General features: G+C 58.0%; 101 protein-coding genes and 3 tRNA genes (2 of these 104 running past the window's edge). 48 read left to right on the forward strand and 56 right to left on the reverse strand.

Translation table 11 applies throughout. From position 1 onward, the window contains the following. A protein-coding gene (locus AACY07_RS04835; RefSeq protein ID WP_133075855.1) for a short chain dehydrogenase crosses the window boundary here: on the reverse strand, positions 1–516 show its 5' portion. The gene continues 84 nt to the left of window position 1, outside the view; 516 of the gene's 600 nt are visible here — the first part of the coding sequence; its start codon is at positions 514–516; its stop codon lies beyond the left edge, outside the window. A 104-nt stretch (positions 517–620) separates the two neighbouring features. Here AACY07_RS04835 and AACY07_RS04840 point away from each other — a divergent pair, with 104 nt between their 5' ends. Continuing rightward, positions 621–1529, forward strand: coding sequence for a LysR family transcriptional regulator (locus AACY07_RS04840; protein WP_339473690.1), 909 nt, complete (start codon positions 621–623; stop codon positions 1527–1529). Here AACY07_RS04840 and AACY07_RS04845 read toward each other — a convergent pair. The 10 genes from AACY07_RS04845 to AACY07_RS04890 all read right to left on the reverse strand — a co-directional run bounded on the left by AACY07_RS04845 (position 1478) and on the right by AACY07_RS04890 (position 9573). Then, the gene (locus AACY07_RS04845; protein ID WP_339473692.1) at positions 1478–2017 is read right to left on the reverse strand and encodes a DoxX family protein; all 540 of its coding nucleotides are present in this window, start codon (positions 2015–2017) and stop codon (positions 1478–1480) included. The two genes, AACY07_RS04840 and AACY07_RS04845, sit on opposite strands and share 52 nt — an antisense overlap. Then, positions 2014–2787 (reverse strand): HvfC/BufC N-terminal domain-containing protein, encoded by a 774-nt coding sequence (locus tag AACY07_RS04850; protein ID WP_339473694.1) that lies wholly within the window; start codon positions 2785–2787, stop codon positions 2014–2016. Before AACY07_RS04850 ends, AACY07_RS04845 begins: the two co-directional genes overlap by 4 nt. Then, complete coding sequence (gene bufB, locus AACY07_RS04855; RefSeq protein ID WP_445261352.1) at positions 2784–3665, reverse strand: MNIO family bufferin maturase; 882 nt, start codon at positions 3663–3665, stop codon at positions 2784–2786. The genes AACY07_RS04850 and bufB overlap by 4 nt, the downstream gene beginning before the upstream one ends. Before the next feature lie 18 nt (positions 3666–3683). Beyond that, the gene (locus AACY07_RS04860) at positions 3684–3986 is read right to left on the reverse strand and encodes a BufA1 family periplasmic bufferin-type metallophore (protein ID WP_339473696.1); all 303 of its coding nucleotides are present in this window, start codon (positions 3984–3986) and stop codon (positions 3684–3686) included. Between the two features lie 203 nt (positions 3987–4189). Continuing rightward, positions 4190–4891, reverse strand: coding sequence for an ABC transporter ATP-binding protein (locus tag AACY07_RS04865; protein ID WP_339473698.1), 702 nt, complete (start codon positions 4889–4891; stop codon positions 4190–4192). A gap of 1 nt (position 4892) precedes the next feature. Then, complete coding sequence (gene livG, locus AACY07_RS04870; RefSeq protein ID WP_133075848.1) at positions 4893–5660, reverse strand: high-affinity branched-chain amino acid ABC transporter ATP-binding protein LivG; 768 nt, start codon at positions 5658–5660, stop codon at positions 4893–4895. Beyond that, positions 5657–6913 (reverse strand): high-affinity branched-chain amino acid ABC transporter permease LivM, encoded by a 1257-nt coding sequence (locus AACY07_RS04875; protein ID WP_339473700.1) that lies wholly within the window; start codon positions 6911–6913, stop codon positions 5657–5659. The genes livG and AACY07_RS04875 overlap by 4 nt, the downstream gene beginning before the upstream one ends. Next, the gene (gene livH / locus AACY07_RS04880) at positions 6910–7833 is read right to left on the reverse strand and encodes a high-affinity branched-chain amino acid ABC transporter permease LivH (RefSeq protein ID WP_339473702.1); all 924 of its coding nucleotides are present in this window, start codon (positions 7831–7833) and stop codon (positions 6910–6912) included. Before livH ends, AACY07_RS04875 begins: the two co-directional genes overlap by 4 nt. A 249-nt stretch (positions 7834–8082) precedes the next feature. Then, positions 8083–9210: a branched-chain amino acid ABC transporter substrate-binding protein gene (locus AACY07_RS04885; RefSeq protein ID WP_339473927.1), complete on the reverse strand. Its 1128-nt coding sequence runs from the start codon at positions 9208–9210 to the stop codon at positions 8083–8085. Between the two features lie 228 nt (positions 9211–9438). Further along, complete coding sequence (locus AACY07_RS04890) at positions 9439–9573, reverse strand: hypothetical protein (RefSeq protein WP_257622696.1); 135 nt, start codon at positions 9571–9573, stop codon at positions 9439–9441. On the opposite strand from AACY07_RS04890, the gene AACY07_RS04895 reads away from it, so the two are divergent. Next, positions 9572–9877, forward strand: a complete 306-nt coding sequence (locus tag AACY07_RS04895; protein ID WP_133075845.1) for a DUF2288 domain-containing protein — start codon at positions 9572–9574, stop codon at positions 9875–9877. The genes AACY07_RS04890 and AACY07_RS04895 overlap by 2 nt on opposite strands. A gap of 156 nt (positions 9878–10033) precedes the next feature. On the opposite strand, the gene AACY07_RS04900 is transcribed toward AACY07_RS04895, so the two are convergent. Further along, positions 10034–12046 carry a putative bifunctional diguanylate cyclase/phosphodiesterase gene (locus tag AACY07_RS04900; protein WP_339473705.1) on the reverse strand — a complete coding sequence of 671 codons (2013 nt, stop codon included), beginning with the start codon at positions 12044–12046 and terminating at the stop codon, positions 10034–10036. Positions 12047–12309: 263 nt separating this feature from the next. Next, entirely contained in the window at positions 12310–15156 is a 2847-nt protein-coding gene (rapA, locus tag AACY07_RS04905; protein ID WP_133075843.1) for an RNA polymerase-associated protein RapA, read from the reverse strand. Positions 15157–15327: 171 nt separating this feature from the next. On the opposite strand from rapA, the gene AACY07_RS04910 reads away from it, so the two are divergent. The 3 genes from AACY07_RS04910 (at position 15328) to ccoM (ending at position 16145) form a co-directional block, all read left to right on the forward strand. Beyond that, a complete protein-coding gene (locus tag AACY07_RS04910) occupies positions 15328–15645 on the forward strand; it encodes an aspartate-semialdehyde dehydrogenase (RefSeq protein ID WP_339473707.1) in 318 nt (105 codons plus the stop codon). A gap of 78 nt (positions 15646–15723) precedes the next feature. Next, the gene (locus tag AACY07_RS04915) at positions 15724–15885 is read left to right on the forward strand and encodes a hypothetical protein (protein WP_219260784.1); all 162 of its coding nucleotides are present in this window, start codon (positions 15724–15726) and stop codon (positions 15883–15885) included. 149 nt (positions 15886–16034) lie between these two features. Beyond that, positions 16035–16145, forward strand: a complete 111-nt coding sequence (ccoM, locus tag AACY07_RS04920) for a cytochrome c oxidase subunit CcoM (RefSeq protein ID WP_016779744.1) — start codon at positions 16035–16037, stop codon at positions 16143–16145. 162 nt (positions 16146–16307) lie between these two features. Here ccoM and AACY07_RS04925 read toward each other — a convergent pair whose 3' ends face one another. Both AACY07_RS04925 and AACY07_RS04930 read right to left on the reverse strand, forming a co-directional pair. Further along, entirely contained in the window at positions 16308–17780 is a 1473-nt protein-coding gene (locus AACY07_RS04925) for an inorganic phosphate transporter (protein WP_133075841.1), read from the reverse strand. A 353-nt stretch (positions 17781–18133) separates the two neighbouring features. Then, a complete protein-coding gene (locus AACY07_RS04930; protein WP_133075840.1) occupies positions 18134–18334 on the reverse strand; it encodes a hypothetical protein in 201 nt (66 codons plus the stop codon). A gap of 685 nt (positions 18335–19019) precedes the next feature. Here AACY07_RS04930 and pcaR point away from each other — a divergent pair. The 9 genes from pcaR (at position 19020) to pcaC (ending at position 28518) form a co-directional block, all read left to right on the forward strand. Continuing rightward, complete coding sequence (gene pcaR, locus AACY07_RS04935; protein WP_019827874.1) at positions 19020–19862, forward strand: pca regulon transcriptional regulator PcaR; 843 nt, start codon at positions 19020–19022, stop codon at positions 19860–19862. A gap of 298 nt (positions 19863–20160) precedes the next feature. After that, the gene (locus AACY07_RS04940) at positions 20161–21507 is read left to right on the forward strand and encodes an MFS transporter (protein WP_046809436.1); all 1347 of its coding nucleotides are present in this window, start codon (positions 20161–20163) and stop codon (positions 21505–21507) included. Between the two features lie 156 nt (positions 21508–21663). After that, a complete protein-coding gene (locus tag AACY07_RS04945; protein WP_133075838.1) occupies positions 21664–22521 on the forward strand; it encodes a CoA transferase subunit A in 858 nt (285 codons plus the stop codon). Then, entirely contained in the window at positions 22518–23300 is a 783-nt protein-coding gene (locus AACY07_RS04950) for a CoA-transferase subunit beta (RefSeq protein ID WP_219260992.1), read from the forward strand. Before AACY07_RS04945 ends, AACY07_RS04950 begins: the two co-directional genes overlap by 4 nt. Further along, positions 23297–24502 carry a 3-oxoadipyl-CoA thiolase gene (gene pcaF / locus AACY07_RS04955; protein WP_219260782.1) on the forward strand — a complete coding sequence of 402 codons (1206 nt, stop codon included), beginning with the start codon at positions 23297–23299 and terminating at the stop codon, positions 24500–24502. Before AACY07_RS04950 ends, pcaF begins: the two co-directional genes overlap by 4 nt. 117 nt (positions 24503–24619) lie before the next feature. After that, positions 24620–25912, forward strand: coding sequence for an MFS family transporter (locus tag AACY07_RS04960; RefSeq protein ID WP_019827869.1), 1293 nt, complete (start codon positions 24620–24622; stop codon positions 25910–25912). A 47-nt stretch (positions 25913–25959) separates the two neighbouring features. Further along, the gene (locus AACY07_RS04965; protein ID WP_339473711.1) at positions 25960–27312 is read left to right on the forward strand and encodes a 3-carboxy-cis,cis-muconate cycloisomerase; all 1353 of its coding nucleotides are present in this window, start codon (positions 25960–25962) and stop codon (positions 27310–27312) included. Positions 27313–27323: 11 nt separating this feature from the next. Beyond that, entirely contained in the window at positions 27324–28115 is a 792-nt protein-coding gene (gene pcaD, locus AACY07_RS04970; RefSeq protein ID WP_339473712.1) for a 3-oxoadipate enol-lactonase, read from the forward strand. Positions 28116–28125: 10 nt separating this feature from the next. After that, on the forward strand, positions 28126–28518 hold the full coding sequence (pcaC, locus tag AACY07_RS04975) for a 4-carboxymuconolactone decarboxylase (RefSeq protein WP_133075833.1): 393 nt from the start codon (positions 28126–28128) through the stop codon (positions 28516–28518). Between the two features lie 134 nt (positions 28519–28652). Here the strand turns inward: pcaC and AACY07_RS04980 are convergent, their stop codons facing one another. The 3 genes from AACY07_RS04980 to AACY07_RS04990 are packed head-to-tail and all read right to left on the reverse strand — an operon-like array spanning position 28653 to position 34411. Beyond that, complete coding sequence (locus tag AACY07_RS04980) at positions 28653–30104, reverse strand: AdeC/AdeK/OprM family multidrug efflux complex outer membrane factor (protein WP_339473713.1); 1452 nt, start codon at positions 30102–30104, stop codon at positions 28653–28655. Further along, entirely contained in the window at positions 30101–33256 is a 3156-nt protein-coding gene (locus AACY07_RS04985) for an efflux RND transporter permease subunit (protein ID WP_339473714.1), read from the reverse strand. Before AACY07_RS04985 ends, AACY07_RS04980 begins: the two co-directional genes overlap by 4 nt. 3 nt (positions 33257–33259) lie before the next feature. Then, entirely contained in the window at positions 33260–34411 is a 1152-nt protein-coding gene (locus tag AACY07_RS04990; RefSeq protein ID WP_219260780.1) for an efflux RND transporter periplasmic adaptor subunit, read from the reverse strand. 265 nt (positions 34412–34676) lie between these two features. Between AACY07_RS04990 and AACY07_RS04995 the strand changes: the two genes are divergently transcribed. The 3 genes from AACY07_RS04995 to AACY07_RS05005 all read left to right on the forward strand — a co-directional run bounded on the left by AACY07_RS04995 (position 34677) and on the right by AACY07_RS05005 (position 37056). Beyond that, positions 34677–35333, forward strand: coding sequence for a TetR family transcriptional regulator (locus AACY07_RS04995; RefSeq protein ID WP_339473716.1), 657 nt, complete (start codon positions 34677–34679; stop codon positions 35331–35333). 392 nt (positions 35334–35725) lie between these two features. Beyond that, complete coding sequence (locus AACY07_RS05000) at positions 35726–36424, forward strand: CoA transferase subunit A (RefSeq protein WP_019827861.1); 699 nt, start codon at positions 35726–35728, stop codon at positions 36422–36424. A 2-nt stretch (positions 36425–36426) separates the two neighbouring features. Further along, positions 36427–37056 (forward strand): CoA transferase subunit B, encoded by a 630-nt coding sequence (locus tag AACY07_RS05005; RefSeq protein WP_339473717.1) that lies wholly within the window; start codon positions 36427–36429, stop codon positions 37054–37056. 149 nt (positions 37057–37205) lie between these two features. Here AACY07_RS05005 and fdxA read toward each other — a convergent pair whose 3' ends face one another. After that, entirely contained in the window at positions 37206–37529 is a 324-nt protein-coding gene (gene fdxA, locus AACY07_RS05010) for a ferredoxin FdxA (protein ID WP_133075828.1), read from the reverse strand. A gap of 129 nt (positions 37530–37658) precedes the next feature. Next, entirely contained in the window at positions 37659–40238 is a 2580-nt protein-coding gene (mutS, locus tag AACY07_RS05015; protein ID WP_326425488.1) for a DNA mismatch repair protein MutS, read from the reverse strand. Between the two features lie 189 nt (positions 40239–40427). On the opposite strand from mutS, the gene AACY07_RS05020 reads away from it, so the two are divergent. The 5 genes from AACY07_RS05020 (at position 40428) to recX (ending at position 44003) form a co-directional block, all read left to right on the forward strand. Then, complete coding sequence (locus AACY07_RS05020) at positions 40428–41162, forward strand: LexA family transcriptional regulator (protein ID WP_133075826.1); 735 nt, start codon at positions 40428–40430, stop codon at positions 41160–41162. 275 nt (positions 41163–41437) lie between these two features. Continuing rightward, positions 41438–41782 carry a phage holin family protein gene (locus tag AACY07_RS05025; protein WP_133075825.1) on the forward strand — a complete coding sequence of 115 codons (345 nt, stop codon included), beginning with the start codon at positions 41438–41440 and terminating at the stop codon, positions 41780–41782. 54 nt (positions 41783–41836) lie between these two features. Beyond that, positions 41837–42337, forward strand: a complete 501-nt coding sequence (locus AACY07_RS05030) for a CinA family protein (protein WP_339473718.1) — start codon at positions 41837–41839, stop codon at positions 42335–42337. Between the two features lie 83 nt (positions 42338–42420). Continuing rightward, positions 42421–43527: a recombinase RecA gene (gene recA, locus AACY07_RS05035; RefSeq protein WP_133075823.1), complete on the forward strand. Its 1107-nt coding sequence runs from the start codon at positions 42421–42423 to the stop codon at positions 43525–43527. An 8-nt stretch (positions 43528–43535) separates the two neighbouring features. Beyond that, a complete protein-coding gene (gene recX / locus AACY07_RS05040) occupies positions 43536–44003 on the forward strand; it encodes a recombination regulator RecX (protein WP_339473720.1) in 468 nt (155 codons plus the stop codon). Between the two features lie 45 nt (positions 44004–44048). On the opposite strand, the gene AACY07_RS05045 is transcribed toward recX, so the two are convergent. Together AACY07_RS05045 and AACY07_RS05050 are read right to left on the reverse strand one after the other, a co-directional pair. Further along, complete coding sequence (locus AACY07_RS05045; protein WP_339473721.1) at positions 44049–45164, reverse strand: LOG family protein; 1116 nt, start codon at positions 45162–45164, stop codon at positions 44049–44051. A 230-nt stretch (positions 45165–45394) separates the two neighbouring features. Next, positions 45395–45805, reverse strand: a complete 411-nt coding sequence (locus tag AACY07_RS05050) for a PA3611 family quorum-sensing-regulated virulence factor (RefSeq protein WP_019827851.1) — start codon at positions 45803–45805, stop codon at positions 45395–45397. Between the two features lie 220 nt (positions 45806–46025). Between AACY07_RS05050 and AACY07_RS05055 the strand changes: the two genes are divergently transcribed. The 3 genes from AACY07_RS05055 to AACY07_RS05065 all read left to right on the forward strand — a co-directional run bounded on the left by AACY07_RS05055 (position 46026) and on the right by AACY07_RS05065 (position 48174). After that, the gene (locus AACY07_RS05055; protein ID WP_133075820.1) at positions 46026–46781 is read left to right on the forward strand and encodes a tRNA-uridine aminocarboxypropyltransferase; all 756 of its coding nucleotides are present in this window, start codon (positions 46026–46028) and stop codon (positions 46779–46781) included. Between the two features lie 303 nt (positions 46782–47084). Next, entirely contained in the window at positions 47085–47735 is a 651-nt protein-coding gene (gene erdR / locus AACY07_RS05060) for a response regulator transcription factor ErdR (protein ID WP_019827849.1), read from the forward strand. A 76-nt stretch (positions 47736–47811) separates the two neighbouring features. After that, the gene (locus AACY07_RS05065; RefSeq protein ID WP_133075819.1) at positions 47812–48174 is read left to right on the forward strand and encodes a diacylglycerol kinase; all 363 of its coding nucleotides are present in this window, start codon (positions 47812–47814) and stop codon (positions 48172–48174) included. Here AACY07_RS05065 and AACY07_RS05070 read toward each other — a convergent pair. Next, a complete protein-coding gene (locus AACY07_RS05070) occupies positions 48171–49097 on the reverse strand; it encodes a LysR family transcriptional regulator (protein WP_219260776.1) in 927 nt (308 codons plus the stop codon). The genes AACY07_RS05065 and AACY07_RS05070 overlap by 4 nt on opposite strands. A gap of 117 nt (positions 49098–49214) precedes the next feature. Here AACY07_RS05070 and fpr point away from each other — a divergent pair, with 117 nt between their 5' ends. Further along, complete coding sequence (gene fpr / locus AACY07_RS05075) at positions 49215–49994, forward strand: ferredoxin-NADP reductase (protein ID WP_019827846.1); 780 nt, start codon at positions 49215–49217, stop codon at positions 49992–49994. 120 nt (positions 49995–50114) lie between these two features. Here fpr and tsaA read toward each other — a convergent pair whose 3' ends face one another. The 5 genes from tsaA to rimO all read right to left on the reverse strand — a co-directional run bounded on the left by tsaA (position 50115) and on the right by rimO (position 54165). Beyond that, positions 50115–50810 (reverse strand): tRNA (N6-threonylcarbamoyladenosine(37)-N6)-methyltransferase TrmO, encoded by a 696-nt coding sequence (tsaA, locus tag AACY07_RS05080; RefSeq protein WP_339473724.1) that lies wholly within the window; start codon positions 50808–50810, stop codon positions 50115–50117. 130 nt (positions 50811–50940) lie between these two features. Then, entirely contained in the window at positions 50941–51402 is a 462-nt protein-coding gene (locus tag AACY07_RS05085; protein WP_095003025.1) for a YehS family protein, read from the reverse strand. A gap of 71 nt (positions 51403–51473) precedes the next feature. Next, a complete protein-coding gene (locus tag AACY07_RS05090) occupies positions 51474–52184 on the reverse strand; it encodes an rRNA pseudouridine synthase (protein ID WP_133075816.1) in 711 nt (236 codons plus the stop codon). Between the two features lie 71 nt (positions 52185–52255). Further along, complete coding sequence (locus AACY07_RS05095) at positions 52256–52720, reverse strand: GNAT family N-acetyltransferase (RefSeq protein ID WP_339473727.1); 465 nt, start codon at positions 52718–52720, stop codon at positions 52256–52258. A gap of 104 nt (positions 52721–52824) precedes the next feature. Further along, positions 52825–54165 carry a 30S ribosomal protein S12 methylthiotransferase RimO gene (gene rimO / locus AACY07_RS05100; protein ID WP_133075814.1) on the reverse strand — a complete coding sequence of 447 codons (1341 nt, stop codon included), beginning with the start codon at positions 54163–54165 and terminating at the stop codon, positions 52825–52827. 342 nt (positions 54166–54507) lie between these two features. Between rimO and AACY07_RS05105 the strand changes: the two genes are divergently transcribed. Further along, positions 54508–56409: a potassium transporter Kup gene (locus AACY07_RS05105; protein WP_133075812.1), complete on the forward strand. Its 1902-nt coding sequence runs from the start codon at positions 54508–54510 to the stop codon at positions 56407–56409. A gap of 167 nt (positions 56410–56576) precedes the next feature. Here AACY07_RS05105 and AACY07_RS05110 read toward each other — a convergent pair whose 3' ends face one another. From AACY07_RS05110 to AACY07_RS05130, 5 genes are all read right to left on the reverse strand, one after another. Further along, positions 56577–57857, reverse strand: a complete 1281-nt coding sequence (locus AACY07_RS05110) for a virulence factor family protein (protein WP_133075811.1) — start codon at positions 57855–57857, stop codon at positions 56577–56579. After that, on the reverse strand, positions 57857–60499 hold the full coding sequence (mprF, locus tag AACY07_RS05115) for a bifunctional lysylphosphatidylglycerol flippase/synthetase MprF (protein WP_133075810.1): 2643 nt from the start codon (positions 60497–60499) through the stop codon (positions 57857–57859). Before mprF ends, AACY07_RS05110 begins: the two co-directional genes overlap by 1 nt. 259 nt (positions 60500–60758) lie before the next feature. Continuing rightward, positions 60759–60835: transfer RNA gene (locus tag AACY07_RS05120), tRNA-Met, on the reverse strand. Positions 60836–60997: 162 nt separating this feature from the next. After that, positions 60998–61074 (reverse strand) — tRNA-Met (locus AACY07_RS05125). 227 nt (positions 61075–61301) lie between these two features. Beyond that, positions 61302–61378 (reverse strand) — tRNA-Met (locus tag AACY07_RS05130). Between the two features lie 289 nt (positions 61379–61667). Here AACY07_RS05130 and dinB point away from each other — a divergent pair. Then, positions 61668–62729 (forward strand): DNA polymerase IV, encoded by a 1062-nt coding sequence (dinB, locus tag AACY07_RS05135; RefSeq protein WP_339473729.1) that lies wholly within the window; start codon positions 61668–61670, stop codon positions 62727–62729. A gap of 118 nt (positions 62730–62847) precedes the next feature. Here dinB and AACY07_RS05140 read toward each other — a convergent pair whose 3' ends face one another. From AACY07_RS05140 to AACY07_RS05155, 4 genes are all read right to left on the reverse strand, one after another. Beyond that, complete coding sequence (locus AACY07_RS05140; protein WP_326398364.1) at positions 62848–63801, reverse strand: hypothetical protein; 954 nt, start codon at positions 63799–63801, stop codon at positions 62848–62850. 17 nt (positions 63802–63818) lie between these two features. Further along, complete coding sequence (locus tag AACY07_RS05145) at positions 63819–65534, reverse strand: proline--tRNA ligase (protein WP_339473732.1); 1716 nt, start codon at positions 65532–65534, stop codon at positions 63819–63821. A 103-nt stretch (positions 65535–65637) separates the two neighbouring features. Then, the gene (locus AACY07_RS05150) at positions 65638–67182 is read right to left on the reverse strand and encodes an AmpG family muropeptide MFS transporter (protein WP_339473734.1); all 1545 of its coding nucleotides are present in this window, start codon (positions 67180–67182) and stop codon (positions 65638–65640) included. A gap of 42 nt (positions 67183–67224) precedes the next feature. Then, entirely contained in the window at positions 67225–67578 is a 354-nt protein-coding gene (locus tag AACY07_RS05155; protein ID WP_339473735.1) for an MGMT family protein, read from the reverse strand. A gap of 151 nt (positions 67579–67729) precedes the next feature. Here AACY07_RS05155 and AACY07_RS05160 point away from each other — a divergent pair, with 151 nt between their 5' ends. Further along, positions 67730–68743 carry a DUF481 domain-containing protein gene (locus AACY07_RS05160; RefSeq protein WP_339473737.1) on the forward strand — a complete coding sequence of 338 codons (1014 nt, stop codon included), beginning with the start codon at positions 67730–67732 and terminating at the stop codon, positions 68741–68743. Between the two features lie 67 nt (positions 68744–68810). On the opposite strand, the gene AACY07_RS05165 is transcribed toward AACY07_RS05160, so the two are convergent. Next, positions 68811–69569: an SDR family oxidoreductase gene (locus tag AACY07_RS05165; protein ID WP_046808918.1), complete on the reverse strand. Its 759-nt coding sequence runs from the start codon at positions 69567–69569 to the stop codon at positions 68811–68813. 53 nt (positions 69570–69622) lie between these two features. On the opposite strand from AACY07_RS05165, the gene AACY07_RS05170 reads away from it, so the two are divergent. The 4 genes from AACY07_RS05170 to groL all read left to right on the forward strand — a co-directional run bounded on the left by AACY07_RS05170 (position 69623) and on the right by groL (position 73118). Next, the gene (locus AACY07_RS05170) at positions 69623–70348 is read left to right on the forward strand and encodes a HugZ family pyridoxamine 5'-phosphate oxidase (protein ID WP_219260771.1); all 726 of its coding nucleotides are present in this window, start codon (positions 69623–69625) and stop codon (positions 70346–70348) included. Positions 70349–70419: 71 nt separating this feature from the next. Further along, entirely contained in the window at positions 70420–70893 is a 474-nt protein-coding gene (locus tag AACY07_RS05175) for an FxsA family protein (RefSeq protein ID WP_339473738.1), read from the forward strand. 241 nt (positions 70894–71134) lie between these two features. Further along, positions 71135–71428 (forward strand): co-chaperone GroES, encoded by a 294-nt coding sequence (locus AACY07_RS05180; RefSeq protein WP_019827816.1) that lies wholly within the window; start codon positions 71135–71137, stop codon positions 71426–71428. A gap of 49 nt (positions 71429–71477) precedes the next feature. After that, positions 71478–73118 carry a chaperonin GroEL gene (groL, locus tag AACY07_RS05185; protein WP_095038382.1) on the forward strand — a complete coding sequence of 547 codons (1641 nt, stop codon included), beginning with the start codon at positions 71478–71480 and terminating at the stop codon, positions 73116–73118. A 259-nt stretch (positions 73119–73377) separates the two neighbouring features. Here the strand turns inward: groL and AACY07_RS05190 are convergent, their stop codons facing one another. Continuing rightward, complete coding sequence (locus AACY07_RS05190) at positions 73378–75327, reverse strand: LTA synthase family protein (protein WP_339473739.1); 1950 nt, start codon at positions 75325–75327, stop codon at positions 73378–73380. 202 nt (positions 75328–75529) lie between these two features. Between AACY07_RS05190 and colR the strand changes: the two genes are divergently transcribed. The 5 genes from colR to AACY07_RS05215 all read left to right on the forward strand — a co-directional run bounded on the left by colR (position 75530) and on the right by AACY07_RS05215 (position 79302). After that, the gene (gene colR, locus AACY07_RS05195) at positions 75530–76213 is read left to right on the forward strand and encodes a two-component system response regulator ColR (protein ID WP_019827811.1); all 684 of its coding nucleotides are present in this window, start codon (positions 75530–75532) and stop codon (positions 76211–76213) included. After that, entirely contained in the window at positions 76203–77483 is a 1281-nt protein-coding gene (locus tag AACY07_RS05200) for a sensor histidine kinase (protein ID WP_133075799.1), read from the forward strand. The genes colR and AACY07_RS05200 overlap by 11 nt, the downstream gene beginning before the upstream one ends. A gap of 197 nt (positions 77484–77680) precedes the next feature. Next, positions 77681–78361, forward strand: coding sequence for a class I SAM-dependent methyltransferase (locus AACY07_RS05205; protein WP_133075798.1), 681 nt, complete (start codon positions 77681–77683; stop codon positions 78359–78361). A gap of 3 nt (positions 78362–78364) precedes the next feature. Further along, on the forward strand, positions 78365–79081 hold the full coding sequence (locus AACY07_RS05210; protein ID WP_339473740.1) for a lipopolysaccharide kinase InaA family protein: 717 nt from the start codon (positions 78365–78367) through the stop codon (positions 79079–79081). After that, a complete protein-coding gene (locus AACY07_RS05215) occupies positions 79081–79302 on the forward strand; it encodes a hypothetical protein (protein WP_133075796.1) in 222 nt (73 codons plus the stop codon). Before AACY07_RS05210 ends, AACY07_RS05215 begins: the two co-directional genes overlap by 1 nt. 184 nt (positions 79303–79486) lie before the next feature. Here the strand turns inward: AACY07_RS05215 and AACY07_RS05220 are convergent, their stop codons facing one another. From AACY07_RS05220 to AACY07_RS05250, 7 genes are all read right to left on the reverse strand, one after another. Beyond that, positions 79487–80584 carry a DUF1513 domain-containing protein gene (locus AACY07_RS05220; RefSeq protein ID WP_339473741.1) on the reverse strand — a complete coding sequence of 366 codons (1098 nt, stop codon included), beginning with the start codon at positions 80582–80584 and terminating at the stop codon, positions 79487–79489. Between the two features lie 14 nt (positions 80585–80598). Continuing rightward, a complete protein-coding gene (locus AACY07_RS05225) occupies positions 80599–81663 on the reverse strand; it encodes an imelysin family protein (protein ID WP_339473743.1) in 1065 nt (354 codons plus the stop codon). A gap of 26 nt (positions 81664–81689) precedes the next feature. Continuing rightward, positions 81690–83117 carry a di-heme oxidoreductase family protein gene (locus tag AACY07_RS05230; protein WP_339473744.1) on the reverse strand — a complete coding sequence of 476 codons (1428 nt, stop codon included), beginning with the start codon at positions 83115–83117 and terminating at the stop codon, positions 81690–81692. Between the two features lie 961 nt (positions 83118–84078). Then, a complete protein-coding gene (locus AACY07_RS05235) occupies positions 84079–85425 on the reverse strand; it encodes an imelysin family protein (protein ID WP_133075792.1) in 1347 nt (448 codons plus the stop codon). Positions 85426–85585: 160 nt separating this feature from the next. Next, complete coding sequence (locus tag AACY07_RS05240; protein WP_339473745.1) at positions 85586–87637, reverse strand: putative bifunctional diguanylate cyclase/phosphodiesterase; 2052 nt, start codon at positions 87635–87637, stop codon at positions 85586–85588. A gap of 257 nt (positions 87638–87894) precedes the next feature. Continuing rightward, a complete protein-coding gene (locus AACY07_RS05245; RefSeq protein WP_019827796.1) occupies positions 87895–88491 on the reverse strand; it encodes a superoxide dismutase in 597 nt (198 codons plus the stop codon). Positions 88492–88687: 196 nt separating this feature from the next. Further along, complete coding sequence (locus AACY07_RS05250) at positions 88688–89290, reverse strand: LysE/ArgO family amino acid transporter (RefSeq protein ID WP_133075790.1); 603 nt, start codon at positions 89288–89290, stop codon at positions 88688–88690. A gap of 107 nt (positions 89291–89397) precedes the next feature. Between AACY07_RS05250 and AACY07_RS05255 the strand changes: the two genes are divergently transcribed. Genes AACY07_RS05255 through AACY07_RS05265 form a run of 3 tightly spaced genes read left to right on the forward strand, consistent with a single transcriptional unit; the run spans position 89398 to position 92200 of the window. Further along, positions 89398–90291 (forward strand): LysR family transcriptional regulator ArgP, encoded by an 894-nt coding sequence (locus tag AACY07_RS05255; RefSeq protein WP_339473746.1) that lies wholly within the window; start codon positions 89398–89400, stop codon positions 90289–90291. A gap of 52 nt (positions 90292–90343) precedes the next feature. Further along, complete coding sequence (locus AACY07_RS05260) at positions 90344–91342, forward strand: NAD-dependent epimerase/dehydratase family protein (protein WP_219260759.1); 999 nt, start codon at positions 90344–90346, stop codon at positions 91340–91342. Between the two features lie 36 nt (positions 91343–91378). After that, positions 91379–92200 carry an ATPase gene (locus tag AACY07_RS05265; RefSeq protein WP_339473747.1) on the forward strand — a complete coding sequence of 274 codons (822 nt, stop codon included), beginning with the start codon at positions 91379–91381 and terminating at the stop codon, positions 92198–92200. A 51-nt stretch (positions 92201–92251) separates the two neighbouring features. Here the strand turns inward: AACY07_RS05265 and AACY07_RS05270 are convergent, their stop codons facing one another. Further along, positions 92252–93769 carry an MDR family MFS transporter gene (locus AACY07_RS05270; protein WP_339473748.1) on the reverse strand — a complete coding sequence of 506 codons (1518 nt, stop codon included), beginning with the start codon at positions 93767–93769 and terminating at the stop codon, positions 92252–92254. Positions 93770–93828: 59 nt separating this feature from the next. Further along, a complete protein-coding gene (gene pobA / locus AACY07_RS05275; protein ID WP_339473749.1) occupies positions 93829–95013 on the reverse strand; it encodes a 4-hydroxybenzoate 3-monooxygenase in 1185 nt (394 codons plus the stop codon). 174 nt (positions 95014–95187) lie between these two features. Between pobA and AACY07_RS05280 the strand changes: the two genes are divergently transcribed. Next, positions 95188–96069: a helix-turn-helix domain-containing protein gene (locus tag AACY07_RS05280; RefSeq protein WP_339473751.1), complete on the forward strand. Its 882-nt coding sequence runs from the start codon at positions 95188–95190 to the stop codon at positions 96067–96069. A 316-nt stretch (positions 96070–96385) separates the two neighbouring features. On the opposite strand, the gene AACY07_RS05285 is transcribed toward AACY07_RS05280, so the two are convergent. Continuing rightward, entirely contained in the window at positions 96386–97291 is a 906-nt protein-coding gene (locus AACY07_RS05285; RefSeq protein ID WP_339473753.1) for a LysR family transcriptional regulator, read from the reverse strand. 112 nt (positions 97292–97403) lie between these two features. On the opposite strand from AACY07_RS05285, the gene AACY07_RS05290 reads away from it, so the two are divergent. Together AACY07_RS05290 and AACY07_RS05295 are read left to right on the forward strand one after the other, a co-directional pair. Beyond that, complete coding sequence (locus AACY07_RS05290) at positions 97404–98285, forward strand: MBL fold metallo-hydrolase (protein ID WP_219260755.1); 882 nt, start codon at positions 97404–97406, stop codon at positions 98283–98285. Between the two features lie 38 nt (positions 98286–98323). Further along, positions 98324–98938, forward strand: a complete 615-nt coding sequence (locus tag AACY07_RS05295) for an NAD(P)-dependent oxidoreductase (protein WP_339473754.1) — start codon at positions 98324–98326, stop codon at positions 98936–98938. 198 nt (positions 98939–99136) lie between these two features. Here the strand turns inward: AACY07_RS05295 and AACY07_RS05300 are convergent, their stop codons facing one another. Continuing rightward, a complete protein-coding gene (locus tag AACY07_RS05300; protein WP_339473755.1) occupies positions 99137–100051 on the reverse strand; it encodes a LysR substrate-binding domain-containing protein in 915 nt (304 codons plus the stop codon). 112 nt (positions 100052–100163) lie between these two features. On the opposite strand from AACY07_RS05300, the gene AACY07_RS05305 reads away from it, so the two are divergent. Next, complete coding sequence (locus tag AACY07_RS05305) at positions 100164–101795, forward strand: 5-guanidino-2-oxopentanoate decarboxylase (RefSeq protein WP_339473757.1); 1632 nt, start codon at positions 100164–100166, stop codon at positions 101793–101795. Here the strand turns inward: AACY07_RS05305 and AACY07_RS05310 are convergent. After that, positions 101790–102719, reverse strand: a complete 930-nt coding sequence (locus AACY07_RS05310) for an AraC family transcriptional regulator (RefSeq protein WP_339473759.1) — start codon at positions 102717–102719, stop codon at positions 101790–101792. The two genes, AACY07_RS05305 and AACY07_RS05310, sit on opposite strands and share 6 nt — an antisense overlap. A 318-nt stretch (positions 102720–103037) precedes the next feature. Here AACY07_RS05310 and AACY07_RS05315 point away from each other — a divergent pair, with 318 nt between their 5' ends. Both AACY07_RS05315 and AACY07_RS05320 read left to right on the forward strand, forming a co-directional pair. Next, on the forward strand, positions 103038–103352 hold the full coding sequence (locus AACY07_RS05315) for a putative quinol monooxygenase (RefSeq protein WP_339473761.1): 315 nt from the start codon (positions 103038–103040) through the stop codon (positions 103350–103352). A 34-nt stretch (positions 103353–103386) separates the two neighbouring features. Further along, entirely contained in the window at positions 103387–103620 is a 234-nt protein-coding gene (locus AACY07_RS05320) for a hypothetical protein (RefSeq protein ID WP_133075775.1), read from the forward strand. A 52-nt stretch (positions 103621–103672) separates the two neighbouring features. On the opposite strand, the gene AACY07_RS05325 is transcribed toward AACY07_RS05320, so the two are convergent. The 5 genes from AACY07_RS05325 to AACY07_RS05345 all read right to left on the reverse strand — a co-directional run bounded on the left by AACY07_RS05325 (position 103673) and on the right by AACY07_RS05345 (position 109878). Then, entirely contained in the window at positions 103673–104293 is a 621-nt protein-coding gene (locus AACY07_RS05325) for a flavin reductase family protein (protein ID WP_133075774.1), read from the reverse strand. A 149-nt stretch (positions 104294–104442) separates the two neighbouring features. Beyond that, positions 104443–104817: a heme utilization protein gene (locus AACY07_RS05330; protein ID WP_339473763.1), complete on the reverse strand. Its 375-nt coding sequence runs from the start codon at positions 104815–104817 to the stop codon at positions 104443–104445. A 347-nt stretch (positions 104818–105164) separates the two neighbouring features. Then, positions 105165–106487 (reverse strand): MFS transporter, encoded by a 1323-nt coding sequence (locus AACY07_RS05335; protein WP_133075773.1) that lies wholly within the window; start codon positions 106485–106487, stop codon positions 105165–105167. Positions 106488–106785: 298 nt separating this feature from the next. Next, positions 106786–108120, reverse strand: a complete 1335-nt coding sequence (locus AACY07_RS05340; protein WP_339473765.1) for a sigma-54-dependent transcriptional regulator — start codon at positions 108118–108120, stop codon at positions 106786–106788. 3 nt (positions 108121–108123) lie between these two features. Then, positions 108124–109878, reverse strand: coding sequence for a sensor histidine kinase (locus tag AACY07_RS05345; RefSeq protein ID WP_339473766.1), 1755 nt, complete (start codon positions 109876–109878; stop codon positions 108124–108126). Between the two features lie 136 nt (positions 109879–110014). Between AACY07_RS05345 and AACY07_RS05350 the strand changes: the two genes are divergently transcribed. After that, on the forward strand, positions 110015–114642 hold the 5' portion of the coding sequence (locus AACY07_RS05350) for an NEL-type E3 ubiquitin ligase domain-containing protein (protein ID WP_339473767.1). 1990 nt of this gene lie beyond the right edge of the window; 4628 of the gene's 6618 nt are visible here — the first part of the coding sequence; it begins with the start codon at positions 110015–110017; its stop codon lies off the right edge, out of view.

Raw genomic sequence — 114642 nt, forward strand, 5'->3', positions numbered from 1 at the left:
CTTAAAACCGCGGAAGTACGGGGCGTACTTGCCCATCGCCTCTTCCAGTACCGTAGGGCTCACCGAGTTAACCCGCAGCCCCCGTGGCAGCTCGATGGCAGCCGCTTTTACAAAGCCGTCGAGTGCTGCGTTGACCAGTGCCGCGGAACTGCCCGTGCGAATCGGTTCGCGATTGATGACACCGCTGGTGAAGGTGAACGAGGCGCCATCGTTGGCAAACTCGCGACCGATCAGCAGCAGGTTGACTTGCCCCATCAACTTGTCCTGCAGGCCCAGGGCGAAGTCGCTTTCGCTCATGTCTTCCAGTGCGGCGAACTTGACGTTGCCAGCGGCACAGACCAGCGCGTCGAAGCGTCCGGTCTGTTCGAACAGGTTGCGAATCGATGAGCTGTCGCTGATATCGACCTGAAAATCGCCGCTATTGCGGCCAATACGCACGATCTCGTGGCGCGACGACAGCTCGCGATCAATGGCTGAACCAATGGTGCCGTTAGCGCCGATCAACAGGATTTTCATGGGGTGTTCCTTACAGGAAGAGGTGAGTGCTTAGTCTAGTGGTGGTTTTTTAGCGGGATAAGCGCACTAATAGGCAACCTTTGGTTTTCATATGGAAACAATCCATGAGCGAAATGGATGACTTGGCGGCGTTCGCGGTGTTGATCGACGCGGGGAGTTTTACCTTGGCCGCCCAGCAGCTGGGTTGCAGCAAAGGGCAATTGTCCAAGCGCATCAGCCTCTTGGAGGCTCAGTTTGCGGTGGTGTTGCTGCACCGCACCACACGGCGTTTGAGCCTGACGGCTGCTGGCGCAGCGTTACTGCCCCAGGCCCGGGCATTGGTCGTGCAAGTGGAGCGGGCGCGTCAGGCATTAGCCCGACTCAAGGACGATATGGCAGGCCCGGTACGTATGACCGTGCCCGTATCCTTGGGCGAAACATTTTTTGATTCGCTGCTGATGGAATTTTCCCGCGAATACCCCCAGGTGCAGATTGAGCTGGAACTCAACAACAGCTACCGCGACATGGCGCGGGGGGGCTTCGATCTGGCGATCCGTTCTCAGGTCGCCAATAACGAGCGACTGGTGGCAAAACTGGTGCTCAACTGGCAGGAGATCACCTGTGCGAGCCCGGCCTACCTTGAGCAATACGGCGAGCCAGTCACCCCGCAGCAACTGGTCGAGCACCGTTGCCTGCTCAACAGTCACTACAGCGGCCGCGAAGAGTGGCAGTACCACCTCCAGCATGAACTGCACCGTGTGCGGGTCTCGGGGCCGTTTGCCAGCAATCACTACAGCTTGCTGAAAAAAGCCGCGGTGATCGGTGCCGGCATCGCCCGCCTGCCGTCATACATGCTCAATGCCGAACTGGCCGATGGACGATTGCGCGCGTTGCTGCGTGACTATCAGACACGCAGTAACCCCATGTACCTGGTTCACCCCTATCAGGGTGGTTTGCCGAAGCGCACGCAGGTTTTGGCGGATTACCTTGCAGGCTGGTTCCGGCGCAGTGGTGAGGCCATTGACGCGCGGTAACGAAAACGTCTGGCGATCAGGTGATCAATCGACAACGCACCGGGGCCTCTGGCCATCAGGTACAACAGAATCGCGATCCATGTCCCGTGAGTGGGGTAGGCGTCCGGGTACACGAATAACTGAATGGTCAGCGTCATCCCCAGCAGTGCCAGTGCCGAAAAACGGGTGGCAAGCCCCAGCAGGATCAGCAGCGGGAAGACGTGTTCACTGAAAGCTGCTGCGTACGCGGCAATGTCCGGGGGCAGCAGCGGGAGTTTGTACTCCGTACTGAACAAGTACACCGCAGAGTCGGCCAAGTGTGGGGTATTGAGTTCAAAGGTGCCGTTCACCAGGTCGATCGCCAGGCCCTCGACTTTGGTCTGGCCGGACTTCCAGAACACCGCAGCGATAGAAAACCGTGCGACAAAGGCTATCAGCGTGTGGGGAATGCGTTGCATCAGTCCGATTAAACGGCGTATCTGGCATGTGGGCGTTGCATGGGTGTTCATGGCGAAACCTCTGCGGTGGGGTGTAGGCCGGTGATGGCGTCATGGCTGATCAGCAGCGCCAGGGCCTGGCCCAGATCAAAATCAGGGGCGGCTTCCAGAGCCTGGCAAGCGGCCAGTTCCAGGGTCCGGCCTTCCTTGAGCCCGTCCACAAACGCTGCACACCCGCAGCCGACCGCGAACACTTCCACCCGTAATCCGTTGCGTAGCACCACGGCGCTTTGAGGCTGGTGCGGGTCAAGGCCCTGGATTTGGCCCTGGTGTTGATGTGCGGTCCATAGAGCAGCTATGGCGTAGGGTGAATCCAGGCTTGCAACGCCGGGATGCAGTTGCAGGCACAGCTGGCCCAGACTGTCCGGGTTGTTGAGCGCGCGGATTAATAAGTGCGGGTCCACTGCGCAGGCGTCTGCGGCGTGAAAGGCCTGGACGCACAACCGTTCCAATCGTGCGACATCCGCCAGGTAAGGCACGCTGCTGGCAGGTGCGAAACCCTCGACAAAATCTGCGAACTGGACGCCATAGGTGCTCATTACAGGGCTTTTGGGCGGGAACTCTTGAATAAAAGCCCGCGCCATTGCCTGAAAGAAAACGTCGCCAACCAGCTGCGAAACGACCGGATAGCTCGTGGCCAGTGCGTTGATCAGGCCACTGTGGACATTGTTGCGATAAACCGCAAAACGACGCTCAATGTCGCCGTTATGGCAGGAAATACCTTGCGGGTAAGGCGTATCAGGATCGAGCAGCGCTGCGCTGAAAGCCTCTTGCATATTCATGGTTGCACCTGTGTGCTGCTCAGGTAGTGCTCGGCAAGTTGTGCTTCCTTGACGAGTTCGGCGAGTGCAGGCAGATGGTTGTCGCGCTCGATCAGGGTGGCCATTGGGCCCGTCCGCTCCAGTGCTTGTCGGTACAGCGTCCACACGACTTGATCGACGGGTGATCCGTGGTTGTCGATAAGCAGTCGCTCGCCAAGGCTGTCGGACTCTTCGGCAAAACCTGCCAGATGAATCTCTCCAACAGCCCGCAGTGGCAATGCATTGAGGTAGGCCAGGGGATCACGGGCGTGGTTGATGCAGGACACGTACAGGTTGTTAACGTCCAGCAATAGGCCACAACCACTGCGGGTGATGACTTCGTGGATGAAGTCGGCCTCGTCGAAATGGGCCTCGTCGAACTCAATATAGGTGGCGGGGTTTTCCAGCAGGATCTGGCGCTGCAACAGGTTCTGGACCTGATCAATGTGCGCGCATACCCGCGTCAGCGTGGCGGTGTCATAACGCAAAGGCAGCAGGTCGTTCAAAAAATACGGCCCGTGGGAAGACCATGCCAGATGTTCGGAAAACATCTGGGGCCGGTAGCGGTCGAGCAATGTGCTCAAGCGTTGCAAATGTTCGGGATTGAGCGGGCTTTGGCCCCCGATCGACAGACCGACGCCGTGAATCGACAGGGGATACTGTTCGCAAATCAGGCTCAGGTAGTGGTGGAACGGACCTCCGGCAACCATGTAGTTTTCGGCGTGTACTTCAAAGAACCCGACGTCAGGCCGGGTGGCGAGTACATCCTGGAAATGTTCGGCCTTGAGCCCCAGCCCCGCACGCGGCGGGAGCTGGGGCGCACGAGGCGCGATGAGCGAAGCAAGCGGGCTGTGCATCATCAGCACTCAGTGTGCGAATCAGGATTTGGCTTTGTAGGCAGCCATTTGGCCAAAGCCGGTAGGCGATGTGCTGCTGGAGGTTGTTTCGCAGGTGCCTTTTGGTACGAGCTTCCAGGCATTGGCCTGATTGTCTACCTTGGCGGTTCCTGCACAGGTAGTGCCTGCCCCTGCGGCGCAATCGTTATGGCCTTTCATGGCAACCCCGAAGCACTTCTCCATATCGCCAGCAGCCTGAGCGGGCAGGGCGGCGATGCTCAGGGCGGAACCCAGAGCAAGTGCCAGTGCAGCGGCGGACAGGGTGCGGGTAGTTTTGCTGTTCATGGTGATTCTCCAGATCCCGGTAGCGATTGCTGCCGGCTTACCCAACTAGAGAAACGAGGGGGGCAGTTGTTACAACGCACCTGAATTATTTTTTGGTTTTTAACTGCAACCTCCCCCCGTTCCTGCGGCAGCGGCTACAGAAAGCCCGGTAGGGGGCAATAAAAAACGGCCCCGAAGGGCCGTTTTTTGTGTCGCAGGCAGCATTAGCCACCCAGATAGGCGTCACGCACTTTTGGATCGTTGAGCAGTTGCTCGCCGGTGCCTTGCATGACGACCCGGCCGTTTTCCAGCACGTAGGCGCGGTCAGCGATTTTGAGCGCCTGGTTGGCGTTTTGCTCCACCAGAAACACCGTTACACCCTCATCACGCAGCTGTTCGATGATGTCGAAAATCTGTTGAATGATGATCGGGGCCAATCCTAGCGATGGTTCATCCAGCAACAACAGCTTGGGCTTGCTCATCAGCGCACGGCCAATGGCGAGCATTTGCTGCTCACCACCGGACATGGTGCCACCCCGTTGTGTGAAACGTTCTTTCAGGCGCGGGAACAAGTGCAGAACCTTATCCATTTGCTCTTCGTATTCCTGCTTCTCGGTAAAGAATCCGCCCATGGCGAGGTTCTCTTCCACAGTCAAACGAGCAAACACCCGGCGCCCTTCAGGTACAACAGCGATGCTTTTGCGCATGATCTGCGCCGAGCTCAACCCCACCAGTTCCTCGCCCAGATAACGAATGCTGCCGCTGTGGGCTTGCGGGGAACCGCACAAGGTCATCATCAGGGTCGATTTGCCAGCACCGTTGGCGCCGATCAGGGTGACGATCTCGCCCTGGCGCACTTCGACGTTGACGCCGTGCAGGGCCTGGATCTTGCCGTAAAAGGTCGAAACGTTTTCAAATTGCAGCATTTTACGCTTCCCCCAAATAGGCTTTGATCACTTCAGGGTTGTCGCGGATCTGTTCCGGCGTCCCGTCAGCCAAAGGCGTGCCCTGGTTGATCACCACGATATGGTCGGAAATGCTCATGACCAGTTTCATGTCGTGCTCAATCAACAGCACGGTAGCGTTGTGCTCATTGCGCAAAACGCTGATCAGCGCTTTGAGGTCTTCGGTTTCCTTGGGGTTCAGCCCTGCCGCCGGTTCGTCGAGCATGAGGATGCGCGGGCGCGTCATCATGCAGCGGGCGATTTCCAGGCGTCGTTGCTGGCCGTATGCCAGGGTGCCCGCCGGGCGGTTGGCGAACTCGGTCAGGTTGACCTTGTCCAGCCAGTACGCGGCGTAATCCAGGGCTTCACGTTCGCTTTTACGGAATGAAGGAGTTTTGAACAGGCCCGACAGAAAGTTGGTGTTGAGGTGGCGATGCTGGGCAATCAGCAGGTTCTCAACGGCTGTCATGTCTTTGAACAGACGCACGTTCTGGAAGGTACGAACCACGCCTTTGCGCGCGATTTCATGACCCGGCAGGCCTTCAATCGACTCACCATCGAGCACGATGCTACCGGCAGACGGCTTGTAGAAACCGGTCAGGCAGTTGAAGACCGTGGTCTTGCCGGCACCGTTAGGGCCGATCATCGACACAACCTGTTTTTCCTTGACGGTCAGGGCCACGCCATTCACCGCCAACAAGCCGCCAAAGCGCATGCTCAGGCCGCTGACTTTCAGTAACTCGCGGCTCATTTTCGCAGCTCCAGGTGAGGACGTTGCATGGGCAGAAGACCTTGCGGGCGCCAGATCATCATCAGCACCATCAGTGCTCCGAACAGCAGCATCCGGTATTCGCTGAATTCACGCATCATCTCTGGCAGCAGGATCATCACCACGGCTGCCAGGATCACGCCCAGTTGCGAGCCCATGCCACCCAGTACCACGATGGCCAGAATGATCGCCGATTCAAGGAAGGTGAACGACTCAGGCGTCACCAGGCCCTGGCGTGCAGCAAAGAAGCTGCCGGCGAAACCTGCGAAGGTAGCGCCCAGGGTGAAGGCGGAAAGCTTGATCACGGTCGGGTTCAGGCCCAGAGCGCGGCAGGCGATTTCGTCTTCACGCAGTGCTTCCCATGCGCGACCGATTGGCATGCGCAGCAGGCGGTTGATCACGAACAGCACCAGCAGGACCAGCACCAACGCGATCAGGTACAAGAAAATGACCTTGTTGATCGAGTTGTAGGCAATGCCAAAGTACTCGTGAAAGGTTTGCATGCCCTCTGCAGCGGTTCTGTCGAAGCTGAGGCCGAACAACGTTGGTTTCGGGATGTTGCTGATACCGTTGGGGCCGCCAGTGAGGTCGGTCAGGTTACGCAGGAACAGACGGATGATTTCACCGAAGCCCAGGGTCACGATGGCCAGATAGTCACCGCGTAAGCGCAGCACCGGGAAACCGAGCAGGAAGCCAAAGGTAGCGGCCATCAACCCGGCCAGCGGCAGGCAGATCCAGAAGCTCAGGCCGAAGTAATGGGCGAGCAGCGCGTAGGTGTAGGCACCCACGGCATAGAACCCCACATAACCCAGGTCAAGCAGACCGGCCAGTCCGACCACGATGTTCAGGCCCAGGCCGAGCATCACGTAGATCAGGATCAGCGTGGCAATGTCCACGGCACCGCGCGAACCATAGAAAGGCCAGATCAGGGCAACCACGACCAGACCGAGAATGATCCAGCGCTGGGTGCTGGGCAGGGTCAGGAAGTTGGTGGCCTTGACAGGCACTTTTGGCAGGCTGGGAGAGTTCTTCCAGGCTGAGGTCAGTTGCTGGTTGAACAACACGCGCACAAACATCAGCAAGGAGCAGATCGCGATCACGCTCAGGGTAAAGGTGCTGGTGTTGTGAACTTCGATGTTGATCCCGACGATAGTCAGTTTCAGGCCGAGTACCGGGTAGGCGACGGCCCAGACCAACAAGGCGCTGAAGAGCGCCGACTTAAGATTCCTAGTCATACTTTTTCAATCTCCGGACGCCCCAGAATGCCGGTCGGACGGAACAGCAGCACCAGCACCAGCAAGCCAAAAGCCACTACGTCTTTGTACTGGTCGCCGAAGATATCGGCACCAAAGGCTTCAGCTACACCGAGTACCAGGCCACCGAGCATCGCGCCAGGAATGCTGCCAATACCGCCCAATACCGCAGCGGTGAAGGCTTTAAGGCCCACCAGGAATCCTGCGTTAGGGTTGATTACGCCGTACTGGACACTGATCAACACCGCCGCAACGGCTGCCAGGGCAGCACCGATCACGAAGGTCAGCGCAATGACGTTGTTGGTATTGATACCCAGCAGGTTGGCCATTTTCATGTCTTCGGCACAGGCGCGGCAGGCGCGTCCCATGCGTGAGCGAGAGATGAACATAGTCAGGCCAAGCATTGCGAGGAAGGTGACGACGAAAACCACGATTTGCATGTAGGAGACGATAACTTCACTAGCGCCTCCAGGACCAAAGGTGAAGCCGCCGGGGATCAGGTTAGGGATCGATTTGTCTTTTGAGTCCTGTGCCAGTAGTACGGTGTTTTGCAGGAAGATCGACATGCCGATGGCAGAAATCAACGGGATAAGGCGGTTACTGCCGCGCAAAGGACGGTAGGCAACCCGCTCGATGCTGTAGCCGTAGGCGCTGGTGACCACGATGCTGGCGATAAACGCGGCAGTCAGCAGGAGTGGCACGCTGTCCAGACCCATCATGGTCAAGCCTGCGATGGCGATGAACGCAATATAGGAACCAATCATGTACACCTCGCCGTGGGCGAAGTTGATCATTCCAATAATGCCGTAAACCATCGTGTAGCCGATGGCGATCAGGGCATAAGTGCTGCCAACGTTGAGGCCGTTAACCAGCATTTGGAAGAAGTGATAGATGTCAGGCATTACAAAGCTCCTAAAAACCTGAGACGCATTTCACTGGTGGAGTCATTTTCCGGCCCGGGCTGTATGGGTATTCACCCACTTGGAGCACGGGTCTTCTGCCAGCGAACCGCTGGTGACGGTTTTAAAGATTTTCAGGTGGGCAGACTTTCGGATCACGAAAGCGCAGCCCCATTTCCACGAACCAAGGACCCGTAAAACAAAACCCACCGCTTGTGCAGTGGGCTTTGTTGTCAGGTCGGGAACCGACCCTTACTGAGGGCTTACTTCAGTTTTAGGCTTGCCGAAGTGCCATTCGTAAACCACGAACTTGAAATCTTCCACGTCGCCTTTGGCGTCAAATTTCAGGTTGCCGGTTGGGGTTTTGTAAGTGCCTTTGTGGATAGCTTCAGCGACTTTGGTTGGGTCTTCGCTTTTGGCTTGCTCGATACCGCCGGCAATCACTTCAACCGCTGCGTAAGCCGGGAACACGAATGGGCCGGTAGGATCTTGTTTCTTGGCAGCAAAGGCTTCAACCAGAGCCTTGTTGGCCGGGTCGGCGTCGAATGCTTTTGGCAGGGTAACCAGCAGGCCTTCGGAAGCGCCCTGGGCGATTTGCGAGATGGACTCGTTGCCCACGCCTTCTGGGCCCATGAACTTGGCGTTCAGGCCTTTCTCTTTAGCCTGGCGCAGGATCAGACCCAGCTCAGGGTGGTAGCCGCCGTAGTAGACGAAGTCGACGTTGGCTTGCTTGAGCTTGGCAATGACAGAGGAATAGTCTTTTTCGCCAGCGTTGACGCCTTCAAAGACAGCGACCTTGACGCCTTTGTCTTCCAGGGTCTTTTTAACGGCGGAGGCGATGCCTTCACCGTATTGCTGTTTGTCGTGCAATACCGCGACGATTTTCGGTTTCACGTGATCAGCGATGTAGTTACCGGCTGCAGGGCCCTGGGCGCTGTCCAGACCGATGGTACGGAAGATCATTTTGTAACCGCGGGCGGTGATTTCCGGGCCGGTGGCGGCCGGGGTAATCATGATGATGCCTTCGTCTTCGTAAATGTCCGAAGCAGGCTGAGTGGAGCTGGAGCACAGGTGGCCGACTACAAATTTGATGCCGTCATTGACGACTTTGTTGGCCACGGCAACCGCTTGTTTCGGGTCGCAGGCGTCATCGTAGTCAACGGCTTCAAGTTTTTTGCCATCAACACCGCCTTTGGCGTTGATTTGTTCGATGGCCATTTTTGCGCCAGCAAACTGCATGTCGCCGTACTGCGTCAGAGGCCCGGTTTTAGGGCCGGCGATACCGATCTTGATGGTGTCTGCGGCAAATGAATGGCTGGCAAACCCGGCCAAAACCATAGCGGCAAACAGTTTAGTAATCTGCTTCGTAGCCATCTTTATTGGTGCTCCACTCTTCTGTTGTAATTTTTATAGTCCTGGAAGCCAAGGCAGCCGGACCGGGTCTTCTTCTTAGCGAAATGCCCGGTCAATCCCCCCTGCAACTGTACCGGTACAGTGTAGAGCGCCGGTTTAGCGCTTGAATAGCGGGCTGCCGGGGGAATAAACAGGAAATGTCGCTTAAACGTAAGAAAGAGACAGAATAGCGGCGGATTAGGCTGTTGATAGTTATCAGAATGTTGCCAGATCAACGCGGCGGTCCTGTGCCTTCTGCTCTTTCTTCGTTCCTTTGCCTGAAAAACCGGGTTTTTCTACCGGGTGTGCGGCGTTATCATTGCGCCGATTTTTTTTCCCGGTGAAACCCATGAACGAAGAACCTAGCACCCTCTATGCCAAGCTGCTTGGCGAGACCTCAACTATTGAATGGAAAGCCTTGCAGCCCTTCTTCGCCAAAGGTGATTTGCTGTGGGTTGAACCTGAGCTGGACTTGATTGAAGCGGCGCAGGCCGTGACTCAGGATGATGCAGAGAAAGTCGCGGCCTGGATGGCGTCTGGTGTTCTTGGCAAGATGACTGAGGCGCAGGCGCTAGACGTTCTTGAACGTGACCCGCAGCTCTGGGCAGTCGTGGTTTCACCTTGGGTGATGGTCCAGGAAAGGGCGAAAAAATAGCTGCGCGCACCAAGCTGGGGCAATTATTTGCACTGATTTGAAGAGCCCGGAGTGTGTAGCTGAGTAACCCGGCTACAGGTAGTGGCAATTTGCCGTAGAGAAACGCCACAGTTGGTACTGTGGCGTTTTTTTTTGGGCTGCAGGGCAGCTGTGCTGCTACTGGCCGGTGAATACAAATGTGGTGTGGTCCGGTGCGGGCACCGGGCGTTTGTCGAGCTGTTCGAGAGTTTCTTGCAGTGCCTCGAAGGGGACTGGGCGACTGAGCAGATAGCCCTGGATAAAGTCGCAGCCGAACTGTTCAAGAAACTCGAACTGCTGGGTGGTCTCCACACCTTCGGTGACGACTTGCAGGTGCAGGGTGTGGGCCATGAGGATAATGGCCTGGACGATTTCCATGTCCTGGCTGGAGCTCGGTATGTCCTGGATAAACGAACGGTCAATTTTCAAGGTGTTGAGTGGCAGGCGCTTCAGGTAGGCCAGGGATGAATAACCGGTGCCGAAATCATCAATGGACAGTGACACGCCAAGTGCCCGGATCTGTCGCAACAGCTGGGAGGTGCTGCTCAGGTTGCACATCAGGGCGTTTTCCGTGACTTCCAGTTCCAGTCGATGGGCAGCAATGCCTGATGTGCGAAGAGCGCTTTCGATTTCGTCTGCCAGCTCAACCCGCACCAGATTGCGCGCCGAACAATTCACGGCAATCCCCAAATGTGCCCACCCCTGGCGGGAAAGGGCGGCAAGGTCATGACAGGCTTTGCGCAGCACCCAGTGGTCCAGTTCGGCGATTAGCCCGTTGGCCTCGGCGATGTTGATAAAACGGTCCGGACCGAGCAAGCCATGTTCGGGATGCTGCCAGCGCACCAGGGCCTCGAGTTTGGCGACGCGGCCATGTTTGAGGTCAAAGATGGGCTGGTAATGCAGAAGCAGCCCTTTGTCTTCATTGAGCGCGTTACGCAGTTCTTCCTCGATCTGCAGTTCCAGCGAGGCCCGGGTTTTAAGATTAGGGCTAAAAAAGTTCAGGTTGTTACGCCCGCACCCCTTGGACTGATAAAGCGCCAGGTCGGCATGCTTGAGCAGTTCGGCACAGTTTGTACCGTCATCCGGAAACACACTGATGCCAATGCTGGTGGTCATCACCATCTGTCTTCCTGACAGCTCGATGGGCTCTTTGAGTTTGAGCATGATGCGCTGGCCCATGCTTTGCGCTTCTTCGCGGTGCTTCAGGTTGATCAAAATACAGAACTCGTCACCGCCAAAGCGGGCAACGACATCATTGTGGCTGCGGGTGGCATGTTTGATGCGCGCGGCGATGACCTTCAGCAATTCGTCGCCCGCATCGTGGCCCAGGCTGTCATTGATGCGTTTGAAGTGGTCAATGTCGAGGAACATCACGGCCAACTTGCTGGTATTGGCAGTGCATTCAATGAGCTTTTCAGCAAATAGCTGGTTGAAACCACGTCGATTGATCAGGTTGGTCAACGGATCGTAATGGGCCACTTGCTGCAATGACGCGCGCGCCTGGTCGAGTTGACTGAGCAATGCGTTGACCCGCCTCAGGTCGCGTTCCTTGAGTTGCAGCTTTTTGTCGACGATCGCTGCACTGATGCAACTGCCAATCAACAACAGGGCAATCAGGGCAGCCACCAGCGCCAGTTGCCAGTTCTTGCTGTCCGTACCTGAATGGCTCACCACCGGGTCGCCCACGGCCGACATGCTGATGAAGTAAGCGCAGAGCAGGGTGCCGGCTGCCGTCATGCACAGGGCAAATTTGGTCAGTTGATGAAACAAACCGCTACGTGAACGCCAGATCGTGATGCGAGTGAAAACGTGCACGATCACCAGGGCCGCGAGCAGGGATATCAGTAAGGAGCCAATGGCTATTGCGAGGCTGTAGCGAGATTCAAGAGGGGACTCCAATGCCAGCAGGCAGATGGTGTGCATGGCCCATATGCCGGTCGCCAGGCAACCGACACTGATCCATCGCCAAAGGGTCTTGGCAGCGGTTTTTTCTGCATGGGCGCAGCGGTCGAGCAGATCCAGCGTGGCCAGGCAGGCAGTACAGGCGACCAGCCAGGCGACGAATACCAGATAGGGGCTATAGCCGCCGATTAACAGCAGTTGTGCGTTTTCTGAAGGCTCAACCGCAAGTTGCAACCCTAGCCTTTCCATTGCACGCCTCGGCAATCCTGATGTGCTAGTCGAAAGTTGCTAGCTTGGGATCGAGTATAGAGGCTGAATAGAGCGAGGCAGGCGTGATGGCAAAATGATAGCGATCATTTTGTTATTAGGGCGGGGGTTTATAGTCAGTTACGTCAGATCGGAGCTGTCAAAGATGTGGGAGCGGGCTTGCTCGCGATAGGATCAACGCGGTGATTCAGTTTCACCACATTGATCCTATCGCGAGCAAGCCCGCTCCCACAGGTCTTGGGTTTTTAACCCGCTACCAGCACGCGAATGGCTTCAAGGCGCAGGGCTGCTTTTTCAAGCATGGCCAGGCTTTGTTCGCGTTGCTTGCGCAAGGCAACCAGTTCGCTGTCCCGAACGCTAGGGTTGACCGCTTGCAGGGCAGTCAAACGTGCCAGTTCTTCTTCGGTATCGGCTGCCAGGCGGCGTTGCGCTTCGGCCACGCGCTCTGCGTGGCGGGGGGCGATCTTGGCTTCACCGGCGTTGATCTTCGGCGTCAGCTGGTCGCGCTGGGCCTGGACGAACTTGTTGGCGCTGGCACGGGGCACGCTTTCCAGTTGCTCGTTGAGCGTGTCGAACGCCACGCGTGACGACAGGTCATTGCCGTTGGCGTCGAGCAGGCAGCGCAGGGCAGCAGGGGGCAGGTAGCGACCCAATTGCAGGGAGCGCGGGGCAACCACTTCGCTGACGTAAATCAGCTCCAGCAGCACGGTGCCAGGCTTGAGGGCCTTGTTCTTGATCAGGGCGACGGCGGTGTTGCCCATCGAGCCTGACAGTACGAGGTCCATGCCGCCTTGCACCATCGGGTGTTCCCAGGTGATGAACTGCATGTCTTCGCGCGACAGGGCCTGGTTGCGATCGTAGGTGATGGTGACACCTTCGTCGTCGCCCAGCGGGAAGCTGGCGTCGAGCATTTTTTCGCTTGGCTTGAGGATCAGCGCGTTCTCGGAATGGTCTTCGCTGTCGATGCCAAAGGCGTTGAACAGGGTTTCCATGTAGATCGGCAGGGTGAACTGGTCGTCTTGTTCAAGAATCGCTTCAACCAGGGCTTCGCCTTCGCCCGAGCCGCCGGAGTTAAGCTCCAGCAAGCGGTCACGGCCAGTGTGCAGTTCCTGTTCGAGACGCTCGCGCTCAAGGCGTGCTTCGTCGATCAGCGCTTGCCACTCGTGATCGTCCGCAGCTTCAAGCAACGGCAGCAGGCGTGGGCCGAACTGGTGTTGCAGGGCGTTGCCGGTCGGGCAGGTATTGAGGAAGGCATTCAGCGCTTCGTGGTACCACTGGAACAGGCGCTGTTGCGGGCTGGTTTCAAGGTACGGCACGTGCAGTTCGATAATGTGCTTCTGACCGATACGGTCCAGACGGCCGATACGCTGCTCCAGCAAGTCCGGGTGGGACGGCAGGTCGAACAGCACCAGGTGGTGGGCGAACTGGAAGTTGCGGCCTTCACTGCCGATTTCGGAACAGATCAGTACTTGAGCGCCGAACTCTTCATCTGCGAAGTAGGCCGCAGCGCGGTCGCGCTCAAGAATATTCATGCCTTCGTGGAAGACGGTTGCAGGAATGCCGGAACGAACGCGCAGGGCGTCTTCCAGATCCATTGCGGTTTCGGCGTGGGCGCAAATGACCAGCACTTTGGTGCGCTTGAGCATTTTCAGGGTGTCGGTCAGCCACTCAACCCGAGGATCAAAGCGCCACCAGCGCTCTTCATCGCTGGCGTCAGGCTGGGACTGGAAGCTGACTTCCGGGTACAGCTCGGCGTGTTCGCCCAGCGGCAGCTCCAGGTATTCGGCCGGGCACGGCAGCGGGTAAGCGTGCAGTTTGCGCTCCGGGAAACCCTGGATCGCAGCGCGGGTGTTACGGAACAGGACGCGGCCGGTGCCGTGGCGGTCAAGCAGCTCGCGCACCAGGCGGGCGCTGGCCTCTGCATCGCCATCATTGACGGCGGCCAGCAGGGTATCGCCTTCGGCACCGAGGAAGCCGTGGATGGTCTGGTGGGCTTCAGGTGACAGGCGGCCCTTATCCAGCAGCTCCTGTACGGCTTGAGCAACCGGGCGATAGTTTTCGCTCTCGGCGCGGAAAGCGGCCAGGTCGTGGAAGCGGTTAGGGTCCAGCAGGCGCAAGCGCGCAAAGTGGCTGTCCTGACCCAGTTGCTCTGGTGTTGCGGTAAGCAGCAGTACGCCCGGGATTACGCCGGCGAGCTGTTCAACCAGGCCGTACTCGGGGCTGACGTTGTCTTCATGCCACACCAAGTGGTGCGCTTCGTCGACCACCAGCAGATCCCAGTCGGCATCAAACAGCGCAGCCTGGGCCTTGGGGTCGTCAACCAGCCATTCCAGGGCAATCAGCGCCAGTTGGCAGTCTTCAAACGGGTTGCTGGCATCGCTTTCGATAAAGCGTTCTTCATCGAACAGCGCCACTTCAAGGTTGAAGCGGCGACGCATTTCAACCAGCCATTGGTGCTGCAGGTTTTCCGGGACTACGATCAAGACGCGGTTGGCGCGGCCACTGAGCAGTTGGCGGTGAATCACCAGACCGGCTTCAATGGTTTTGCCCAGGCCCACTTCGTCAGCCAGCAAAACCCGTGGAGCGATGCGGTCAGCCACTTCGCGGGCAATGTGCAGTTGGTGTGCAATGGGTTGCGCACGCACGCCACCCAGGCCCCACAGCGGCGATTGCAGCTGACGGCTGGTGTGCTCAAGGGTGTGGTAGCGCAGCGAGAACCAGGACAGCGGGTCGATCTGGCCGGCGAACAACCGGTCGCTGGCCAGGCGGAACTGGATAAAGTTCGACAGTTGGGTTTCTGGCAGGGTGACGGCTTCGTTTTGCTCATTGAGGCCGTGGTAGACCATCAGGCCGTCAACGTCCTCGACTTCGCGCACGGTCATCTTCCAGCCTTCGAAGTGGATGATGGTGTCACCTGGCGAGAACCGAACACGCGTCAGCGGTGCGTTGCGCAGCGAATATTGGCGGGTTTCGCCAGTGGCCGGATAGAGCACGGTCAACAAGCGACCGTCCTGTGCCAGAACGGTGCCTAAACCTAGCTCTGCTTCGCTGTCACTAATCCAGCGTTGCCCCGGTTGATACTGCTGCGCCATGCTGCCTGACTCCCGCTTTGAAAAAGCCGAGTATATTAACGGATCAGTGGCCCCAGTCCAAAGGACTCTCATAAAAAGCTGCCCGGCACAAAAGAAGCCCCGGCAGTTATCGACGAACGGCTCACCTCGACGGGTTGTCGCCGACAGCCTGAAGACAGGAGAACAATCACCATGTTGCCGTCCATCTTGCCTCTTGGCGTTGTACCCGTGACCTCCGGACAGGACCCTGTACGTCCTCGCCCCGAGATTCCCCCCGTTGCACCTGCGCAAGCCAGTTCCAGTGAATGTGCAATTGACCTGAAGTACAGCGATGCCGATCAGACCACGCTGCTGTTGCGCGAGGAGCAACAACGTCAGCATGACAAGCGTCGTCGTGAAGCGCGGGAACAGGAAGGCGCAGCGCAAGAAAACGCTGATGACAGTGCGCCGGTAGCGCCCGTGATTGATGGCATGCAGCGTCAGGGGTTGTGGGTCGATATCAAGGTGTAGGAGGTTTTTTCTGGTCAGCGCTGAGCTTGCATCGCATTATTGGCGTACTGAAACACACTGACAGTGGTCTGATTTTTTATGAGCCAAGACACCAAACTGGTCGATCTGGGCGCCGAGCGCGCCAAGCGGGTCCACGACCTCAATGAAAAGCGCTTGAACGAAGTGCGCAATGCGTTCGAACAGGCAATGCCGTTGGCAAAAGCTGCGAAAAAGCCGAAGAAAAAACCGAAAAAGCGCTGAACTGCCCGTTTTCGATGATCTGAGTCAACCAAGTCCCTCAATTGACAGCTGGCCGTGGATCACTATTGATCCCGGTCAAGTTGTGCGCCTGCGCGAGTGGTTAATCTAGCTTCAACAGACAAACAATCAGACTTGCGCAGGAGGCCGTCATGTTTCTCGATAATGTGGTTATCGCCGGAGTTCTTACCGTCGGCCTCATGGTTTTGTTTTTCGCAGGTCTGGGCATTTTTATCTGGAAAGACTCCCAGAAGCGCAAATAGCGCCGAGTCTTTACAGAGCATGAGCACGCAAGGCATTTTGGGCGACTTCGGTCGCCTATTTTTTTGCCTGTAAAAAGACCTTCTCCTGGAGGATCACTGCGGGAGCAGGCATAAAAAAAGGTACGGCCCGCAAGGGACGTACCTTTTTTGTTCGGCGCAGAATCAGGCGAGTGCTTTGGAAGCCAGCCAGAACAGCGTCGCAGACAGAGCGATGGTGGCCGGTAAGGTCAACACCCACGCCATCAGGATGGTCTTGATCGTGCCGCCTTGCAGGCCGCTTTTGTTGGCGACCATCGTGCCCGCCACACCCGACGACAGAATGTGTGTCGTCGATACAGGCAGGGCGAAGATGTTGGCCATACCGATGGCAAAGGCAGTGGTGATCTGAGCCGCCATGCCCTGGGCATAAGTCATGCCTTGCTTGCCGATCTTCTCGCCGATGGTTTTAACCACGCGTTTCCAGCCAACCATTGTGCCCAGGCCCAAGGCCAGTGCGACAGCCAGAATGACCCAGAACGGGGCGTATTCTGTGGTGGCGGTCAGGTCTTTACGCAGCTTTTCGAGGTCCGCTTTTTCGCGGGAATCAAGGGCTGGCAATTTGCTGACTTTTTTCGCGGTGTCATCCAGGCAAAGCAGGTAGCGGCGGATCTCGATACGTTTTTCAGCTGGAATCGAGTGGTAGTCCGCCACGCCTTTAAGCGAGGTCAACAGAGCAGCGATGGTCGGTTCGGTCTGCTGCGGGTTGCAGCTGAACTGATCCGGGAGGTCGCCTTTGACGCTTTTGCCCAGCGCCAGGAACTCGGCCAGCGAAGCGTTGTTACGCTCGTAGAACTGGCTCAGGTGCAAGGTGGCGTCGCGAGTACGCTCGATCTGGTAGGTGGTGCTGTTCAAGTCCAGAACGAAAGCGCTTGGCACGATGCCGATCAGAACCAGCATGATCAGGCCGATGCCTTTCTGGCCATCGTTGGAGCCGTGAACGAAGCTTACGGCCATGGCCGAGATCACCAGAACCAGGCGGTTCCAGAAGGGCGGATGCTTTTTGTCGTCCAGCTTGCGGCGTTGTTCCGGGGTCTTGTGCATCTTGGATGCAGGACGCCACCACTTCAGGGCAATCAACACCAGGCCTGCAACCAGGAAACCGGCCATTGGCGAGAACACCAGCGAGGCGCCAATGTCGATCGCCTTCTGCCAGTTAACCCCTTCACTTACCGGAATGCCACTGATCAGGGCATTGGCCAGGCCTACGCCCAGGATCGAACCGATCAGGGTGTGAGAGCTTGACGCCGGAATCCCGAAATACCAGGTCCCGAGGTTCCAGGTGATGGCCGCTGCAAGCAATGAGAACACCATGGCCAGGCCATGTCCGGTGTTCACATTGACCAGCAGCTCTACCGGCAGCAGGTGGACGATGGCATATGCCACGCCGACCCCGCCCAGCAGAACGCCGAGGAAGTTGAATACACCGGAAAAGAACACCGCCAGGTGAGGCGGCATGGCTTTGGTGTAGATGACTGTCGCAACCGCGTTCGCGGTGTCATGAAAGCCGTTGATGAACTCAAACGCGAGAACAAAGGCTAGGGCGAAGAAGAGGCTGATAAGAACCCAGGCGTCCAATCCGCTTAATAGATCGATCATGAAGGTTTTCTGACACGGTCATAAAGGGGGGCGGATTATGCCAGAAAACCCCGCTAATCAATGCACTAGCTGCCCGTTGGTAACATCTATAAATGAAAAAGCTCGTAAAGGTCTTCCGCAAACGAGCGTAGGAAACTTCCCTCAAACCACTGATACCAAAGGCTATAGGGGGGTTCGAGGGGCACGCTCATGCGCTTGCGCAGGTCTGATTCGGCTACATGAAATTTATCAAATCAGACGTGGTTGCAGGATCGGTTTGGGCTCTGGCATAGCCAACAGCCACATCCGCTCATGCAAATGGCGGGTGCGCAAGGGGCAGTCTGGGGTTGCCTGTGCTGATTTTCAGGCGCAGGTCATGGCTCTTCTGCTTTGAGTTCTTTTTCAATTTTCTGGATTTCTTGGGAGAAAGCCTGGTCGAGCAGACTGGCACGTTTGCGCCAAGGTTTACGCCCGGGCTCTGACTGAGCGGCGTAGGTCGTCACTTCACCACCATAAACATCCTTGAAACGTTGTTCCTGACGCTCAAGTTCTGCGCGCAGTTCGTCTTTCGTCACTGTGTTACCTAATTGAGTTGAGATTAAACCTGGTGAATCACCGTGCCGGGAGGTTGATTCATATGACGAATGATAGACCATAAGGCAAGTGCCTATTAATAACGTCACGCTTAAATACACCACGCCATGCACGCGGCCACGTCATCAACTAAAACATGAACGCCGCCGTTGGTAAGTGTTCACCCCAAAGGGAAACAACACACGATGCACTTTACGGTTGAGCCGCGAGTACCTATTGAACTCAACGAGTTGGTTGGATCCAATCTTCCGCACAGGCTTGACCTTGTGCTCTCAATCTCTTCCTGCCCTCAAGGGCTGAGGAGTGCCACTACTATCGCCGAATAACTTTACGCCCGTCAACTTCCAAGTGAATGAGGTGTTATAAATAATCGAACACCTGCGTCGAGACACTCTATTAATACCGTGCCCGAGTAGTTGGCCCATCAAGTTATTTAACCCGGTGGCTGAACTTAACCTGAATACATATAAAACAGACGTTTTCTATCATTGATCCGACTGTTTAGCAGGGCGCTTGATTTCAATTAAAGGCGGGTGCAAGGATCACGGGCTAACTATGGGCTGTCGTCGGAACGGTCTTGAGGGTTGAGATTGCGATTATCGGCCAACGGTTCGATAATCGCCCGGCGTACCATAACTATAAATAGCTGAAGCTGGGGGGTTGGGAATGAATGATCAACTGCGCAATGGTGTAGCCAGTATCGCGCCACCGATTGTGGCGTCACCGGCCAAGCGTATTCAGGCGTTTACCGGCGATCCTGACTTCATGTCGTCGCTGGCCCGGGGCCTGGCGGTCGTGCAGGCGTTTCAGGAGCGCAAGCGGCATCTGACCATTGCGCAGATCAGCCATCGCACTGAAATCCCGCGGGCCGCAGTGCGCCGCTGCCTGTACACCCTGATCAAGCTCGGTTATGCGACCACCGATGGCCGAACTTATTCCCTGCTGCCCAAAGTGCTGACCCTGGGTCATGCCTATCTGTCGTCGACGCCGCTGGCGGTAACGGCCCAGCCGTATCTGGACCGTATGAGCGAGCAATTGCACGAGGCGTGCAACATGGCGACCCTCGAAGGCGATGACATCCTCTATATCGCCCGCTCGGCCACGACCCAGCGCCTGATCTCGGTAGATCTGTCGGTAGGTGGCCGTCTGCCTGCCTATTGCACCTCGATGGGACGCATCCTGCTGGCAGCGCTGGATGATGTGACGCTGCACGAATACCTGGCCCACGGTGAGTTCCAGGCTAAAACCAGCCGTACCCTGCACACACCCGAGGCCTTGCTTGAATGTTTGCAGCAAGTGCGGGAGCAAGGCTGGTGTGTGGTCGATCAAGAACTTGAGCAAGGCCTGCGCTCGATTGCCGTGCCGGTGTATGACGCCTCAGGGCAGGTTCTGGCGGCCTTGAACGTCAGCACCCACGCGGGTCGCGTCACCCGCACCGAGCTTGAACAGCGCTTTTTGCCGATCATGCTCAGCGCCAGCCGCGAGCTGAGTACCCAGCTGTTCAGTTGATGCAGCGGCTACTAAGCGTTCGATAAACGCACACTTAAGCGTTTATCGAATTGCGTGCTGGCAGTGCGCTGCTTAATGTCGCCTCAGCGCCCCGTTCGAAGTTCGCTGCGCGTTCTTCAGCACCTGGCCAAAATAATAATGAAGAGGCTACACGCCATGAGCACCCCCATCTGTCCGTCATTGACGCAGTCACTGCGCAGTCGCCCTAAGATTCGCTGATCCCCCGATAGTTTTTAGTGTGAGCCGCCAGCCTCTGGCCGGTTTTTGTTCGCCCTGGTTTTTACTCGGTATAAAAATAATGAATTCACCCCAGTCTCCCGTCGGCAACTGCCTTGATGTGCAGTCCTTCATCAATGCTCAACCCTTGTCACGCTACCAGTGGCGCGTCGTGATCCTGTGTTTTCTGATTGTTTTCCTCGATGGCCTGGACACCGCTGCAATGGGCTTTATTGCACCGGCGCTGTCTCAGGACTGGGGCATAGACCGCGCCAGCCTGGGGCCGGTCATGAGTGCCGCCCTGATCGGCATGGTGTTCGGTGCATTGGGTTCGGGGCCGCTAGCGGACCGTTTTGGTCGCAAAGTGGTACTGGTGGTCGCGGTACTGGTTTTTGGCGGGTTCAGCCTGGCGTCGGCCTACAGCACCAACGTGGATCAATTGCTGGTATTGCGGTTCTTGACCGGTTTGGGCCTGGGGGCCGGGATGCCCAATGCCACCACGTTGCTGTCGGAGTACACCCCTGAACGCCACAAGTCCTTGCTGGTGACCGGCATGTTCTGCGGCTTCAACCTGGGCATGGCCGCAGGCGGGTTTGTCTCGGCCAAGCTGATCCCAATGTATGGCTGGCACAGCCTGCTGCTGATCGGCGGGGTGTTGCCGCTGATCCTGACCCTGGTTTTAGTGGTGTGGCTGCCTGAATCCGCGCGTTTTCTGGTCGTACGCAATCGCAGTATTGAGCTTGTGCGCAAAGCCTTGGCCCCGATCAACCCGGCAGTTGTGGCTCAAGCTGCAAGCTTCAGTGTGCCGGAGCAAAAGACCGTCAAGGCCCGCAACGTGTTTGCGGTGATTTTTTCCGGCACCTACAGCACGGGCACCTTGTTGCTGTGGCTCACCTATTTCATGGGGCTGGTGATTGTGTATCTGCTCACCAGCTGGCTACCGACGTTGATGCGTGACAGTGGCGCAAGCATGGAGCAGGCGGCATTCATTGGCGCACTGTTCCAGTTCGGCGGGGTACTGAGTGCGGTGGGAGTGGGTTGGGCGATGGACCGATTCAATCCGCACAAGGTGATCGGTATTTTCTACCTGCTGGCCGGGGTGTTTGCCTACGCTGTGGGCCAGAGCCTGGGCAACATCACCCTGCTCGCCACCCTGGTGCTGGTGGCCGGTATGTGTGTGAACGGTGCGCAATCGGCAATGCCTTCTTTGGCTGCACGTTTCTACCCGACCCAAGGCCGCGCCACGGGGGTGTCCTGGATGCTTGGCATTGGCCGCTTCGGTGCCATTCTGGGGGCCTGGATGGGCGCGACGCTGCTGGGACTGGGCTGGAACTTCGAGCAAGTGCTGACCGCACTGGTGATTCCAGCGGCCCTGGCAACGGCTGCGGTACTGATCAAGGGCATGGTCAGCCATGCGGACGCAACCTGATCGTTGTCGTGCTAACTATGTGTTCGATTAACGAACACATAGTCGATTATCGGATTGTTTGGGCGAAAGCTGCGGCTTAATCTGCTGAACATCCGGTGTCGCGCTGGCGCACCTTCTACAACCGCAGTGGCTTACAAAAAACGGGAGCTACCCCAGATGGCAGAGATAATTTCCTTACACGACGCGGTGAAACAATTTGTGAGCGATGGCGACACCGTTGCCCTTGAAGGTTTCACCCACCTGATCCCGACTGCAGCGGGTCATGAAATCATCCGCCAGGGCAAGAAAGACCTGACCCTGGTGCGGATGACACCTGACCTGGTTTACGACCAGTTGATCGGCGCCGGTTGTGCACGAAAATTGATCTTTTCCTGGGGTGGTAATCCGGGCGTTGGTTCGCTGCACCGTCTGCGCGATGCCGTTGAAAAGCAGTGGCCGCAGCCGCTGGAAATCGAAGAGCACAGCCATGCCGACCTGGCCAACGCCTACGTGGCGGGTGCCTCGGGCCTGCCGTTTGCCGTGCTGCGCGCCTACGCCGGTTCTGATCTGCCCAAGGTCAACCCGCTGATCAAGACGGTGACTTGCCCGTTTACGGGTGAAGTCCTGGCCGCTGTGCCGGCGGTACGCCCGGACGTGACGGTGATTCATGCGCAAAAGGCTGACCGCAAAGGCAACGTGCTGCTGTGGGGCATTTTGGGTGTACAGAAAGAAGCGGCGTTGGCGGCCAAGCGCTGCATCGTCACGGTTGAAGAAATCGTTGATGACCTGCAAGCCCCGATGAACGCCTGCGTATTGCCAACCTGGGCACTTAGCGCGGTATGCCATGTACCGGGCGGTGCGCATCCTTCCTACGCTCACGGTTATACCGAGCGCGATAACCGTTTCTATCAGGCGTGGGACCCTATCGCCCGCGACCGCGAGACCTTTACGGCCTGGATTAACGAATACATCCACGGCACTGCGAATTTCAGCGAGTTCCAGGCCAAGCTGGCCCGCGCTTCGGAGGCAAAATAATGACTTACTCCACCAACGAAATGATGACCGTCGCCGCCGCTCGCCGCTTGAAAAACGGTTCTGTGTGTTTTGTCGGGATCGGCCTGCCTTCCAAGGCGGCCAACCTGGCACGCCTGACTTCATCGCCTGATGTGGTGCTGATCTACGAATCCGGTCCGATTGGTGCCAAACCGGATGTATTGCCGCTGTCGATTGGTGACGGTGAACTGGCTGAAACCGCCGACACGGTCGTATCCACCAGCGAAATCTTCCGTTACTGGCTGCAAGGCGGCCGGGTCGATGTGGGCTTTCTGGGCGCGGCCCAGGTCGACCGCTTCGGCAATATCAACACCACAGTGGTCGGCGACTATCACCAGCCAAAAGTGCGCCTGCCAGGTGCAGGTGGTGCGCCGGAAATCGCCGGGTCGGCGAAAAGCGTGCTGATTATCCTCAAGCAGTCGGCCCGTTCATTTGTCGACAAACTGGACTTCATCACCTCGGTCGGTCATGGCGAAGGCGGCGACTCGCGCAAGCGTCTGGGCCTGCCAGGTGCCGGTCCTGTCGGGATCATCACTGACCTGTGCACCATGGAACCTGAAGAGCAGACCAACGAATTCGTGGTCACTGCGCTGCACCCGGGTGTGACCCGCGAGCAAGTCATCGCGGCCACCGGCTGGGCCATTCGTTTTGCCGATAACGTGCAGCAGACGGCGGCACCGACCGACGTGGAGCTGACGGCCTTGCGCGATCTGGAAGCACGCACTGCACTGGCCCACGGCCAGGCACCGGGAGAAGCGTGATGCGTGAAGTTTTTATCTGTGACGCGATTCGCACCCCCATTGGCCGTTTTGGCGGTGGTCTGGCAACGGTTCGTGCGGATGACCTGGCTGCAGCACCAATCAAGGCACTGATCGAGCGCAACCCTGGCGTGAAATGGGACGAAGTCGACGAAGTGTTTTTCGGCTGCGCCAACCAGGCCGGTGAAGACAATCGCAACGTGGCCCGCATGGCTGCGTTGCTGGCCGGGCTGGCGCCAACCATTCCCGGCGTCACGCTCAACCGCCTGTGTGCCTCGGGTATGGATGCCATCGGTACGGCGTTCCGCGCCATTGCCAGCGGTGAAATGGAACTGGCGATTGCCGGAGGTGTTGAGTCCATGTCACGCGCGCCCTTTGTGATGGGCAAGGCCGATGCGGCGTTCTCGCGCAACATGAAGCTGGAAGACACGACCATCGGCTGGCGTTTCATTAACCCGCTGATGAAAGCCCAGTACGGTGTCGATCCGATGCCACAGACGGCGGACAACGTGGCCGACGAGTACAACATTTCCCGTGCAGACCAGGACGCTTTCGCCCTGCGCAGCCAGCAACGGACTGCGGCTGCCCAGGCTGCAGGTTACTTCGCCGAAGAAATCGTGCCGGTACGTATTGCCCATAAAAAGGGCGAAACCATCGTTGAGCATGATGAACATCCCCGTGCGGATACCAGCCTCGAAACACTGGGCAAACTCAAGCCGGTCAACGGCCCGGACAAGACCGTCACTGCGGGCAATGCCTCGGGGGTAAACGACGGTGCGGCGGCGCTGATTCTGGCGTCGGCCGAGGCGGTCAAGCGTCATGGCCTGACCGCTCGCGCCCGAGTCCTGGGCATGGCCAGCGCCGGTGTGGCGCCGCGTGTCATGGGCATCGGCCCGGTGCCTGCGGTACGCAAGCTGGTTGAGCGCCTGGGTCTGGCGGTCAGCGATTTTGATGTGATCGAACTCAACGAAGCGTTCGCCAGCCAAGGCCTGGCCGTATTGCGGGAATTGGGCCTGGCTGACGACGCGCCGCAGGTTAACCCCAACGGCGGGGCAATTGCCCTGGGCCACCCGCTGGGCATGAGCGGGGCACGAATTGTGATGACCGCCCTGCATCAGTTGGAAAAAACCGGCGGCAAGAAAGGCCTGGCCACCATGTGCGTGGGTGTTGGGCAAGGTCTGGCATTGGCGATAGAACGGGTCTGATAGCGCTGAAGTCAAAGCCGGACGACTGCAGCCTCAGTCGTTCGGCTTATTGCGGTTGCGGCGCTATATGTTGCAAGGTGTGTCTGATTGCAACTAAAACCTGATGAGTAAATAAACATGACAACAGAAACTCACTACACAGGAGAGGAACGTAAAAAAAGGATCTTTGCGATTGTCGGTGCGTCTTCCGGCAACCTTGTCGAATGGTTCGACTTTTACGTTTACGCCTTCTGCGCGATTTACTTTGCGCCTGCTTTTTTCCCTTCAGATGACCCCACGGTGCAGTTGCTCAACACCGCCGGTGTGTTTGCGGCCGGTTTTCTGATGCGCCCCATCGGTGGCTGGCTTTTTGGCCGGGTCGCCGACAAGCACGGGCGAAAGAATTCAATGATGATCTCGGTGCTGATGATGTGCGCCGGCTCGCTGGTGATTGCCTGTTTGCCTACCTACGCCTCGATCGGGGCCTGGGCGCCGGCCCTGCTGTTGATGGCGCGACTGTTTCAGGGGCTGTCGGTAGGGGGCGAGTACGGGACCACGGCGACTTATATGAGTGAAGTGGCGCTCAAGGGCCAGCGTGGCTTCTTTGCCTCTTTTCAGTATGTAACGCTGATCGGCGGCCAGTTGCTGGCTGTACTGGTCGTGGTGATTCTTCAACAGTTCCTGTCAGAAGATGAGCTGCGGGCCTGGGGCTGGCGCGTACCGTTTGTAATCGGTGCCATTGCAGCGCTGATTTCGTTGATGCTGCGTCGCACCCTTAAAGAAACCACCAGCGCCGAAACCCGTCAGGATAAGGATGCTGGCAGTGTGAGGGCGTTGTTCCGCGACCATAAAGCGGCGTTCATTACCGTGCTGGGTTACACCGCTGGCGGCTCGCTGATTTTCTACACCTTTACCACCTATATGCAGAAGTACCTGGTGAACACGGCTGGCATGCATGCCAAAACCGCCAGTTACATCATGACCGGCGCGCTCTTTCTTTATATGTGCATGCAGCCGCTGTTTGGCATGCTGGCGGACAAGATCGGTCGACGTAACAACATGCTCTGGTTTGGTGCGTTGGGTACGCTGTGTACGGTACCGATCCTGCTGACCCTTAAAACCATCAGCAGCCCGTTTCTGGCCTTTGTGCTGATTACGTTGGCGCTGGCGATTGTCAGCTTCTACACCTCGATCAGCGGCCTGGTCAAAGCCGAGATGTTCCCGCCGCAGGTGCGTGCGTTGGGTGTGGGGCTGGCGTATGCGGTGGCCAACGCGATCTTTGGTGGATCGGCGGAATATGTGGCGTTGGGGCTCAAGTCGATGGGCATGGAAAACAGCTTCTACTGGTATGTGACGGTCATGATGGCCATTGCTTTCCTGTTCAGCTTCCGCTTGCCCAAGCAGCCCAAGTACCTGCACCACGATCTGTGATGTACCCGCGCGCGCCATCGGTGGCGCGCGCTTTCTAAGGAAGGTTTATGAGTCATCAGCTTTTCGATGCGTACTTTACGGCCAAGGCCATGGGCGAGGTCTTTAGCGACCAAGGCCGGGTCCAGGCCATGCTCGACGTCGAAGCGGCCCTGGCCCGGGCGCAGGCCGGGGTCGGGGTGATTCCTCACGCTGCGCTCGCGCCGATTACAGCGGCGTGTCGCGCTGAACTCTACGACTTCGAGGCCCTGGGCCTGGCGATCGCCAGTGCCGGGAATTCGGCGATCCCCCTGGTCAAAGCCCTGGGGAAACAGATTGCCAGTACCGCGCCCGAGGCCGAGCGTTATGTGCACTTGGGCGCCACCAGCCAGGACATCATGGACACCGGGCTGGTGCTGCAACTGCGTGCTGCACTGGGGCTGATCGAGGCTGATCTGGTACGGCTTGCCGATGTCCTGGCGCAACAGGCCCAGCGCTATGCCACTACGCCTTTGGCAGGGCGTACATGGCTGCAACAGGCCACGCCGGTCACACTGGGGATGAAGATCGCCAGTTGGTTGGGTGCCGTTACCCGCAACCGCCAACGCCTTGATGAGCTGAAACCGCGTTTGCTGTGCCTGCAATTTGGTGGAGCCTCGGGCACCCTGGCGGCCCTGGGCGATCAGGGGATGCCGGTGGCACAGGCGCTGGCCAACGAGTTGGGGCTCAACCTGCCTGAGCAACCCTGGCATACCCAGCGTGATCGTCTGGTGGAGTTCGGTGCGGTTCTAGGTTTGATCGCCGGTGGTCTTGGCAAGATAGGCCGGGATATCAGCCTGCTGATGCAAACCGAGGCCGCTGAAGTGTTTGAACCGTCGGCGCCGGGCAAGGGCGGTTCTTCGACCATGCCCCACAAGCGCAACCCCGTGGGCTCTGCGGTGTTGATCAGCGCCGCGACACGGGTGCCGGGGCTGCTCAGCATCCTGTACAGCGCCATGCCCCAGGAGCACGAGCGCAGCCTGGGCCTGTGGCATGCCGAGTGGGAAACCCTGCCCGAAATTTGCTGCGTGGTGTCCGGTGCGCTGGTACAGGCCTTGAACATTGCCCAAGGGCTGGAAGTGGACCGCGAGCGCATGGCGCGCAATCTTGACCTGACCCACGGGCTGGTGCTGGCCGAAGCGGTGAGCATCGTGCTGGCCCAGAGGGTAGGGCGCGAAACGGCGCACCATCTGCTTGAGCAGTGTTGCAAGCGTGCAGTGGCCCAACAGCGTCACTTGCGAGCGGTATTAGGCGATGAGCCGCAAATCACCGCACACCTGAGTGCAGACGAACTGGATCGCTTGCTCGATCCGGCCCATTACCTTGGCCAGGCGACGACGTGGGTCGAGCGTGCGCGGGCTGAACATTTTGCGTTGGTCCTCTAAAGGAGAAGCTCGTGGGACGTGTACAACTCGCTGAAGGTGAACTCAACTACCGGCTGGACGGTCCGCAAGGCGCGCCGGTGCTGGTGTTGTCCAATTCCCTGGGGACTGATCTGGGGATGTGGGATACGCAGATTCCGGCATTCGCCGAGCATTTCCAGGTAGTGCGTTACGACACCCGTGGTCATGGCCAGTCTCTGGTGACCGAGGGCCCTTACAGTATCGAGCAACTGGGCGGCGACGTTCTGGCACTGCTGGATGCACTGCATATCGAACGGGCGCATTTTTGCGGGCTGTCGATGGGAGGGTTGATTGGCCAATGGCTGGGGATCAATGCCGGTAATCGCTTGCACAAGCTGGTGGTGTGCAACACCGCTGCCAAAATTGGCGAGCCTTCGGTATGGAACCCGCGAATCGAAATGGTCTTGCGGGACGGCGCACAGGCGATGGCCGGGCTGCGTGACGCCTCGATTGCACGCTGGTTTACCCCTGATTTTGCCCAGGCCAATCCCGGGCAGGCCAAGCGTATAACCGACATGCTCGCCGCGACTTCGCCACAGGGTTACGCCGCCAACTGTGCCGCTGTGCGCGATGCAGACTTTCGCGATCAACTGGGTGCCATAGAGGTGCCCATGCTGGTGATTGCGGGCACTGAAGATGCGGTCACGCCGCCTGCGGGCAGCCATTTCATTCAGGAACAGGTGCGAGGCGCGCAGTACGCCGAATTTTATGCCGCGCACCTGTCCAACGTGCAGGCGGGCGATGCGTTCAGCCAGCGCGTACTGCAATTTTTGTCAGCGGTCTGAGGAGTTTTTTGTGGACGAGAAACAACGTTACGACGAAGGCATGCAAGTACGCCGGGCAGTGTTGGGTGATGCCCATGTCGATCGCAGCCTTAACGCCCTGACCGAGTTCAACAGCGAGTTCCAGGAAATGATCACCCGCCATGCCTGGGGTGACATCTGGACCCGCCCGGGTTTGCCGCGCCATACCCGCAGCCTGATCACCATCGCGATGCTGATCGGCATGAACCGCAATGAAGAGCTGAAACTGCATTTGCGTGCTGCGGCCAACAATGGCGTGAGCCGTGCCGAGATCAAGGAAGTGATCATGCAGAGCGCCATCTACTGCGGCATTCCGGCGGCCAATGCGACGTTCCACCTGGCCGAGTCGGTGTGGGATGAGTTGGGGGTCGAGTCGCGGGTGTAATCGATTCATGGGGGAGCGAGCTTCACGGTTTGCCAGGCGAACCGAGGTGATGCCATCGCGAGCAAGCCCGCTCCCACAAGGGTCATAAACAACAAACCCGCCTATTGGCGGGTTTGTTGTTTAACCGTTACGCATCAAGCCTTCGGTGGCTGATCCGAAACAGGGCGGTCTTGCCCGGTCTGTTCGAACCAGCCGCCACCCAATGCCTTGTACAGCGTGACTTCACTGGTCAGCTGCGAAAGACGATCGGTGATCAGTGATTGCTGGGCGCTGAACAACGAGCGCTGGGCATCAAGGAACGTCAGGTTGCTGTCGATCCCAATCCGATAACGACGTTCGGCTAACCGGTAGTAATCCTGGTTGGCGTTGACGAAATCGGTTTGTGCCTGCAACTGCTGGTTGTAGGTCTGACGCGCAGCCAGGCCGTCAGAGACTTCCTGGAAGGCGGTCTGGATCGTTTTCTCATACTGAGAAACGGTGATTTCCTTCTGGATCTTCGAGTAGTCCAGGCTGGCGCGCAAAGCCCCTGCGTTAAAGATCGGCAGGTTGATCTGCGGCGAAAACAGCCAGGTGCCCGAACCACCCTTGAACAGCCCCGACAGGTCAGGGCTCAAGGTCCCGGCATTGGCCGTGAGGCTGATGCTGGGGAAGAACGCAGCCCGTGCCGCGCCGATGTTGGCGTTGGCCGCCAACAGCTTGTGCTCGGCTTCGAGGATGTCCGGACGACGCTGCAGCAAGTCTGATGGCAAGCCAGCAGGTACTTCGCTCAACAGGTCGGCTGCCAGCGGCTTGGCGGCCGGCAGGTTGTCCGGGATGGTGGTGCCAAGCAGCAGTGCCAGGCTGTTCTGATCCTGAGCCACCTGACGGGTGTACCTGGCCAGCTGGACCTTGGCGTTTTCCACCGAGGTACGGGACTGGCTCACATCCAGTGCCGAGGCCACACCCACTTCATTGCTGCGCAAGGTGAGCTTGTAGCTCTCATCGAACGTCTTGAGCGTGTCTTCGGTCAGTTTCAGCAGCTCTTTGTCAGCCTGCCAGGTCAGGTAGGCATTGGCGACACTGGCGACCAGACTGATCTGGGTGCTGCGTCGGGCTTCTTCGGTTGCAAAGTAGTTCTGCAGAGCCTGATCGCTCAGGCTGCGAACCCGTCCGAACAAGTCCAGCTCATACGCGCTGACCCCAAGGGTCGCCGAATAACTGCTGGTGATCCCCGATTCGCCGGTTTGCGACATGCGCGCCGGAGTGCGCTGTCGGCTGCCGCTGGCAGTGGCCGAGACGGCCGGGAACAGATCGGCACGTTGAATGCGGTACTGCGCGGCATAGGCGTCAATGTTCAGCGCCGCGACCCGCAGGTCGCGGTTGTTCACCAGCGCGGTTTGAATCAGCTGCTGCAGTGCCGGGTCATGGAAAAACTGACGCCAGCCTTGTTCTGCAGCGGCCTTGTTGGCCGCCTCGGTTGGCGAGTAGGCCGGGCCTTGCGGGTATTGCGCCGCTACCGGCGCTTCAGGGCGCTGGTAGTCGGGGATCAGCGAGCAGCCGCTCAGCGTTAACGCTGCGACAGCTACTGCGAGAAGCGACTTGCTCATTGGCCAGCCTCTTGGTTTGGAGTTTTAGTCAGATCCACTTTCGTCTTCGACTCTTTTTTGCTGCCAATGGACGATACGGCCACAAAGAACAGCGGTACCCAGAACACGGCCAGTACGGTAGCGGTGATCATGCCACCGATAACACCGGTACCAATAGCGTGCTGGCTGCCCGAACCTGCGCCCGTGGAAATGGCCAGGGGGATCACACCCAGTACAAACGCCAGCGAGGTCATGATGATCGGACGCAGACGCATGCGGCACGCTTCGATCGCAGCCTCCGTCAATGTTCGTCCTTGTTCATGCAGCTCCTTGGCAAACTCGACGATCAGAATGGCGTTTTTCGATGCCAGACCGATGGTCGTGAGCAAGCCCACCTGGAAGTACACGTCGTTGGACAACCCTCGCAGGCTGGTAGCCATCAGTGCACCGATAATCCCCAGAGGCACAACGAGCATGACTGCAATCGGGATCGACCAGCTTTCGTACAGTGCGGCAAGGCACAAGAACACCATCAGCAAGGAGATTGCGTACAGGGCAGGTGCTTGCGAACCTGACAGACGTTCCTCAAATGACAGCCCCGTCCAGGAAATACCCACACCTGGCGGCAGTTTTTTCGCCAGGGCTTCGACTTCGGCCATGGCTTGACCGCTGCTGTAGCCAGGCGCTGGAGAACCGAGGATTTCCATCGCTTCTACGCCGTTATAGCGCGACAGCTTCGGAGGGCCGTAGATCCATTTGCCTTTGGCGAATGCCGAGAACGGCACCATGGTCCCTTCGCTGTTACGCACGAACCACTTCTTCAGGTCTTCCGGGTTCATCCGCGAGTCCGCTGCACCTTGCAGGAACACCTTCTTCACACGGCCGTGGTCGATGAAGTCGTTGACGTAGCTGGCACCCAGGCCGATCGAGAGCGTGTTGTTGATGTCACTCAGCTCGACGCCCAGGGCGCGCGCGGCTTCATCGTCGATTTCCAGTTGGTACTGCGGCTCATCGTTCAAGCCGTTTGGACGTACGCCTGCCAGGATCTTGCTTTGTGCAGCCATCCCCAGGAACTGGTTACGGGCGGCCATCAGCTTCTCGTGACCGATACCGGAGCGGTCTTGCAGGTAAACGTCAAAACCGGTGGCGTTACCCAATTCCATAACGGCCGGCGGAGCAAAGGCGAACACCATTGCGTCGCGGAAGGTAGAGAAGTGCGCCTGAGCACGGGCAGCCAGTGCAAACACGCTGTTGTCCGCATCTCGCTCGCCCCAGGGCTTGAGCATGATGAACGCAAGGCCCGAGCTTTGACCGCGACCGGCGAAGTTGAAGCCGTTTACGGTGAACACGGAAGACACCGCTCCCGACTCGTCTTTCAACAGGTACTCACGCATCCTGTCGATCACATCCTGAGTGCGTTCTGCCGTGGTGCCCGCGGGGGTTTGTACCTGTGCAAACAGTACGCCCTGGTCTTCTTCCGGAAGGAATGAAGTAGGAATACGGGTAAACAGGAACACCATGCCGACCACGATCAGTACGTAAGCCAGCAGGTACGGAGCCTTGTGGCGCAGGATGCTGCCTACACCTTTCTCGTAGCGTTTGACGCCACTGTCGAAGGTGCGGTTGAACCAGCCGAAGAATCCGCGCTTGTTCTCACCGTGATCACCCTTCTGGATAGGCTTGAGCATGGTGGCGCACAGCGCCGGGGTGAAGATCAATGCAACCAGCACCGACAGGGCCATCGCCGAAACGATCGTGATCGAGAACTGTTTGTAAATCACACCGGTGGAGCCGCTGAAGAAGGCCATTGGCAGCAGTACCGCCGACAGCACCAGAGCGATACCCACCAGGGCACCCTGGATCTGCTCCATGGATTTCTTGGTGGCTTCCTTGGGCGGCAGGCCTTCTTCGGCCATTACCCGCTCGACGTTTTCCACCACCACAATCGCATCGTCCACCAGCAAGCCGATGGCCAGGACCATGCCGAACATGGTCAGGGTGTTGATGCTGAAACCAGCAGCGGCCAGGATGCCGAACGTACCGAGCAATACAACAGGCACCGTCATCGTGGTGATGATGGTGGCGCGGAAGTTTTGCAGGAACAGGAACATCACCAGGAACACCAGTACGACGGCTTCAACCAGGGTTTCAACAACACCCTTGATCGATGCGGAGACCACTGGCGTGGTGTCATACGGGTAAACGACTTTCATGCCTTGCGGAAAGAACGGTTCCAGGTCTTCGATGGTCTTGTGCAGTGCTTTTGCGGTGTCCAGAGCGTTGGAACCCGGCGCCAGCTTGATCGCCAGGCCCGAAGACGGCTTGCCGTTGAACTGTGCGCTGATGCTGTAGTTCTCACCACCCAGCCCAACCTCGGCCACATCGCTCAGGCGAACCTGGGAACCGTCGGAGTTGACCTTGAGCAGGATCTTTTTGAACTGCTCGGCGGTTTGCAGACGGGTCTTGCCGATGATGGTTGCGTTCAGCTCCTGACCTTTGACGGCAGGCAGGCCGCCCAGTTGCCCGGAGGACACCTGTACGTTCTGCGCGCTGATGGCGGATTTAACGTCCACCGGGGTCAGGTTGTATTTGTTCAGCTTGGCCGGGTCGAGCCAGATACGCATGGCGTACTGGGCACCGAACACCTGGAAGTCGCCCACACCTTCGGTACGGGAAATCGGGTCCTGCATGTTGGAGACGATGTAGTTCGACAAGTCGTCCTTGTTCATGCTGCCGTCTTCGGACACCACGCCGATGACCATCAGGAAGTTTTTAACCGCCTTGGTCACACGGATACCTTGCTGCTGAACCTCTTGAGGCAGCAGTGGGGTCGCCAGGTTGAGCTTGTTCTGTACTTGAACCTGAGCGGTGTCAGGGTCTGTACCTTGCTCGAAGGTGGCGGTGATGCTCATGCTGCCGTCGGAGTTGCTTTCCGACGACACATATCGCAGGTGGTCAATACCGTTGAGCTGTTGCTCGATCACCTGAACCACGGTGTCCTGCACGGTTTGCGCCGAAGCGCCCGGGTAGGTCACGGAGATCGAGATGGCCGGTGGCGCAATGCTCGGGTATTGGTTGATCGGCAGTTTGAGGATCGATAGAGCCCCGACCAGCATGATCACCAGGGCAATTACCCAGGCGAAAATCGGACGGTCGATAAAAAATTTCGACATGGTTTACTCCCCTTTACTGCCTGCAGCTTTTTCTGTTGCCGGGGCAGATGCCGGGGTTTCGCCTTGTGGCTTGTCCATGATCTTGACTTCAATGCCAGGCTTGATGAACTGCAGGCCGTCGGTAATCAAACGGTCGCCCGGGTTCAGGCCTTTCTCAACCAGCCAGTCGCTGCCGACCGTGCGTGAAGCTTGCAGTACACGCATTTCAACCTTGTTGTCGGGACCCACGATCAAAGCCGTTGGTTGGCCCTTGAGGTTGTGGGTCACGCCGATCTGAGGCGCCAGGATCGCATTGCTGTCGATGCCTGCTTCCAGTTGCGCGTGGACAAACATGCCCGGCAGCAGGGTTTCGTCAGGGTTCGGGAACACGGCGCGCAAGGTCACGGAGCCAGTGGCTTCATCGACCGAGACTTCGGAGAACTCAAGGCGACCTTCTTGCGGATACTCGCTGCCATCTGGAAGGGTCAGCTTGACCTTGGCGGCGTTGTCACCGGCTTTCTTCAGGCGGCCGCTGGCCAGATCGCGGCGCAGTTCGAGCATCTCGACCGAGGACTGGGTGACGTCGACGTAAATCGGGTCCAGTTGGGTGATCACGGCCAATGCGTTTGCCTGGCCACTGGTCACCAGTGCGCCTTCAGTGAACAGCGAGCGACCAATACGACCGGTCAGCGGAGCCAGAACCTTGGTGTAACGCAGGTTGACCTGGGCCGTGTTCAGCGCGGCTTCGGCTTCGAGGCGTGCAGCTTGGGCGTTGTCATATTCCTGGCGGCTGACAGCTTGCTCGGCGACCAATTGCTTGTAGCGATCAGCCAGGGATTTGGCCGATTGCAACGTGGCACGGGCGCTCAGTACGGCGCTTTCATAGATCGCTGGATCGATTTGATACAGCTGCTGGCCGATTTTGACGTCGCTGCCTTCTTTAAAGAGGCGCTTGAGGATGATGCCATTTACCTGGGGGCGAACTTCTGCCGAGCGATAAGACGCGGTGCGGCCTGGCAGGTCGGTGGTCAAGGTAAAAGGCTGGGTTTTCAGCGTGACGACGCCGACCTGAGGGATTTGCGGGGCAGGTGCTGCCTCTTCCTTTTTGCATCCGCTGAGCAGCGAAGCTAGGGCGATGGCAGCAACCAGAGCGGTAACAGCTGGCTTGAATTGCATGAAAATCCTCGGGTCAGGCACGCGAAAGCGCACAAGAATAGTGGAAGGGTAAAGAAAGCTGTTCCGGGTGGATAAGTAGCTTGCTAAGGAATATACTTACATTCATGTCTGTTTGTAAATAGCGGGGCACTGTCTCGCCAGGCATTACAGGATCCCTTTTCAAGCCTGTAGTAGACCGGGATAAGGCACAACAAACGCCACCCGATGTTGGTCCGGACGAGTGATCGCAACGGCCCGGATCCTCCTGATTGAGGTTGTAATTGCCATGGTGCGTCGTACCAAAGAAGAAGCGCTTGAAACCCGGAGCAAAATCCTCGAAGCGGCCGAGCAGGCCTTTTATGAGCGAGGTGTTGCACGCACGACGCTGGCAGATATTGCCGCGCTGGCGGGCGTTACCCGTGGTGCAATTTACTGGCACTTCAGCAACAAGGCAGAGCTGGTCCAAGCCATGCTCGACAGCCTGCATGAGCCGTTGGATGAGATGGCCAAGGCCAGTGAAAGCGAGAACGAGGTTGATCCACTTGGCTGCATGCGCCAACTGTTGATTCATTTGTTTCGCCAAGTTGCCATTGATCCGAAAACCCGGCGTATCAATGAAATTTTGTTCCATAAGTGCGAATTCACTGACGAAATGTGTGATTTACGGGCTCAGCGCCAGGTAGCGATGGTCGATTGCAACAGCAGGATCGAGCTTGCCCTGAGCAATGCCATTCACCGTCAACAACTCCCTGATAATCTGGATGCACGCCGTGCTGCTATCTGCCTGCATGCCTATATCGACGGAATTCTCGGACAATGGCTGCTGGTTCCCAACAGCTTCGATCTTTACAACGAAGCTGAATCCTGGGTCGACACCGGGCTGGATATGTTGCGTTTAAGCCCGACACTGCGAATCTGCGGCGATATCCGAGAGGGAGTCTAGTAGGCTCAAGCCATATGGCGAGTGAAGTTTTTCCCCTCTGGGCCATTTGATGGTAGCAGGCAGTTATATACGTCTAGCTCGCGGGTTTAAAGTTAGCGAGCTACGTATTTTGTAGTTAAATTGTTATCGCTTGGTTAAACCTCCTACGGCCACGGGTGAATAACCCTAAGCCAAAGCAGTTGAGTGGAGGCTGAACGGCTACATCCTTTCTGGTTATTTCTTTCAATCAACCCTTCCTGCGTCGGCTGCCCTACACTTGAGCGACGCTTTGGCTACACGCCAAAGCAGCCAGAATCGGGGAGCGGGCGACTGCCAACGTGTTTGTCCTCTCTCGACTAAAGCAAACAGACCGCGATGGAGTGGTGTGTCGTGGGGAATTCGAGGAATAACAAGTGAACAAGATTTACTCGAGTGCTGAATCCGCTTTGCAGGGGCTGGTCGAAGACGGCATGACCCTGGCAGTGGGCGGTTTCGGATTGTGCGGGATTCCAGAGGCGCTGATTGCGGCCTTGCGTGACACCGGCAAGCGCGAGCTGACGGTCATCAGTAACAACGCCGGGGTCGATGGTTTCGGGTTGGGGCAACTGCTGACGACGCGTCAGATCCGCAAAATGATTTCTTCCTATGTGGGTGAGAACAAAGAGTTCGAACGCCAGTACCTGGCCGGCGAGCTTGAGCTGGAGTTCACCCCTCAGGGCACTCTCGCGGAAAAACTGCGGGCGGGCGGGGCGGGTATCCCGGCTTTTTTCACCAAGACCGGTTACGGCACGCTGGTGGCTGAAGGCAAGGAAACCCGTGAGTTCGATGGCGAGTGGTACGTCATGGAGCGTTCGTTGCGCGCCGATGTAGCCTTGGTCAAGGCCTGGAAAGCCGACAAGTCCGGCAATCTGCTGTTCAACAAAACTGCACGTAACTTCAACCCGTTGGCAGCAATGGCGGCCAAGGTGTGTGTGGTGGAAGTGGAAGAAATCGTTGAAATCGGCGAGATCGAGCCTGATCAAGTTCATTTGCCCGGGATTTACGTGCAGCGGCTGGTGCTCAACGCCACTCCGGAAAAACGTATCGAACATCGCACTGTGCGGAGCGCCTGATCATGGCCTGGACTCGTGAAGAAATGGCGCAGCGCGCCTCCCAAGAACTGCAGGACGGCTTTTACGTCAATCTGGGTATCGGTTTGCCTACGCTGGTGGCCAACTACATTCCCGAGGGGATGGACGTGTGGTTGCAAAGTGAGAACGGTCTGCTGGGCATAGGCCCGTTCCCCGCCGACGATGAAGTCGATGCCGACCTGATCAACGCGGGCAAGCAAACCATTACGACCTTGCCGGGCAGCAGCTTCTTCAACAGCGCTGATTCGTTCGCAATGATTCGCGGCGGCCATATCAATCTGTCGATTCTGGGGGCGATGCAAGTCTCCGAGAATGGCGACCTGGCCAATTGGATGATCCCCGGGAAGATGGTCAAGGGCATGGGCGGTGCTATGGATCTGGTGGCCGGAGTCAAACGGGTGGTGGTGCTGATGGAGCACACGGCCAAGGGCGGCACCCATAAACTGCTCAAACAGTGCGACTTGCCGTTGACTGGCGTGGGTGTGGTTGACCGGATCATCACCGATTTGGCCGTGCTGGATGTGACCGGGCAGGGGCTCAAGCTAGTCGAGCTGGCAGCGGGCGTCAGTCTTGAAGAGCTGAAAGCGGCCACCGGCTGCGAAATCAACGCTTGAATCTGTGGGAGCGGGCTTGCTCGCGATGCCTGCGCCGCGGTTTAACTGCCCAACCGCAGTGATGCCATCGCGAGCAAGCCCGTTCCCACAAAAGTTTGATGCTTCAAAACGCAAAAAGCCCCTCGCGGGGCTTTTTACTTAAGCGTGAATCAGCGTTCCAGGTCGGCGATCTTGCCTGGGGTGCCATCCCACTCGGCCGCGTCCGGCAGAGGGTCTTTGCGTTCAGTGATGTTGGGCCAGATTTCAGCCAGCTCGACATTCAACTGAATAAAATTCTCCATGCCAGCAGGCACTTCATCTTCAGAGAAGATCGCCTGTGCAGGGCATTCAGGCTCACAAAGCGCGCAGTCAATGCACTCATCCGGGTGAATCACCAGGAAGTTCGGGCCTTCGTAAAAGCAGTCCACCGGACAGACTTCTACGCAGTCGGTGTACTTGCACTTGATGCAGTTGTCGGTGACGACGAAGGTCATTTCTAATTCTCTCCTCAGGCGGCGGCAGCGAAGCCCTTCCAGAACGGGTTCGCCGGGTTCGGGAGTGATATCTACAGACCAGGCTAAAAGGTCAGTAGCATCCCGAACCGCGCGCGATTCTAGCAGCTTTTAAAGGCGTGTCTTTAATGTGTAGAGCAAATCAAGTGCTTTACGCGGCGTAATGTTGTCCAGATCCAGCCTGGAAAGGTCATCCAGCACCGGGTGAGGGAGGCTGGCAAACAGGTCGCTTTGCTGCGGTGCCGACTTTTTGCCAGGGGTCGCCGGGGGTACTTCGTGGGGCAGACTGGTGGTCTCCAGGCGGCTCAAATGCTCGCGGGCACGGGTGATGACATTGGCTGGAACACCCGCAAGCTGTGCCACTGCCAAGCCATAACTCTGGCTCGCAGGGCCAGGCAACACATGGTGCAGGAACACAATGCGTTCGTTGTGCTCGGTTGCGCTCAAGTGCACGTTGGCGACCAGCGGTTCGTTCTCGGGCAGTACCGTCAACTCGAAGTAATGGGTGGCGAACAAGGTGTAGGCCCGTAATTGGGCGAGACGTTCTGCCGCAGCCCACGCCAGCGACAAGCCGTCGAAGGTGCTGGTGCCGCGACCGACTTCATCCATCAGCACCAGGCTGCGGTCGGTGGCGTTGTGCAAGATGTTGGCGGTTTCGCTCATCTCGACCATAAAGGTCGAACGGCCGCCCGCCAGGTCATCGCTGGAGCCGATCCGGGTGAAGATACGGTCAACCAGCGACAGCTCGCAGCTGGCTGCCGGAACAAAACTGCCGATGTGGGCCAGCAGTACAATCAATGCGGTCTGGCGCATGTAGGTCGATTTACCGCCCATGTTCGGGCCAGTGATGACCAGCATGCGCGTGTTGTCATCCAGCGCCAGATCATTCGCCACAAATGGGGTGGTCAGTACTTGCTCGACCACCGGGTGGCGACCCTGGCTGATGCGCATGCACGGCTCGTCCACAAAGCGCGGGCAGTTCAAGTCCAGGTTCAGTGCACGCTCGGCCAGGTTGCTCAGCACATCCAGCTCGGCCAGTGCGGCGGCGGTGTCTTGCAGCGGTGCAAGGTGGCTGATCATTTCTTCGAGCAGTGCTTCGTAGAGCATCTTCTCGCGGGCCAGGGCCCGACTTTTGGCCGACAGGGCCTTGTCTTCGAAGGCTTTGAGCTCCGGGGTGATAAAGCGTTCGGCGCCCTTGAGCGTTTGGCGGCGGATGTAATCAGCCGGTGCCTGCTCGGCCTGCTTGCTTGGCAACTCGATAAAGTAGCCGTGTACCCGGTTGTAACCGACCTTGAGGTTGGCCAGGCCGGTGCGGGCTTTTTCCCGGGCTTCCAGATCAATCAGGAACTGCCCGGCGTTTTCGCTCAGTGACTGCAGCTCATCGAGCTCGGCGTCGTAACCGGTTTTCAATACGCCGCCATCGCGGATCACGGCTGGCGGATTGTCGTTGATTGCTTTTTCCAGCAGGGCTCCCAGCTCGGGGTAGGTGCTGGTAGTCGTGGCCAGTTGTTGCAGATGCGGCGCTTCGAGTCCGATCATTGCATCTTGCAGTTCAGGCAATGCGTTCAAGGCATCGCGCAGGCGTGCCAGATCGCGGGGTCGAGCATTGCGCAGGCCGATACGGGCCAGAATACGCTCCAGATCGCCGATTTCCTTGAGCTGTGGCTGCAGCTTTTCGAAGCGATAGCCGTCCAGCAAGCAGGTGATCGATGACTGGCGAGCCAGCAGCACGTTCAGGTCGCGCAACGGACGGTTCAGCCAGCGGGTCAGCAAGCGACTGCCCATCGAGGTCTGGCAGCGGTCGACCACCGACTGCAAGGTGTTGTCGCGTCCGCCCGCGAGGTTGGTGTCCAGCTCCAGATTGCGTCGGCTGGCGCCGTCCAGTACGACGGTGTCGTCCAGGCGCTCATGGCGCAGGCTGCGCAAGTGGGGCAGGGCCGTGCGCTGGGTTTCCTTGGCGTAGCTGAGCAGGCAACCTGCGGCGCCAATGGCCAGGGTCAGGTTTTCGCAGCCAAAGCCTTTAAGGTCTTGGGTCGAAAACTGCTGGCACAGACTTTTCAGGGCCGAGTCGCGTTCAAAATCCCACGGCGCGCGGCGACGAACCCCACGACGTTTTTCGGCCGGCAGGCCTTGTGGCCAGTCATCGGGAATCATCAGCTCGACCGGGTTGATGCGCTCAAGCTCTGCCAGCAGGTTTTCCCAGCCCTTGATCTCCAGTACCGAGAAGTTACCGCTGGTGATGTCCAGAACGGCGAGGCCAAACAAGCGCTCATCGCCGAGCACGGCGGCAATCAGGTTGTCGCGGCGCTCATCCATCAGAGCCTCATCACTGACCGTCCCCGGCGTGATGATACGCACGACCTGACGATCAACCGGCCCCTTGCTGGTGGCCGGGTCGCCGACCTGCTCACAAATCACCACCGACTCGCCAAGCTTGACCAGCTTGGCCAGATAGCCTTCAGCTGCATGGTAAGGAATCCCGCACATCGGGATCGCCTGGCCTGCAGACTGACCACGTGCCGTGAGTGTGATATCCAGCAATTTGGCGGCTTTCTTCGCGTCTTCGTAGAAGATTTCGTAGAAATCGCCCATGCGATAGAACATCAGCTGATCAGGGTGCTGATTCTTCAGGCGCCAGTACTGCTGCATCATCGGCGTGTGGCTGGACAGGTCGGAAGTATTTTTACTCATCAGGGCTTAGGCGGATTCGTTCAGAAGTGGGGGAAAGGCAGGCCGTGGCCTGAGGTTTTCGCAATGGGCGCAAGGTTAACATGTCAGCCCCTTGCATCTACAGGTGCGCAAGGAGGAGCGCTTGCGCGTGGCTATAAATAGAAGAAATAGCATTTGCCATCAATAAACACGGCCAGCACTATTGCCGTCATGTCCAAACGAACTGTTTCAACCGTCCTTAAAGAGCTGCTTGCCCGGCACGGAATCAGCGCGATGGCGCTGCACCGTAGCACTGGGGTGCCGCAGCCCACGTTGTCACGTATTTTGAGCGGTAAAATTGTCGATCCTTCCGACAGACATATCTCCAAAATCGCCGAGTATTTCCACATCAGCACCGATCGTCTGCGTGGCCGGGATGACCCCTGTACGTTTGCCGCGTCAGAAGCCGGCTTGCATCACCCTGAGCTGCGCGATATTTGCCTGTGGGACGACGATACCCCGGTGGCGGACGATGAAGTGTCCATTCCGTTTTTGCGCCAGGTCGAACTGGCAGCGGGCTCCGGGCGTTTTGCCATTGAAGAGAGCGAGCGCGCCAGGCTGCGTTTCGGCAAACGCAGCCTGCGTCATAACGGTGTGGAATTCGATCAGGCCAAATGCGTGACCGTGCGCGGTGACAGCATGCTGCCCGTTCTGCGCGATGGCGCTACGGTCGGGGTCAATGCTGGCAAGCGTACGCTGGAGGAAGTCATTGATGGCGACCTCTATGCGGTCAATCACAATGGTCAGTTGCGGGTCAAACAACTGTATCGCCTGGCGGGAGGGCTCCGTTTGCGCAGCTTCAATCGCGATGAGTTCCCCGATGAGGATTACGCCTACAACGATATGGAGGATGAGCAGTTGGTGATCCTCGGGCATGTATTCTGGTGGGGCATGTACGCACGTTAACCCTCACATTTAAGAAGCAACCCACAAGTCAGTGGGTTTTTTTTCGTCATCAAAAAGACCATTCACGCCGTAATTGTTGGCTTTTTTCGGCTTGCTGAAATCATCCGAATAAATATATGCACTGGTGCATTGACTGTATATCCATACATGCATAGTCTTTGCTGCATGGCGGTCCACGATGTAACTCAAGCAGGGATGTGGCGTAACAGAGGGCGCCCGCTGTACAGCCCGAGCCAGAAATTGGCGCTTATCAATAAGGACACAGGAGTGATGACATGATTAATGAGCCGCAGGTTTTGCTGGAAATGCCGGTTTTACTGGTCATCCTTCTTGCCTTGGTGGGCGGTGTTTTTGGTGAGATGTGGCGGGCGGACAAGGACGGAGCAAGCGGATGGTTGCTGTTGCGGCGCCTGGCGCTGCGTTCGGGGGCATGCATGGTGTGCGGTGTGTCGACCTTCATGCTGCTGTACTCGGCAGGGATGTCGATTCTGGCGGCCGGTGCACTGGGGTGCCTGACCGCGCTGGCCGGTGCGGATGCGGCCATCAGCCTGTACCAGCGCTGGGCCGCCAGGCGGCTTGGGGTCGATGGTTCGGCTGGCGACTCGCGGATCGAGCCATAGCAGACGCTATTTTGGTGTAGGTTATGGCGCAGACGCGCCCATCAGGAGAGGACCGTGGACCGAATATCTCAACTTGCGACTGAACTTGGGCTGCTGTTACAGGCTCTTAATGCCCAGGTGACGACCGCCGAATCCTGCACCGGCGGCGGCATCGCTGAAGCCATCACCCGCATCGCCGGCAGCTCCGCCTGGTTTGAGGCGGGATTCGTGACCTACTCCAACCAGCAAAAAACCAGGCAACTGAATGTCCCCGAGCCCTTGTTCACTCAGGTGGGAGCGGTCAGTCGCGAGGTGGTTGAGGCGATGGTGCGTGGTGCGCAGGTGCAAAGCGGGGCTCGATTTGCCGTCGCCGTGAGTGGCGTTGCCGGCCCGGGTGGCGGTTCGCCAGAGAAGCCGGTCGGCACCGTCTGGCTGGCGTGGGGCGATGGTGATCAGGTGACGACCGAGCGCAGGCACTTCCCCGGTGACCGCGAAGAGGTACGCCAGCAAACGGTGATTGCCGCTCTGGAAGGCTTAATACGCCGAACGGTACGAGAAATAAAAAATGAGGGGTAGGCGATCGTTTAACCCTGTGGAATAATACTGGCTACTTATACAGTTATCGGCCGTCGGGCCTTATTGATTACGAGAGGACTTTAATGGACGACAACAAGAAGAAAGCCTTGGCTGCGGCCCTGGGTCAGATCGAACGTCAATTCGGCAAGGGTGCCGTGATGCTGATGGGCGACCAGGAGCGTCAGGCAGTTCCGGCGATCTCCACGGGCTCCCTGGGTCTGGATATCGCACTGGGCATTGGCGGCTTGCCAAAAGGCCGTATTGTTGAAATCTACGGTCCAGAGTCGTCGGGTAAAACCACGCTTACCCTGTCCGTGATTGCACAGGCGCAAAAAGCGGGTGCAACGTGCGCTTTCGTCGACGCAGAGCACGCCCTTGACCCTGAGTACGCTGCCAAACTGGGCGTAAACGTTGATGACCTGCTGGTTTCCCAGCCTGACACCGGCGAACAGGCACTGGAAATCACCGACATGCTGGTGCGTTCCAATGCGGTTGACGTGATCATCATCGACTCCGTTGCTGCACTGACGCCAAAAGCTGAAATCGAAGGCGACATGGGCGATACCCACGTTGGCCTGCAAGCCCGTCTGATGTCCCAGGCGCTGCGTAAAATCACCGGTAACATCAAGAACGCCAACTGCCTGGTTATCTTCATCAACCAGATCCGCATGAAAATCGGCGTGATGTTCGGCAGCCCGGAAACCACTACCGGTGGTAACGCGCTGAAGTTCTACGCTTCGGTACGCCTGGATATCCGTCGCACCGGCGCCGTGAAAGAAGGCGATGTGGTAGTAGGCAGCGAAACCCGCGTCAAAGTGGTCAAGAACAAGGTGGCACCGCCATTCCGTCAGGCCGAGTTCCAGATCCTGTACGGCAAGGGCATCTACCTGAACGGTGAGATGATTGACCTGGGCGTGTTGCATGGCTTCGTTGAAAAAGCCGGTGCCTGGTACAGCTACAACGGCAGCAAGATTGGTCAGGGCAAGGCCAACTCCGCCAAGTTCCTGGACGACAACCCTGATATCAAGGATGCGCTGGAGAAGCAGCTGCGTGAGAAGTTGCTGGGGCCAAAGACCGACGCTGAGCTGGCAGAAATGAAAGTCATGCCAAAACTGAGCAAGGCTGCCAAAGAAGCTGCAGCACTGGCTGAAGCTGAAGAAATGGAAAACGCTACCGACAGCGATAACTGATAGACATCATGATCGCCGTTCTGGATACCCCCGTCGCAGTGCGACGGACTGCAATGGACCTGCTCGCGCGACGCGAGCACGGTCGAGTCGAGCTGACGCGCAAGCTGCGTCAGCGCGGGGCTTGCCCCGACATGATTGACGCCGCCCTTGACCGTCTGACGGAAGAGGGGCTGTTGTCCGAGTCTCGTTATCTCGAGAGCTATATCAACTACCGTGCCGGTTCAGGTTATGGCCCTTTGCGAATTCGCGAAGAGCTTAGCCAGCGTGGCCTGGTGCGTGGGGATATCGAGGAGGCGCTGCGAGAGTCTGGTTTCAACTGGCAAGAGCAGCTGGAAGATACCTGGCGCCGCAAGTTTTCCGGTCAGTTGCCTGTCGATGCGAAGGAACGTGCCCGCCAGGGGCGCTTTTTAAGCTACCGAGGGTATCCGCTTGAAATGATCGGCCGCTTGTTGAGCGGCCGAGAGTTTGAAGACTGACAGCCGCTGTGGGAGCGAGCCTGCTCGCTCCCACAGGGTGTATTTTCAGTCCGCTACGGATGCGGGCTGTGAGGACGTAATCGAACGGTCAACTGTCTCCCAGTTTTGCGGCAGGTTGATAAAATCGACCAGTTCGCGCAACCGCCCCTGATTGCGCCCGCTAAATGCAAAGCCCAGGCAGGTAAGGTGGTTGAACTTGGGGTCTTCATGCTCAAAGCTGCAATATCCCTGTTGATGGAAACCATCACTCAAGCAGATATCGGCAAAGTCTTTCTGTATCGCCTTGAGCGCCAACGCGCTGAGAGGTCGCTTCATGCGGATGACAAAAGTCTTGTTCAACCATCGGCTTGAATGAAAGTTGTTGTAGAACTGGTTGATTTCAGCAAGCGCCTCTTCAGCGCTATGTACCAGGCGCATCAACTTCAAATCGTTGGGCAGAATGTACTGGTGGGCCTCCAGTTGGTTGTGAATGAAGTCCAGTGCCCCCTGCCAAAACGAACCGCCTGGCACATCCAGCAAAACTACCGGTACCAGCGGGGTCTTGCCGGTCTGCATCAGTGTCAGCACTTCCAGCACTTCATCCAGCGTGCCAAAGCCGCCCGGGCACATCACCAGAGCATCTGCTTCCTTGGTGAAAAACAGTTTGCGGGTAAAGAAAAAGTGAAACGCCAGCACATTGGGAGTGCCGTTGATGGTGGGGTTGGCCCGTTGCTCGAAGGGCAGGGTGATGTTGAAACCCAGGCTATGGGCCAGGCCTGCACCTTCATGGGCTGCGGCCATGATGCCCGCACCGCCGCCGGTAATGACCATGATGTCGGACTTGGCCAGCACGCTGCCCATTTCCCGGGCCAGCGCATAGAGCGGGTGTTCGATAGGGGTTCTGGCCGAGCCGAAGACCGTGACTTTGCGTCGCCCCTTGAACTGCTCCAGAGTTCGAAAGGTTTTTTCGAGCTCGCGGATGGCTTGCAGGGTGATTTTGGCATTCCAGCGATCAAGATCGTCGTGGGCCATGCGCAACACGGTCAGCAACATTTCTCGGTAAAGCGCCCGGTTCGGGCTGTCGGGGGCGACCCGTTGCAGTTGCTCGTCGACTTCATGAGCAAGATCCAGCCCCTGTTCCTGGAAGTGCAGCGTCAGGGTGTCATTGGATTGATCAGGCATGTATTTCTCCTTCTACACAACATCCTTGAAGGCGGCGCAGGTGGGCAGCCGCAGAGACACAGAGTGTCAACCATGATGGTTCGATGATGGTCCCGGGATGTCTTGGCTGGCAATAGCTAATTGCCTGACCTACATGGAGTTTGGTGCGAGGAGGTCATGCGGGGGAACGTAGTGTCGAGGCCTGTGGCAGGCTCATGCGCCGTACCGGGAGGTACGGCGTGTCAGCGAGGTTACTTTTTGCGCTGGCAGTTTTCAGCCCGGAAATCCTGGATCAGGACCGGACTGTTGGTTTTGTATTCCTTGAAGCTGTAGCGCAGCGTCGCACCTTGAGCCATCAGGGTGCGGAAACCTGCGTTGCTGCAAACACTGCGACCCAGTTGCGGGACTGTTTCTTCAGGATTGGAGCGCATCTGGGCGGACAATGTAGGGCTGGCCTCCAGATTGTTGATCAAAACAGTGCCGTCTACCGTAAAGCCTTTGTCCAACAGGTCCGCATTGATAGCCCGTGGTTTGCCTTCATTGCTTTTCGCGGCAACCTTGAGCAGGGTTTTGTTCAACTCAAAATCCTTGAGAGAAGCCGCTTGGGCAGCCAGAGGCAGTGCAAGCATAAGAGCGACGGTCGGAATGATATGGCGCAGCATGAAACTCTCCTGATTTCAGTGACGCAGGCTTAGACCGGCCACATATCTGTGCGTTCAGTGGCGCAGGAGTATAGGTCAGCATGAGTTGGCAGGAAATGCCAAAGGTCATGGATTCGCGCCCTGTTACTGCGCCTCTGTTAAACTTGCCGCCTTTCTCTTGTGAATCCGTTGGTGTGCCAATTCTGGCAAATGGACGGTTGGCGCCTTTAAGTAAAAATCCATGACCCTGACGACCTTTCCCCCGAATTCTGTAGCCCGTTTACGAGACGAGCGCGAAGAGGAGAGCACCAAGCCTTACCTGGCGCGTGGCTCACGTGCCCCGCGTTGCCATACCTGTCGCGTGATTGAAAGCCACTGCCTGTGCAACTGGCGGCCAAAGGTCAGCACGCGCTCGGGTGTGTGTTTGGTCATGACTAAAAAGGAAGTGTTCAAACCCAGCAATACAGGTTGGTTGATTGCGGACGTAGTCAGCGACAACTTTGCCTTTATCTGGTCGCGAACCGAGACCGACGATGCACTGCTGGCATTGCTGTCCGATCCGCAGTGGCAGCCTTATCTGGTGTTTCCCGGTGAGTACGTCGCCCCTGAGCGGGTAACGCACACGGTGGACCTGGACAGCAGCAAGCGCCCGCTGTTTATCCTGCTGGATGCAACCTGGACCGAAGCCCGCAAGATCTTTCGTAAAAGCCCGTATTTCGATGCCTTGCCTATTTTGAGCCTGCTGCCTGAAAGGCTGTCGCGCTACCGGCTGCGGCGCTCCACACGAAGTGAGCATCTGTGTACCGCAGAAGTGGCCAGTTTATGCCTTGAGCTGGCCGGCGATACCGAGGCTTCAAGTGCGCTGGATGCCTATTTCGATGTGTTCAGCCAGCATTACCTGGACGCGAAAAACCAGCTGCCGATGAATGAATCCAGCGTCGCACACCAGGAACTGGGCGTTTTTGTAAAAGACCTTCCCCGGAATCGGGCTCAATAGACTAAAGAAGTAGCGCTACACTTTTCCGGCAGATGCAAGCGAGTGCCATTGTTCGTATTTGGATGATGGCGCCGTGATAGCTTCCCCTTGGACCCAGGCGTCAGGTTTTCAACTTGACCACCCCCGTTTCGCTGGGCATGCTTGGCGCCGATTCGGCTGCAGTAGCTGCTAAAACACTTATATTTGCCGACGTTTAGCGTAAATCGCGCCCTTTGACCCCTAGTCTTTGAGCTATTGCTCGAGTTGCCTTAGCGAGTGCTGGAATTCATCAGGGCTCGCCTGAAAAACAGGATCATTTAAAAAATGGCCACATACGAAATCCTGATTGCCGACGACCATCCGCTGTTTCGCAGTGCCTTGCACCAGGCTGTGAGCATTGGGCTGGGCTCTGATGTTCGCCTGGTTGAGGTTGCCAGTATTGCTGAGCTTGAAACACAGCTGGCAATCAAGGCCGATTGGGATCTGGTGCTGCTCGACTTGAACATGCCGGGCGCTTACGGTTTCTCCGGACTGGTGTTGTTGCGTGGTCAATACCCGCAGATCCCGGTAGTGATGGTTTCAGCTCAGGAAGAAGCCTCGATCATGGTGCGGTCGCGGGAATTTGGCGCCAGTGGTTTTATCCCAAAATCCAGCTCGCTGGATGAGATTCAAAAAGCCGTGCGCGCGGTGCTGGATGGTGATGTGAGCTGGCCGCCCCAGGCGTTTGAAGAAGTTCAGGTGTCGGCTGAGGCCAAGGCCGCCAGCGAAGGCCTGGCCAGCTTGACTCCACAGCAGTTCCGGGTGCTGACCATGGTGTGTGAAGGTTTGTTGAACAAACAGATCGCCTATGAGCTGAGCGTTTCCGAAGCAACCATCAAGGCCCACGTGACCGCGATTTTCCGCAAGCTGGGAGTTCGCACACGAACCCAGGCCGCGCTACTCTTGCAGCAACTTGAATCAATTTCGAGCCATTAACCTGCGAGCCTTCACGCTTTTTTGACGAGGCGTGAACTAGCGTCCCTTTCTCATTTTTTTGCGCAGTTGCCAATCTATGTCGCCTTTCAAGGGTAAAACCGGATTTAAACGGATTTTGAATGCCAGCGGTTACTCGCTGGACGGTATGCGCGCAGCCTTTACTGGCGAGGCGGCTTTTCGCCAGTTAGTGCTGCTGAACGTGATATTGATCCCGCTGAGCTTCCTGCTGAATGTGAGCCGGGTAGAGCGGGCCTTGCTGATCGCGGTATGCCTGTTGGCATTGATTGTGGAATTGTTGAATTCGGCGATTGAGGCAGTGGTTGACCGTATCTCCCTCGACTTGCACCCATTGTCGAAAAATGCCAAGGACATGGGCAGCGCCGCCCAGTTTGTGGTGCTGACCATGATTGCCGTGGTATGGGCGGTCATTCTGCTTTAAGCGATGGTCGGTAATACGATCTCGTCGCTGCGCTGAACCCCTGCGGTGAAGGCGCGGCACAGTTCCAGAAACTCGCGCATGGCAGACGTCTGATACTTCTTTTTGTGCCAGATAAAGAAAAACTGTCGGGCCAGATCCAGGTCAGGTGTTTCCACGGCGACCAGGCTGCCGCGGCGAAAAGCGTCGCGCAACGCCAGGCGTGAGATGCATCCAATGCCCAGTCCCGACTCCACCGCCCGTTTGATCGCTTCAGTGTGCTCCAGCTCCAGGCGAATATTGAGCGCAGTTTGGTGATGGCGCATGGCCTGATCGAACGTCAGGCGGGTGCCGGAGCCCTGCTCGCGCAAAATCCACGCTTCACGGGTCAACTCTTCCAGTGTGGCGTGACCACGAACCGCCAGCGGATGCTGCGGAGCGCAGAAAACCACCAGTTCATCCTCTACCCAGCTCTGGACTTCGATGTCCGGATGAGCGCAATCGCCTTCGATCAGACCCAGGTCAATTTCGTAATGGGCGACTTGTTGCACGATATGGGCTGTATTTTGAACCACCAGCTTGACCTGACTTTCAGGGTGCGCCTGCATGAAGCTGCCTATCAGCAGGGTCGCCAGATAGTTGCCGATGGTCAGTGTGGCGCCCACGGTCAATGAGCCAAAGCCGGATTTGCCGTTGAGCAGGTCTTCGATTTCCTTGGCCTGATCCAGCAGGGCGACGGCCTGAGGCAGCAGTTGGCGGCCCAGAGCATTAAGGCTTAAACGCTTGCCCGCACGATCGAACAGCTGGCAGCTGGTTTGGCGCTCCAGCTCGGTAATCGAGGTACTGGCAGCAGATTGTGAAAGGGCCAACAAACCAGCAGCGCGAGACACGCTCTCTTGTTGGGCGACGGCAACGAACACCTGGAGTTGTCTGAGAGTAAATCGCATATCGATATAACCGATAACCCTTATCTTGATAATTCAGTTAACAGATATTGTCGCCGCCATTAGAATGCTGTGCAATCGCGCCCATAGTCAGCGCAGGCGAAATTAGGAGCCCCGTACATGAGCAACATGAACCACGAACGTGTCCTCAGTGTTCATCACTGGAACGACACCCTGTTCAGCTTCAAGTGCACCCGCGACCCGGGTCTGCGCTTCGAGAACGGTCAGTTCGTGATGATCGGCCTGCAACAGCCCAACGGCCGTCCGCTTATGCGTGCCTACTCGATCGCCAGCCCGAACTGGGAAGAGCATCTGGAGTTCTTCAGCATCAAGGTGCCGGATGGCCCTCTGACCTCCCAGTTGCAGCACTTGAAGGAAGGCGACGAGATCATCATCAGCAAAAAACCTACGGGTACGCTGGTGCTGGACGACTTGAAGCCGGGCAAGCATCTGTACCTGCTCAGCACCGGTACTGGCTTGGCGCCATTTATGAGCGTCATCCAGGACCCGGAAACCTACGAGCGTTTCGAAAAAGTGATCCTGTGCCACGGCGTGCGTTACGTCAATGAAGTCGCCTACCGCGAGTTCATCACCGAGCACCTGCCACAGAACGAGTTCTTCGGCGAAGCGCTGCGTGAAAAGCTGATCTACTACCCAACCGTGACCCGCGAGCCGTTCGAGAACGAAGGCCGTCTGACCGATCTGATGCGCAGCGGCAAACTGTTCAGCGACATCGGTCTGCCTCCAATCAACCCGCAGGACGACCGTGCCATGTTGTGCGGCAGCCCGAGCATGCTCGACGAAACCAGCGAAGTGCTGAACAGCTTCGGCCTGAAAGTTTCGCCACGTATGCGTGAGCCGGGTGACTATCTGATCGAGCGCGCCTTCGTCGAGAAGTAAACCGCACCGATCAAAAAAATGTGGGAGCGGGCTTGCTCGCGATATCGGTCTTTCAGACACCTGTGCGGTGACTGGAACTCCACAATCGCGAGCAAGCCCGCTCCCACATTGCGTTTCAGATCACTGCTTGGGAATTACCTCAAGCACCCGGATCATGCCGGGTTCAGGGTAATGCCAGCGTACGTCCAGATCCCAGAACTGCGCGCCGTACTCTCGTTCGGGGGTGGGCGTCTGGTAGGCCGGGCGCGGGTCTTGCGCCAGGCATTGCTCAATCAGTGCCACCAGCGGCTCCTGGAGGCGTAGAGCCTGTGTATGAGCCTGCTGCAGGGCCGTATCGGCCCATACCACGGGAATCAACACCGGTGCCGCGCTGGCCATGCCATTGCTGGCATCGGCAATGATGTCCGCGTAAGGCACATAGGGTTTGATATCGAGAATCGGCGTGCCGTCGAGCAGGTCGATACCTGAGATCAACAGGCGATTGGCTTCAACCTTGTCCAGCTTGACCACAGACTGGCCGATGCCATTCGGGCGGTGGGTGGCGCGGGTTGCAAACACGCCCATCGACTTGTTACCGCCCAGCCGTGGCGGGCGTACTTTTAGCCGGGGTTTGTCTTCGAGCGCTTGATGGAACACGAACAAAAGCCAGACATGACTGACCTGCTCCAGCCCTTGTACCGCATCGCCCTGATCGAAAGGCGCGACCAGTTCCAGCACGCCACGGGCGGCCGGAGCCAGTTGCGGCTGACGGGGGATCGCGAACTTCTCCTTGAAGCAGGAGCGCACAAATCCGATGGGGGAGACGGTATAGGTCATCGAAAGAAACCTTGTAGTCGCTGCCGCAGGCTGCGATGGGCTGCGGCAGCGGCCCTTGGTAGATAAGGACTTGAAGATCTTTCAGATCTTATCGCAGCCTGCGGCAGCGACTACAAAAGCGATAGTGTTTTCAGTCGCGAACGCGCAGGGTCAGGCCTTTCAGGAAGTTGCGCAGCAACTGGTCGCCACAGGTGCGGTAGTTGGTGTGGCCGAACTTGCGGAACAAGGCGCTCAGCTCAGGCTTGGATACCGGGAAACCAGCAGCCTTGAGGATGGCGTGCATGTCGTCTTCCTTGAGTTCGAAGGCCACGCGCAGTTTTTTCAGGATGATGTTGTTGGTCACCGGCAGCTCAACAGGCATCGGTGCACGGCTTTCGTCCTTGCCGCGCTTGAAGATCACCAAGCCATCGAGAAAGTGCGCCATCACGTCGTCAGGGCAACGAACAAAACCTTCTTCTTCGTCTTTTTTCAGGTAGGTCAGTACGTCTTCCTTGGTGACTTCAAGACCACCAAGTTTGATGATTTCGACAACCTTGTTGTCGCTGATGTCGAGCATGTAGCGCACGCTACGCAGTACGTCGTTATGAATCATGTGGGTAATCCTGATATTCAGCAGTGAGCACCGCAGGCATTGCTGCGGTGTCGAAATGTTCGGTGTGGGGCTTAGAACTTTTCTTTGGCGCTCATGTAGCGCCATTGGCCAACGGGCAATTTACCCATCGACACGCCACCAATACGGATCCGGCGGATAGAGATGACCGTCAGGCCGACGGCCTGGCAGAAGAGTGCAATGACCCCCGGCTGCGGATTTTTCATCGCAAAGCGCAGGCGGTTTTCACTCTGCCAGCTGGCCTTGACCGCAGGCAGCTCGCGACCCTTGTAGGTCATGCCGTGATTGAGGCGGTTCAAACCGTGGGGTGCCATCTCGCCAGAGACTTCAACCACGTACTCCTGCTCGATCTTGTTGGCATCGGCCGTCAGCTTGCGCACGATTTTCCAGTCTTGAGTAAACACCAGCAGGCCGCTGGCGTTGGCTTGCAGCTCGTTGCCAACGCTCAGGCGCAGGAAGTGGCCTTTTAGCGGGCGCTTGCCGAAACGGTGCTCCTCGCTCAGGGTTTCAGGGCCGATCAACGCCAGGGCGCTGTCAGTGTCCAGGCCCGCCGGGGCGTTCAACAAGATGGTCACCGGCTCTGGCGCAGTAGCCTTGGCCTCTGGGTCCAGCTCGACTTTTTGGTTGTCGACCTTGAATTGCGGCTCGTCGATGACTTCGCCATCTACCGTGACCCAGCCACCTTCAATGAACAGTTCGGCCTCACGGCGGGAGCAGCCGACGAGTTCGATGAGGCGTTTGGAGAGACGTATCGGTTCAGACATGACAGGGGCCGTATAGGAATTGGGCGGCTATTGTACCCGCCTGGCGCCGGTTAAGCCCGGCAACATTTGCCTTATGCACGTGCTGGGCGTTTATACCGCAGGTGCAGCAATGGATAAGGTTGGCCCAGGCCGTCTTTTTCGCAGCGCCCGGTGACCTCAAAACCTTGCTTGAGGTAGAAGCCAATGGCTTGCGGGTTCTGCTCGTTGACGTCGAGGCGCTCGGCATTCAGTTCGTTGATGGCGAACATCAGCAGGCACCTGCCTATGCCTTGTCCCCGGTAATCGGGGTGGATAAACAGCATTTCCACCTTGCCTCCCGCTACGCCCGCAAAGCCGGTTATGCGTTTGCTGACGGGATCCTTGCAGCAGATCAGCATCACGGCATCCAGGTATTGATCTTTGACCAGACCACGTAACAGTTGGATATAGCTGTCAGGCAAAAAGTCGTGGGTGGCCCGTACCGATGCTTCCCACACGTCGGTCAGTTCTTCGAAGTCCGTAAGGCGTGGCGTATGAATAACCCATTGTTGTTGCATCAAGCGTGTCTCCTGACACAGGTAGGGATAGCAATGGATTAACGATAGCCGTAAAAAAAGCCCTGGCGCGAGAGCGGCAGGGCTTTTTGAGGGGCAGTCGCGGTTTAGATCACTTCAGCCCACAAGTCATACTCGTCGGCGTCGGTGACGCGACACATGATCTTGTCACCCGGCTTGATGTCTTTTTCGGTAGCGATAAACACGTTGCCGTCGATTTCCGGTGCGTCGAAGAAGCAGCGGCCAACAGCGCCTTGCTCATCAACTTCGTCGATCAGGACTTCGATTTCCTTGCCGATTTTCATCTGCAGGCGAGCGGCGCTGATGGCCTGTTGGTGGGCCATGAAGCGGTCCCAGCGATCCTGCTTGACGTCGTCCGGCACGATGGCCGCGTCCAGCAGGTTGGCGGGGGCGCCTTCTACTGGCGAGTACTGGAAGCAACCCACGCGATCCAGTTGCGCTTCGGTCAGCCAGTCGAGCAGGTACTGGAAGTCTTCTTCGGTTTCACCCGGGAAGCCGACGATGAAGGTCGAACGGATAATCAGGTCCGGACAGATCACGCGCCAGTTTTTGATGCGGGCCAGGGTCTTGTCTTCAAACGCAGGGCGTTTCATGGCCTTGAGCACTTTGGGGCTGGCGTGCTGGAACGGGATGTCCAGGTACGGCAGGATCTTGCCGGCGGCCATCAGCGGGATCAGTTCGTCAACGTGCGGGTACGGGTAAACGTAGTGCAGGCGGACCCACACACCCAGCGAGCTAAGCGCTTCGCAGAGTTCGGTCATGCGGGTCTTGACCGGGGCGCCGTTCCAGAAACCGGTACGGTACTTCACATCAACGCCGTAGGCGCTGGTGTCCTGGGAAATCACCAGCAGTTCTTTTACGCCAGCCTTGACCAGGCGCTGGGCTTCGTCGAGGACGTCGCCCACCGGACGGCTGACCAGCTTGCCACGCATCGACGGGATGATGCAGAAGCTGCAGCTGTGGTTGCAGCCTTCGGAAATCTTCAGGTAGGCGTAGTGACGCGGCGTCAGCTTGATGCCTTGAGGCGGCACCAGATCGATCAGCGGGTTGTGATCCTGGCGCGGTGGCACTACCTGGTGCACGGCGTTGACCACTTGCTCGTACTGCTGCGGGCCGGTCACGGCGAGCACGCTTGGGTGTACGTTGCGGATGTTGCCTTCTTCGACACCCATGCAGCCGGTCACGATGACCTTGCCGTTTTCCTTGATCGCTTCACCGATCACTTCCAGGGATTCAGCTTTCGCGCTGTCGATGAAGCCGCAGGTGTTGACCACAACGACGTCAGCGTCCTGGTAGGTGGAGACGACGTCGTAGCCTTCCATACGCAGCTGCGTAAGGATGCGTTCGGAGTCGACCAGCGCTTTCGGGCAACCCAGGGAAACAAAGCCAACCTTCGGGTTGGCTGGCTTGGTGGTAACGGTGGACATGGCGAACCTCGGTATGTAGTGACGTTACATGCCCGTAAAGGCTGCACGACGAACGGGCGCTTTGGGCCTGCTGGCGCTTTGTTGAAATGATCAACCAAGCAGTAACAGGCTCTTGTGCGCCTCTGATCAAAAAAAGTGCGCAATTTTAGCTATGGTCAACGTACTTGACCAGCGTTATACGGGGATTTACGACGAGTGCTGCGCTATGCTGCGCGCCGTCGCGAAAACAGGGTTTTCAATCACCCGAATTTCGTGGATCAGATTCGCAAAATCAGCGCATGCTGCTGATCAAATGTAGCGCAAACCATTAAGAAACGCGGTCCATGGTCGTAGGGGTGGTTGATGGGGCAGGCAAGTAGTCAGGCGGCAGAAGACGGTCACTCAAAGGCCAGGCCCATAGGGATGCTGGTTGCAGCGGTCGGCGTGGTGTACGGCGATATTGGTACCAGCCCCCTGTACACCCTCAAGGAGGTGTTTTCCGGCGGGTATGGAGTGCAAGTCAACCATGACGGTGTGTTCGGGATTCTGGCGTTGATCCTGTGGTCGCTGATCTGGGTGGTCTCGATCAAGTATGTGCTGTTCATTCTGCGGGCAGACAACGAAGGTGAGGGCGGCATCATGGCCCTGACCGCATTGGCACGGCGTGCTGCTTCGCCCTATCCCAAGCTGCGTTCGGTGTTGGTGATCCTGGGGCTGATCGGTGCTTCGCTGTTTTACGGCGATAGCATGATTACTCCGGCGATCTCGGTATTGTCAGCGGTCGAAGGGCTTGAACTGGCGTTCAGCGGGCTGGAGCGCTGGGTCGTGCCGCTGGCCCTGATCGTGCTGGTGGCGCTGTTTTTGATCCAGCGCCGTGGCACCGCCACTCTGGGCAAGCTGTTCGGTCCGATCATGGTGCTGTGGTTCGTCGTGTTGGGCGGGCTCGGTATTCATGGCATCGCTCAACATCCTGAGGTGCTCAATGCGCTGAACCCCGTGTGGGGCGTGCGTTTCTTCGTCTCGCACCCCGGCATGGGCGTGGCCATTCTGGGCGCCGTGGTGCTGGCGTTGACCGGCGCTGAAGCGCTGTATGCCGACATGGGCCACTTTGGGCGCAAGCCGATTGCCCGGGCCTGGTTCATCCTGGTGTTGCCTGCGTTGGTGCTCAATTACTTCGGGCAGGGTGCCTTGCTCCTGGAAAACCCCGAGGCTGCCCGAAACCCGTTCTATTTGCTGGCACCCGCCTGGGCGCTGATTCCTCTGGTAGGCCTGGCCACGCTGGCCACGGTGATTGCCTCCCAGGCGGTGATTTCCGGGGCCTTCTCCCTGACCCACCAGGCGATTCAGCTCGGTTATATCCCGCGCATGCATATCCAGCACACCTCCAGTGCCGAGCAGGGGCAGATTTACATCGGTGCGGTGAACTGGTCGCTGATGGTCGGGGTGATTTTGCTGGTGCTGGGCTTTGAATCCTCGGGGGCCCTGGCGTCGGCCTACGGGGTGGCGGTGACCGGCACCATGCTGATCACCAGCATTCTGGTGTCGGCGGTGATGCTGTTGCTGTGGAAGTGGCCGCCGATTCTGGCAGTGCCTGTACTGATTGGCTTTCTGTTGGTGGACGGTCTGTTCTTTGCCGCCAACGTACCCAAAATTGTGCAGGGCGGGGCCTTCCCGGTGCTGGCGGGGATTGTGCTGTTTATCCTGATGACCACTTGGCGTCGCGGCAAGCAACTGCTGGTGGATCGCCTTGACGAAAGTGCGCTGCCCTTGCCGCTGTTTATCAGCAGTATCCGGGTACAACCGCCGCACCGGGTTCAAGGGACTGCGGTGTTTCTGACGGCCCGTCCGGACGCGGTGCCCCATGCGCTGTTGCACAACCTGCTGCATAACCAGGTGCTGCACGAGCAAGTGGTATTGCTGACGGTGGTCAACGAAGATTCGCCCCGGGTTCCTGCTTCGCGGCGTTTCGAGGTGGATTCGTATGGAGATGGCTTCTTTCGGGTGATCCTGCACTTTGGTTTCATGGACGAGCCGGATGTGCCTGAGGCGCTGAAGCTGTGCCATCTCGATGAGCTGGATTTCAGCCCTATGCGTACCACTTACTTCCTTAGCCGGGAGACGGTGATTGCGTCCAAGCTGGTGGGTATGGCGCGTTGGCGCGAGGGATTGTTCGCGTTCATGCTCAAGAACGCCAACAGCAACTTGCGCTTCTTCAAGCTGCCACTTAACCGGGTTATCGAGCTGGGGACTCAGGTCGAGATGTAGTCGCGTTCAGGTCGCCAATAAAAAACCCCGGCTCGTGAGAGTCGGGGCTTTTTTGTGCAGGAGGGAGGCGTTTTTGTGGGAGCGGGCTTGCTCGCGATACAGACGCTGCGGTTTGCCTGATAAACCGCAGCGCACCCATCGCGAGCAAGCCCGCTCCCACAAATGACTTACTCGGCAGTCGTCTGATGCTTCTTGATCAGGTCTACAAGGCGCTGGGCCAGGGCCGGGTAGTTTTCGTCGAAGTGGTGCCCGCCGGGCAGTTTCAGGCTTTCGCCGACGGCTGTCTTGGCGGTGCAGCCGCTTTCATCCACCTCTTCTGCACCATAGATGCATACCACTTTGCTGGCAGGCAGCTTGGACATTTCCTCGCCCGTATCGGCTTCGGCGCCGGCTTTGCCGAGCCAGCCATCGACATGGATCTCAAAGCTGCCACTGCGGGCAAATGCCAGGAGCATGATGGCGTCGACCCGCTTTTGCTCGGCTTCAGGCAAGCGATTGTAAGTGGCAGGCAAAACGTCAGCACCAAACGAGTAGCCCACCAGTACAAAGCGCTGGGTGCCCCACTTCTGACGGTAATGCTGCATCAGTTCGGTCAGGTCGGTGGCGCTTTGCTCGGGTGTTTTGTGCTGCCAGTAGTAGCGCAGCATGTCGATGCCGACCACCGGGTAGCCGATCTTGGCCATTTCACCGGCCACGTCGCGGTCCAGGTCTCGCCAGCCACCGTCACCGGACAGGAACAGGGTTACGGTGCTGTTTTGCTGGCCTGCGGGCACTTCGACCACCGGCATGCTCAACCCGCCGTTTTCATCGCCCACCAGTATTTTGCGCAGTTCGTTGCTCAGTACCTGCGGGTAATGAATGTCGTAGTCGCTGATGCTGGTCTGAGCGTTTGGTTGATCACGTACGAACGCAGCGCTCGGGTCGTCAGGGTTGTCGTTCCAGGCCACCAGCCAGTTGCCGTGGGCAGCGGTTTTTGGAACGGGCAGGGCGCAGCCGGGCTCTTCAAGCTTGAAACCGACCGACACGGCCTGGGCCTTGTCATTGGTCTGCTCGGCCAGCCAGCGCCAAGCCAGGGTTGCACCCGGACCGATACCGCTGACCAGCGTCGCTGGGCCCTTGAGTTGTTGCAGTGCAGTTTGCAGGGCTTGCTGCTGCAGGGTGCAATCATCCTTGGGCAGTATCACCTGCACGACCTGTGCTTTGCCGCCACGGCTCAAGGCCACTAACTGCTTGTCATTGAGCGCTTCTTCGGCGGGTGTGGCAATCACTACCCGGGCCAGGGCTTTTTGACCGGGAGTGACGTTGGTCAGGGTCGAGCCATCGGTTTGACTCAGGTGTTCAATTGTTGGCTCTGGCGCGGGGCGATTCCAGAACCAATAGCCGCCTGCAGCCAGTGCGACCAGAACTATCAAGGCAAGCAACAAAAACCGCCAGGAACGATGTTTCATTAACGTTTCACCAATCCAGTCAAGCCGCCTGCAATCAGGGCGGCGGTATCAGCCAGCGCTACCAGCGGATCAAGTCCGGCGGGCACGGCCATATAACGAGGTTCCCAGTCGGGCTGGAATTTATCTTTGAAGCGGCGCAAACCCTGGAAGTTGTACAGGTGCTCGCCGCGCTGGAACAGCATCGACCCCAGACGCTGGGTCAACGGTGCGCCGCGTCGGGGTTGCAGGCCGGACAGAGGTACCATTCCCAGGCTGAAACGTGCGTATCCATGCTTTTTATAATGCTGAATCAAACCCACCATCATGAATTCCATGGTCAGTTTTGGCGCTTCGGGGTGCGAGCGCATCAGGTCGAGGCTCGACAGCTCATGGCTGTGGGTTTCAAGCAGGTTGGCGAAGGCTACCGGCTTGCCTTCAAAGCGAATAATCGCCACGCGAAAGTGCTTGATGTAGTCCTCGCTGAAGCGACCCAGGGAGAAGCCTTTTTCCCGTACGTTTTTGCCGGTAAGCCAGGCATCCGAAATGGCCTTGAGTTCATCCATCGGGGCTTCACCCGGTTCGTGGATTTCCAGTGACAGACCGTCACGGGTGCCACGGTTCCAGGTGTAGCGCAGGTCTTTCATCTCTTTGCCCTTGGCTTCGAGATCAAAGCGGTGCAAGTCGACCCGGGCTTCTTCGCCGAGCTTGATCGCGGTCAGGCCAATGTCCATGTAAAACGGCAGGTTCTCGGCGCGGACCTGATAGAACACGGGGCGGGCGTGAAAGGTGTCGCACAGGTCGCGAAATTGCCAGATCAGCTCGGCACGCTGCTGGGGCGGTCCAATCGGGTCGTACAGCGCTACCAGGCTGCGCCCGCGGCGGGCGTACATCAGGAAGGCATTTTCATCCGGGTGGAACAGCAGGGCCTTGTCGCCGGTCAGGGCCAGGCCACCATCGGGCTGGTCGGAGGCCAGGATGATTTTTCCGGCTTTTTCCAGCTCTGCGGCATCGGGCAGGTGAATCACCGGGCGTGCGGTTCGCAATAGCCAGGTCAGCGACACGATTACCAGCAGCACGGCTGCGCCCAGCAACGAGCGCAGGCCCCGTGGAGCGTCCGAGTCGAGGGTGAACTGCCACCACAGTTGATGGCTGTAAGGAACGTCCTGATAGGCAAACAGCAACAGCCAGATCGAAGCGCCCAGCACGCAGACACTGGCCACCAGATACAGGGGTGAAAACGGCAACTCGGTCAGGCGGCTCGGACGGTAGAACGAGCGGCGGAACAGCCCCAGCAGGCTGGCGGTCAGGACCAGGATAGTGGCTTCTTCCCAGTCAAAGCCTTTGAGCAGGGAAAGCACGGCGCCGACCAGCAGCAGAATCGTGGTCAGCATCCAGGCGGCGGACAGGCGCCGGCGCAGGCCTTGGGCAAGCAACAGGCACAGCACGCCGATCAGGCTGGCGCCAAAGTGTGATGCGTCAATCAGGCGGTGCGGGATCAGAAAGCCGATGTGCTCAAGGCGTGTGTCAATTTCGGGAGTGGCCCCGGAAAACAGCAGCACCACGCCGGACATAAATACCAGGACCGCCAGAACCGGAGCGGCCAGGCCCGAGGCAACCCGCAGGCTTTGTCGGGTATGGATCAGGCGTTGGGCTTCGTTCAGCAACAACAGCAGGCAGGCAATCAGCAGCGGCAGGATCACATAGATCATGCGGTACAGCAGCAGGGCGGCCGCCAGTGGTGCTGCGCCGAGTTTGTCGGCAAAGGCGGCCAGCAGGATGGCTTCGAAAACCCCGACACCGCCGGGCACGTGGCTGAGTACGCCAGCAGCCAGCGCCAACAGATACACCAGCATAAAGGCGCCAAAAGGTGGCGCTTCGGGTAGCAGCAAATACAGCACGGTGGCCGCTGCAGCGACGTCCAGGGCTGTAATGACTAATTGCAGGAAGGTCAGGCGCGGGCTTGGCAGGCGTAAGGTGCGACGCCCGGCCTTTACCAGCAGGTTGTCCGGGATCGGTTGCTCAGGAAGGCGACGGCGATAGATGCCCAGTGCCAATAACCCGAACAGGGCCAGAACCGCGAAAGCAATTGCACCCAGTATATAAGCCGGGATGTGCAGGGCAGCGGAGGCGGCGGGCAAGTTGCTCAACGTTGCCAGTGCTGCCAGTGGCGGCAAGGCACAGCCCAGTGACAGGCTGGCGAACAGTGTCATGTGGGCGACTTCTGATGCGCCTACGCCATGACGTGCATACAGGCGATATCGCACGGAGCCGCCGGACAGCAGCGACAGGCCGATGGCATTGCCGATGGCAAAGGCGGTGAAGCCGCCCAATGCCAGGGTTTTAGGTGGCAGCTTGACCCCGGCATACCGGCTGGCGGACCACTCATACCCCAGCAGTATCACAAAGCCCACGGCAGTCGCGGCCACTGCACCGAGGAGGGCGGGCTTGGGGACTTCCAGGATCGAGTCGTGCAGGGCGTACAGGTCAAGTTCGCTGAGCAGGTGGCGACAGGCAATCAGTGCTATCGCAAACAGCAACAAAGTGATTGCCAGACCAATGGGTTGGCGATACTTGCTCAGCAAATCCAGCCAGCGCAAACGAGTTGCGGCAATCGGGTGGGCTGCTGTGACGGCTTCTTTAAGTTCTGGCGAATTATCGGGCATCAATCACCTCGTGGATCGTGCGCGATAGGATGGAGGCATAGGCTCAAGTTACCAATCCTTTTGGTGAAAATATTTCTAAATATGTTTGGCTGTTTGCCTGAGGTTCAGGTTTGGCCTGTACAAAAAGGGTAATTATTGCCAGACAGCATAGACGACGGGACTTTCAGGAATATGACGTTGAGCGTCAATAACCGTTTTCCCCATACTTTTCGAGCGCGCACAAAAAAGGCCACTCTTTCGAGTAGCCTTTTTTGATGTTTGGTTGCGGGAGCCGGATTTGAACCGACGACCTTCGGGTTATGAGCCCGACGAGCTACCAGACTGCTCCATCCCGCGTCTGTGTGGGCGCATTCTACAGAGGATCGTGCGGGTGTCAACCTTAAATGTCGTAAGCGGTTGAAATACCCGGTTTTAATACCTCCGGCTCGTGACGGGCAGAAGGCGGGTAAAACACCCGGGCACAAAAAAGGCCACTCTTTCGAGTAGCCTTTTAATGTTTGGTTGCGGGAGCCGGATTTGAACCGACGACCTTCGGGTTATGAGCCCGACGAGCTACCAGACTGCTCCATCCCGCGTCTGTGGGGCGCACTCTACAGTGATGAGTGGGGGAGTCAACCTTTAATGCATAAATGACCTGAATAAGATCAAAACAGGCCTGTTTTTGGGTTGGGGGCAGTTCGGTCTGTAGCAGCTGGCGAGGAACGAAGGCTGCGTTCGGCGGCGAAGCCGTCGCAAGTCAGGCGAGCTACAAAACAGACGCGCACAAAAAAGGCCACTCTTTCGAGTAGCCTTTTTCGATGTTTGGTTGCGGGAGCCGGATTTGAACCGACGACCTTCGGGTTATGAGCCCGACGAGCTACCAGACTGCTCCATCCCGCGTCTGTGGGGTGGATTCTACAGCGATCCGCTGGGCTGTCAAACCTTAATTTAGAAAAATTCGTTGTGCGTCAATTGGTTAGATAGAAAAGCCGGTTATAAAAAGGCCTGGAGGCCATGTTCCATATGGGGTGTAGCTCTATTGACGGGCAAGATTCGATTGAAAAAACAAATTCAATGGCGATATTTCCCACGTCTGTCGGGGAGAGTCGAGACCACTGGTGCTATATACAGTGGGTGGTGACATACTGGCAATCCGCATTGCCTACTCCCCTGAAGAACGTCGCCTTACATGACGCAGCGCAAAATCATCCACGTCGACTGTGACTGTTTCTATGCCGCTATTGAGATGCGCGATGACCCGAGCCTGGCAAACAAACCGATGGCAGTCGGGGGCTCGGCCGACCGTCGAGGTGTGATCTCGACCTGTAACTACGAGGCGCGGGCTTATGGTGTGCGCTCGGCGATGGCGTCCCGACATGCACTCAAGCTGTGCCCGGACCTGATCATCGTTAACGGCAGGATGGATGCCTATAAAGAAGCGTCGAAAGAAATCCACGGCATCTTGCGCGATTACACCGACTTGATAGAGCCGCTGTCCTTGGATGAGGCTTACCTGGATGTGTCTGATAGCCCGCATTTTTCGGGCAGTGCCACGCGCATTGCCCAGGAAATTCGGCGCAGGGTCTCCAATCAACTGCACATCACCGTCTCGGCGGGTGTAGCACCGAACAAGTTTCTGGCCAAAATTGCCAGCGACTGGAAGAAGCCCAATGGGCTGTTCGTCATTACTCCGGATCAGGTTGAAGATTTCGTGTCGGCGTTGCCAGTCAACAAGTTGCATGGCGTGGGCAAGGTCACGGCGGACAAGCTGGGGCGGTTGGGGATTGAGACCTGCCTGCAGTTGCGTGACTGGAGCAAATTGGCGCTTGTGCGTGAGTTCGGCAGTTTTGGTGAGCGATTGTGGGGGTTGTCGCGGGGGATTGATGACCGTCTGGTGCAGAGCGACAGTCGACGTCAGTCTGTTAGCGTGGAAAATACCTACGATACCGATTTGCCGGATCTGGCCAGTTGCCTGGAAAAACTACCGGAGTTGCTGGAGACGCTGACTCGCCGCATTGCGCGTATAGACAGCAGTTATCGTCCAGGCAAGCCGTTCGTCAAAGTCAAATTCCACGATTTTACCCAGACCACACTGGAACAGTCCGGTGCCGGGCGTGACCTTGAGAGTTATGAGGGGTTGTTGAGTCAGGCGTTTGCACGCGGCGCCAAGCCCGTTCGATTGCTCGGGCTTGGTGTGCGTTTGCAGGATTTGAACAGCGGGTTTGAGCAGCTGGAGCTGTTCAAGGGGTAGGTAAATAACTGTAGTCGCTGACGAGGTACGAGGCTGCGATGGGGTGCGAAGCGGCCCCAAAACACGAAGAGCCTGCGGCCCTTTTCGCAGCCTGCGGCAGCGACTACAAGGGCATGTGTCAGCTGACGCCCGGATCCGCTACCAGCCGACCGGCATCCTTGGTCAGAGAATGAAGGAACTCACGTTGTAGCTCGGGATCGTTGCGTGTGAGTTCGATCAGGCTTTGTTCCAGCTCGCTGGCTTCTTCTTCCAGTCCCAGTTCCGACAAGCGCTTGACCCGATGTACCCATTGGTTGACGTCGTCGCCCTCCAGGTCGTCGTAGATCAGGTTGTGCGCTTCAAGCAGCTTGCCACGCAGGTTGCTGCTGATCGACAGGGTTGAGTTCGAGTGGGTCTCGTCCTGAGCGTCTTCAACCATGATGGTCAGCTTGCCGATGTGATTGAGGTCTTGCTCGGCAAAAGGGCTGTCCAGCAGGTTGAGGCGCAATACACCGTTGCGATCAGTCGTCAGCTCATGAGTCTGCTTGCCGGCCTTGACCACAACCGGGCGTTCCGACCAGGGCAAGCTTGAATACTCCAGGCGCTTGTCGCGCTGAACATCATCAATACCGGCCAGGTTCTGTTCGGCGCGACCGTGGGACTGCACGTTCATTGCAGGGTTGATGCCCGCAAAGCCGTAGTTGATCCAGTCTTTGGTCACGCTGTCAGGAAGTTGCCCGAACATGAACACGTTAAGCACATTGGCACCCACCCCTGCGACGATAGCCACCGCCCCCAGCGGAATCTCATAGACTTCGCGCCAGGGCTGGTAAGGGGTGTAGCGGTCGTAATGGCGCGTGACATCGAACTCGGTGACCTCAAAGGTCTTTTGTTCATTGATGCGCACGCGGCGTTGCGGCAGCTCAAGCACTGCTGGCGAGCCAACATCGATCAGGAGGCTGTGGGCGAGCAGCTTTCGCTCGATTCGCTCCTCGTGCTCACTGCGTTGCGACATGTGATTGGCACAGCCGCTCAGCAGCAAGGTGCCGCACATGGCGGCACCTGCGAGGGTTAAGGTACTTCGCTTGAACATGACGCCTCTATCTGGTTTCAGCGAGCGATACGGGCTTGAAGGAAGGCAAGCACATCAGCAACGGGCAGGGCTTGAGGCTCTGCTTCGGTGCGGCTCTTGTATTCCAGATTGCCTTCAGCAAGGCCACGGTCACTGACCACGATCCGGTGAGGGATGCCGATCAGTTCCATATCGGCGAACTTGATGCCCGGGCTGGTTTTCTTGTCGCGGTCGTCCAGTAGCACTTCAAAGCCTGCGGCCGTCAGTTCGGCGTAGAGCGTGTCGGTGGCTTCGCGTACGGCTTCGGTCTCGTAGCGCAGTGGAACCAGTGCGACCTGGAAAGGTGCCAGGGCATCGCTCCAGATAATGCCGCGCTCGTCGTTGTTCTGCTCGATGGCTGCTGCCACGACGCGGGAAACACCGATGCCGTAGCAACCCATTGCCAGGGTTACCGGCTTGCCGTTTTCGCCCAGCACCTGGCACTTCATCGCTTCGCTGTACTTGGTGCCCAGCTGAAAGATGTGGCCCACTTCGATGCCGCGCTTGATTTCCAGCGTGCCCTTGCCATCCGGGCTCGGGTCGCCAGCGACCACGTTGCGCAGGTCGGCAACGGTCGGAACCGGCAGGTCGCGTTCCCAGTTCACGCCGAAGTAGTGCTTGTCATCGATGTTGGCGCCCACGCCGAAGTCGCTCATCAATTCGACCGAACGGTCAATGATGCACGGCAGCGGCAGGTTCAGCGGGCCCAGGGAGCCTGCGCCGGCGCCGATGGCGTCACGTAGTTCTGCGTCCGAAGCCATGACCAGCGGGCTTGCTACCAGCGGGTGGTTGCCAGCCTTGATTTCGTTAAGTTCGTGATCACCGCGAATAACCAGAGCGATCAGCTTGCCTTCTTCGGCGGCGTGAACGATCAGGGTCTTGACGGTTTTTTCGATGGCCAGGTCATAGCCTTCGACCAGTTGGGCGATGGTCTTGGCATCTGGCGTGTCGACCAGGCGCAGCTCCTGGGTGGCAGCAGGGCGCGAGGTTTCGGCTGGAACGGCTTCGGCTTTTTCGATGTTGGCCGCGTAGTCGGAACCATTGCTGAACACGATGTCGTCTTCGCCAGACTCGGCCAGAACGTGGAACTCGTGGGAACCGGCGCCGCCGATGGAGCCGTTGTCCGCTTCAACCGGACGGAAGTTCAGGCCCAGGCGGGTGAATACATTGCAGTAGGCCTGGTGCATGCGGTCATAAGTGACCTGCAGCGAAGCGTTGTCGACGTGGAAGGAGTAGGCGTCCTTCATGATGAACTCGCGGCCGCGCATCAAGCCGAAGCGCGGGCGGGTTTCGTCACGGAATTTGGTCTGGATCTGGTACAGATTGATCGGCAACTGCTTGTAGCTGTTGAGCTCGTTGCGGCACAGGTCGGTGATGACTTCTTCGTGGGTCGGGCCTACGCAGAACTCGCGACCGTGGCGATCTTTCAGGCGCAGCAGTTCGGCGCCGTATTCTTCCCAGCGACCGGATTCCTGCCACAGCTCAGCTGGCTGGATGCTCGGCATCAGCACTTCAAGAGCACCTGCAGCGTTCATTTCTTCGCGAACAATGGCTTCGGCCTTGCGCATGATCCGCAGGCCCATGGGCAGCCAGGTGTACAGGCCGGAAGCAAGTTTGCGAATCATGCCGGCGCGCAGCATCAGCTGGTGGCTGATAACGACCGCATCGGAAGGCGTTTCTTTCTGTGTGGCGAGCAGATATTGGCTGGTGCGCATGGTTAGTCGTTGCCGTTGCTGATGACTAGAAATGACCTCGCATTGTACGGGCGAGATCAGTTTGCGTACAGCGCGGGCGGGGGAGAGTGCTCCCCCCGCAGATTTATGGCTGTTTTCCGAGGTCTACAGCGGGCTTCTGGCGGGCCCGGCGGCTTTCCTGAAACCAGTGCAGGCTGATCAGCAGCAAGGTAGGGATGCCCATCAGTGCCGTGATGATAAAGAAGTTGTGATAGCCGAACTTCTCCACCAGAACCCCTGAATAGCCGCCCATCAGGCGTGGCAGCAGTAGCATGATGGAGCTGAGCAGGGCGTACTGGGTGGCTGAAAACTTGAGGTTGGTCAGGCTGGACAGGTAGGCGACGAACGCAGACGTGGCGAGGCCGGAGCTGAAGTTGTCGAGAGAGATAGTGACGATCAGCATGTCCAGGTTCGGGCCCATGTCTGCCAGCAACATAAACAGCAGGTTGGTGCTTGCTGATGCCGCCCCGCCAATCAGCAGGATCGGCAAAATGCCGAAGCGCACGATAAGCAAGCCGCCCATACCAGCGCCAACGAGGGTCATGATCAAGCCGAAAATTTTGCTGACCCCGGCGATCTGATCCTTGGTGAACCCTTGGTCGATATAGAACACGTTGGCCATCACGCCCATGACCGTGTCAGACATGCGGTAAGTGGCAATCAGGCCCAGCAGCAGAAGGGCTTGCCAGCGATAACGCAGGATAAAGTCATTAACCGGTGTCAGGACTGGCGCCAGCCCGCGTCGTCCAAAGGTCGAGAGGCACAGCACCGTGAGCAGCGTGTACAGGATAGCGCGCAGAAATGCCCTGTCTTCAAGCACCAGTGTCATCGGGCTGACGCCCTCGAAAAGGACGCCTGCAAAATCGGTGTTGTAGAGCTGCGTGAACATCGCCGGTACTGAAACAAGCAAGACGATCAGTACGAATACAGACGCCAGCTGATGACCAAAACTGTAGCGCCCGGCCGACAGTTGGGTGCGCAGCGGTACCGGGGGCTCGCGCATGAACAGGGTGGTGAGCAGTGCTGGCACCATGAGCAGGCCGAACAGCACATAAGTACCGGTCCAGGCCGAATGTTTGTAGTTAAAGCCCGTCGAGCCGAAGCCCTCGGCAAAGAACAGGGCGCCTGCGGTGGCCAGCAGGGCTGCCACGCGATAGCCGGACATATAACTGGCAGCGAGCGCGGCCTGACGATTGTCTTCTGCGATTTCCAGGCGGTAGGCATCCACGGCGATGTCCTGGGTCGCCGAGGCGAAGGACACGACAACCGCGATGGCAATCAGCCAGGAAAGGTGTTTTTGCGGGTCGCAAAAGCCCATGCCGATCAGGCCCAGGATCACCAGCGACTGCGACAGCACCAGCCATGAACGACGCCTGCCAAGTTTTCCGAGCAGCGGTAAACGCCATTGGTCCAGCAGCGGGGACCACACCCATTTAAAGGCGTAAGCCAGACCGATCAGGCTGGCATAGCCAATGGTTTCACGGGCCACACCGGCTTCGCGCAGCCACACGGAGAGCGTTGAAAAAACCAGCATGTACGGTAAACCGGCGGCAAAACCGAGCAGTAACAGCACAAGGGTTGAGGGGCTGGAATAGGCAGCTAGCGCTTCGCGCCAGGTTTTACGGGGCATGGACTGGAGTCTGCCTCTGGTTGCGGAAACAAAGGGCGCACTCTAACCGCAGTGCTCTATCGGGCGCCAGCCATGACGTTGCATATCCACGCGATTATTCATGATGCTCAGGCCCTCGGCGCGCAAACGCGCACGCTGTTCATCACCGGACGGGCTACCTGCTGGCAAACTGATACGGCCACCAGCGGCAAGAACCCGATGCCAGGGCAGGCGCGTGCCTTCAGGGAGTTGGCTGAGCGTTCGCCCAACCCACCGTGCAGCTCGACCCAGACCAGCCAGTTCGGCAAGCTGGCCGTAGGACACCACATAACCTGCGGGCACCAGCATCAAGGTTGAATACAGTGCTGTACGGCGAATTTCTGCGGGGCTTTGAGGGGTGTCGATGAGTGTGCTCACGGCGGGCTTCTGGTCGGCGGAAAGGGGGCTTGCGCTGTTAACTCAACTATAGAAGGAACTCCAGCACAATGAGCCGGTCTTTCTTTCTCAAGGGCGTGTCCATGGGGATAATGCCGGCATTCTTTCGCACTCCTGAGTTTCGCATTTGCTTATGCTGTCCAGAACCCTGTTATGCCTTGCTGTCCTGAGCCTTACTGCGCCCGTGCTTGCCGATACGGTGTGGTTGAAAAATGGCGACCGTCTGACCGGCAAGATCAAAGTATTCGACGGTGGCAAGTTGCTGATCCAGACCGAATACGCGGGTGCCGTGCCCATTGACTGGAAACAGGTCAAAACCCTTGAGAGTGATCAGGAACTGCTGGTCAAGCAGGATGCCTACACCGGAGAGAAAGCCAAGTCGTTGCAGGCAGCCGAAGATGGCCGCGTAACCCTGGCCAATGGCGAAGCGCCGAAAACCGTAGAGCTGGCCAGTATTCAGCAAATCCTCAAGCCCAAGCCGGTGATTGAAGACCTTGTCTGGAAAGGCAATGTCGATGTGGCGCTGGACTACAAGCGGGCCGACAAGGATACCGACGATTACGACATCGACTTCAAAACCACTGCTCGTCACGGTGCCTGGCGCCATCATGCAGAAGGCGAATACAACCGCGAGTTTCAGAACGATGTTGTCACGACGGACAACTGGACTGCCGAATACGCGCTTGACCACTTCATTGATGAAAAGTGGTACTGGCAAGGTCGTCTGACTTATAACCGTGACCGGGTCGAAGACGTTTCACGCCAGCGCACGATCGGTACTGGTCCGGGCTATCAGTTCTGGGATGACGAACTGGGTGCGTTCTCCCTGGGGTCGCTGATCAACCGCACGGACTATGAATATTCTGACGGCAAAAAAGATAACTTCTATTCGCTGGCCATGAAGTGGGATTACAACCGCTACTTGCTGGGCAAGACAGTGTCGATCTTCACCAATGGTGAGCTGGGCAAGTCGCTGGAGAGTACGTCGGACTACAGCCTCGATTCCGAAATAGGCTTGCGTTACAAGGTGACAGAGTGGGCATCGCTCAATCTCAAGGCCGAGAAAGACCTGATTGGTGGTTCAAGCGGCTCTGATAACTCCCTCAACAAGACTCGCTACACCATGGGGTTTGGCGTGACCTGGTAATAGCTCACACCGTTGCAGCTGCCGAAGGAACGCAGCCTCGTTCCTTCGGCAGCGGCTACAGGTTGCTCTAGATCCGCAAGCCGCCATCAAGCTCCAGAATCCGCCCGGTGTAGTAGTCGTTCTCAAAAATGTAGGCCGCGGAATGGGCGATTTCTTCAACCTTGCCCATGCGCTTCAACGGGATGCCGGAAGTCATCTTTTCGAGGGCTTCGGGTTTCATGCCCAGGGTCATTTCGGTTTCGATAAAGCCTGGGGCAATCCCGGCCACCCGAATGCCGTAACGTGACAGCTCTTTGGCCCAGGTCACCGTGGCTGCGGCAACTCCGGCCTTGGCTGCCGAGTAGTTGGTCTGGCCTACGTTACCGGCGCGCGAGATCGACGAAATGTTGATAATCGCTCCCTGACTGTTGAGCTCGATCATTTTTGCCGCGACCTCACGGGTGCACAGGAAAACGCCCGTCAGGTTGACGTCGATCACCGCCTGCCATTGCGCGAGGCTCATCTTGGTCATCACCCCGTCCTTGACCTTGAGCAGCAGTCCGTCGCGCAAAATGCCGGCGTTGTTTACAAGACCATTGATCGCGCCAAAATCTTCTGCAATCTGGGCAACAGTTTGCGTAACCTGTTCTTCATCGGCGACGTTACACAGGTAAGCGCGGGCCTCTACACCGTGTGCCTGACAAGCCGCGACCGCCAATTCGAGCTTTTCCGGATTGAGGTCGACCAGTGCCAGCCTTGCGCCCTTGGCAGCCAGATACTCAGCCATTGCACGGCCCAGCCCTTGGCAGCCGCCAGTGATAATGATTACTTTGTCTTTTAGTTGCATGGGTGCCCTGATCTCGACCGTTATCGACGGATTTTTTATTAAGGAGTCATAAGTTGAGCGTTGAAGCTGCCAAGCATGCCCGAGAATTACTGCTCAAGGAATACCGCGGCGCCCTGTCGACCCAGTCCAAGGCCATGCCGGGTTTTCCCTTTGGTTCCGTGGTGCCTTATTGCCTGGATGAGCAGGGGCGCCCGCTGATTTTGATCAGCCGTATTGCCCAGCACACCCATAACCTGCGCAAGGACCCCAAGTGCTCGCTGATGGTCGGCGAGCGGGGGGCTGAAGATGTCCAGGCCGTTGGGCGCCTGACGTACCTGGCCGAAGCCGAGCAGTTGACCGAGGCTGCAGCGATTGCCGCCGCAGCTGAGCGCTACTATCGCTATTTCCCCGAGGCCAGGGGCTATGACACGGCCCATGATTTCGACTTTTGGGTGCTTAACCCGGTCAGGCACCGTTATATAGGTGGTTTCGGGGCGATTCACTGGCTGGATCAAGTCACGCTGGCCAACCCCTTTGCCGGGCAGGTCGAGGTGCGCATGGTGGAGCACATGAACGCCGACCACGCCAACGCCATCGAGCATTACGTCAAATTGACCGGTCTACCGCTAACAACGCCAGCTACGCTGGTGGGTATCGACAGCGAAGGCATGCATTTGCGTATCGGTGAAGGCCTGCATTGGTTGGGCTTTCCCGAGCCTTGCAATACTTCGACACAGGTGCGCGAAGCGTTGGTTTTATTGGCGCGTGCAAGTGAATGGCCGAAAAAACAGACGACCTGACCTTGAATTTTCACAGGCGCGCCGTCATCTACGTTTGGTTGGAAGATATTCTTCCGGAGAGGAATCATTTGATGCGCGCTTTTCTATTGCTCTTTCTGTTATTTCCAGTGCTAGAGCTGTACGTCTTTTTCAAGGTCAGCACCGCTATCGGGTTTTTCCCTGCGTTGCTGCTGATCATTGCCGGCTCCATGCTGGGTGTTCTGGTGGTTCGCGTTGCAGGTCTGGCCACTGCGCTCAGAGCGCGCGAAAGCCTCAATCGCGGCGAACTGCCTGCCCAGCAAATGCTTGAAGGCCTGATGCTGGCCCTGGGTGGCGGCCTTCTGGTGCTGCCAGGCTTTATCAGCGATGCAGCCGGTCTGTTGTTGCTGTTCCCGCCGGTTCGTCGTTTCCTGGTCAACCGTCTGCGCAAGCGTGCAGAAGAACAAGCCATTCGCCAGCGTGCGTTTGCCGATCACTTCGAGGCTGCATCTCGCCCTCGATCCCAGCAGCCTTTGGGGCGTGAGCCCAATGTGATCGAAGGCGAGTTCGAGCACCGCGACAAATAAGGCTTTGGCGTTATCAACACGGCACCTTGGGTGCCGTGTTTGTTTTTCGGTCAGGCACAAGGTTAAAAATTTCATGGGCGTGCCCTTGTAATAAGTGGATGCGCCCTTATGTAACGGACACCGCAGGGTTTTACTGGCAACAGCACATCCCTTCAGCGAATAGCACCCGGCATTTCCGGATTTGCAAACCCCGCCGGTATTGACACCGGCCGATGAACACCACAATTAGGAGAGATCGACAATGAAGCTTCGTCCTCTGCATGACCGCGTCGTAATCCGTCGCAGCGAAGAAGAAAAGAAAACCGCTGGCGGTATCGTTCTGCCGGGTTCTGCTGCCGAAAAAGCCAACAGCGGTGAAATCCTCGCTGTCGGTACTGGCCGCGTTCTGGACAACGGTGAAGTACGTGCGCTGGCCGTGAAAGTGGGTGACAAGGTTGTGTTCGGCCCTTACTCCGGCAGCAACACTGTGAAAGTCGACGGCGAAGACCTGCTGGTTATGGCTGAGAACGAGATTCTCGCTGTAATCGAAGGCTGATCTCCCGCTCCTTTTCCCGTTACTACAAAGTATTTAAGGAAGAACGAACATGGCTGCTAAAGAAGTTAAATTCGGCGACTCCGCCCGTAAAAAAATGCTGGCCGGTGTAAACGTCCTGGCTGACGCAGTAAAAGCGACCCTGGGCCCTAAAGGCCGTAACGTGATCATCGAGAAGAGCTTCGGCGCTCCGACCATCACCAAGGACGGCGTTTCCGTTGCCAAAGAAATCGAGCTGAAAGATCGCTTCGAAAACATGGGCGCGCAGCTGGTTAAAGACGTTGCCTCCCGTGCCAACGATGACGCTGGTGACGGTACTACCACTGCAACCGTTCTGGCTCAATCGATCGTCAACGAAGGCCTGAAAGCCGTCGCTGCCGGCATGAACCCGATGGACCTGAAGCGCGGTATCGACAAAGCGACCATCGCCATTGTCAAAGAGCTGAAATCCCTGGCCAAGCCATGCGCTGACAGCAAGGCGATCGCTCAGGTAGGTACCATCTCTGCCAACTCCGACAGCTCCATCGGCGACATCATTGCCGAAGCCATGGAAAAAGTCGGTAAAGAAGGCGTGATCACTGTTGAAGAAGGCTCGGGCCTGGAAAACGAACTGTCTGTTGTTGAAGGCATGCAGTTTGACCGTGGCTACCTGTCCCCGTACTTCGTCAACAAACCAGAAACCATGACTGCCGAGCTCGACGGTCCGCTGATCCTTCTGGTCGACAAAAAGATCTCCAACATCCGTGAACTGCTGCCAGTTCTGGAAGCTGTTGCCAAAGCCGGTCGCCCACTGCTGATCGTATCCGAAGACGTTGAAGGCGAAGCCCTGGCGACTCTGGTTGTGAACAACATGCGCGGTATCGTGAAAGTCGTTGCTGTTAAAGCACCTGGCTTTGGTGATCGTCGCAAGGCAATGCTGCAGGACATCGCTGTTCTGACTGGCGGTACCGTTATCTCCGAAGAGATCGGTCTGAGCCTGGAAAGCGCTACCCTGGAACACCTGGGTAATGCCAAGCGCGTTACCGTAACCAAAGAAAACACCACCGTTATTGACGGTGCTGGCGTTGAAGCTGACATCCAGGCTCGTGTGACTCAGATCCGTGCTCAAGTGGCTGATACCACTTCGGACTACGACCGTGAAAAACTGCAAGAGCGTCTGGCCAAGCTGTCTGGCGGCGTAGCAGTGATCAAGGTTGGCGCTGGCTCTGAAGTAGAAATGAAAGAGAAGAAAGCCCGCGTTGAAGACGCCCTGCACGCAACCCGTGCAGCCGTTGAAGAAGGCGTGGTACCTGGCGGTGGCGTGGCACTGGTTCGCGCTCTGCAGGCAATCGCTGATCTGAAAGGCGACAACGCTGATCAGAACGTTGGTATCGCATTGCTGCGTCGTGCTGTTGAAGCACCTCTGCGCCAGATCGTTGCCAACTCCGGTGACGAGCCAAGCGTAGTTGTCGACAAAGTTAAGCAGGGTTCGGGTAACTACGGTTACAACGCAGCCACTGGCGAATACGGCGACATGATCGAAATGGGTATCCTTGACCCGGCTAAAGTGACTCGTTCGGCTCTGCAAGCGGCTTCGTCGATTGCCAGCCTGATGATCACCACTGAGGCGATGATCGCTGAGATCCAGGAAGATAAACCAGCTGGCGGCATGCCAGACATGGGCGGCATGGGTGGTATGGGCGGCATGATGTAAGCCAGCCTTACCCCGATACGCAAAAGCCCCGCCTGAGTGATCAGGCGGGGCTTTTTTGTGGCTGGTCGTTATCTGGCAGGTATTGAGAAAAGTACACGTCTGACACTGTGCGTCGTTCGCCATCGCGAGCAAGCCCGCTCCCACTTCAAACCCTGTAAGCATCAGGTCTTGGGTTTCCCCCAAAACCAGTGGGAGCTGGTTTGCCTGCGATGGTATCAGCCGCATGTTGCCCCAAGCCCGCTCCCGCAAAAGCGATGGTTTACCGCTGGGAAAGCTGCTCCGGGGTTCCCTGCGTTGGCTTCCAGCCCAACAATTGCTGTTTATAGCCGTGGCTGGCGCCCTGGTAGTAGGCAATCGCCCGTTCAATCAACGGATCGGTCGCCGGTACGCGGGACTCAACACTGGTGGTCAACGCTTCGTCGTGACGACGCAGGCCCTGACGCGGGCTGAGAATGGCCAGGTCTTTACCGTCAAACAAACCCAGGTGCTGGTAGTTGCCCACTACCACACGTGGTGGCAACGGATTGTCCTGCAGCAGGTTGCGACCGAAGAAAGTCGACTGGTAGTCCAGGTTCAGCAAGCCGAGCAAGGTTGGGGCAAGATCGATCTGGCTGGCCAGTTGCGCGTTTTCCCGCGCTTCGATCAGTTTGGGCGCATAGATAAACAGCGGGATCTGATAGTTGGTGATCGGCAAGTCTTCCTTGCCCGCACTGCCTGCCGTGTGATCGGCCACGAACACAAAGATCGTGTTATCGAACCAGGGCTTTTTACGCGCTGCGTCAAGGAATTGTCCGATGGCGTAGTCGGTGTACTTCACTGCGCCGTCGCGACCATTACCCGACTTGATGTCGATCCTGCCTTCCGGGTAGGTGTAGGGGCGATGGTTCGAGGTGGTCATCAGTTGCAGCAAAAAGGGTTTTTGTTGCGCATAGTCTGTATCGGCCAGCTTCAGGGTTTCGCGGTACAGGTCTTCATCGGCCATGCCCCATGCGTTCTTGAAGTGGATATCGGCTTCATTCACGCTGCTTTGGTCAACCACGCGGTAACCGTTGCCGCTGAAAAAGGCGTTCATGTTGTCAAAGTAACCGCGTCCGCCGTAGACGAACACGCTGTCGTAACCCACACCTTTAAGCTGCTGGCCCAGGCTGGCAAAACCGCTTTCACGGCCGATGCGCTTGACGATGGAGCGCCCCGGCGTCGGCGGAATGGCCAGGGTGATGGCTTCCAGGCCGCGGTCGGTACGGGTGCCGGTGGCATAGAAGTTATTGAAGTACAGGCTTTCTTTGCGCAGTTGATCCAGATTTGGCGTCAGGTTGCGACCATCGCCGTTGCTGCCCAGGTATTTGGCGCTGAAGCTTTCGATCGTCACCAGCACAATGTTGGGCTGACGCGCAGTGCCCGGATTGTCGATATTGCGACGGATATCCAGCGGGTCCTGGCCAACAAACGTAGCGTTGGGCTCCGTCAACTCTTTGCGCAATTGTTGGGCCACCACGTCGGTCGGCAAGCTGGCATAAAACTGCTGGTAATCCAGCTCGTTGTTACGGAACGCGGCGAAGAACTGATACGGGCCATTGCTTGCCAGTTCATGCTGATAGGCATTGCCACCCTGACCCCGTGGGCCGTCCTGATCGAGCAGTTGCAGGCTCAGGCCAGCTACCAGCAACAGACTGGCGAAGGCAGCGATGCGAGAGCCAAAGGTTGGCAGCGGAGCATTCATGGCCGCGTTGAACGGTTTGCGCAGAACAAGGCTTAACACAATGGCAGTCAGGGCAATGGCACTGAGCAGTATGCCAATGGGGTAGGACTCCAGTACGTTGTTCAGTACTTCATCGGAATAGACCAGATAGTCCACGGCGATAAAGTTGAAGCGCACGCCGAACTCATCCCAAAACAGCCACTCGGCGACGGCCGTGAACAATATGGCAAACAGACTAACGGTCAGCAGGCCTTGCAGAAACCACTGATGGCCTCGACGACGCCACAGGCCGGGCGGGCATAACAGCAGGTACAGCCCCAGTGGCAGGGCGGCATAGGCCAGAAAGCCGAGGTCATAAAGCAAGCCAATGCCAAACACCGGAAGCCAGTTGTTACCAGCCTCTCCCAGGTGGGTGACCAGCAGAACGCCTCGGGTAATTAGAAAAGTCGCCAGCCAGCAGCCAGTCAACAGAAGGAGGTAGCGCATTGGCGCAGTGTGCAGCAGACGCATTGTTGTTTTTCCTTAAACGCGAGGGTGCGGGAGTGTGCGGGCGCCACTGTATTGAGTTTGTGAACCGATAGTAAAAAAAATGTCATTTTTGCAGATGCGACAACTAAATTGTCTGTGCGCCCTGCGGTGCTGGCCCTGCGCGGTTCTTGGCCTTAAGCTGCGCGGGCCAAGACGGCCGTAACTGTGGACGGAGAGAATACCCATGCGAATTCTATTGGTTGAAGACAACCGCGATATCCTCGCCAACCTGGCGGACTATCTGGGGCTCAAGGGCTATACCGTTGACTGCGCCCAGGATGGTTTGTCAGGTTTGCACCTGGCGGCCACTGAGCACTACGACCTGATTGTGCTCGACATCATGTTGCCGGGTATCGACGGCTATACCCTGTGCAAGCGCCTGCGTGAAGACGCTCGTCGCGATACGCCGGTGATCATGCTGACTGCCCGCGACCAATTGGACGACCGCCTGCAAGGCTTCAAGTCCGGTGCCGATGACTACCTGCTCAAGCCGTTTGCCCTGTCCGAACTGGCGGCGCGGATCGAGGCGGTATTGCGTCGCGCCCAAGGCGGAGGTCGACGGGAGTTGCAGGTCGCGGAGCTGCGCTACGACCTCGATACCCTCGAAGTGACCCGTGAAGGGCGTTTGCTCAAGCTCAACCCGGTGGGTCTCAAACTGCTCGCGGTATTGATGCAAAAAAGCCCTCACGTGCTGCGCCGCGAAGTTCTGGAAGAGGCTCTTTGGGGCGACGACTGCCCAGACAGCGACAGCCTGCGCAGCCATGTGCATCAATTGCGCCAGGTGATCGACAAGCCTTTCGACAAGCCTCTGTTGCAAACCGTGCATGGTGTGGGCTACCGCCTCGCCGAGCTTCGCGATGGAGTTTAAGCAAAGCCTTTCCCAGCGGATCATCATTGCCTTTGCCTTGATGAGCGCCCTGGTGGCAGGGACATTTGCGGTGGGCATTATCGCCACCGTGCATCTGGTCGAAGAAAAACTCATATCGGCCGGTCTGGGCGGTGATTTGCAGCGCCTGTTGCTGATGGACAACGGCGCAGAGTGGAACCACAGGCCTAAACCAAGTCAGCTGTTTTATTTCAGTGGCGGGCGTGGCGATTTTGCTTTGCCCAAGGACCTGCGCCATCTGGACCCGGGATTCCATGAGGTATTTCGCGATCAGCTGTCGTATCACGCGATGGTTGAAGTGGTCGATGGTCGGCGTTATGTCCTGCTGCAAGACCAGAGCGATTTTGAAGAGCGTGAGCGCGTGCTGTTTGCTGTGGTGGTGGTCGGTTTTGTCCTGGCCCTGGCATTGGCCGTCTTCCTGGGCTGGACGCTTGCACGTCGCGTAATGGCACCGGTGGTGCGTCTGGCCCGTCAGGTTCGCCATCGAGATCAACTACTGGGGCTGGCCCCGCCTTTGGCCCCGGACTATGCCGCCGACGAAGTGGGCGAGCTGGCCGTGGCGTTCGACGCTACCCTGGGTCGCCTGCGTGACACCCTGACCCGCGAACGTCTGTTTACCAGTGACGTAAGCCACGAATTGCGCACCCCGCTGATGGTACTGGCCAGCTCCTGCGAACTTCTGCTGGAAAGCCCGTCGCTGGATCAGCGCAGTCGCTCACAGGTCGAGCGCATATCCCGTGCGTGCGAAGAAATGCGTGAACTGGTGCAGACCTTCCTGATGTTGGCCCGTGCGCAACATGAAGATGCCAGCATGTCGCCCACGGTTACGCTCACCACCGTGGCCGAGGGCCTGATCAGCCTGTGGCGAGAGCCCATCGAGGCAAAAGGCCTTGAATTGATTTACGAGCCCGGCAATCCGCTGGATACGCGCTATAACGCGACCTTCCTGCACGCGGTGATGGGCAACTTGCTGCGCAATGCGTTGCACTACACCGATAAGGGGTTTATCCGGTTGACCCTGGAGCCCAGCGGGTTTGTGGTGGAAGACAGCGGCGTTGGGATCCCGGAAGAAAAACGCCAGGCCATGTTTCAACCCTTTGTGCGCGGCAGTGAAAAACGTGGCGAAGGGCTGGGCCTAGGGTTGTCGCTGGTGCAACGAATCTGCGATAGCCAGGGCTGGCGCGTGACCCTCACCACAATGGAGCCAAACGGCTGCCGTTTTCGCGTCGAGCTCGGCCCGCCCGACGCCTGAAGTCCTTTCCGCGGCCTGCGTTCTGCAGGCCGCTTTACGTCATGGTTGATTCGTATATGGCCCCGCGCCAGTATTTGCGCGATGTAAAACCCTGCAACATTTGTGTAGGACGCATAGACGGAATTTTCACCTGATGATGACCTGACGCTTACGTTCTCCTGAATAAGGTAGCGCCTATATGCTTCAGGAGCACCGTCATGAACCCCATCATCAAACTCAAGTTCTCAGAAAAGTATGACCAGCAGCACGCGGCCGAATACCTGATCAAGCACCAGGATGGTCTGGCTCGCCGTCTCTCGCACAAGCGCGATGAGCAACTGGCCCGCCGCGCTCTTCACCTGGCCGGTGAACCTCGGGTTGTCCTGGATTTGCCCTGTGGCGCCGGGCGTTTCTGGCCGTTGCTGGCGCAAATGCCTAACCGGGAAATCATTGGCGCCGACAACTCGGCCTCCATGCTGGAGGTCGCGGCACTGGCGCAACCGGCCGAGGTGGTGAAACGGGTACGGCGCTTGCAGACGTCTGCATTTGAAATAGATATGCCGGACAACTCCGTTGACAGTATTTTTTGCATGCGTCTGCTGCACCATATTGGTGATGCAAGTCACCGGATGGCTCTACTGCGCGAGCTTCATCGTGTCAGCCGGGACAGTTTGATCATTTCGCTCTGGGTGGACGGCAATTTCAAGGCCTGGAAACGCAAGCGTCTTGAGCGTGAACGCGCTGTGGAACAAGGGCAGGAGGGTTACCAAAACCGCTTCGTGTTACCAGCTGTTACAGTGGAGTCTGAGTTTAAAAAGGCTGGTTTCGTCATTCAGGATCATTTGGACTTTATTCCGCTTTACGCGATGTGGCGGGTTTACGTACTAAGAAAGAGATAATTCATGACCGTTGATTTTGTACAGCAATCCCCCTCTGCGACTGAAGACCGATTTGAGTTTTACTGGAATCAAAAAGGCGAATGGGTTGAAGAGCCCAACCAGCGTCGCGGTGGCGAGAGTGGTGTACAACGCATTCACGATGCCAACGAGCGTTTGCTCTATGTAAAACGTCAAGTAGGGCACACCTACCGCAGCTGGCGCTATCCGTTGGGTCGCCCGACGGTATTGCGTGAACGCGATGCGTTACTGGCCATGAACCGGCTATCGGTTGGTGTGCCAGAGCTGGTGTACTGCGGGGCCCGGAAAGGGGCAGACAAGCAGTGGCGAGCATTGCTCGTAACTGTCGCTCTGGACGGCTTTGTTGAAATCGACAACTGGTATGCCGCTGGCGAGCGTGAGCGTTGGGGGGAGGCGGTACATGATCGTGTACTTGAGGCCATTGGCCAGACCCTTGCGCGCATGCATCTGGGCCGCTGGCAACATGGCTGCCTGTACGCCAAGCATGTGTTTGTGCGAGTGACAGGGCAGGGTGAAAACCCACAGGTAGAGGTGGCTTTGCTGGACCTTGAAAAAAGCCGGCAACGACTGACTGCTCATAAAGCAGCCTCCCACGACCTTAAGCAGCTTCGCCGCCATTCGTCGTGGAACGCCACGGAGTGGGACAGACTGATCTACTTTTATAAGACGGTGTTTGGCAGCGCCATCAAAGGTTTACGGTGATGAAGCGAGAAATAGCACGAAGTTTGTTTCTGCTGGGAGCTCTGGTCATTGCTGGCGTGGCAGTGGCCGCATGGGAACAGCCAGTGACCCAAGTGTTAAGTGGGCCCCCGACAGGTGCTCACTGCCCGCTGCCGCGGGTAGTGAAAGTGGCAGTAGCGACAAAGCCCGATCACGATCTGCTGCTGTTCATGTTTGGAATGAGCCAAGGGATGAAGAAGTAGGACGGCGGGTAAAAATCCCTGTAGCAGCTGCCGAAGGAACGAGGCTGCGTCCGACTGCGCAGCAGTCGTAAACCATTCGGCGTTGGTGTTTCTGGCACACCCGGCTAAACGGTTTTACGACTGCTGCGTAGCCGGACGCAGCCTCGTGCTATTCGTCAACTGCTACAGGAATTTGTGTCACTTGCTACATCACATGCAGATGGTTGTCCCACAGCCCGGACGGTAGATCCAATGGCTTGGCGCTCAGATCGCTCTGACGGCAATCATAGAATCGGCAACGGCCCTGGCCGGACGTCACCACAAACCCATCCTGTACCGCACCCACCCCCGCACAGTCGGGCAACGGCGCATCCAGACGCAAAGCACCGCTGTCCAGATCCCACACGAAAAATCGATTGCCCCGCGGAGCGGTCAGCGCAACCAGCCGCAATTCACTGTGGACCGCGACACTGGCCGTGTAATGGCCCATGGCACGCAGTTGCTGCTCGGCCACCGGGAAGGGCTCAAATGGTTGGCCAGGACGCTTGATGGCCAACAATTCGGAAAGCTCATGGGCGTCGCCCATGAATTGCTGGCAGGCGACGATTGTGCCGTCACTGGCGATGCCCAAATGGCGCACGCTGTTCATCTGCTGGCTCAGGGTTTCCTTGCTGAGCAAGGTGCCGTCGCGTTGCATCAGCACCAGGCTGGGCTCCATCGCGTTCAGGTTCATCTCGACCCGGCTTTCGGCTTCGGTGCGAATGCCGCCGTTGGCCACCACCAGCGTTTCGCCGTCAGGCATCCAGGACACTTGATGCGGACCCACACCGTGGGTAGGGATTTCGCCACTGTGGACCAGACGTTCGCCCTCAAAGCGATAGACCCCCAGCAAGCCACGGCCCGGGTCAGTGGTGTCATTTTCGGTGGTATAGAGCCACTCGCCATCTTTGTGGATGACTGCGTGGCCATAGAAGTGACGGTTGGGCAGGGAGGTCAGTGTTTGCAGCAACTGCCCGTTTGCGAGGTTGATCAGGTAGCTTTCGGTGCCGGGGCGCCGTGCTACAAACAACGCAATGGGCAGTGTCGGGTGGTTGATGATGTCATGGCAGCGCTGGCCTACCTGCGTGCTAAAGACCTGAGTGCCATCCAGGCGATAACCGACAGCAAAGTGATTGCCGTCCACATCGTCGCGGGCACTCAAGAGCAAGGGACTACGGTCTTTTTGCTTGAACAGGGACCAACCGCCCAGCGTGATCGCGCTGAGCAGTAAACCGCCGAGCTTGAGAGCTTGCCTGCGCATCATCGAACCCTCCTTCATCAATCGCCGTCGTTGGCGTTAAAGCCCAGCTGGATACCCAGCGCTTTGGCCAGCTCGCCTTCGTGCAGGCGGTGAACCACGTTCAGGCTGTCATAGATAGCGTTCAGTTGAGCGCGCCCGGTGTCGTCTGCCAGCAGCTCATTGAGTGTGCGCTGGTTGTCATTGAACAGCTTGAGCGAGGTTGCATAGGCCGCATCGATCTTGTCAGCCAACGGTTTTTGCTCGGCAGGCAACAGGCTGCGCAACCCTTTGTTGTCGACACCCGCCCACACGCTCTGAGCGGCAGAAAGGCTGGCGGCCAGGCTTTTGAGCGATGACTCGCTGCGCCATGCATCAGCCTGGAATGGCTGCGGGATGCCCTTGCTCTGACGGCCCATTGGGGTGCCGAGTTTTTTCTTAAGGGTATCGAGGGCCGTGACCTGTACACGCAGCACATCTGCAATGGCTTCGTGGGAGTCGGCATAACGCTGGTTAGGGAACTTGCTCATTTGCGCGAGCATGCCATCGGTGCTGTTCCAGCTGGCCAGGATTTCTTCGGCCAGTTGCTTTTGACGTTCGCCAATGGCGGTCAGCAGCGGGCAGTAGCGCGCTTTTTGCGAATCGTCAGCGAGGTTGATATTGCTGTCGAACAGAATGTATTCGTAAGCCGACAGGCCTTGCACCACAACGCTGGATTTGGCCAGGGCTGCTGCATCGATCTGTGGCTGGGCAATCACCAGTTGCTCAACCTGACGGCCGACCAGATTCTTTTTGTCTGGCCAGAACTGTACCTGCCACGAACGATTGCCTTCGGCCAATGGCCCGATCAGCAAAGGCTGCAGCTCGGCCCAGGCTTTTTGCGCATGCAGAAAGTCGGCTCTGGCAGTCTCCAGGTTTTCCTTGCCTTGGCAGTAAGCCAGTGCGCTGACGGCCAGTTGACGGTCGGCTTCAACCCAGCGGCTGTACGTCGGCAAGATCACTTGCTTGGCGATGGCTGCCGAGGTGACGGCCTGTGGGTCTTGTGGCGAGCATGCGGCCAGGGCGATAGCGGCAAGGCTGGTGAACAACAGCTTGGGTCGAAACATGTCGGGGTCCCCGATCTTGTAAAGCGTTAAAGAGAGTTCAGGAACGCCAGCAACGCAGCGCGCTGCTCGGCATTAAAGCGTAAAACCTGCTGCTTGGCCGATTCGGCTTCGCCGCCATGCCAGAGCACGGCTTCCATCAGGTTGCGAGCACGTCCATCGTGCAAAAACTGAGTATGACCACTCACTGCCTGGGTCAAACCAATGCCCCACAACGGTGGCGTGCGCCAGTCGCGGCCGGTGGCGGCGAACTCGGTGCGGTTGTCGGCAAGGCCGGGGCCCATGTCGTGCAGCAGCAAGTCGCTGTACGGGCGAATGACCTGATTGGCCAGTTCGGGCTCGGCAGCGTTGGCGGATGTAGTGAACGCAGGGGTGTGGCATGAGGCGCAGCCCGCCTGGAAGAACAGGTTTTTACCGGCCAGCACCTGGGGCGCGCCGACATCACGGCGGGCAGGTACGGCCAGGTTACGGGTGTAGAACTCCACCAGGCGCAGGATGTTGTCGCTGACCTCGGGCTCGCCATCAGGGCCGTTCCCGTTGGGCGCTTCGAGACAGGCGGTTTGAGCCTTGGTGCAATCATCGAAGGGTCTCAAGGAGGTCGTGAGCCCCATATCACCAGAAAAGGCGTGAACATTTTGTTGATTGAGGTTCGGTTGGCCCGCTTTCCAGCCAAATCGACCCAGAACCGTCTTTTGCTGCGCGTCATCCCACACCCAGTTGGGGCGCCCGGCGATGCCGTCACGGTTTTTGTCCTGTTCATCGGCATTGGCCAGGATCGCCTCGTTCGGGATGGCTTCGAGCAGCCCCAGGCCTATCATCGGTGGCGCGATGCGAGCCGAAAAACGTGTGTCGGGGTGCATTGGGCCATAACCCAGCTGGGTGATCTGCAGCGTGGGTTTGCGCAATTCGACTTCAGTGCCGTCCTTGAAGCGCACGGTAACGGGTTCGTAGTCGACCCGTACCTTGCCCTCGGGAGCTACGCCGGGTACGGACATGTCCTGCAACTGACCGCCATAGACCGGCTCGGGGACGATACCGGCCTGCTCGATGAGCGTGGCGTAAGCGGGATCGTTGGGGATCGATAACCGAACCAGCATCGACACTGAGTTCTTTGCGCCGGGCGCTGGCGGGTGGCCGCGGCCATCCTTGATGTGGCAGTTTTGACAGCCATTGGTATTGAACAGCGGGCCCAGGCCATCACGTGCGGTAGTGGTGGACGGTGCTATGACCCAAGGGCTGCGAAAGAAACTGTTGCCGACGCTGAAATCCAGACGCCGGGTGGGCGAAAGGTTGGCCGAGGGCATGGAAAACGCATTGTGATCGGTTTTACGCACCGTAGCAGCCCCGCCGGAGCGGGCTTCGCCTGGCTCGGGTTTGGTAAAGCGCGGGGCATCATCACAACCGCCAAGGCCAAAGGCCAGTAGCAGCAGGGACAGGCGAAGAGGCAACGAAGGCATCAAACGTCCAGATCAGTGAGCTAAATCGAGGGCGCAAAGTTTATCAGGGAAGGTGAATTGAAATAAGAGGGATTAGCGTTTGGATTGATATGTGGCAAGCAAGCTCATGGGAATGGGCTTGCTTGCGATGGCAGCCAGTGCGGTCTGGAGGTTAAATCCTACATGGCATGGTAATACAATAGGTATTTCCCACGGAATAATCAGAGATGAACGATATAAGGTATTTTCTTTGAATACTATGCTCTCCGAAAAACGGAGCAAATATGAAAATACTTATAGTCGTGTTTATAGTGGGTGCGATTTCTGGTTGTGCAAATGGCCAGTTATTACCTAAAGCGTACAGTCCGGAACTTGCTTATAAGTGTCAGACAGATCCGTATGGTGATTATTGTCTGCACCCGCCAGCGGTAATCAAGAATTAATGATTCCGCAAAGGGTAGGCCAAGATTGGGGGCTGGTGAGTTAAAACTCCCATAGGGTGAAGGGCACTCCGTCAGGTAGTATATTGATCACTTTGAATGTTCTTTTTGGCAAGCGATCGGGTGTAAGTCCAGGCAGTGCCCTGTATGGGTTTGCTGTGAACCTGATTGCTATCGGCCGACCAGACAACAGCTTTATTCTCTTGAGTTAACAAGTTTCCATCTAGTAGTAGTGTCAATCTAAAGCGCTTTTTTCGGATATGAGATGTTGTCCGGTGGGCATCATTTTATTTGGCGGCAGCAAGGGAGTGTCGCTGGCTTGGAATGGAGTGTAATTAATAGCTATGTTTTTGGCTTTGATTTATTAAGGTTCAAGGATGGTGATGGCTATGTATATGTATTGTTTACAGAGGCGTTAGCATTTGACTGCAAATGCATTAGCGTCATATCTGTTTTGCAAAAGCACTTCTGTATAAGGGCGAAACCCACAAAAAAGGCGACCCGAAGGTCGCCTCATTGTTCACTCACTCAAACCCTGCAGATCAAAACTCGTGATCGGCGTTGTCCGGGTTCAGGTCGCTGATGCCCAGCTTGCCAGCGGCTTGCTCGATGGCACCGGTCTGCTTGACCAGGGCTGCAATGGCATCACGAACCACCTGGTTGCCCGCTGCGTTATCCGCTGCGATCAACTGGTCGTAGTGCTCGCCCTTGTTGGCGCGGTCAACCATGACCTGGATCTTGGCTTCTGTGTCGGCCAGATCGGACTTCAGTGTCGCGTCTGCAGCCGGGTCAATCACGACCACCAGCGACGACAGGCTTGGGCCGGTCATTTTAGTACCGTCAGCGCGCAGGTACTCGCCCAGGTACACGTTACGAATGCCCTTGGCATCGTAGAAGTGCGAGTTGTGGGTGTTGTCGCTGAAGCAGTCCTGCTCGTCTTCAGGGGAGTTGGCTTCCAGTGACACTTTCATACGCTCGCCGGCCAGTTCGCCCAGCGACAGGCTGCCCATGCCGAACAGCATTTTGCGCAGACCGTTTTGTACCGGCTCGGCTTCAAGCGTGGCGCGGTAGTTGTCGGCAACGTTGGGTGCCCAGTTGCCGACCATTTCGTCGAGGTCGTTAACCAGCAGTTGGGTCACGGCTTTCAAGTAAGCGCGACGGCGTTCGTTGTGGCCGCCAGTGGCGCCTTCGCCTTCCAGGTAGTCGGAAGCAGGGCGGTTGCCTGCACCCGGGCCTGTGCCGTTGAGGTCCTGGCCCCACAGCAGGAATTCGATTGCGTGATAACCGGTAGCCACGTTGGCTTCGGAACCGCCCAGCTCGTTCAGGCTGGCCAGGGTTTCCGGAGTGATTTCGGTGACGTCGACCTTGTCTTCGCCGATCTGAATCTGGGTGTTGGCGATGATGTTGGCGTTGGCACCCGGGTTGCCCAGTGCGCCTGCATAGTTGGCGTCAACGTAGTCGATCAGGCCTTCATCCAGCGGCCAGGCGTTAACTTGGCCTTCCCAGTCATCAATGATGGTGTTGCCGAAGCGAAACACTTCGCTCTGCAGGTAAGGCACACGGGCTTCAACCCATGCAGCGCGAGCGGCTTTCAGAGTGTCGTCGTTGGGCTTGGCCAGGAACGCATCGATAGCGGTTTGCAGTTTTTTGGCAGTGCTTTCAGCATCGCTGTACACGGCGTGAACCATGTCGGCGTAATGCGCAACGACGGCCTTGGCGGCAGCTTCGTCGACTTTGGCTGCGCTGATGTCAGCGGCTGGCGTCGCGGTGCTGGTGGCGGCTGCTGGCGTAGGGGCTGCGGCGGTTTTTTCCTTGTCCTTGTCGCCACAACCGGCGAGTGAGATAGCAATGGCCAGCAGACTGGCGGTTGCCAGAGGCATACGAATCATGGCGAAAATCCTGCTTCGAGAGGTGGGACAAGCGTGCGGCTGCACGCGAAACTGCCACATAATGCGAAAGATATGCATTTTGTGTAAAGAGATACTGTTGGAAATATTTCTTATTTACCGCAGGCCGCACCAGGTCTTTGCCGAATTTTGAAATATGGATTTACATATTGGCGGCCTTGTCACGTTTGGCCTGCTTCAGATAAGCGACCAACTCCCGCGAACCAAGGGGTTTGCTGTACAAATAGCCCTGGCCTTCATGGCAGCCTTCGCCGATGACGTAGGCTTCCTGATCAATGGTTTCAACCCCTTCGGCAATCACCTGCATGCCAAGGCTTTTACCCAGCTGGATGATGGCGCGCACGATAGTGGCATCGTCGCCGTCGTCGATCAGGTCCTGAACAAAGCTTTTATCGATCTTGATTTTGTCCAGCGGCAGGCTTTTGAGGTAACTCAATGACGAATAGCCGGTGCCAAAATCATCAATCGCAATCAACGCGCCGGAGCGGCGAAGGCTCAGCAGGTGTTGGGCAGCGGTGCTGATATCTTTCATCAGGCTGGTTTCGGTGACCTCCAGTTCCAGGCTGCGCGGCGGCAAGCGGTGGCGCTGCAGGAGGTTGTTGACCACTCGCGGCAGTTCGACGTGGTGCAACTGCACCGTGGACAGATTGACCGCCATGCGCAGTTCACTGAAGCCTTGATCATGCCATTCGCGCAGTTGGCGGCAGGCTTCGTCCATTGCCCATTCACCGATGGCAATGATGCTGCCGTTTTTCTCGGCCAGCGGGATAAACAGATCGGGCGGAACCAAGCCGTGTAGCGGGTGTCGCCAGCGCAAGAGGGCTTCGACGCCGACCACCCGGTGGTCGCTGTAACGAATTTGTGGCTGGTAGACCAGGGAGAGCTGGTTGCACTGCAGGGCTTCACGAAGGTCTTTTTCCAGCTCGCGCATACGCCGCATCTCGCGGTCCACGCTGGCAATATAAAACTGATAGCGGTTGCGCGAGTAACTCTTGGCCAGCGTCATGGTTTGCTCGGCTTTTTGCAGCAACTTTTCAGTGGTGTCGCCATCTTCGGGAAACAGCGTGATACCGATAGTGGCGCGCAAGCGGATGTTTTGCTGGTCAAGACAGAAGGGTGATTCAAGGTCATCCAGAATACTCTGGGCCAGTTCGGCAGCTTCGTAGGGCTGTTCGATATGGGCCTGAATCAGCGCAAACTGATCGCCACCCAGGCGTCCCAGAGCGCCCAGGCTTCCACTGTGGGCGCGCAAGCGATCGGCCAGAGCCTGCAGCAGTTGATCGCCCGCTTGATAGCCGAACTGCTCGTTGATGCCTTTGAAGTCGTCCAGCCCCACGCAAAGCACAGCGACGCGGCGTTGCAAACGGCCAGCATCGGTCAGGATTTTGCCTAATTGCCCCTGCAACTGCTGGCGATTGGGCAGGCCGGTCAGAAAGTCATACTGGGCCATGCGCAGCAAGGAACTTTCAGCTTCGTGACGCAAACGGTTGTTGCGTTCAATGGATGCGAGCAACTGGTTGGAAGTGTTGACCCAAACACCCAGTTCATTGTGCTCGTGACCTTTGAGCAGGGGGATCACGTGCTCGCTGGGGCGGTCCGGATTAATACTGGTCAGGTGTCCGATGACTTTGGATAGCGGCTTGGTCAGCAACCACTGATACACCGAATACAGCACCAGCCCCATCAGCAGGGCACGCAACAGTCCGGAGAGCAGCATGACCGCTGAATCGGCCAGTAACCCCTCGCCGTAACTGGCGGTGTCGAGCGTGATGCTCAGGTCGCCGTAGTACTCGCTGTAAGGTCCCTTGCCTACTAGAGGAATACTGAACGTGTGCTCCTGACCCAGAATCATGTCAGTCATCCAGCGGCTGGATGAGTGTTGCAGCGCCCGTGATTTTTCGGCGAGGGCCGTCTCATTGGGATGGCCGATGGACGCGTTGCGCACGGCTCCATCCTGGAACATGCCTTCGATGACCTGCATGGCCATGTCGCGGTCCAGGCTATAAAGCGCTTGAGTCGACGGGTCGCGAAACATGTCCAGGATACGTCCGGCATCTACCGTGACGGCTTGTCGAACCCTGTAGGCGTCAAAGACAATTTGCGCGCAGCTCAATACTCCACCTACGACCACTGCTGACAGCAGTGCGATGCGGAGCAACTTCAGTGACAAGCTGTTCTTGAATTGCAGCTTCAAAGCACTTTTCCCTGTTCCTTGCCGGTATTGCCTGTGGCCTTGTAGGTGGGCGATTCACGACAGGTGCGAAAGCAATAAATACACAACGCTCACAATCGCTACTGTGTCGGTATTTTCACTTCGAACTTGAGGTGCGCTATTAAAATACACAACGCTTTCATACTAGCTGGCCCGGACTCGGCGAGCGGCTCTTTTGAAACTTTAAATCAGACCAAAAAAAACCCGGCAATGCCGGGTTTTTTTACCTGGAGTCAGGCTCAGGCAGTGAAGGCTTTACCTTCGAACTGCTCAGCGACGAACTTCCAGTTAACGAGGTTCCAGAACGCTTCAACATACTTCGGACGTACGTTGCGGTAGTCGATGTAGTAAGCGTGTTCCCAAACGTCGCAGGTCAGCAGCGGGGTGTCGCCGCTGGTCAGCGGGTTGCCGGCGCCGATGGTGCTGGCCAGGGCCAGGGAACCGTCCGCTTTCTTCACCAGCCAGCCCCAGCCGGAACCGAAGGTGCCGATGGAGGTTTTGCTGAATTCTTCTTTGAACTTGTCGAACGAGCCGAAGGCAGCGTTGATGGCATCTGCCAGCGCGCCGGTTGGTTCGCCGCCGGCGTTTGGCGCCAGGCAGTTCCAGTAGAAGGTGTGGTTCCAGACCTGAGCGGCGTTGTTGAAGATACCGCCCGAAGAGGTTTTAACGATCTCTTCCAGGGTTTTGCCTTCGAACTCGGTGCCTGGCACCAGGTTGTTCAGGTTCACGACGTAGGTGTTGTGGTGCTTGTCGTGGTGAAACTCCAGGGTTTCTTTGGAGATGTGCGGCTGCAGGGCATCGTGTGCGTACGGCAGCGGCGGCAATTCGAAAGCCATGATGATTCTCCTAATCAGGTCAGTTGCGATGAGCGCAAGGCCGATCACGGGCGGCCAAACACGCGCCGATGAGTTTTTACTCTTTGCGGCGCAGGGGCTGGATCATAGCACCGGGGTGAAGGCATAACCACGCGACAACTGTGTGGGATAGACGTTTCAGCACTTTTGGCGATGTTTTTGTGACCTGCGCGCAGGCTCAGCCAGAGACGATCAACTGCACCGCCACCGCATACATCATCACCGCCACCAGCAGGTCCAGCACACGCCAGGTATTTGGCCGTGCCAGCCACGGCGCCAGCCATGCGGCGCCCAGTGCCAGGGTGAAAAACCACATCAGCGAAGCACTCGCCGCGCCCACGACATAGGCCCCTGGCACGCTTTGCTGCGCGCCGAGCGAGCCAATCAGCAAAACCGTATCCAGGTACACATGGGGATTGAGCAGGGTGACGGCCAGCGCGCTGAGCATCACGGCCTTGAGCGAGCGTGCAGTCTGGCCGGCGGATTGCTCAAGGCTCGACTTGGCGAACGCACGACGCAACGCCTGCGTGCCGTACCACAGCAGGAACACCGCGCCACCCCATCGCGCCACGCTGAGCAACAACGGGTTCTGCGCCAGGAGGGTCGCCAGGCCAAAGACCCCGGCCGCCACCAGCAGGGCATCGCACACCACACAAAACGCGGCCACGGGCAGATGGTGTTCACGACGCAGGCTTTGAGCGAGGACGAATGCATTCTGGGTGCCGATGGCCATGATCAGGCCGAACGCGACCAACAGGCCATTGAGGTAGCTTTGCCACATAAGAATTACTCGTCGTGTGCAGGCGGGAGAGGGTTGTTGCTGGCTATTGTCCGGCCCTTGGATGTATAAGAAAAACCAATATTGCTGATCGCTCATTAGGAAAACTGATGTTCGACTATAAATTGCTCTCGGCCCTGGCCGCGGTAGTAGAACAAGCCGGCTTTGAACGGGCCGCTCAGGTACTGGGTTTGTCACAATCGGCCATCTCCCAGCGCATCAAGTTGCTGGAAGCGCGCATCGGTCAGCCGGTGCTGATCCGCGCCACGCCGCCGACGCCGACCGAGATTGGCCGGCGCCTGCTCAACCATGTGCAACAAGTGCGCTTGCTGGAGCGTGACCTGCAAAGTGCAGTGCCGGCGCTGGATGACGAGGGGCTGCCCGAACGCCTGCGCATTGCCCTGAATGCCGACAGCCTGGCCACCTGGTGGGCACCGGCGGTGGGTGATTTTTGTGCCGAGCAGCACCTGTTGCTGGACCTGGTGGTTGAGGATCAGACCGTTGGCCTCAAACGCATGCGCGCCGGTGAAGTGGCTGCCTGCCTGTGTGCCAGTGAGCGGCCGGTGGCCGGGGCCCGTAGCGTGCTGCTGGGCGCCATGCGCTATCGGGCACTGGCGAGCCCGGCTTTTATTGCACGGCATTTTCCTGAGGGTGTGAGCCCGGCGTTGCTGTCAAAAACGCCAGCCCTGGTGTTTGGCCCGGATGATTTCCTGCAACACCGCTACCTGGCCGCACTGGGCGTAGACGGTGGATTCGAACACCATTTGTGCCCGTCCTCCGAAGGGTTTATCCGTTTAGCCGAGGCGGGTCTGGGATGGGGGCTGGTCCCGGAGTTACAAGTGCGCGAACAGCTTGAATGCGGACGTCTGGTGGAGCTTTTGCCAGATAAACCCATCGACGTGCCACTGTACTGGCATCATTGGCGTAATGGCGGACAACTACTGAGTCAACTGACTGAGCATTTATCTCGTTCCGCGTCACGGTGGTTAGTGCCTTTGGCCTGATAACCGGCGTTTAAAGAGCAAGCAGCAAGAATTACAGCATTTGGAGTGATTGATGAAGATTCTGGTCACCGGCGCGAGCGGCTTTATCGGGGGACGCTTCGCGCGCTTTGCCCTGGAGCAGGGCTTTGACGTGCGGGTCAGCGGGCGACGGGCTGAGGGTGTTGAACACCTGGTGCGGCGTGGGGCTGAATTTATCCCGGGTGATTTGACCGATGGCTTGCTGGTGCGTGACCTGTGTGTCGATGTCGACGCTGTGGTGCATTGTGCTGGCCATAGGGGCGCCTGGGGGCGTTATCAGGACTTCCACCGTGACAACGTGCTAGTGACCGAGAACGTGGTTGAGGCCTGCTTGAAGCAGCGGGTGCGCCGCCTGGTGCATTTGTCCTCTGCATCCTTGTACTTCGATGGCCGTTCCCACACCGACCTCACCGAAGAACAGTTGCCCAGGCGTTTTCGGCACCCCTATGCCGCGACCAAAAACCTGGCGGAGCAAAAGGTGTTCGGTGCCCAGGAGTTCGGCCTTGAAGTGATTGCCCTGCGTCCGCGGTTTGTCACGGGGGCGGGGGATATGAGCATGTTCCCGCGCTTGTTGAAAATGCAGCGCAAAGGTCGCCTGGCCATCGTGGGCAACGGCCTGAACAAGGTCGACTTCACCAGTGTGCAAAACCTCAACGAGGCGTTGATGAGCAGCTTGTTGAATACGGGGTCGGCCTTGGGCAGGGCCTACAACATCAGTAATGGCACGCCCATCCCGTTGTGGGATGTGATCAATTATGTGATGCGCCAAATGAACGTGCCGCAAGTAACCCGTTATCGCGGCTACGGCCTGGCCTACAGTCTGGGCGCGCTGAGCGAAGTCGGGTGCAAGCTGTGGCCGGGCCAGCCCGAACCGTCACGTTCGCGTTTGGGGGTGCAGATCATGGACAAAGACTTTACCCTCGACATCAGCCGTGCCCGGCATTACCTGGACTACGACCCCAAAGTCAGTCTGTGGGCCGCACTGGATGAGTTCTGTGGCTGGTGGAAAGCTCAGGAATCGCCGTACCGATAAATGCTTGTAACTGAGCGCTATTTTTGAAGGTTTACCATGCGTAACGATGCCCGCGACGACTTTGAACATGTCCCGACCTTGCGCGCCGATGCCCATGATCATGATGAGTTGGCGCCCACGGACGCTGCTCGTGAGCGCACCACGGTTTATTCACGCAATACACCGGTGATCAAGGTCAAGGGTCCGAGTACCGGGCCTTTGTGGACGTTGATCTGTGCCTTGCTGCTTGCCGTGGGCGGGCTTGCCTGGTGGAGCTTTCAGCAGATCTCGCTGATGGAGCAGCAACTGGTGGCGACCCAGGAAAGCTTTGCCCGCATCAGTGAAGATGCGGCGGGGCGGTTGCAGGCCATTTCCGGCAAGGTGGTGGCCAGCGAGTCGAGCATCAACAATGGCAGCGAAGCCCTGAAGTTGCAGATCAAGCAGCTCGAAGAGCAGCTTCTTGAGCAGAGCAAACGTCAGCAGGGTGTTGTGGCGGGGCAGCAGGGCGAGCTGGATCAGCGCTTTGAGCAGATCAATGCGGCGATGGTGCTGCAGGTGACGGCGCAAAAAGAAACCCAGGCCAGGCTCGAAGCCGAGTTGAAAACGTTGGGTGCTGAGTTGTCGACGCTCAAGGCCGGTGTTGCGCAACAGGCTGTAGATGTGGCGGCCCTGAAAAAACAAGGTAATCCGAGTGTGGCGCTCGAGCGTCTGGAACAAGACATGATCGTGCTCAAGAGCGAACTGGAAAACCGCCCGGCACCTGCCCAAGGCGCCAATGCAGCGGAGTTTGACGTGTTTCGCGCCCAGATGACGCGCAACATCAATACCCTGCAAAGCCAGATTCAGAACTTGCAGAAGCAGATCAGCGCCCGCCCGTAAATCGCAACACTGAACGTGTGGGAGCGGGCCTGCCCGCCCCCACACGTCCCACTACTTCGCCTTGTCTTCACGCCCACGCAGCACCTGATTGGGCATCGCCAGCGCTGCAGCCAGCCCCAGCAACGACACCGCCGCGCTGATGGTCAGCAGGTGGCGGAAAGTCAGCAGCAGTTCTGCCCGCAGGCTATCCAGCGCGGGGCCCTGGACCGCGTTCAGGCTGTCGAGCAACACATTCCCCGAGCTGCCTTCACCGATCAAGGGCTGCCCCATGACCGGTGACAGTATCGAGTCGTGCAGCAACGCCAGCAGCAGGGCCGACATCAAGGCGACCCCCATCGCACCGCCCAAGGCGCGAAACAGATTGGTGGTGCTGGTCGCCACGCCAATGTCTTGCTGCTGCACCGAGTTCTGCGCGCCCACCAGCGAGGTTGGAAACTGCATGCCCGAAGCGATCCCGCTGAAAAGCATGAATACGGCGCTCAACAACTCTGCGCTTGGCGGGCTGAAAGCCATTCCGAGGATGGACAGGGGCATCAGCACGGCACCGGCTAAAATCATCGGTTTGTAGTGTCCGGTGACCGAAGTCCTGCGCCCGGCAAAATAGGCCCCGATCGGCAAGCCTATGGCCAGAGGCAGCAGGTGCAGGGCCGCGCTGTCGGCCCCCGCGCCGGTGATGCTCTGATAACGCAACGGCATGAGCACAATCAGGGAAATGGCCTGGAAGCTGGTGAAAAATACCGTGCACCAGCACAGCACCGCATTGCGATTGGCAAACAGGTGCATGGGCAGCAACGGTTCAGTCGTGCGACGTTCATGCCACACAAACAGCCCCAGCGCGATCAGTGCAACCGCCAGAAACCCGGCGACCTGATCATCGCGCCAGCTATGGCCCTGACCGATAAACGTGATGCTCAGCAGCAGCGACGTCAGGCCCACGATCATCAGCATCGTGCCCAAGTAGTCAATAATCGGTTTGCGTTGCGGGACAGGTAGCCCGACCAGCGTGCGATAGGAGATCCACCAGGCCGCGAGACCCAGGGGCAAATTGATTAAAAATACCCAGCGCCACGACAGATACTCGGTCATGTAACCGCCCAGTACCGGCCCCGCGACGCTGGCCAGGGCATACATGCTGCTGAAGTAGCCCTGATAGCGACCTCGTTCGCGTGGTGGAACGATGTCGCCGATGATTGCCTGGCTCACCGATATCATCCCGCCAGCACCAATCCCCTGAATGATCCTTGCCAGGACCAACTGCTCCATGTTCTGCGCGAGCCCGCAAAACAGCGAGGCGAGGGTAAAGAGCCCCATGCCGAACAGCATCAGGCGCCTGCGCCCGTACAAGTCGCCGAGCTTGCCGTAGATTGGCACGGCCACTGTCATGGCCACCATATAGCCCGAAATCACCCACGCGAGCTGGCTGACATCCTTGAACTGGGCGGAAATGGCGGGCATGGAGACGGCGACAATGGTTTGATCCAGCGCCCCCAGGAAAATCGCCAGCATCAGGGCGATCAGGATGCTGCGAATATCAGGCTTGGTCTGGGGCGGCTGATTCAAACTGGTCACGAAAACACCTTTGGGCGGCAAACCTATGGCGGAATGCCGTTAGTCTACTCGATAGCCTGCTATTCGATAGCCTCGTAAGGGAGCCCCACGTAATTTTCTGCAATGGTCGTGCGCCCCGCCCGGGAGTCGACGAAGTACGCCAGTTCACTGTCAGCAATACGCTGGCTAAAGCCGTCACTGTCGGGGAAACGGTGCAACATCGAGGTCATCCACCACGAGAACCGTTCAGCCTTCCAGACGCGCCTCAGGCACACCTCGGAATAGCGTTCCAGCAGATCGGTGCGACCTTCGCCGTAGACCTTGAGCAGAATATTGAACAGCGTGCTCACATCGCTGGCGGCCAGGTTCAAACCCTTTGCTCCGGTCGGCGGCACGATATGCGCGGCGTCGCCCACTAGAAACATGCGCCCGAACTGCATCGGCTCGACCACAAAACTGCGCAGTGGCGCGATGCTTTTTTCGATGGACGGCCCGGTGATCAAGCGCTCAGCCAACGCCTTGGGCAAGCGGGTTTTCAGCTCGTCCCAAAAGCGTTGATCAGACCAGTCCTCGACCTTTTCCTGTGCCGGGACCTGCAGGTAATAACGGCTGCGGGTAGCCGAACGCTGGCTGCACAGGGCAAAGCCGCGTTCGTGTTTGGCATACACCAGTTCGTCGTTGACCGGCGGCGTATCGGCCAGTACGCCGAGCCAGCCGAAGGGATACACACGTTCGAAGATTTTCAGGACATCACTGGGAATCGACTGACGCGCCACGCCGTGAAAACCATCGCAGCCGGCAATGTAATCGCAGTCCAGGCGCCAGCTTTCGCCCTCTTTATCGAATGTGACGTACGGCGTATCGGTTTTCATCCCGTGGGGTTGAACGTTGCTGGCGCTGTAGAGGGTCTGCGCCCCGGCTTCCTCCCGAGCGGCCATCAGATCGCGGGTCACCTCGGTCTGGCCGTAGACCATCACCGTTTTGCCGCCGGTCAGGCCTTTGAGGTCGATATGCACCTGACGATCATCCAGAGCCAGTTCAAAGCCGTCATGCACAAGCCCTTCTGCGTCCATGCGCTGACTGACACCGGCCTGGCGCAACAGGTCGACCATGCCTTGCTCCAGCACTCCGGCACGAATCCGCCCCAGGACGTATTCGCCGGTCTGGCGTTCGATGATGACGTTATCGATACCGGCGTTATGCAGCAGTTGACCCAGCAGCAGGCCTGAAGGACCGGCGCCGATAATAGCGACTTGAGTTCTCATTATTGTTCTCTCGCGCAGCCTCGTCCGCAGGGAACGAGTGGGTTCTTATTAATTTATGCTTGTATTTTTCGCTTGCGAGAGAAGCAATAGAAGGTGATAAACACGTTAATACCGGTACTTTTCGCTAATCAGTGCGATTATCGGCCTTCAGGAATGACTTCAGAACGGGCGCCCATGAACCCTTCAATCCCGGTGTTCAAGCTGTACGGCGAGCAGCAGGACTGGCTTGGCCCCGACCTGTTGCACTGCGAAACCATCTCGCTGCGCAGCCGCGTCCACGACTGGGAAATCCATCCCCATCGGCATGCCGACCTGTGCCAGTTGCTCTATGTCCACACGGGCAGGGCGCGGGTTGAAGTCGAAGGCCAGTTTCATGTTCTGGAGCAATCCGCCATCCAGATCATCCCGCCGCTGTCTGTACACGGGTTTCAGTTTTCGCCGAACGTCGAGGGCTTTGTGCTGACGCTGGCAGCTCCCTTGGTGGCTCAACTGCAAGCGCAGCTGGGCGGATCAGTGAGCTTGCTGCAACGGGTCGCCAGTTACCCGGCTGGCAAGGATCGCGATTACCTCAACAACCTGTTCAGTGAGCTGCAAAGTGAGTATGTCGGCGCGCAACCCGCCCGCGACATGCTCTTGCAATCGCTGATCAGTGTGCTGCTGGTGTGGGTCACTCGCCAGGTGATTCAGCGCCGTGAAGCCAAGCAGGTGCCATCACGGGGGCGTGAGTACCTGAGCGTGTTCAATCAACGGGTCGAGACACAGTTTTGCGAGCAACCGAATGTCGAGCAACTGGCGCATCAGGTGGGCATTTCAGTGGCGCACCTGAACAGTATCTGCCGCGAGCTGGCGGGGCAGTCGGCGTTGCAGATCATCCATCAACGGATTTTGCTGGAGGCAAAGCGGCATTTAATTTACACGCCGATGACCATCAGCGAGGTGGCTGACAGTCTGGGCTTTGCTGACCCGGCGTATTTTGCGCGGTTTTTCCGGCGCCTGAGCGGAACATCGCCCAGCGCCTTTCGAACAGGTCGGGCTGACGGCATCAGCCCGGCCTGATGCTCCGGGGCTTCCTTACCTCAGAGCGCTGAACAGGGCATTGCAGTGCGCGCCATTGCAACTGGCGATCAATCCGGATGCTTGCCGGGTTTGCTCAGCGCGGTAGCAAGCGCCTGCAAACAGTACAGCGGCAGCGAAAACGACAAACACGGTCATGTATCTTGTTTTTGTTTTAGTAGTCATGGCATTTGCTCCCTGACGTCACAGGCTTGAGGCTAGTTCAGACTTAGGTTCTTGCCATGCCAGTTGTACGAGGGGTTGTGCCCGATTTCATCCTTCAAATGGACTAGATGCGCCAGCGACTACGGGGCTCGGTTTACAAGTCTTTATCCCACGCCGGTTCATCGGTGAAGCGTTCGGCGAGAAAGTCGAGCATGCTGCGCAAGGTTGCAGGCATGTGTTTGCGTGAGGCATACACCGCGTAAATGTTCATCAGGCGCGGTTCTGCTTCGGGCAGCAGGCGCACCAGTTCACCGCGTTGCACATACACCCCGGCCTGGTAGCTGGGCAGCAGCGAAACCCCCGCACCCGCCAGAGTGGCGCTCAACAAGGTGCTGGCTTCGTTGGCGCTGATGTTGCCTTGTACCGGGACCGACACGTCCTCACCGTGGTGGGTGAAGTGCCACAGGCTCTTGCCGTAGTAGGAGTGGGTCAGGCAGTTGTGTCGGCTCAGTTCGTCGACCTGCTGCGGCGCCGGGCGTTCGCGCAGATACGCCGGGGATGCACAGAGCACCGAGCGACAAACGGTAAGCTTGCGGGCGATCAGGCTCGGGTCCAGGTCATTGCTGGTGCGAATCGCCAGGTCGATGCGCTCGTCTACCAGATTCACCGTGCGGTCGAGCATCTGCAGATCAATGCTGACCTGCGGATAAAGCCGTACGTAGTCAGTCACTGCCGCAGCCAGTTGCGCCTGTCCGAACGAGGTACTGACACTGATGCGCAGCAATCCCCGTGGTGCATCGGTGGGCGCATCCACGGCGGCCTGCATGTCGTCAGCCAGCTCCAGCAGTTGTCGGCAGCGGGGCAGGGTCTCATTGCCCGCAGCAGTCAGGCTCAACTTGCGCGTGGTGCGGTGCATCAAGCGTGCACCAACCCATTCTTCCAGCTCCGCCAGATACCGTGACACCACCGGGCGTGACAGATCCAGATGATCGGCCGCCGCTGACTGGCTGCCGAGGTCGACAACGGTAACAAACACACGCATTGCAATAAGACGATCCATGATCTGCCCGATATCTGAAACAAACTATGTTCAAGCATCGCATTTTTAGTCCGCGATCGTGCAACTAAGCTCTGTCTATCGCCGACCCTGGCCACTGACTCAGGAATCACCCATGACTGGATTTTCGACCCTTCGCCGTTTTGTCCTCAGCGCTGTTGTGCTGGGCTTTGCAGCCCATGCTGCCGCTCAGGCACCGTTGACCCTGGACGTGTACAACCCTGGAGAGGCGGCGATTTTTCCCGTGTCTTCGGTGCTGGTCAGTGGTGACAAGGACGCCATTCTGGTCGATGCCCAGTTCGGCAAGGCCCAGGCCCAGCAGGTGGTCGACAAGATTCGCGCCAGCGGCAAAAACCTCACCACGATCTACATCAGCCACGGCGACCCGGACTACTACTTTGGCCTTGAAACCCTGACCCAGGCATTCCCCGACGCGAAGGTCGTGGCCTCGGCGCCGACGGTTGCACATATCAATGAAACCAAAGATGCCAAGCTGGCCTTCTGGGGTCCGAAAATGGGCGCCGATGTACCGGGCAAAGTGATCGTGCCGCAGGTTCTCAAGGGCAATACCCTGGACCTTGAAGGGCGTGAGCTGGATGTGGTCGGCCTCACCGGGCGCCAGCCGGATCGCACTTTCGTATGGATTCCATCACTCAAAGCCGTGGTCGGTGGTGTGGTAGTGGCCGACAACCTGCACGTATGGATGGCCGACACCCAGACCCCGCAATCGCACAAACAGTGGCTGGCCACCCTCAAGCGCATCGACAGCCTGCAGCCTAAAGTCGTGGTGCCGGGTCATTACCTGGGTGAAAGCGATCGCTCGTTGAAGGCCGTGTATTTCACCCGCGACTACATCAAGGCGTTTGACGAAGAAGCCCTCAAGGCCAGCAATTCGAGCGAACTGATCGCCGCCATGAAAAAACGCTACCCGGACCTGGGCGAAGCGTCCTCGCTGGAGCTCAGTGCCAAAGTGGCCAAGGGCGAAATGAAGTGGTGAAAGATCCCAACGTTATTCCCAACACACTGGAGAGCGTCATGAGCAAAATTGCAATTATCGGAGCGACTGGTCGTGCCGGCAGCCAACTGCTGGAAGAAGCCCTGCGCCGCGGTCACAGCGTTACGGCTATTGCCCGCAACGCTTCCAAATTGGGTGAGCGTGCCGGTGTCGTGACCAAGGACGTCGACATCAACAATGGCCAGGCCCTGCAAGACGCAGTGGCGGGGCATGACGTGGTGCTCAGCGCGGCACATTTTTCGACCCAGCCAGCCTCGACTATTATCGATCCGGTAAAAAAAGCTGGCGTCAAACGCCTGCTGTTTGTTGGCGGCGCGGGTTCCCTGTTGTTGCCTGATGACAGCAAAGTCATCGACAGTCCGGGTTTTCCCGAAGAGTACCGCGCGGAGGCCTCGGCTGGCTGTGTGTACCTCGACACCCTGCGCGCCGAAAAAGACCTGGACTGGAGTTTCCTGTCGCCGTCTGCCGAGTTTGTCGAAGGTGAACGCACAGGCACGTTCCGCTTGGGTGTAGACCACCTGCTGATCAGCGCTGAAGGCAAAAGCTGGATCAGCTTTGCTGACTTCGCCATCGCCATGCTGGATGAAGTCGAACAACCCAAGCATTCCCGCCAACGGTTCACAGTGGGGTATTGAGCCTTACGGTTGGGGGCAACTGCGCCATTTCGCGCTTCGCCCCTTGCCTGTGGATTCGATCAAGCCTTCAGCTTTCAACGTTCGTAACACCAGGCGCACCGTGTCCTCTGAGACGGGCATGGCATCGCAGGCTTCGTGTATTAGCGACAAGGCGTCCCGATAGCCGGCAATCTCCTGCTCGGAGCGATTTTTGTAGCTTCAGGTTATCCGTGGCGTATTAATCCACGGCTGATCAGTATCCCTTGCCTGTTTCACCAGCCAATCCAGCAATTCGCGCAGCGGTGCGGACGGTTCGTTGCGCGCAGAACACACCAGCAGGTAGGCGGCGCCGGTCCGTACTTTGAAGTCAAAGGGCATGGCCAGTCGGCCTGCCTTGAGGTCATCCCCTATCAGTGACCAGTCGCCTATGGCGACACCGTTGCCCTGGGCGGCTACGGTCATGGCCAGATCCAGGGTGTCGAAGTACTGGCTCTTGCAGATCATCGACACATCTCCCCCCGCCGCAGCCAGCCAGTTGATCCAGTCCTGTTGATCACGGCTGGGGTGCAGCAGGGTGTGGTGTGCAAGGTCGTTCAGGTGGTTGATGGCGTTGCTGCCGTCCAGCAGGTGCGGGGCGCATACCGGGGTCAGTTGTTCGTCGAACAGGTGCTGGCCTTCGCGCTTGGGCCCCGGCTGCGGGCTGTAGATCACGGCGGCATCGAAAGCCTCGCGACGAAAGTCCACCCCGTGCTGCACGCTGCTGGTCAGTTCCACCGGCACGTCGGGGCGCAGTTCTTGCCAGTGCAGCAACTTGGGCAGCAGCCAGCGCAGCATGCAGGTTGGGGCCTTGATCTGCAGCGGGGTACGGCGAATGCTGGCGTACTCGACTGCCTCGCCGATCATGTCGAACACCTGCTCGATCCGCGGATACAGCGCCTGGCCCTGTTCGGTCAGGCTCAGGCCGCGAGCCTGGCGATGAAACAGCGCATACCCCAGGTGCTCCTCAAGCCCGGCAATTTGCCGGCTCACCGCCCCCTGGGTGATGTGCAACTGCTCACCGGCACGGGTGAAGTTGCAACATTGAGCCGTGATCAAAAAAGTATGCAGTGCGGGAAGTGGCGGTAGGCGTTTCATCAGTGGTCAGCCATGAGTCCAGGACATGGCTAGTATGAGCACGTTTGCGTTGTGCGCACCACAGCCGACCGCTTCAATGGTTCATTCCCGAACAAGAAGAGGAGCAGGACACATGGCGACGTGCGGCGAAGTATTGGTCAAGTTGCTGGAGGCGTACGGGGTCGAGCAGGTGTTCGGCATCCCCGGCGTACACACCGTTGAACTGTACCGCGGGCTGGCAGGGTCCAGGATCAGCCACGTCACCCCGCGTCACGAGCAGGGTGCCGGTTTTATGGCTGACGGCTATGCCCGTACCAGCGGCAAGCCCGGTGTGTGCTTCATCATTACCGGCCCCGGCATGACCAATATCACGACTGCGATGGGCCAGGCTTATGCGGATTCGATTCCGATGCTGGTGATTTCCAGTGTGCAGTCGCGCAGCCAGTTGGGCGGGGGGCGTGGCAAGTTGCACGAACTGCCGAATCAGGGAGCGCTGGTGGCTGGCGTGGCGGCGTTTTCCCACACCCTGATGTCGGCGGCAGAGTTGCCGGGCGTTCTGGCGCGGGCATTTGCGCTGTTTCAGGCCGGTCGCCCAAGGCCTGTGCATATCGAGATTCCCCTGGACGTACTGGTGGAAAACGCCGACGCATTGCTTGCCAGTCACCCTGTCAGCATTGCCCGGCCAGGGGCTTCGCCTGCGGCCATCGAGCAGATGAGCCAGCGCTTGACCCATGCCAAACGGCCGTTGATTCTGGCGGGTGGCGGCGCGATAGAGGCGGCCCCCGCGCTGCTAAAACTGGCGGAGCGACTAAGCGCCCCGGTGGCCCTGACCATTAATGCCAAGGGCATGCTGCCTTCGGATCACCCCCTGTTGATTGGCTCGACCCAATCACTGGTTGCGACACGGGCGCTTGTGGCCGAGGCGGACGTGGTGCTGGCCATTGGCACCGAACTGGCCGAGACCGATTACGACGTGACCTTTGCTGGCGGTTTTGAGATCCCTGGCGCCTTGTTGCGCATCGATATCGACCCGGATCAGACCGTGCGCAACTACCCGCCCACCCTGGCCCTGGTAGCCGATGCGAACCTGGCCGCCCAAGCCTTGCTGTCGAGCCTTGCTCAAGTGCCGCCACGGCAGGCGGACTGGGGCTCAGAGCGGGTCAGTCGCCTCAAGGCGCAACTGGCCACTGAGTGGGATGCGCCGACCCGGGCCCAAACCCATTTCTTGCAGGCTGTGTTCGATGTGCTGCCGGATGCGGTGTGTGTAGGTGATTCAACCCAGCCGGTGTACACCGGCAACCTGACCTTCAACCTCGAGCAGCCGCGTCGCTGGTTCAACTCATCAACCGGCTACGGCACCCTGGGTTATGCCCTGCCAGCGGCAGTCGGTGCCTGGTTGGGCCGTCGGGCAGAGGGGAAAGCGGGTGGCCCGGTCTTGTGCCTGATCGGTGATGGAGGGTTGCAATTCACCCTGGCTGAACTGGCCAGTGCAGTTGAGGCACGCACACCGATAATCGTGTTGCTGTGGAACAACCAGGGCTACGGCGAAATCAAAAAATACATGCTCAATCGCGCCATCGAGCCCGTGGGCGTCGACATTTACACTCCGGACTTTATCGGTGTGGCCAAGGCGTTGGGGTGTACCGCGCAGACGGTCGAGGGCGAAGCGCAATTGCGCGCAGCCCTGGCCAGTGCCGCCGACCGCCAGGGCCCCAGCGTGATTGAAGTCGATGAGTGGCACTGGCAGCAATCGCTCACGCTATAGGCTCATGCGCAGGCGCGCCAGATCCCGCACCGGTGGCGCGCCGAACTGACGGCTGTACTCGCGGCTAAATTGCGACGGGCTTTCATAGCCCACGCGATAGCCCGCTGCCGATGCATCCAGGCCCTCACTGAGCATCAGCCGCCGCGCTTCGTTGAGGCGCAATTGCTTTTGGTACTGCAGTGGGCTCATGGCGGTCATGGCCTTGAATCGATGATGCAGCGTCGACACGCTGAGATTGGCCTCCCGTGCCAGGCTGTCGATGCGCAGCGGCTGTTCAAAGTTACCGTTAAGCCAGGAAATCGCCCGGCTGACGCGATGGTTTTGACTATTTTCGCTGGCGATTTCATACAGGCGGTGGCCCAGGGGGCTGCGCAATAGCCGGTACAAAATCTCACGGCGAATCAGTGGCGCAAGCATGGCGATATCTTTGGGGGTGTCGAGCAGGCGTGTCAGGCGCAGCAATGCGTCGAGCATCGGCGGGTCAATGGGCTCAACGTAAAGGCCCCGTCCGGTCGGTCGCGACGGCACGCCCATGGGGCCCGCATCGCTGATCAGGGTGGAGATTTGCGCAGGATCAATATCCAGGCGCAAGGCCAGTACCGGGTGTTCGGGGGATATTTCCAGCACCCTGCCGCTGATCGGCATCGACACAGACACCACCAGATAATTGAGCGGGTCGTAGGCGAAGTATTCATCCGCCAGCCGCACCTCTTTACGACCCTGGGCCATGATGCACAGCGCGGGTTTGGGCAGGCTGGGGGCAAAATCGCTGGGTTGGCTGTAACGGGACACAAACAGCGCCTCGACACCGGTATCGAATGAGCCGTCTTCAGGAGCGTGGCGGTAAATCAGGTCTGCCAGTTCCACGCGCTGTTTTTCAAGTGCGGGGTCGAGCGCGGGCCGCGGCGGTTCCAGCAGTGACATAGGTCGCATCCTCATTAAAGCAACAGGGCAGGTACAGCTTAAGTTTGTGCAAGGCCAAGGGGTAGCCGATTTCTGCCGTTGTCTTGCCTGATCCTGTCATTGCCAACACTCATGTGCCTGCCAAACCCGTTGCAGACGTACAGCCTTGCTCAAAAAGCCAAAGGCGAGGCAGACGGTTCAAGTGCGCAATCAGAAGGGGAATTAACGAGGTTTTGCAGAATCGTGCAAGCCTGGGGCAGGAATCGACTAACGGTCACGGGGGCTGGCCTTTAAGCTTTGAACCTCTCCCTGACACCCTTTTCCTTTGTGGAGGCCAGCATGCCCCAGTCCAATGCCGTCAGTCATATGACCCTGGTTCGCGCCCGCGCAGGGTGTTCGGTCCAGGTCCAGGCGTGCCTGAGCCAACTGATTGAACCGACCCTGCAGACGCCCGGGTGCCTGCACTTCGCCTTGCAGCATTGCCAGAGCGATCCGCTGCTGTGGCAGGTCGCGGGCTATTGGCAGGATGAAACCTCGATGCAGGCGTATTTCAACTCATCGCTCATGGATGTTTACGGCGTGCTGGTCTACCAGCAGGTGGTGGATAGCCTCGATTTCAAGACCTTCAACGATGCGAGCGGGTTGAACAGGTAGAATGCCGGTTTTTCCATTGGCCGGGAGTTGAAGCATGGCGCGTAAAGAGTTTGCACATTTTGAAGCGGTATCAGCCGTGGTTCCGGTTGAACCCGGGATTTACCACGCAGCGATTGCAGTCAAAGCCTTGTACGAAGGTGGAGCACCGCGCTTTCACAAAGTACTGATCGAGCAAACGTTCAAAACAGCGACCGCCGCCGATGCTGCTGCCGCGCAACAACTTGAAGCCCTGCAGGGCGTCACTGAAGACGCCGAACTGGTCTGGTAGTTGTAGGTTTGTTGAGGTTTGGTTGTGGCTCACAACCAAACCTCAACAGGCCCTAACGCGGGCGATGCATTTTGAACAGTGCTTCGGGGCCTAGCTGGAAGTAATCCGCCGGGCCGCCACCGCGTAAAATCGGTTCGGCGGCTGCGGTGTCGTAAATCCCGTCTTTAAGCAGGTGTCTGGCGATATGTACAGCCACCACCTCACCCAGAATCAGCCAGCTTGGCACCAGTGCCTTGTCTGCGCGTTGCAGCTGGATGATCTGCGTGACCTTGCACTCAAACGATACCGGCGTTTCGGCCACGCGCGGCACACTGATCACCCGCGAAGCTGCAGTTGTCAGGCCTGCCAGTTCGAACTCATTCACCTCGGGGCCGACCATGGCGCAGCTTTGGTTCATCGCTTCGGCCAAGGGACGTGTGGCCAGGTTCCAGACGAACTCGCCGGTTTGCTCGATGTTATTGAGGCTGTCTTTGCGGCCCACACTGCAAAACCCGATGATCGGCGGGATGTAGTTAAACGCGTTGAAAAAGCTGTAGGGAGCAAGGTTCAGCCGGCCTTGGGCATCCTGAGACGAAATCCAGCCAATCGGACGCGGGCCAACGATGGCGTTGAACGGATCGTGGGGCAGGCCGTGGCCTTGGGAGGGTTCATAAAAATGAATATCGTCATGCATGGGAGTAGTCCGCAAACGGCTGATATAGAGCCCCTATAGTGCAAGGCCTTGGGGCTGATTACAAAAGCGGCTACGGGTTTTCGCAATTTTCTTTCCCCCAGAAACGACTAAGCCCGGCCAGGGCCGGGCTGAAGTGCCTCCTTCAGGTGTTAGCTGAAAAGGGCGCCATTGGTGCGATCGTAACCATCCGAGGCAAAGGTATCCGAATGGGTACGGCTGAAGCCGTCTTCTGCGAAGGTGGCCGAGCCAGTTTTGTCGAAGCCGTCTTCTGCGAAGGTAGCCGAGCCGGTTTTGTCGAAGCCGTCTTCTGCGAAGGTGGCCGAGCCGGTTTTGTCGAAGCCGTCTTCAGCAAAAGTAGCCGAGCCGGTGCGATCAAAGCCATCAGCGGCAACGGCGGCCGAACCTGTGCGGCTGAAGCCGTCTTCAGCAAAGTTCGACGAGTGAGTACGGTCGAAACCATCGGCGGCAAAAGCATTGAAAGCCAGGGCAGAGAAGGCGGCAGCGAGGATCAATTTGGTTTTCATGATGAAGCTCCTTGTTTCGTGTTTGAGATGTTCAGTGGGTATGGGTTTAAGACTACGCCGATTAATTTGATTAAAAAGCGCAAAAAATAGCGATAAATAATCGATTTATTCGATGTGTATGCCCGCGCAAAAACAGGTCAACGGGTGTCTGCTCTTGCGTTTGGTGACGATTCACATCAGCCAGCGATAGAGGTCTTGCTGAAATGGATAGTGGCCTAACAGTGTTAACTGACTATTAAGTCAGATAACGCTGACGCACTTAGTAGAGAGGGAGGGGCTTTGGAGGGGGCAGGCAGGAAGGTGTTGCAGATGCAACCAGCCCCGTGTGGGGCTGGTTGGGGCGGGGCTTAGTCTGTTTCGATACGCGAGTGCTTGCGGGTGTCTTTCATGGTGGCGTACACCGCCAGCGAGCACGCGATACAGGCGGTCACGTACCAGTAGTAACCGGTTTCCATGCCTGCGCTCTTGAACCACAGCGCAATGTATTCAGCGGTACCACCGAAGATCGACACGGTCAGTGCGTAAGGCAAGCCTACGCCCAGTGCGCGGATTTCTGTCGGGAACAGTTCAGCTTTCACCACGGCGTTGATCGAGGTGTAGCCGCTGACAATGATCAACGCGGCCATGATCAGGAAGAACGCGCCCCACCAGGTGGTGATGGTGTGCAGGGTGGTGAGGATTGGCACGGTGAACAGGGTGCCCAGCACGCCGAAGGCGATCAGGATTGGACGACGTCCGATCTTGTCCGACAGAGCGCCCACCAATGGCTGAATGCACATGAACAGGAACAGTGTGGCGGCCGAAATGGTGGTGGAGTCCGAGATGCTCATCCCCACCGTGTTCACCAGGTATTTCTGCATGTACGTGGTGTAGGTGTAGAACGCCAGCGTACCGCCCATGGTCAGGCCGACGACGGTCATCAGCTCTTTAGGGTGGCGCATCAAGGTGCGCATGGCGCTTTCTTTAGGCTTGACCCGGACCTTTTTGAACGACTCGGTTTCTTCCATGCCACGACGCAGATACAGCGCGACCACGGCGCACAGGGCACCGATCACAAACGGAACGCGCCAGCCCCAGCTGTACAGCTGTTCTTCGGTCAGGGTCTGTTGCAGAACGATCAATACACCCAGGGCGATGAGCTGACCCGAGATCAGGGTTACGTACTGGAAGCTGGAGAAAAAGCCACGACGTTCCTTGGTCGCCATCTCGCTGAGGTAGGTTGCCGAGGTGCCGTACTCGCCACCCACGGACAACCCTTGCAGCAAACGGGCGAAGACCAGCAGCACCGGTGCCCACACGCCAATGGTTTCATAACCTGGCGACAGAGCGATGACCAGCGAGCCGAAGCACATCAGCAGCACCGAAGCCATCAGTGCGGCTTTACGGCCTTTGCGGTCAGCGTACAGGCCCATCAGCCAGCCGCCGATCGGGCGCATCAAAAAGCCTACGGCGAAGATGGCCGCGGTATTGAGCAATTGTGCGGTGGTGTCGCCCTTGGGGAAAAAGGCCTTGGCGAAGTACAGCGAGAATGCGGCGTAGACGTACCAGTCGTACCACTCGACCATGTTGCCGACGGAGCCACTGAAAATCGATTTGATACGGCTTGAGGTGGTCTTTTCTTTGGGGGCCGCAGACGCGGAACCGGCAGGCAGGGTGCTGGAGTTATCCATTGAATGGATCCTTCTTTCATTGTTTTTTTATAGCGCGTCAAAACGCGAGCTTGCAGGGCTATAGCAGGAGTTGTGCCAAGGCTGCAGGGCCCGGTTTACAAGGGGGGAGGGTGGTGAGTGAGCGGGAATCCGCTGGTTTGCAGGTGCGTCATAGGCAAGAATCCGCCTATCTGACAAGTATTGCAGGCCCTGACTCTTGTGGGAGCGGGCTTGCTCGCGATGGCATCACTCCGGTTTACCTGAGCCACCGCGCCGTCCGAATCGCGAGCAAGCCCGCTCCCACAGAGGCAGGAATCGCTTAACTGCTCCCCAAAAACGCCTCGCGCACCAGCCCATGACGCTGCATTTTTTCATTGAGGGTACGGCGCGGCAGTTGCAGCTCATTGAGCACTGCTTTGATATCACCTTTATGTCGGGTCAGCGCAGCACGCAGGCATTGCGCCTCAAAGGCTTCCTGTTGCGCCACCAGTGATTGCCCTGTTTCAGGGTCGTCCAGTTGCGGTTCGCTCAAGCCCAGTACGTCCCGCTCGGCAACGTTGGCCAGTTCGCGCACATTGCCCGGCCAGTCGTGGCTCAGCAAACGGGACAGTTGTGGCCCGCTCAGCGGTTGTGCGCTGCGCCCCAGGCGTTCGCCGGCACTGTGTGAAAAGGCGTCGTACAGCAATGGAATATCTTCTCGGCGCTCGCGCAACGGTGCCAGGCGCAGTTGCGCCACGGTCAGTCGATAGGCCAGGTCTTCGCGAAAACGCCCGGCGCGGGCTTCTTCGAGCAAGTCGGGTTTGGTGGCGGCAATCACCCGCAGGTTCACGCTGATGCTCTGGTTGGAGCCCAGGCGCTCCAGCTTTTGCTCTTGTAGCACTCGCAGCAATTTGGCTTGCTGGGCCAAGGGCATGCTTTCGATTTCATCCAGAAACAAGGTCCCGCCATCGGCGTACTCCAGCTTGCCGATGCGCTTGCCCAGCGCCCCGGTAAATGCCCCGCTTTCGTGACCGAACAGCTCGGCTTCAAACAACTGCTCGGGGATGGCGGCGCAGTTGAGCGCCACGAAAGGTTTGTCGGCACGGGGGCCAAAATCATGCAGGCAGCGGGCGACCAGTTCCTTGCCGCTGCCGGTCTCGCCACGAATCAACACATTGACCGGCAGTGGCGCCAGCTCCAGCACCTGACGGCGCAAGGTCTGCAAGCTGCGCGACACACCCAGCAAGCGCCCGTCGATCAGTTCGCGCAGGTCAGCCTGTTCGTGCAAACGACGGTTTTCGAGTACCAGCTGGCGCTTTTCCAGGGCTCGACGCAGGCTGCTCAGCAGTGCTTCGGGGCTGAAGGGTTTTTCGAGAAAGTCGTAAGCACCCTCGCGCATGGCCTCGACGGCCATCGGGACATCACCGTGGCCTGTCAGCAAAATCACCGGCAAGTCAGCATCCAGTTGCTGCAATCGGGTCAGCAACGCAAGGCCGCCCATGCCCGGCATGCGCACATCACTGACAATCACCCCGGCAAAATGCGCAGGCAGTTGAACCAGGCAGTCTTCGGCGCAGCTGAACAACTGCACTTCAAAGCCGCTCAGACTCAGCCATTGCTCCACGGCATTACGAATACTGGCCTCGTCATCGACCACGATCACCGAGTTGAGCATGTTTCACATTTCCTGTGCGATGGGCAGCGTCAGCGTGAATTGTGCGCCATCGGCCCGGTTGCAGGCGGTCAAGCGACCGCCGATTTCGTGAACAATGGCGTAAGACACCGCCAGGCCCAAACCTAATCCGTCACCCACCGGTTTGGTGGTGAAGAACGGATCGAAGATTTTACCCAGATGTTCCTCCCTGATCCCGCCCCCGCTGTCGCTGACCGTCAAGTGCCATAGTTGTTGATTGGCCTCGATGCGGATTTCCAGGTGTTTGCGCGGTGTGTCGAGCATGGCGTCAAGGGCGTTGCGCAGCAGGTTGATCAACACTTGCTCCAGACGGATCGCATCGCCGCGTACCCAGGCCGGGCGAATCAGATTGATCGTCAGCTCTATGGCTTCTTCCTGAAGGCGCGGCTCCAGCAACTGCAGGGCCTGATCGACCACGGTTGCCAGGTCCAGGCGCTCGCGCAAACCGCTGGGGCTCTGGCGGGCATAAGTCTTTAAATGGCCGGTGAGTGCGGCCATGCGCTTGAGCATCTGCTCCAACGGGTCCAGGGCTTTATAGGCATCGTCGATACGGCCGTGATCCAGCAACAGACGCAAGGTCGCCAATTGCATGCGCTGGGCGGTCAGGGGCTGATTGATCTCGTGGGCCAGCGCCGCCGACATTTGCCCCAGTGCCGCGAGTTTGGCTGATTGCACCAGGCTATCTTGCGCAGTGCGCAAATCTCGGGTGCGGGCTTCGACCAGTTGTTCAAGCTCCTCACGATTACGCTGGCGCAAACGCCCCAGTCGCCAGCGCTGGAATAAAAATAGCCCCAGAAACACCAGCGTCAGCCACAAGCCAATCGCCGCCAGTGCGGCGTTGCGACTGTCTTCCGCGGCGGTGACGGGACGGCGTAGCAGGTGCAGCGTCCAGCCTTCTGCGCTCAGTGGCAACGACCCCCATAGATAATCTGCCTGACCGTCGGGACCGTCGACGCGGGTCAGGGAGCTGGCTTCATCAAAGCTGCGCAGGGTGTGGGTTTTCATCAGCGTCAGGGGTTGATCGTGGTACTGGCGCGTGGCGGAAATTTCGCTGCGATCGCTGTCACTCAACGGTCGCAACAGGCGATAGCGCCAGCCGGGTTGGTTGGCAATAAACACAATGCCCCGGGCGTCGCTGACCAGCAGGGTGTCGTTGCCGTGGCTCCATTCACGCTCCAGTTGCGGGAATTCAAGCTTGACCACCATCGCCCCCAAGAACCTGCCGTCGGCATCGAGCACCGCGCTGGACAGAAAGTACCCCGGTATTCCACTGGTCACGCCCACGGCATAAAAGCTGCCGCTGCCCTGGCTGCGGGTCTGCTTGAAATAGGGCCTGAAGCCATAGTTATGGCCCACATAGCTGTTGGAGGTATTCCAGTTGCTGGCGGCGACGGCCAGGCCGGTGCTGTCGAGCAACTCCAGGGTGGAAGACTGGGCCGCACCGTTGATGCGTTCGAGCTTTTCATTGAGTGCGGCCTGTACGTGCCCGGTCAGGGGCTTGCTTAAGGCCGACACCAGCTCCGGGTCCAGTGCCAGTACGGCGGGCAGGGCGCGATAGCGCTCAATCAGCGTGTGCAGCGAGTTGGCATACAGGTTCAGTTGTTCGGGGCCGCGGCGGGCGCTCTCTTCCAGCGCATGACGTTCGGCCTGGCGCATAGCCCAGCCGCCAGCCAGAGCCGCTCCGGCCAGAATCAACAGGCAATACAGCGTCAAACGCAGGGTGCGAGACGTCACAGGCATAGTGGCAAACCGCTCGAATGGCAGGGCGCGAACCATATCATGACGCCAGTACCTTGCAGGAGACGGGATAACTATCTACCGCCGCGCAGGTTTTGCTCAGGGATATGTTGGCTTTCAACCCAGCGGAATCCTAGCCATGACGACGAGTTTACCCCCTGTGCGCGGTCGAGCACCGTTGCTGTTGTCCAGTACGCAATGGGCGCAAAAAGAGGCGCTCACCTATCTGTCTTCAGTTGTCGAAGCCAACTTCAGTGGCCTGAGCGAGGCGCATAAATTCAATTATCCCGTGCTCTATCGCAACGCGCTGGCATCCCTCAAGGCGATCGAAGACGAGATCAGCCGGATCAAGGCCGACTTCAAGTCAACTCACCTGGCAGTACTCACCCGTGAACTCAAGGAGCTGCTGGGCGTTGATGTCGACCCCGAGCACGCACGGATTCATACCCGTTATCGTGAAAATATCGAAGAGGACCTGCTTGAGTACATGACCCGCATCAGCGGCTCACCGTCTGCTGCCCGCGAGCCCAAATTCACCTTCAGTCCCGGACGTACGCCGCGCGCCGTGGACGAGTCCAGGTTCATTGAACATCTTCGCTCGGTCTCGTTGTGGGATGCCGCGTGCGAGAACTTCAGTTACAGGACTGACTCGGTGTTGCTCAAGCCCTACAGCTTTGAACAAGCCAGTCACATCGACTATACCGCCGGTTTGAGGGGCAGGCCTGCCGGGCCTTTTATCCAGATTGTGCGAAAACTTGATCTGGGTGCGAAGCTCAAACAGTTGCTTGATGGCGCAACTGCGCAGGATGGCTCATTGACGCAGCGGGTGGTTACAGCGGCCAAAGCCGGTTTTGAGTTCGATTTGCTGGAGGCTTACCGCAACAGTTTTGTGTCGAAGGTCAATCGTACCGATTACGAACGTTTGCTCAGCATGTTGAAAGGAGACTCAGTTGCGCACATTTGGCCGGTATCAATGGGGCTCAAACCCGCGATCCCGGAGAAATTCATCAGAAATCCGGGGGGCAACGCAGAAGACCTCAAGTTACTTTTTTACGGGGAAAACCACCTGGACTTCTCCGGGCACGGCGAAATTGCGCTTCCTCTTTTCCTGATCAAGGTTCCTGAGGTGTCTGGTGTTTTCAGCTATTTCCCACAACGCCTCGGCGGAGCTCTTTTGTGGCACAAAAGCGTAGACAGCGGCTTCAAGCACTTTTTGCAGCAACTCAGGCAGGACCACAGCAAAGGTCAGCTTGGCTGGTTTGTCAGGCATCTGGGGTTGAAAGACCTGGGAGGCTTCAACAAGCTGCTGAGTGACGAGCCAAGGCCCCAGGGCATCACCTGGCTCGCAGGTGTTTTGCATGATGCTTTTCGCAGTGCGTTTCCCGAGCCAGACCTGGACAGCCTGCAACTGTATGTCGAAATCAGCACAAGCGGTTCTCAACCATTGGCCAACAGAATTGGAGAGCGGCAGACCGCGCGGTTTCGTGACAACTTGAGCCTGTTGGCCACTAGCAAGTCAGCACTGGATTGGCAGGCTTTCAAAGAGGCATTGTCTGACATAGGCAGTGAAGTGCTGACGATGCTCACCACCCCCATGCCCGGAGGTGTATCGGGGCTCAATGCAATTATGCAGGCCGCCATATTGGGCTCCCTGGCCTATAGCCTTGTACAAGGCGTGAAGGAGGCGAGACAGGGAGAGGCCACGAACTTTGCCGGTGCATTGGCCGACAGCGCCGACTTGTTGATCAGTGCCCGCTTGGTGGGTGTGGCGGCCAAGGCTTACCGCCAGCGTATGCAAGGCCTGTGGGCCACTCTTGGCCAGCCGCGCAAGGTCACCAATCAGTCGGGTGGCGTCGAGTTGTGGCGGCCGCAGTTGAGCGCATACCCGCACCTGCAGGCAGACGCACTCGATGGCCGGGTGCCTAACGCTGAGGGTTTGTATGACATCGATGCAAAGCGGTATGCCAAGGTTAAGGAGGGCGACAAGGCCTGGGTGGTAGAAGTCACCCATGACGCGCAGTCCGGTCTTTACGTGCTTAAAACCGATAATGCGCAGGCATTCAGGCCCTCGGTGGCGTTTGACCCCGGTCAGCAGGTCTGGCGCCTTGCGCTGGAGGATGTTCAGGGGCTGGACGACAAGCACCTGCTGCAGCGCATGTTGGCGATGGATTTGCCTGATTCTGCTCCAGGTGACATAGAGCGCATGTTAAGCATTACCGGCACCAGCCGTGAACAGCTTGAAAACACATGGCAAGGTCAGCTTATTCCAGGCCCGCTGGCCGATGGCGTGCGTCGGCTTCAAGCTGACCGACTGATCGAGCAAATCAAAAGCGACTTTCCCCAGCGCGGCGAAATGCCTGTCAACGCTGACAGCGCAGTGTTGTGCATGCTGACACAGCTGAAGCTTTGGCCCGGGGAGACGGTGCTGGATGTGTTCAATCAGCAGGGTCATCTGGTTGAGTCTTATGGCAAGGATTATCGGCCCGGCACCCCTGTGAACCATATTGAAATCAAACGCCTGGATCACGGTACGTATGTGGCCAGGCATGATGTCACCCAGGGCAGTGCCCAGGTCGAGCAATTGTTCACGCTGATTCTCGACCAGTTGCCCGAGGCTTCACAACTGGGCCGCGAGAGCAATCCGGACCTGAGCGAAGCAGGGCGAATTGCTTCGATACGTTGGCAAATTGCCGACCTGGCCCGAGAGGATAAGCCCCTCCTGATCAAGGCACTGACAGCGCTTTATGGGCACAAGCGCAACGATCCGATTGCCAGCTCAGACCCTGCCAAGAAGTATTTGCCTTTGGTGTACCCACCCCTTTCGGGTACCACGACGCCATTGCTGGCCAAACTTCATCAGCTTAATGCCTGGATGTCGGTGGAGAGCCTTGAACCGTTATTGGCTTCGCACCCTTTTACGCCCTCTCAGGTCACACAGGCTCTTGAGCAAGGCATGCAGCCTTTGGCGTTTGCCCGTGCAGCAAACCGCTTGCGGACACGGCTGCGGGTAGACATTGCCCTGGACGGGATCTATCACCGGCGGGCCTGGAGCCCTGATATCGATTTATGGACCCGAGAGTTCGCAACAGGGGTTTTGCGCGACAGGCTCAACCGCAGGTTGGTGGTCACGGATGTGAGTGCTCCAGCCTCAACGGATGGCTACAGCCCCACCGGGCCTGATGATCCAACCATCGTCCTGCGTCAGACTCAGGCTGGCACCTTCGAAGTTTCTGATTTTCGTCGCGCAGGCACAGTGACCATCAGTTCAACCCCTGACAGCTTCTACCTGGCGATCAACTGGGTGTTGCGAGAGAGTGAACGTTTATCGCTGGGTATGGATGGCGCCCGGGTATCGGGTCTGCGACAGGCAGTGGGTGATGCAATGCTCGCCCGGCGACAGCCTGATGGCACCGTTAATCTGTGGGACAAGACCACCTTCCAATTTGAGCGCAAAGAGGTTGTGCTGCGCGATCAGGTACCCGGTGAACTGGGTCTTTATCGTATCGATGATAAAAATTACCTGTCGTTGCATGGTTCTGTTTATCAGGTCGACTTCGACTCTGTGATCAATAAATGGCGCATGAAGCACCCGAATAAAATCGGGGTCAACGAGCCGGCTCTGGAGCACAACTACAACGGTGCATGGCGCCAGACAATCGAGAACCCCCTGCAGTGGGAAGGGCTCAAATTGTTGCGCCGGCTGCGAGCCCGACCTGAATCCATCAGTGATGAAATGGGCAATAAAATCATGGCTGTGAGCAATACCAGCGAAGGTGTATTGCGTCAGATTCACATGAACAACCTCGCACCACCGCCCTTGTTGGTGGACTCCTGGAAGCGCTTCGAGATCGAGGCCGAGATTCAGCGCTTCGTAAAACACATGCAGGCACACCATTCCCTGTCTGAAGCCCGCAGCGATATTCATCTGTTGCTGATGCAGAGTTTGCCCGGCTGGCCTGCGGACAAGGTACTTCAAATTGTCGACTTGCAAGGTAATACGCTGCAGGAATACGGGGCCGACCTGAGCAGCACCGCGCCTCGGATCAGGGTGACGATCAATGAGACCGATAACGCCAGCCTGTTGCTGCGCGCGCTGCTCTCGCGCATGAATCAGGCCGATACATTGAGTCTGCTGGGCGAGTACCACCTCTCTATCGAGGAGCGCATGCTGGCGCTGGCTAAAAAAGTTGCCGCCCATGCGCTTGCGCGTCAAGCCACGGTGTTCAAGTCGCTCTATGGGCGCCTTGAGCGCAGTTCGGATCCGCACGTGAGACTGGTTCAAAAAAATTATCCAGAACTACCTATAAGCATCATCGAACATTTGCTCCGCCACACCTCCGGTCCCGAGCGCACCGACTATTTCGATAAAGAGATGATTGCCCCGCGTTTTTCGGAGCAGGTTGACTGGACGGCCAGGGAGGTGCGGCTGGCCCGCGCTTACGAAGGTTTGTATATCGGGGCGACGGCAACTGCGGACAGTGAAATGCTCACACTGCGCATGCTGCAGTCCTTGTCGGGCTGGCCAGCTGGCGCAAGACTCGAGGTTCGCCGCGATGATGTCAGTGGTCAGTTGCTCGACAGTATCGGTGCCGGTGATGCTGGCAGCTCACGGGTGCTGGTCAAGACAGGTAGCCAGTATCAGGCCTGGTCGCCAGACGGGCAGGCACTTAATCCACCGTCTGCAACCGACAACAATTTGCTGTCCTCCATTTTGTATTCACTCACCCCGGCAGAGCGTGCGGCCATGGATGTCCCGAACGTGGGTGA

The organism is Pseudomonas sp. RL_5y_Pfl2_69 (genome assembly GCF_963970465.1).
Taxonomy (GTDB): Bacteria; Pseudomonadota; Gammaproteobacteria; order Pseudomonadales; family Pseudomonadaceae; genus Aquipseudomonas.

Excerpts from the sequence above, each read along its gene's own strand:
- AACY07_RS04840 (WP_339473690.1), top strand. The coding sequence starts at position 621 with ATGAGCGAAATGGATGACTTGGCGGCGTTCGCGGTGTTGATCGACGCG.
- AACY07_RS04845 (WP_339473692.1), bottom strand. The coding sequence starts at position 2,017 with ATGAACACCCATGCAACGCCCACATGCCAGATACGCCGTTTAATCGGA.
- AACY07_RS04850 (WP_339473694.1), bottom strand. The coding sequence starts at position 2,787 with ATGAATATGCAAGAGGCTTTCAGCGCAGCGCTGCTCGATCCTGATACG.
- bufB (WP_445261352.1), bottom strand. The coding sequence starts at position 3,665 with ATGATGCACAGCCCGCTTGCTTCGCTCATCGCGCCTCGTGCGCCCCAG.
- AACY07_RS04860 (WP_339473696.1), bottom strand. The coding sequence starts at position 3,986 with ATGAACAGCAAAACTACCCGCACCCTGTCCGCCGCTGCACTGGCACTT.
- AACY07_RS04865 (WP_339473698.1), bottom strand. The coding sequence starts at position 4,891 with ATGCTGCAATTTGAAAACGTTTCGACCTTTTACGGCAAGATCCAGGCC.
- livG (WP_133075848.1), bottom strand. The coding sequence starts at position 5,660 with ATGAGCCGCGAGTTACTGAAAGTCAGCGGCCTGAGCATGCGCTTTGGC.
- AACY07_RS04875 (WP_339473700.1), bottom strand. The coding sequence starts at position 6,913 with ATGACTAGGAATCTTAAGTCGGCGCTCTTCAGCGCCTTGTTGGTCTGG.
- livH (WP_339473702.1), bottom strand. The coding sequence starts at position 7,833 with ATGCCTGACATCTATCACTTCTTCCAAATGCTGGTTAACGGCCTCAAC.
- AACY07_RS04895 (WP_133075845.1), top strand. The coding sequence starts at position 9,572 with ATGAACGAAGAACCTAGCACCCTCTATGCCAAGCTGCTTGGCGAGACC.
- AACY07_RS04890 (WP_257622696.1), bottom strand. The coding sequence starts at position 9,573 with ATGGGTTTCACCGGGAAAAAAAATCGGCGCAATGATAACGCCGCACAC.
- AACY07_RS04900 (WP_339473705.1), bottom strand. The coding sequence starts at position 12,046 with ATGGAAAGGCTAGGGTTGCAACTTGCGGTTGAGCCTTCAGAAAACGCA.
- rapA (WP_133075843.1), bottom strand. The coding sequence starts at position 15,156 with ATGGCGCAGCAGTATCAACCGGGGCAACGCTGGATTAGTGACAGCGAA.
- AACY07_RS04910 (WP_339473707.1), top strand. The coding sequence starts at position 15,328 with ATGTTGCCGTCCATCTTGCCTCTTGGCGTTGTACCCGTGACCTCCGGA.
- AACY07_RS04915 (WP_219260784.1), top strand. The coding sequence starts at position 15,724 with ATGAGCCAAGACACCAAACTGGTCGATCTGGGCGCCGAGCGCGCCAAG.
- ccoM (WP_016779744.1), top strand. The coding sequence starts at position 16,035 with ATGTTTCTCGATAATGTGGTTATCGCCGGAGTTCTTACCGTCGGCCTC.
- AACY07_RS04925 (WP_133075841.1), bottom strand. The coding sequence starts at position 17,780 with ATGATCGATCTATTAAGCGGATTGGACGCCTGGGTTCTTATCAGCCTC.
- pcaR (WP_019827874.1), top strand. The coding sequence starts at position 19,020 with ATGAATGATCAACTGCGCAATGGTGTAGCCAGTATCGCGCCACCGATT.
- AACY07_RS04940 (WP_046809436.1), top strand. The coding sequence starts at position 20,161 with ATGAATTCACCCCAGTCTCCCGTCGGCAACTGCCTTGATGTGCAGTCC.
- AACY07_RS04945 (WP_133075838.1), top strand. The coding sequence starts at position 21,664 with ATGGCAGAGATAATTTCCTTACACGACGCGGTGAAACAATTTGTGAGC.
- AACY07_RS04960 (WP_019827869.1), top strand. The coding sequence starts at position 24,620 with ATGACAACAGAAACTCACTACACAGGAGAGGAACGTAAAAAAAGGATC.
- AACY07_RS04965 (WP_339473711.1), top strand. The coding sequence starts at position 25,960 with ATGAGTCATCAGCTTTTCGATGCGTACTTTACGGCCAAGGCCATGGGC.
- AACY07_RS04980 (WP_339473713.1), bottom strand. The coding sequence starts at position 30,104 with ATGAGCAAGTCGCTTCTCGCAGTAGCTGTCGCAGCGTTAACGCTGAGC.
- AACY07_RS04985 (WP_339473714.1), bottom strand. The coding sequence starts at position 33,256 with ATGTCGAAATTTTTTATCGACCGTCCGATTTTCGCCTGGGTAATTGCC.
- AACY07_RS04990 (WP_219260780.1), bottom strand. The coding sequence starts at position 34,411 with ATGCAATTCAAGCCAGCTGTTACCGCTCTGGTTGCTGCCATCGCCCTA.
- AACY07_RS04995 (WP_339473716.1), top strand. The coding sequence starts at position 34,677 with ATGGTGCGTCGTACCAAAGAAGAAGCGCTTGAAACCCGGAGCAAAATC.
- AACY07_RS05005 (WP_339473717.1), top strand. The coding sequence starts at position 36,427 with ATGGCCTGGACTCGTGAAGAAATGGCGCAGCGCGCCTCCCAAGAACTG.
- fdxA (WP_133075828.1), bottom strand. The coding sequence starts at position 37,529 with ATGACCTTCGTCGTCACCGACAACTGCATCAAGTGCAAGTACACCGAC.
- mutS (WP_326425488.1), bottom strand. The coding sequence starts at position 40,238 with ATGAGTAAAAATACTTCCGACCTGTCCAGCCACACGCCGATGATGCAG.
- AACY07_RS05020 (WP_133075826.1), top strand. The coding sequence starts at position 40,428 with ATGTCCAAACGAACTGTTTCAACCGTCCTTAAAGAGCTGCTTGCCCGG.
- AACY07_RS05025 (WP_133075825.1), top strand. The coding sequence starts at position 41,438 with ATGATTAATGAGCCGCAGGTTTTGCTGGAAATGCCGGTTTTACTGGTC.
- recA (WP_133075823.1), top strand. The coding sequence starts at position 42,421 with ATGGACGACAACAAGAAGAAAGCCTTGGCTGCGGCCCTGGGTCAGATC.
- recX (WP_339473720.1), top strand. The coding sequence starts at position 43,536 with ATGATCGCCGTTCTGGATACCCCCGTCGCAGTGCGACGGACTGCAATG.
- AACY07_RS05045 (WP_339473721.1), bottom strand. The coding sequence starts at position 45,164 with ATGCCTGATCAATCCAATGACACCCTGACGCTGCACTTCCAGGAACAG.
- AACY07_RS05050 (WP_019827851.1), bottom strand. The coding sequence starts at position 45,805 with ATGCTGCGCCATATCATTCCGACCGTCGCTCTTATGCTTGCACTGCCT.
- AACY07_RS05055 (WP_133075820.1), top strand. The coding sequence starts at position 46,026 with ATGACCCTGACGACCTTTCCCCCGAATTCTGTAGCCCGTTTACGAGAC.
- erdR (WP_019827849.1), top strand. The coding sequence starts at position 47,085 with ATGGCCACATACGAAATCCTGATTGCCGACGACCATCCGCTGTTTCGC.
- AACY07_RS05065 (WP_133075819.1), top strand. The coding sequence starts at position 47,812 with ATGTCGCCTTTCAAGGGTAAAACCGGATTTAAACGGATTTTGAATGCC.
- AACY07_RS05070 (WP_219260776.1), bottom strand. The coding sequence starts at position 49,097 with ATGCGATTTACTCTCAGACAACTCCAGGTGTTCGTTGCCGTCGCCCAA.
- fpr (WP_019827846.1), top strand. The coding sequence starts at position 49,215 with ATGAGCAACATGAACCACGAACGTGTCCTCAGTGTTCATCACTGGAAC.
- tsaA (WP_339473724.1), bottom strand. The coding sequence starts at position 50,810 with ATGACCTATACCGTCTCCCCCATCGGATTTGTGCGCTCCTGCTTCAAG.
- AACY07_RS05085 (WP_095003025.1), bottom strand. The coding sequence starts at position 51,402 with ATGATTCATAACGACGTACTGCGTAGCGTGCGCTACATGCTCGACATC.
- AACY07_RS05090 (WP_133075816.1), bottom strand. The coding sequence starts at position 52,184 with ATGTCTGAACCGATACGTCTCTCCAAACGCCTCATCGAACTCGTCGGC.
- AACY07_RS05095 (WP_339473727.1), bottom strand. The coding sequence starts at position 52,720 with ATGCAACAACAATGGGTTATTCATACGCCACGCCTTACGGACTTCGAA.
- rimO (WP_133075814.1), bottom strand. The coding sequence starts at position 54,165 with ATGTCCACCGTTACCACCAAGCCAGCCAACCCGAAGGTTGGCTTTGTT.
- AACY07_RS05105 (WP_133075812.1), top strand. The coding sequence starts at position 54,508 with ATGGGGCAGGCAAGTAGTCAGGCGGCAGAAGACGGTCACTCAAAGGCC.
- AACY07_RS05110 (WP_133075811.1), bottom strand. The coding sequence starts at position 57,857 with ATGAAACATCGTTCCTGGCGGTTTTTGTTGCTTGCCTTGATAGTTCTG.
- mprF (WP_133075810.1), bottom strand. The coding sequence starts at position 60,499 with ATGCCCGATAATTCGCCAGAACTTAAAGAAGCCGTCACAGCAGCCCAC.
- dinB (WP_339473729.1), top strand. The coding sequence starts at position 61,668 with ATGACGCAGCGCAAAATCATCCACGTCGACTGTGACTGTTTCTATGCC.
- AACY07_RS05140 (WP_326398364.1), bottom strand. The coding sequence starts at position 63,801 with ATGTTCAAGCGAAGTACCTTAACCCTCGCAGGTGCCGCCATGTGCGGC.
- AACY07_RS05145 (WP_339473732.1), bottom strand. The coding sequence starts at position 65,534 with ATGCGCACCAGCCAATATCTGCTCGCCACACAGAAAGAAACGCCTTCC.
- AACY07_RS05150 (WP_339473734.1), bottom strand. The coding sequence starts at position 67,182 with ATGCCCCGTAAAACCTGGCGCGAAGCGCTAGCTGCCTATTCCAGCCCC.
- AACY07_RS05160 (WP_339473737.1), top strand. The coding sequence starts at position 67,730 with ATGCTGTCCAGAACCCTGTTATGCCTTGCTGTCCTGAGCCTTACTGCG.
- AACY07_RS05165 (WP_046808918.1), bottom strand. The coding sequence starts at position 69,569 with ATGCAACTAAAAGACAAAGTAATCATTATCACTGGCGGCTGCCAAGGG.
- AACY07_RS05175 (WP_339473738.1), top strand. The coding sequence starts at position 70,420 with ATGCGCGCTTTTCTATTGCTCTTTCTGTTATTTCCAGTGCTAGAGCTG.
- AACY07_RS05180 (WP_019827816.1), top strand. The coding sequence starts at position 71,135 with ATGAAGCTTCGTCCTCTGCATGACCGCGTCGTAATCCGTCGCAGCGAA.
- groL (WP_095038382.1), top strand. The coding sequence starts at position 71,478 with ATGGCTGCTAAAGAAGTTAAATTCGGCGACTCCGCCCGTAAAAAAATG.
- AACY07_RS05190 (WP_339473739.1), bottom strand. The coding sequence starts at position 75,327 with ATGCGTCTGCTGCACACTGCGCCAATGCGCTACCTCCTTCTGTTGACT.
- colR (WP_019827811.1), top strand. The coding sequence starts at position 75,530 with ATGCGAATTCTATTGGTTGAAGACAACCGCGATATCCTCGCCAACCTG.
- AACY07_RS05200 (WP_133075799.1), top strand. The coding sequence starts at position 76,203 with ATGGAGTTTAAGCAAAGCCTTTCCCAGCGGATCATCATTGCCTTTGCC.
- AACY07_RS05205 (WP_133075798.1), top strand. The coding sequence starts at position 77,681 with ATGAACCCCATCATCAAACTCAAGTTCTCAGAAAAGTATGACCAGCAG.
- AACY07_RS05210 (WP_339473740.1), top strand. The coding sequence starts at position 78,365 with ATGACCGTTGATTTTGTACAGCAATCCCCCTCTGCGACTGAAGACCGA.
- AACY07_RS05215 (WP_133075796.1), top strand. The coding sequence starts at position 79,081 with ATGAAGCGAGAAATAGCACGAAGTTTGTTTCTGCTGGGAGCTCTGGTC.
- AACY07_RS05220 (WP_339473741.1), bottom strand. The coding sequence starts at position 80,584 with ATGATGCGCAGGCAAGCTCTCAAGCTCGGCGGTTTACTGCTCAGCGCG.
- AACY07_RS05225 (WP_339473743.1), bottom strand. The coding sequence starts at position 81,663 with ATGTTTCGACCCAAGCTGTTGTTCACCAGCCTTGCCGCTATCGCCCTG.
- AACY07_RS05230 (WP_339473744.1), bottom strand. The coding sequence starts at position 83,117 with ATGCCTTCGTTGCCTCTTCGCCTGTCCCTGCTGCTACTGGCCTTTGGC.
- AACY07_RS05235 (WP_133075792.1), bottom strand. The coding sequence starts at position 85,425 with ATGATTCGTATGCCTCTGGCAACCGCCAGTCTGCTGGCCATTGCTATC.
- AACY07_RS05245 (WP_019827796.1), bottom strand. The coding sequence starts at position 88,491 with ATGGCTTTCGAATTGCCGCCGCTGCCGTACGCACACGATGCCCTGCAG.
- AACY07_RS05250 (WP_133075790.1), bottom strand. The coding sequence starts at position 89,290 with ATGTGGCAAAGCTACCTCAATGGCCTGTTGGTCGCGTTCGGCCTGATC.
- AACY07_RS05255 (WP_339473746.1), top strand. The coding sequence starts at position 89,398 with ATGTTCGACTATAAATTGCTCTCGGCCCTGGCCGCGGTAGTAGAACAA.
- AACY07_RS05260 (WP_219260759.1), top strand. The coding sequence starts at position 90,344 with ATGAAGATTCTGGTCACCGGCGCGAGCGGCTTTATCGGGGGACGCTTC.
- AACY07_RS05265 (WP_339473747.1), top strand. The coding sequence starts at position 91,379 with ATGCGTAACGATGCCCGCGACGACTTTGAACATGTCCCGACCTTGCGC.
- pobA (WP_339473749.1), bottom strand. The coding sequence starts at position 95,013 with ATGAGAACTCAAGTCGCTATTATCGGCGCCGGTCCTTCAGGCCTGCTG.
- AACY07_RS05280 (WP_339473751.1), top strand. The coding sequence starts at position 95,188 with ATGAACCCTTCAATCCCGGTGTTCAAGCTGTACGGCGAGCAGCAGGAC.
- AACY07_RS05285 (WP_339473753.1), bottom strand. The coding sequence starts at position 97,291 with ATGGATCGTCTTATTGCAATGCGTGTGTTTGTTACCGTTGTCGACCTC.
- AACY07_RS05290 (WP_219260755.1), top strand. The coding sequence starts at position 97,404 with ATGACTGGATTTTCGACCCTTCGCCGTTTTGTCCTCAGCGCTGTTGTG.
- AACY07_RS05295 (WP_339473754.1), top strand. The coding sequence starts at position 98,324 with ATGAGCAAAATTGCAATTATCGGAGCGACTGGTCGTGCCGGCAGCCAA.
- AACY07_RS05300 (WP_339473755.1), bottom strand. The coding sequence starts at position 100,051 with ATGAAACGCCTACCGCCACTTCCCGCACTGCATACTTTTTTGATCACG.
- AACY07_RS05305 (WP_339473757.1), top strand. The coding sequence starts at position 100,164 with ATGGCGACGTGCGGCGAAGTATTGGTCAAGTTGCTGGAGGCGTACGGG.
- AACY07_RS05310 (WP_339473759.1), bottom strand. The coding sequence starts at position 102,719 with ATGTCACTGCTGGAACCGCCGCGGCCCGCGCTCGACCCCGCACTTGAA.
- AACY07_RS05315 (WP_339473761.1), top strand. The coding sequence starts at position 103,038 with ATGCCCCAGTCCAATGCCGTCAGTCATATGACCCTGGTTCGCGCCCGC.
- AACY07_RS05320 (WP_133075775.1), top strand. The coding sequence starts at position 103,387 with ATGGCGCGTAAAGAGTTTGCACATTTTGAAGCGGTATCAGCCGTGGTT.
- AACY07_RS05325 (WP_133075774.1), bottom strand. The coding sequence starts at position 104,293 with ATGCATGACGATATTCATTTTTATGAACCCTCCCAAGGCCACGGCCTG.
- AACY07_RS05330 (WP_339473763.1), bottom strand. The coding sequence starts at position 104,817 with ATGAAAACCAAATTGATCCTCGCTGCCGCCTTCTCTGCCCTGGCTTTC.
- AACY07_RS05335 (WP_133075773.1), bottom strand. The coding sequence starts at position 106,487 with ATGGATAACTCCAGCACCCTGCCTGCCGGTTCCGCGTCTGCGGCCCCC.
- AACY07_RS05340 (WP_339473765.1), bottom strand. The coding sequence starts at position 108,120 with ATGCTCAACTCGGTGATCGTGGTCGATGACGAGGCCAGTATTCGTAAT.
- AACY07_RS05345 (WP_339473766.1), bottom strand. The coding sequence starts at position 109,878 with ATGCCTGTGACGTCTCGCACCCTGCGTTTGACGCTGTATTGCCTGTTG.